The 113,013-nt window shown below is 71.0% G+C and carries 103 protein-coding genes, 2 tRNA genes and 1 riboswitch (1 of these 106 only partly in view); of the genes, 56 read left to right on the top strand and 49 right to left on the bottom strand.

What is annotated here, in order from left to right; translation table 11 throughout:
• From ACZ6JY_RS20700 to nudC, 3 genes are all read left to right on the top strand, one after another.
• Positions 1-2,405 carry the 3' portion of an ATP-dependent helicase gene (locus ACZ6JY_RS20700; RefSeq protein ID WP_469197444.1) on the top strand. The gene continues 1,363 nt to the left of window position 1, outside the view, so 2,405 of the gene's 3,768 nt are visible here — the last part of the coding sequence; its start codon lies off the left edge, out of view; its stop codon occupies positions 2,403-2,405.
• A 10-nt stretch (positions 2,406-2,415) separates the two neighbouring features.
• On the top strand, positions 2,416-3,819 hold the full coding sequence (locus ACZ6JY_RS20695; protein ID WP_469197443.1) for a dipeptidase: 1,404 nt from the start codon (positions 2,416-2,418) through the stop codon (positions 3,817-3,819).
• Between the two features lie 73 nt (positions 3,820-3,892).
• A complete protein-coding gene (gene nudC / locus ACZ6JY_RS20690; RefSeq protein WP_469197442.1) occupies positions 3,893-4,840 on the top strand; it encodes an NAD(+) diphosphatase in 948 nt (315 codons plus the stop codon).
• Between the two features lie 4 nt (positions 4,841-4,844).
• Here the strand turns inward: nudC and ACZ6JY_RS20685 are convergent, their stop codons facing one another.
• A complete protein-coding gene (locus ACZ6JY_RS20685; protein WP_447039837.1) occupies positions 4,845-5,087 on the bottom strand; it encodes a mycoredoxin in 243 nt (80 codons plus the stop codon).
• Between the two features lie 150 nt (positions 5,088-5,237).
• On the opposite strand from ACZ6JY_RS20685, the gene ACZ6JY_RS20680 reads away from it, so the two are divergent.
• The 5 genes from ACZ6JY_RS20680 to ACZ6JY_RS20660 all read left to right on the top strand — a co-directional run bounded on the left by ACZ6JY_RS20680 (position 5,238) and on the right by ACZ6JY_RS20660 (position 9,164).
• Positions 5,238-7,451 (top strand): ATP-dependent DNA helicase UvrD2, encoded by a 2,214-nt coding sequence (locus tag ACZ6JY_RS20680; RefSeq protein WP_469197441.1) that lies wholly within the window; start codon positions 5,238-5,240, stop codon positions 7,449-7,451.
• A 161-nt stretch (positions 7,452-7,612) separates the two neighbouring features.
• Positions 7,613-7,954: a hypothetical protein gene (locus tag ACZ6JY_RS20675; RefSeq protein WP_469197440.1), complete on the top strand. Its 342-nt coding sequence runs from the start codon at positions 7,613-7,615 to the stop codon at positions 7,952-7,954.
• Positions 7,955-8,123: 169 nt separating this feature from the next.
• The gene (locus ACZ6JY_RS20670) at positions 8,124-8,492 is read left to right on the top strand and encodes a WhiB family transcriptional regulator (RefSeq protein WP_447039840.1); all 369 of its coding nucleotides are present in this window, start codon (positions 8,124-8,126) and stop codon (positions 8,490-8,492) included.
• The gene (locus ACZ6JY_RS20665) at positions 8,489-8,812 is read left to right on the top strand and encodes a hypothetical protein (RefSeq protein WP_469197439.1); all 324 of its coding nucleotides are present in this window, start codon (positions 8,489-8,491) and stop codon (positions 8,810-8,812) included. The genes ACZ6JY_RS20670 and ACZ6JY_RS20665 overlap by 4 nt, the downstream gene beginning before the upstream one ends.
• Before the next feature lie 148 nt (positions 8,813-8,960).
• On the top strand, positions 8,961-9,164 hold the full coding sequence (locus ACZ6JY_RS20660; protein WP_469197438.1) for a hypothetical protein: 204 nt from the start codon (positions 8,961-8,963) through the stop codon (positions 9,162-9,164).
• Positions 9,165-9,177: 13 nt separating this feature from the next.
• Here the strand turns inward: ACZ6JY_RS20660 and ACZ6JY_RS20655 are convergent, their stop codons facing one another.
• Positions 9,178-10,542: an ABC1 kinase family protein gene (locus ACZ6JY_RS20655; protein ID WP_469197437.1), complete on the bottom strand. Its 1,365-nt coding sequence runs from the start codon at positions 10,540-10,542 to the stop codon at positions 9,178-9,180.
• 41 nt (positions 10,543-10,583) lie between these two features.
• Positions 10,584-11,762, bottom strand: a complete 1,179-nt coding sequence (locus ACZ6JY_RS20650) for a TOMM precursor leader peptide-binding protein (protein WP_469197436.1) — start codon at positions 11,760-11,762, stop codon at positions 10,584-10,586.
• A 236-nt stretch (positions 11,763-11,998) separates the two neighbouring features.
• On the opposite strand from ACZ6JY_RS20650, the gene ACZ6JY_RS20645 reads away from it, so the two are divergent.
• From ACZ6JY_RS20645 to ACZ6JY_RS20630, 4 genes are all read left to right on the top strand, one after another.
• Positions 11,999-12,634 carry a M48 metallopeptidase family protein gene (locus ACZ6JY_RS20645; protein ID WP_469197435.1) on the top strand — a complete coding sequence of 212 codons (636 nt, stop codon included), beginning with the start codon at positions 11,999-12,001 and terminating at the stop codon, positions 12,632-12,634.
• A 115-nt stretch (positions 12,635-12,749) separates the two neighbouring features.
• Entirely contained in the window at positions 12,750-14,486 is a 1,737-nt protein-coding gene (locus tag ACZ6JY_RS20640) for a TerD family protein (RefSeq protein ID WP_469197434.1), read from the top strand.
• A gap of 11 nt (positions 14,487-14,497) precedes the next feature.
• Positions 14,498-15,178: an AIM24 family protein gene (locus tag ACZ6JY_RS20635; protein ID WP_469197433.1), complete on the top strand. Its 681-nt coding sequence runs from the start codon at positions 14,498-14,500 to the stop codon at positions 15,176-15,178.
• A gap of 17 nt (positions 15,179-15,195) precedes the next feature.
• Positions 15,196-15,951: an AIM24 family protein gene (locus tag ACZ6JY_RS20630; RefSeq protein WP_469197432.1), complete on the top strand. Its 756-nt coding sequence runs from the start codon at positions 15,196-15,198 to the stop codon at positions 15,949-15,951.
• Positions 15,952-16,071: 120 nt separating this feature from the next.
• Here ACZ6JY_RS20630 and ACZ6JY_RS20625 read toward each other — a convergent pair whose 3' ends face one another.
• A complete protein-coding gene (locus ACZ6JY_RS20625; protein WP_469197431.1) occupies positions 16,072-16,596 on the bottom strand; it encodes an NUDIX hydrolase in 525 nt (174 codons plus the stop codon).
• Entirely contained in the window at positions 16,593-18,083 is a 1,491-nt protein-coding gene (locus ACZ6JY_RS20620; RefSeq protein ID WP_469197430.1) for a zinc-dependent metalloprotease, read from the bottom strand. Before ACZ6JY_RS20620 ends, ACZ6JY_RS20625 begins: the two co-directional genes overlap by 4 nt.
• A 191-nt stretch (positions 18,084-18,274) precedes the next feature.
• Here ACZ6JY_RS20620 and ACZ6JY_RS20615 point away from each other — a divergent pair, with 191 nt between their 5' ends.
• The 4 genes from ACZ6JY_RS20615 (at position 18,275) to ACZ6JY_RS20600 (ending at position 21,699) form a co-directional block, all read left to right on the top strand.
• Positions 18,275-19,390 (top strand): SDR family oxidoreductase, encoded by a 1,116-nt coding sequence (locus ACZ6JY_RS20615; RefSeq protein WP_469197429.1) that lies wholly within the window; start codon positions 18,275-18,277, stop codon positions 19,388-19,390.
• A 327-nt stretch (positions 19,391-19,717) separates the two neighbouring features.
• Entirely contained in the window at positions 19,718-20,182 is a 465-nt protein-coding gene (locus ACZ6JY_RS20610; RefSeq protein ID WP_469197428.1) for a molybdenum cofactor biosynthesis protein MoaE, read from the top strand.
• 139 nt (positions 20,183-20,321) lie between these two features.
• A complete protein-coding gene (locus ACZ6JY_RS20605) occupies positions 20,322-20,492 on the top strand; it encodes a hypothetical protein (RefSeq protein WP_447039857.1) in 171 nt (56 codons plus the stop codon).
• Positions 20,493-20,610: 118 nt separating this feature from the next.
• A complete protein-coding gene (locus ACZ6JY_RS20600; RefSeq protein ID WP_469197427.1) occupies positions 20,611-21,699 on the top strand; it encodes a YlbL family protein in 1,089 nt (362 codons plus the stop codon).
• 107 nt (positions 21,700-21,806) lie between these two features.
• Here ACZ6JY_RS20600 and ACZ6JY_RS20595 read toward each other — a convergent pair whose 3' ends face one another.
• Positions 21,807-22,346 (bottom strand): PPA1309 family protein, encoded by a 540-nt coding sequence (locus ACZ6JY_RS20595; protein WP_469197426.1) that lies wholly within the window; start codon positions 22,344-22,346, stop codon positions 21,807-21,809.
• Between the two features lie 137 nt (positions 22,347-22,483).
• On the opposite strand from ACZ6JY_RS20595, the gene ACZ6JY_RS20590 reads away from it, so the two are divergent.
• From ACZ6JY_RS20590 to ACZ6JY_RS20575, 4 genes are all read left to right on the top strand, one after another.
• Positions 22,484-25,456, top strand: coding sequence for a UPF0182 family membrane protein (locus ACZ6JY_RS20590; protein ID WP_469198011.1), 2,973 nt, complete (start codon positions 22,484-22,486; stop codon positions 25,454-25,456).
• Between the two features lie 51 nt (positions 25,457-25,507).
• A tRNA-Met gene (locus ACZ6JY_RS20585) sits at positions 25,508-25,581 on the top strand.
• Between the two features lie 296 nt (positions 25,582-25,877).
• On the top strand, positions 25,878-27,791 hold the full coding sequence (locus ACZ6JY_RS20580; protein WP_469197425.1) for a tetratricopeptide repeat protein: 1,914 nt from the start codon (positions 25,878-25,880) through the stop codon (positions 27,789-27,791).
• 124 nt (positions 27,792-27,915) lie between these two features.
• Positions 27,916-27,989: transfer RNA gene (locus ACZ6JY_RS20575), tRNA-Met, on the top strand.
• Positions 27,990-28,064: 75 nt separating this feature from the next.
• Here ACZ6JY_RS20575 and ACZ6JY_RS20570 read toward each other — a convergent pair.
• The 4 genes from ACZ6JY_RS20570 to ACZ6JY_RS20555 all read right to left on the bottom strand — a co-directional run bounded on the left by ACZ6JY_RS20570 (position 28,065) and on the right by ACZ6JY_RS20555 (position 31,472).
• On the bottom strand, positions 28,065-29,207 hold the full coding sequence (locus tag ACZ6JY_RS20570; protein WP_469197424.1) for an ABC transporter substrate-binding protein: 1,143 nt from the start codon (positions 29,205-29,207) through the stop codon (positions 28,065-28,067).
• Between the two features lie 23 nt (positions 29,208-29,230).
• Positions 29,231-30,100, bottom strand: coding sequence for an ABC transporter permease (locus ACZ6JY_RS20565; protein ID WP_469197423.1), 870 nt, complete (start codon positions 30,098-30,100; stop codon positions 29,231-29,233).
• Entirely contained in the window at positions 30,097-30,873 is a 777-nt protein-coding gene (locus ACZ6JY_RS20560; RefSeq protein WP_469197422.1) for an ABC transporter ATP-binding protein, read from the bottom strand. The genes ACZ6JY_RS20565 and ACZ6JY_RS20560 overlap by 4 nt, the downstream gene beginning before the upstream one ends.
• Before the next feature lie 182 nt (positions 30,874-31,055).
• On the bottom strand, positions 31,056-31,472 hold the full coding sequence (locus ACZ6JY_RS20555; RefSeq protein WP_447039863.1) for a Fur family transcriptional regulator: 417 nt from the start codon (positions 31,470-31,472) through the stop codon (positions 31,056-31,058).
• Between the two features lie 143 nt (positions 31,473-31,615).
• Here ACZ6JY_RS20555 and ACZ6JY_RS20550 point away from each other — a divergent pair, with 143 nt between their 5' ends.
• Positions 31,616-33,067: a catalase gene (locus ACZ6JY_RS20550; protein ID WP_469197421.1), complete on the top strand. Its 1,452-nt coding sequence runs from the start codon at positions 31,616-31,618 to the stop codon at positions 33,065-33,067.
• Positions 33,068-33,137: 70 nt separating this feature from the next.
• Here ACZ6JY_RS20550 and ACZ6JY_RS20545 read toward each other — a convergent pair whose 3' ends face one another.
• Together ACZ6JY_RS20545 and hisN are read right to left on the bottom strand one after the other, a co-directional pair.
• Positions 33,138-33,539 carry a CBS domain-containing protein gene (locus ACZ6JY_RS20545; RefSeq protein ID WP_469197420.1) on the bottom strand — a complete coding sequence of 134 codons (402 nt, stop codon included), beginning with the start codon at positions 33,537-33,539 and terminating at the stop codon, positions 33,138-33,140.
• A 196-nt stretch (positions 33,540-33,735) separates the two neighbouring features.
• Positions 33,736-34,533, bottom strand: coding sequence for a histidinol-phosphatase (hisN, locus tag ACZ6JY_RS20540; protein WP_469197419.1), 798 nt, complete (start codon positions 34,531-34,533; stop codon positions 33,736-33,738).
• A 142-nt stretch (positions 34,534-34,675) separates the two neighbouring features.
• On the opposite strand from hisN, the gene ACZ6JY_RS20535 reads away from it, so the two are divergent.
• Positions 34,676-35,281: a TetR/AcrR family transcriptional regulator gene (locus tag ACZ6JY_RS20535; RefSeq protein ID WP_469197418.1), complete on the top strand. Its 606-nt coding sequence runs from the start codon at positions 34,676-34,678 to the stop codon at positions 35,279-35,281.
• A 10-nt stretch (positions 35,282-35,291) separates the two neighbouring features.
• On the opposite strand, the gene ACZ6JY_RS20530 is transcribed toward ACZ6JY_RS20535, so the two are convergent.
• The 4 genes from ACZ6JY_RS20530 to ACZ6JY_RS20515 all read right to left on the bottom strand — a co-directional run bounded on the left by ACZ6JY_RS20530 (position 35,292) and on the right by ACZ6JY_RS20515 (position 38,858).
• Positions 35,292-35,615 carry a DMT family transporter gene (locus ACZ6JY_RS20530; protein ID WP_447039870.1) on the bottom strand — a complete coding sequence of 108 codons (324 nt, stop codon included), beginning with the start codon at positions 35,613-35,615 and terminating at the stop codon, positions 35,292-35,294.
• Positions 35,616-35,719: 104 nt separating this feature from the next.
• Positions 35,720-36,730 (bottom strand): ribosome small subunit-dependent GTPase A, encoded by a 1,011-nt coding sequence (rsgA, locus tag ACZ6JY_RS20525; RefSeq protein ID WP_469197417.1) that lies wholly within the window; start codon positions 36,728-36,730, stop codon positions 35,720-35,722.
• Positions 36,731-36,747: 17 nt separating this feature from the next.
• Complete coding sequence (gene aroA, locus ACZ6JY_RS20520) at positions 36,748-38,091, bottom strand: 3-phosphoshikimate 1-carboxyvinyltransferase (RefSeq protein WP_469197416.1); 1,344 nt, start codon at positions 38,089-38,091, stop codon at positions 36,748-36,750.
• A 32-nt stretch (positions 38,092-38,123) separates the two neighbouring features.
• The gene (locus ACZ6JY_RS20515; protein WP_469197415.1) at positions 38,124-38,858 is read right to left on the bottom strand and encodes a M50 family metallopeptidase; all 735 of its coding nucleotides are present in this window, start codon (positions 38,856-38,858) and stop codon (positions 38,124-38,126) included.
• 101 nt (positions 38,859-38,959) lie between these two features.
• Here ACZ6JY_RS20515 and ACZ6JY_RS20510 point away from each other — a divergent pair, with 101 nt between their 5' ends.
• From ACZ6JY_RS20510 to ACZ6JY_RS20465, 10 genes are all read left to right on the top strand, one after another.
• Positions 38,960-39,775, top strand: coding sequence for an SOS response-associated peptidase (locus ACZ6JY_RS20510; RefSeq protein ID WP_469197414.1), 816 nt, complete (start codon positions 38,960-38,962; stop codon positions 39,773-39,775).
• A gap of 1 nt (position 39,776) precedes the next feature.
• The gene (locus tag ACZ6JY_RS20505) at positions 39,777-40,424 is read left to right on the top strand and encodes an alpha/beta hydrolase family protein (RefSeq protein WP_469197413.1); all 648 of its coding nucleotides are present in this window, start codon (positions 39,777-39,779) and stop codon (positions 40,422-40,424) included.
• Between the two features lie 232 nt (positions 40,425-40,656).
• Complete coding sequence (locus tag ACZ6JY_RS20500; RefSeq protein ID WP_447042165.1) at positions 40,657-41,340, top strand: sigma-70 family RNA polymerase sigma factor; 684 nt, start codon at positions 40,657-40,659, stop codon at positions 41,338-41,340.
• On the top strand, positions 41,337-41,645 hold the full coding sequence (gene rsrA, locus ACZ6JY_RS20495) for a mycothiol system anti-sigma-R factor (RefSeq protein WP_363253195.1): 309 nt from the start codon (positions 41,337-41,339) through the stop codon (positions 41,643-41,645). Before ACZ6JY_RS20500 ends, rsrA begins: the two co-directional genes overlap by 4 nt.
• A gap of 178 nt (positions 41,646-41,823) precedes the next feature.
• Entirely contained in the window at positions 41,824-43,260 is a 1,437-nt protein-coding gene (locus ACZ6JY_RS20490) for an HD-GYP domain-containing protein (protein ID WP_469197412.1), read from the top strand.
• A gap of 11 nt (positions 43,261-43,271) precedes the next feature.
• Complete coding sequence (locus tag ACZ6JY_RS20485; protein WP_469198009.1) at positions 43,272-44,600, top strand: HD-GYP domain-containing protein; 1,329 nt, start codon at positions 43,272-43,274, stop codon at positions 44,598-44,600.
• A gap of 175 nt (positions 44,601-44,775) precedes the next feature.
• Complete coding sequence (locus ACZ6JY_RS20480) at positions 44,776-45,756, top strand: tetratricopeptide repeat protein (protein WP_447039895.1); 981 nt, start codon at positions 44,776-44,778, stop codon at positions 45,754-45,756.
• An 81-nt stretch (positions 45,757-45,837) separates the two neighbouring features.
• Entirely contained in the window at positions 45,838-46,488 is a 651-nt protein-coding gene (def, locus tag ACZ6JY_RS20475) for a peptide deformylase (protein ID WP_469197411.1), read from the top strand.
• Positions 46,489-46,789: 301 nt separating this feature from the next.
• Positions 46,790-47,902, top strand: a complete 1,113-nt coding sequence (gene cyc1 / locus ACZ6JY_RS20470) for an epi-isozizaene synthase (RefSeq protein WP_469197410.1) — start codon at positions 46,790-46,792, stop codon at positions 47,900-47,902.
• Complete coding sequence (locus ACZ6JY_RS20465; protein WP_469197409.1) at positions 47,899-49,275, top strand: bifunctional albaflavenone monooxygenase/terpene synthase; 1,377 nt, start codon at positions 47,899-47,901, stop codon at positions 49,273-49,275. The genes cyc1 and ACZ6JY_RS20465 overlap by 4 nt, the downstream gene beginning before the upstream one ends.
• 67 nt (positions 49,276-49,342) lie before the next feature.
• Here the strand turns inward: ACZ6JY_RS20465 and ACZ6JY_RS20460 are convergent, their stop codons facing one another.
• From ACZ6JY_RS20460 to ACZ6JY_RS20430, 7 genes are all read right to left on the bottom strand, one after another.
• On the bottom strand, positions 49,343-50,365 hold the full coding sequence (locus ACZ6JY_RS20460) for a ribonucleotide-diphosphate reductase subunit beta (RefSeq protein ID WP_469197408.1): 1,023 nt from the start codon (positions 50,363-50,365) through the stop codon (positions 49,343-49,345).
• Positions 50,365-52,776, bottom strand: coding sequence for a ribonucleoside-diphosphate reductase subunit alpha (locus ACZ6JY_RS20455; RefSeq protein ID WP_469197407.1), 2,412 nt, complete (start codon positions 52,774-52,776; stop codon positions 50,365-50,367). Before ACZ6JY_RS20455 ends, ACZ6JY_RS20460 begins: the two co-directional genes overlap by 1 nt.
• 128 nt (positions 52,777-52,904) lie before the next feature.
• Positions 52,905-53,027, bottom strand: a riboswitch (cobalamin riboswitch).
• 133 nt (positions 53,028-53,160) lie between these two features.
• On the bottom strand, positions 53,161-54,804 hold the full coding sequence (gene mctP / locus ACZ6JY_RS20450) for a monocarboxylate uptake permease MctP (RefSeq protein WP_469197406.1): 1,644 nt from the start codon (positions 54,802-54,804) through the stop codon (positions 53,161-53,163).
• The gene (locus tag ACZ6JY_RS20445) at positions 54,801-55,070 is read right to left on the bottom strand and encodes a DUF3311 domain-containing protein (protein WP_469197405.1); all 270 of its coding nucleotides are present in this window, start codon (positions 55,068-55,070) and stop codon (positions 54,801-54,803) included. Before ACZ6JY_RS20445 ends, mctP begins: the two co-directional genes overlap by 4 nt.
• A 120-nt stretch (positions 55,071-55,190) precedes the next feature.
• Entirely contained in the window at positions 55,191-55,391 is a 201-nt protein-coding gene (locus ACZ6JY_RS20440; RefSeq protein WP_469197404.1) for a CstA-like transporter-associated (seleno)protein, read from the bottom strand.
• Positions 55,388-57,523, bottom strand: coding sequence for a carbon starvation CstA family protein (locus ACZ6JY_RS20435; protein ID WP_469197403.1), 2,136 nt, complete (start codon positions 57,521-57,523; stop codon positions 55,388-55,390). The genes ACZ6JY_RS20440 and ACZ6JY_RS20435 overlap by 4 nt, the downstream gene beginning before the upstream one ends.
• A 103-nt stretch (positions 57,524-57,626) precedes the next feature.
• Entirely contained in the window at positions 57,627-58,424 is a 798-nt protein-coding gene (locus ACZ6JY_RS20430) for a GntR family transcriptional regulator (protein ID WP_469198007.1), read from the bottom strand.
• A gap of 397 nt (positions 58,425-58,821) precedes the next feature.
• Here ACZ6JY_RS20430 and ACZ6JY_RS20425 point away from each other — a divergent pair, with 397 nt between their 5' ends.
• The 4 genes from ACZ6JY_RS20425 to ACZ6JY_RS20410 all read left to right on the top strand — a co-directional run bounded on the left by ACZ6JY_RS20425 (position 58,822) and on the right by ACZ6JY_RS20410 (position 63,525).
• Positions 58,822-60,099: an extracellular solute-binding protein gene (locus tag ACZ6JY_RS20425; RefSeq protein WP_469197402.1), complete on the top strand. Its 1,278-nt coding sequence runs from the start codon at positions 58,822-58,824 to the stop codon at positions 60,097-60,099.
• A gap of 94 nt (positions 60,100-60,193) precedes the next feature.
• Positions 60,194-61,183, top strand: a complete 990-nt coding sequence (locus tag ACZ6JY_RS20420) for a carbohydrate ABC transporter permease (protein ID WP_469197401.1) — start codon at positions 60,194-60,196, stop codon at positions 61,181-61,183.
• Positions 61,180-62,010, top strand: a complete 831-nt coding sequence (locus ACZ6JY_RS20415; RefSeq protein WP_469197400.1) for a carbohydrate ABC transporter permease — start codon at positions 61,180-61,182, stop codon at positions 62,008-62,010. The genes ACZ6JY_RS20420 and ACZ6JY_RS20415 overlap by 4 nt, the downstream gene beginning before the upstream one ends.
• 6 nt (positions 62,011-62,016) lie before the next feature.
• Positions 62,017-63,525: a glycoside hydrolase family 3 protein gene (locus ACZ6JY_RS20410; RefSeq protein ID WP_469197399.1), complete on the top strand. Its 1,509-nt coding sequence runs from the start codon at positions 62,017-62,019 to the stop codon at positions 63,523-63,525.
• A gap of 157 nt (positions 63,526-63,682) precedes the next feature.
• Here the strand turns inward: ACZ6JY_RS20410 and nagB are convergent, their stop codons facing one another.
• Together nagB and ACZ6JY_RS20400 are read right to left on the bottom strand one after the other, a co-directional pair.
• On the bottom strand, positions 63,683-64,468 hold the full coding sequence (nagB, locus tag ACZ6JY_RS20405; protein ID WP_469197398.1) for a glucosamine-6-phosphate deaminase: 786 nt from the start codon (positions 64,466-64,468) through the stop codon (positions 63,683-63,685).
• A gap of 238 nt (positions 64,469-64,706) precedes the next feature.
• Positions 64,707-65,465 (bottom strand): SDR family oxidoreductase, encoded by a 759-nt coding sequence (locus ACZ6JY_RS20400; protein ID WP_469197397.1) that lies wholly within the window; start codon positions 65,463-65,465, stop codon positions 64,707-64,709.
• A gap of 118 nt (positions 65,466-65,583) precedes the next feature.
• On the opposite strand from ACZ6JY_RS20400, the gene ACZ6JY_RS20395 reads away from it, so the two are divergent.
• Positions 65,584-66,201: a TetR/AcrR family transcriptional regulator gene (locus tag ACZ6JY_RS20395; protein ID WP_469197396.1), complete on the top strand. Its 618-nt coding sequence runs from the start codon at positions 65,584-65,586 to the stop codon at positions 66,199-66,201.
• A 324-nt stretch (positions 66,202-66,525) separates the two neighbouring features.
• Positions 66,526-67,992, top strand: a complete 1,467-nt coding sequence (locus tag ACZ6JY_RS20390; RefSeq protein ID WP_469198005.1) for a histidine kinase N-terminal domain-containing protein — start codon at positions 66,526-66,528, stop codon at positions 67,990-67,992.
• A 215-nt stretch (positions 67,993-68,207) separates the two neighbouring features.
• Here the strand turns inward: ACZ6JY_RS20390 and ACZ6JY_RS20385 are convergent, their stop codons facing one another.
• Both ACZ6JY_RS20385 and ACZ6JY_RS20380 read right to left on the bottom strand, forming a co-directional pair.
• Positions 68,208-68,465, bottom strand: coding sequence for a WhiB family transcriptional regulator (locus tag ACZ6JY_RS20385; protein ID WP_016639615.1), 258 nt, complete (start codon positions 68,463-68,465; stop codon positions 68,208-68,210).
• A gap of 317 nt (positions 68,466-68,782) precedes the next feature.
• The gene (locus ACZ6JY_RS20380; RefSeq protein WP_447039920.1) at positions 68,783-69,751 is read right to left on the bottom strand and encodes a diacylglycerol/lipid kinase family protein; all 969 of its coding nucleotides are present in this window, start codon (positions 69,749-69,751) and stop codon (positions 68,783-68,785) included.
• An 80-nt stretch (positions 69,752-69,831) separates the two neighbouring features.
• Here ACZ6JY_RS20380 and ACZ6JY_RS20375 point away from each other — a divergent pair, with 80 nt between their 5' ends.
• The gene (locus ACZ6JY_RS20375; RefSeq protein ID WP_469197395.1) at positions 69,832-70,290 is read left to right on the top strand and encodes a hypothetical protein; all 459 of its coding nucleotides are present in this window, start codon (positions 69,832-69,834) and stop codon (positions 70,288-70,290) included.
• A 22-nt stretch (positions 70,291-70,312) separates the two neighbouring features.
• On the opposite strand, the gene ACZ6JY_RS20370 is transcribed toward ACZ6JY_RS20375, so the two are convergent.
• From ACZ6JY_RS20370 to ACZ6JY_RS20360, 3 genes are all read right to left on the bottom strand, one after another.
• Positions 70,313-71,275 carry an RNA polymerase sigma factor SigF gene (locus ACZ6JY_RS20370; RefSeq protein ID WP_469197394.1) on the bottom strand — a complete coding sequence of 321 codons (963 nt, stop codon included), beginning with the start codon at positions 71,273-71,275 and terminating at the stop codon, positions 70,313-70,315.
• A 68-nt stretch (positions 71,276-71,343) separates the two neighbouring features.
• The gene (locus tag ACZ6JY_RS20365) at positions 71,344-71,757 is read right to left on the bottom strand and encodes an ATP-binding protein (RefSeq protein WP_447039924.1); all 414 of its coding nucleotides are present in this window, start codon (positions 71,755-71,757) and stop codon (positions 71,344-71,346) included.
• 243 nt (positions 71,758-72,000) lie between these two features.
• On the bottom strand, positions 72,001-72,261 hold the full coding sequence (locus tag ACZ6JY_RS20360; protein ID WP_469197393.1) for a UBP-type zinc finger domain-containing protein: 261 nt from the start codon (positions 72,259-72,261) through the stop codon (positions 72,001-72,003).
• A gap of 46 nt (positions 72,262-72,307) precedes the next feature.
• Between ACZ6JY_RS20360 and ACZ6JY_RS20355 the strand changes: the two genes are divergently transcribed.
• On the top strand, positions 72,308-73,906 hold the full coding sequence (locus ACZ6JY_RS20355; RefSeq protein ID WP_469197392.1) for a Na+/H+ antiporter: 1,599 nt from the start codon (positions 72,308-72,310) through the stop codon (positions 73,904-73,906).
• Here the strand turns inward: ACZ6JY_RS20355 and ACZ6JY_RS20350 are convergent.
• The 3 genes from ACZ6JY_RS20350 to ACZ6JY_RS20340 form a co-directional block, all read right to left on the bottom strand.
• Positions 73,885-74,829 carry a 1-aminocyclopropane-1-carboxylate deaminase/D-cysteine desulfhydrase gene (locus ACZ6JY_RS20350; RefSeq protein ID WP_469197391.1) on the bottom strand — a complete coding sequence of 315 codons (945 nt, stop codon included), beginning with the start codon at positions 74,827-74,829 and terminating at the stop codon, positions 73,885-73,887. The genes ACZ6JY_RS20355 and ACZ6JY_RS20350 overlap by 22 nt on opposite strands.
• An 84-nt stretch (positions 74,830-74,913) precedes the next feature.
• Entirely contained in the window at positions 74,914-75,504 is a 591-nt protein-coding gene (locus ACZ6JY_RS20345; RefSeq protein ID WP_469197390.1) for an N-acetylmuramoyl-L-alanine amidase, read from the bottom strand.
• 139 nt (positions 75,505-75,643) lie between these two features.
• Positions 75,644-75,880: a hypothetical protein gene (locus tag ACZ6JY_RS20340; RefSeq protein ID WP_469197389.1), complete on the bottom strand. Its 237-nt coding sequence runs from the start codon at positions 75,878-75,880 to the stop codon at positions 75,644-75,646.
• Between the two features lie 323 nt (positions 75,881-76,203).
• Between ACZ6JY_RS20340 and ACZ6JY_RS20335 the strand changes: the two genes are divergently transcribed.
• The 5 genes from ACZ6JY_RS20335 (at position 76,204) to ACZ6JY_RS20315 (ending at position 81,890) form a co-directional block, all read left to right on the top strand.
• Positions 76,204-77,610 carry a family 2B encapsulin nanocompartment shell protein gene (locus ACZ6JY_RS20335; protein ID WP_469197388.1) on the top strand — a complete coding sequence of 469 codons (1,407 nt, stop codon included), beginning with the start codon at positions 76,204-76,206 and terminating at the stop codon, positions 77,608-77,610.
• A gap of 103 nt (positions 77,611-77,713) precedes the next feature.
• The gene (locus tag ACZ6JY_RS20330) at positions 77,714-78,790 is read left to right on the top strand and encodes a family 2 encapsulin nanocompartment cargo protein polyprenyl transferase (protein WP_469197387.1); all 1,077 of its coding nucleotides are present in this window, start codon (positions 77,714-77,716) and stop codon (positions 78,788-78,790) included.
• Between the two features lie 227 nt (positions 78,791-79,017).
• Positions 79,018-79,638 carry a GNAT family N-acetyltransferase gene (locus ACZ6JY_RS20325; protein WP_469197386.1) on the top strand — a complete coding sequence of 207 codons (621 nt, stop codon included), beginning with the start codon at positions 79,018-79,020 and terminating at the stop codon, positions 79,636-79,638.
• 540 nt (positions 79,639-80,178) lie between these two features.
• The gene (locus ACZ6JY_RS20320; RefSeq protein ID WP_469197385.1) at positions 80,179-81,138 is read left to right on the top strand and encodes a hypothetical protein; all 960 of its coding nucleotides are present in this window, start codon (positions 80,179-80,181) and stop codon (positions 81,136-81,138) included.
• Between the two features lie 122 nt (positions 81,139-81,260).
• On the top strand, positions 81,261-81,890 hold the full coding sequence (locus ACZ6JY_RS20315) for an HAD-IA family hydrolase (protein WP_469197384.1): 630 nt from the start codon (positions 81,261-81,263) through the stop codon (positions 81,888-81,890).
• Here the strand turns inward: ACZ6JY_RS20315 and ACZ6JY_RS20310 are convergent.
• Positions 81,879-82,808 carry an aminoglycoside phosphotransferase family protein gene (locus ACZ6JY_RS20310; protein WP_469197383.1) on the bottom strand — a complete coding sequence of 310 codons (930 nt, stop codon included), beginning with the start codon at positions 82,806-82,808 and terminating at the stop codon, positions 81,879-81,881. The genes ACZ6JY_RS20315 and ACZ6JY_RS20310 overlap by 12 nt on opposite strands.
• Positions 82,809-82,900: 92 nt before the next feature.
• Here ACZ6JY_RS20310 and sigJ point away from each other — a divergent pair, with 92 nt between their 5' ends.
• Complete coding sequence (gene sigJ / locus ACZ6JY_RS20305) at positions 82,901-83,809, top strand: RNA polymerase sigma factor SigJ (protein ID WP_469197382.1); 909 nt, start codon at positions 82,901-82,903, stop codon at positions 83,807-83,809.
• A 76-nt stretch (positions 83,810-83,885) separates the two neighbouring features.
• Here sigJ and ACZ6JY_RS20300 read toward each other — a convergent pair whose 3' ends face one another.
• Both ACZ6JY_RS20300 and ACZ6JY_RS20295 read right to left on the bottom strand, forming a co-directional pair.
• A complete protein-coding gene (locus ACZ6JY_RS20300; RefSeq protein ID WP_469198003.1) occupies positions 83,886-85,979 on the bottom strand; it encodes a GTP-binding protein in 2,094 nt (697 codons plus the stop codon).
• Between the two features lie 323 nt (positions 85,980-86,302).
• Positions 86,303-87,307 carry a lysostaphin resistance A-like protein gene (locus ACZ6JY_RS20295; RefSeq protein WP_469197381.1) on the bottom strand — a complete coding sequence of 335 codons (1,005 nt, stop codon included), beginning with the start codon at positions 87,305-87,307 and terminating at the stop codon, positions 86,303-86,305.
• 541 nt (positions 87,308-87,848) lie between these two features.
• On the opposite strand from ACZ6JY_RS20295, the gene ACZ6JY_RS20290 reads away from it, so the two are divergent.
• Complete coding sequence (locus ACZ6JY_RS20290; protein ID WP_469198002.1) at positions 87,849-88,547, top strand: response regulator; 699 nt, start codon at positions 87,849-87,851, stop codon at positions 88,545-88,547.
• 68 nt (positions 88,548-88,615) lie between these two features.
• On the opposite strand, the gene sodN is transcribed toward ACZ6JY_RS20290, so the two are convergent.
• Positions 88,616-89,011 (bottom strand): superoxide dismutase, Ni, encoded by a 396-nt coding sequence (gene sodN / locus ACZ6JY_RS20285; protein WP_363252409.1) that lies wholly within the window; start codon positions 89,009-89,011, stop codon positions 88,616-88,618.
• A 144-nt stretch (positions 89,012-89,155) separates the two neighbouring features.
• On the opposite strand from sodN, the gene sodX reads away from it, so the two are divergent.
• Complete coding sequence (gene sodX / locus ACZ6JY_RS20280; protein WP_447042176.1) at positions 89,156-89,590, top strand: nickel-type superoxide dismutase maturation protease; 435 nt, start codon at positions 89,156-89,158, stop codon at positions 89,588-89,590.
• On the opposite strand, the gene ACZ6JY_RS20275 is transcribed toward sodX, so the two are convergent.
• Entirely contained in the window at positions 89,473-90,123 is a 651-nt protein-coding gene (locus tag ACZ6JY_RS20275) for a CGNR zinc finger domain-containing protein (RefSeq protein ID WP_469197380.1), read from the bottom strand. The two genes, sodX and ACZ6JY_RS20275, sit on opposite strands and share 118 nt — an antisense overlap.
• Positions 90,124-90,214: 91 nt before the next feature.
• Here ACZ6JY_RS20275 and ACZ6JY_RS20270 point away from each other — a divergent pair, with 91 nt between their 5' ends.
• A complete protein-coding gene (locus ACZ6JY_RS20270) occupies positions 90,215-90,988 on the top strand; it encodes a class I SAM-dependent methyltransferase (protein WP_469197379.1) in 774 nt (257 codons plus the stop codon).
• Positions 90,989-91,111: 123 nt separating this feature from the next.
• Here ACZ6JY_RS20270 and ACZ6JY_RS20265 read toward each other — a convergent pair whose 3' ends face one another.
• The 3 genes from ACZ6JY_RS20265 to ACZ6JY_RS20255 are packed head-to-tail and all read right to left on the bottom strand — an operon-like array spanning position 91,112 to position 93,803.
• Complete coding sequence (locus tag ACZ6JY_RS20265) at positions 91,112-91,873, bottom strand: amino acid ABC transporter ATP-binding protein (protein WP_469197378.1); 762 nt, start codon at positions 91,871-91,873, stop codon at positions 91,112-91,114.
• On the bottom strand, positions 91,870-92,811 hold the full coding sequence (locus ACZ6JY_RS20260) for an amino acid ABC transporter permease (RefSeq protein ID WP_469197377.1): 942 nt from the start codon (positions 92,809-92,811) through the stop codon (positions 91,870-91,872). Before ACZ6JY_RS20260 ends, ACZ6JY_RS20265 begins: the two co-directional genes overlap by 4 nt.
• A 35-nt stretch (positions 92,812-92,846) precedes the next feature.
• On the bottom strand, positions 92,847-93,803 hold the full coding sequence (locus ACZ6JY_RS20255; protein WP_469197376.1) for an ABC transporter substrate-binding protein: 957 nt from the start codon (positions 93,801-93,803) through the stop codon (positions 92,847-92,849).
• A 525-nt stretch (positions 93,804-94,328) separates the two neighbouring features.
• Between ACZ6JY_RS20255 and ACZ6JY_RS20250 the strand changes: the two genes are divergently transcribed.
• The 4 genes from ACZ6JY_RS20250 to ACZ6JY_RS20235 all read left to right on the top strand — a co-directional run bounded on the left by ACZ6JY_RS20250 (position 94,329) and on the right by ACZ6JY_RS20235 (position 97,564).
• The gene (locus ACZ6JY_RS20250; protein WP_469197375.1) at positions 94,329-95,552 is read left to right on the top strand and encodes an NAD(P)-dependent malic enzyme; all 1,224 of its coding nucleotides are present in this window, start codon (positions 94,329-94,331) and stop codon (positions 95,550-95,552) included.
• A gap of 160 nt (positions 95,553-95,712) precedes the next feature.
• On the top strand, positions 95,713-96,675 hold the full coding sequence (locus ACZ6JY_RS20245) for a zinc-binding dehydrogenase (protein ID WP_469197374.1): 963 nt from the start codon (positions 95,713-95,715) through the stop codon (positions 96,673-96,675).
• An 80-nt stretch (positions 96,676-96,755) separates the two neighbouring features.
• The gene (locus tag ACZ6JY_RS20240) at positions 96,756-96,965 is read left to right on the top strand and encodes a helix-turn-helix domain-containing protein (RefSeq protein ID WP_369214859.1); all 210 of its coding nucleotides are present in this window, start codon (positions 96,756-96,758) and stop codon (positions 96,963-96,965) included.
• Positions 96,965-97,564 carry a Clp protease N-terminal domain-containing protein gene (locus ACZ6JY_RS20235; protein ID WP_469197373.1) on the top strand — a complete coding sequence of 200 codons (600 nt, stop codon included), beginning with the start codon at positions 96,965-96,967 and terminating at the stop codon, positions 97,562-97,564. Before ACZ6JY_RS20240 ends, ACZ6JY_RS20235 begins: the two co-directional genes overlap by 1 nt.
• Before the next feature lie 384 nt (positions 97,565-97,948).
• Here ACZ6JY_RS20235 and ACZ6JY_RS20230 read toward each other — a convergent pair whose 3' ends face one another.
• Positions 97,949-99,085, bottom strand: coding sequence for a PadR family transcriptional regulator (locus tag ACZ6JY_RS20230; protein ID WP_469197372.1), 1,137 nt, complete (start codon positions 99,083-99,085; stop codon positions 97,949-97,951).
• 1 nt (position 99,086) lies between these two features.
• Positions 99,087-100,091, bottom strand: a complete 1,005-nt coding sequence (locus ACZ6JY_RS20225) for a DUF4097 family beta strand repeat-containing protein (RefSeq protein WP_469197371.1) — start codon at positions 100,089-100,091, stop codon at positions 99,087-99,089.
• A 169-nt stretch (positions 100,092-100,260) separates the two neighbouring features.
• Between ACZ6JY_RS20225 and ACZ6JY_RS20220 the strand changes: the two genes are divergently transcribed.
• Positions 100,261-101,085 carry a hypothetical protein gene (locus ACZ6JY_RS20220; RefSeq protein ID WP_469197370.1) on the top strand — a complete coding sequence of 275 codons (825 nt, stop codon included), beginning with the start codon at positions 100,261-100,263 and terminating at the stop codon, positions 101,083-101,085.
• A 130-nt stretch (positions 101,086-101,215) separates the two neighbouring features.
• Here the strand turns inward: ACZ6JY_RS20220 and ACZ6JY_RS20215 are convergent, their stop codons facing one another.
• From ACZ6JY_RS20215 to ACZ6JY_RS20195, 5 genes are all read right to left on the bottom strand, one after another.
• Positions 101,216-101,401 (bottom strand): DUF6104 family protein, encoded by a 186-nt coding sequence (locus ACZ6JY_RS20215; protein ID WP_030190019.1) that lies wholly within the window; start codon positions 101,399-101,401, stop codon positions 101,216-101,218.
• A gap of 170 nt (positions 101,402-101,571) precedes the next feature.
• Positions 101,572-105,366, bottom strand: coding sequence for a multifunctional oxoglutarate decarboxylase/oxoglutarate dehydrogenase thiamine pyrophosphate-binding subunit/dihydrolipoyllysine-residue succinyltransferase subunit (locus ACZ6JY_RS20210; RefSeq protein WP_469197369.1), 3,795 nt, complete (start codon positions 105,364-105,366; stop codon positions 101,572-101,574).
• A gap of 276 nt (positions 105,367-105,642) precedes the next feature.
• Positions 105,643-106,701: a HAMP domain-containing sensor histidine kinase gene (locus tag ACZ6JY_RS20205; protein ID WP_469197999.1), complete on the bottom strand. Its 1,059-nt coding sequence runs from the start codon at positions 106,699-106,701 to the stop codon at positions 105,643-105,645.
• Between the two features lie 34 nt (positions 106,702-106,735).
• Positions 106,736-107,476, bottom strand: coding sequence for a response regulator transcription factor (locus tag ACZ6JY_RS20200; RefSeq protein ID WP_469197368.1), 741 nt, complete (start codon positions 107,474-107,476; stop codon positions 106,736-106,738).
• Between the two features lie 65 nt (positions 107,477-107,541).
• On the bottom strand, positions 107,542-108,240 hold the full coding sequence (locus tag ACZ6JY_RS20195; protein ID WP_469197367.1) for a spermidine synthase family protein: 699 nt from the start codon (positions 108,238-108,240) through the stop codon (positions 107,542-107,544).
• A 223-nt stretch (positions 108,241-108,463) separates the two neighbouring features.
• Between ACZ6JY_RS20195 and ACZ6JY_RS20190 the strand changes: the two genes are divergently transcribed.
• Complete coding sequence (locus ACZ6JY_RS20190) at positions 108,464-109,372, top strand: rhomboid-like protein (protein WP_469197366.1); 909 nt, start codon at positions 108,464-108,466, stop codon at positions 109,370-109,372.
• On the opposite strand, the gene ACZ6JY_RS20185 is transcribed toward ACZ6JY_RS20190, so the two are convergent.
• On the bottom strand, positions 109,258-110,292 hold the full coding sequence (locus tag ACZ6JY_RS20185; RefSeq protein WP_469197365.1) for a methyltransferase: 1,035 nt from the start codon (positions 110,290-110,292) through the stop codon (positions 109,258-109,260). The genes ACZ6JY_RS20190 and ACZ6JY_RS20185 overlap by 115 nt on opposite strands.
• A gap of 160 nt (positions 110,293-110,452) precedes the next feature.
• Between ACZ6JY_RS20185 and lon the strand changes: the two genes are divergently transcribed.
• Entirely contained in the window at positions 110,453-112,867 is a 2,415-nt protein-coding gene (lon, locus tag ACZ6JY_RS20180; RefSeq protein ID WP_469197364.1) for an endopeptidase La, read from the top strand.
• The last annotated feature ends 146 nt before the right edge of the window (positions 112,868-113,013 follow it).

Below are 113,013 nucleotides of genomic sequence, written 5' to 3'. Positions count from 1 at the left end.
TCGTCGGCCTCTCCGGGCTCCTCCACCTCCCCGAGGTGGCCGACCTCGTGGCCGTCTGCGAGGTCCTCCAGGACCCGGGGGCCAACGCCTCGCTCGTGCGGCTGCTCACCGGCCCGCGCTGGCGCATCGGCCCCCGTGACCTGGCCCTGCTCGGCCGCCGTGCCCGCATGCTCGTCCGCCCCGGGCACACCGCCCCCGACGACCCCGACCGGCGCCTCGCCGAGGCCGTCGAGGGCGTCGACCCGGCCGAGGTGATATCGCTCGCGGACGCGCTCGACACGTTCCTGGAGTCGCCCCTGGACGCGGGCGCCTCCTCCGGAGGCGACGACGGGCTGCCCTTCTCGGCCGACGCCAGGGTCCGCTTCGCCCGGCTCGCCGCCGAGCTGCGCGACCTGCGCAGGTCGCTGTCCGACCCGCTGATGGACGTCCTGCACCGCGTGCTCGCCGTCACAGGACTCGAAGTGGAGCTCTCCGCGTCGCCGGGCGCCCTCGCCGCCCGCCGCCGCGAGACGCTCTCCAACTTCCTGGACGTCGCCGCCTCCTTCGCCGCCAACGAAAACTCCGCCACCCTGCTCGCCTTCCTCGGCTTCCTGCGCACCGCGGCGCAGTACGAGAAGGGCCTCGACAATGCCCTGCCCGGCGGCGAGAACACTGTTAAGGTGCTCACCGCCCACCGCTCCAAGGGCCTGGAGTGGGACGTCGTCGCCGTCCCCGGCCTGGTCAACGGCACCTTCCCCAGCGGGCAGGGCCGCGAGAAGTGGACCGCGCAGGCCAAGGTCGTCCCGCACGAGCTGCGCGGCGACGCGGCCACGCTGCCCGACATCGAGGCGTGGGACGCCAAGGGCATGAAGGCCTTCCACGAGGCCATGAAGGACCACCAGCGCACCGAGGAGCTGCGCCTGGGCTATGTGACGTTCACCCGCCCCCGCTCGCTCCTTCTGGGCTCCGGACACTGGTGGGGGCCCTCCCAGAAGAAGCCGCGCGGCCCCTCGGACTTCCTCCAGGCGCTGTACGAACACTGCGCGGCGGGCCACGGCGAGATCGAGGCCTGGGCGGACGAGCCGGCCGAGGACGAGGAGAACCCCGCCCTGCACGAGGCCTCCGCCGACCAGGCGTGGCCGCTGCCCCTGGACGACGCCGCGCTGGCCCGCCGCCGGGCCGCCGCCCGCACCGTCCTCGACCACCTGGACCGCCTCACGCGCGAAGGCGTGCCGGAGCCCGCCCGCTCCCACGCGGAGGCCCACCCGTCGGCAGAGGACGACGTGCCCCCGGCCGACGACCCGGAGTGGCCGCCGCCCCCGGAGGACGAAGAAGCGCTCCCCGAAGAAGCGCTCCACGAAGAGGCCTTTTACGAGGACGCCGTCCACGGAGACGCCGATCTCGACGCGGTGGACTGGGACGACCTCGCGACGGAGCGCCCGACGCTCCCGCACCCGGCGGACGACGGGGCGGCCCATGTCCAGGCCCCGGCGCGGAATCCGGCGGCAGCTCCAGGGGTGGGAAACAGCCCCGCCCACGCGCGCGTGCCCCACCAGGCGCCGCCCCCGGAAGCCCGCCCGCACCCCGCCGACCGCGCCTCAGGCGCCGAACCGGCCCCGGCGGGCCCCGGCACCCGCCTCACCCCGGAGGAGGCCCGCACCCTCGCTTCCTGGGACCGTGACCTCGACGCCCTCACCGGAGAGCTCCTGCGCGCCCGCGCGGCGGTCAGGGACGTCCCCGTGCCCGCCTCGCTCACCGCGTCCGAGCTGATGCGGCTGGCCGCCGACCCGGACGGCTTCGCGCAGGACATCGCTCGCCCCATGCCGCGCCCGCCGCAGCCCGCGGCCCGCCGAGGCACCCGGTTCCACGCTTGGGTCGAGTCCCGCTTCGAGGAGCTGCCGCTGCCGATGCTCGGCCCGGAGGACCTGCCGGGCGGGGAGCCCGGCGAGGCGGAGATCGCCGACGAGCGCGACCTCGAGGCACTCAAGGAGTCCTTCGAGCGCACCGAGTACGCCCGCCGCACCCCCTACCGCGTCGAGGTCCCCTTCCAGTTCGTCATCGCGGGCCGCGTGATCCGGGGGCGCATCGACGCCGTCTACAAGGAGGGTGACGGCGACGACGTGACGTACGAGATCGTCGACTGGAAGACCAGCCGCACCCGCAGCGCCGACCCCCTCCAGCTCGCCGTGTACCGCCTCGCCTGGGCCGAGCAGCAAGGTGTCCCCCCGGAGTCGGTGAAGGCCGCGTTCTGCTACGTACGCAGCGGAGAGACCGCCCGCCCCCGGGACCTCCCGGACCGCGCCGACCTCGAACGTCTGCTGCTCGGAGAGCCGCCCCCAGGCGCGGAACGCTATGTTCCGCTTGCTGTGGCGGCCGATCACTCCGGCGGCGAACCGCCGGACGAATCCACCCCGGATGGCGGATAGGCTCGTGACCATGAGCGAGACACCGGACAGCGCCGTCCGTACGTACATCGAGAACCACCGCGCCGCCTTCCTCGACGAGCTGGCGGAGTGGCTGCGCATCCCGTCCGTGTCGGCCCAGCCCGAACACATCGGGGACGTGCACCGCAGCGCCGAGTGGCTCGCCGCCCAGCTCAAGGAGACCGGCTTCCCGGTCACGGAGATCTGGGAGACGCCCGGGGCGCCCGCCGTCTTCGCCGAGTGGCCCTCGGACGACCCGCAGGCCCCCACCGTCCTCGTCTACGGCCACCACGACGTGCAGCCGGCGGCCCGGGAGGACGGCTGGCACACCGACCCCTTCGAGCCCGTCGTCCAGGGAAACCGCCTCCACGCGCGTGGCGCGGCCGACGACAAGGGCCAGGTCTTCTTCCACACCCTCGGCGTCCGCGCCCACCTCGCGGCCACCGGGCTCTCCGCCCCCGCCGTGCACCTGAAGCTCCTCGTCGAGGGCGAGGAGGAGTCGGGGTCCCCGCACTTCCGCGCGCTCATAGAGGCCCACAAGGACCGCATCGCCGCCGACGCGGTGATCGTCTCGGACACCGGCATGTGGTCGGAGGACACCCCGACCGTCTGCACCGGCATGCGCGGCCTCGCCGAGTGCGAGATCCAGCTGCACGGCCCGGACCAGGACATCCACTCCGGTTCCTTCGGCGGCGCCGTGCCGAACCCCGCCACCGAGGCCGCCCGCCTGGTCGCGGCCCTGCACGACGAGCACGGGCGCGTGGCGGTCCCCGGTTTCTACGAAGGCATCGTCGAACTGACCGACCGGGAGCGCGAGCTCTTCGCCGAGCTGCCCTTCGACGAGGAGCGCTGGCTGCGCACGGCCAAGTCCCACGGCACCCGCGGCGAGGCCGGATACACCACCCTGGAGCGCGTCTGGGCCCGCCCGACCGCCGAGGTCAACGGCATCGGCGGCGGCTATCAGGGAGCGGGCAGCAAGACGATCATCCCGTCGTCGGCCGTGGTGAAGCTCTCCTTCCGCCTGGTCGCGGGCCAGGAGCTGGACCGCGTCGAGCAGGCCGTACGCGCGTGGGCCGCGGCCACCGTCCCCGCCGGAATCCGGCACACCACCACCTTCAGCGCGGGTACGCGCCCGTGCCTCACCCCGCTGGACCACCCGGCGCTGCAGTCGGTGGTCCGTGCCATGGGCCGCGCCTTCGAGCAGCCGATCCGCTTCACGCGCGAGGGCGGCTCGGGGCCCGCGGCCGACCTCCAGGACGTCCTCGCCGCCCCCGTGCTCTTCCTGGGCATCTCCGTGCCCTCCGACGGCTGGCACGCGCCGAACGAGAAGGTCGAGATCGACCTGCTCCTCAAGGGTGTGGAGACGACCGCCTACCTGTGGAGCGATCTCGCCCGGAACTGGCGCGATGCACACTGATCCACGGACCGCCGAGCACGCCGCCGCCCGCCCTGCCGAGCCACCCATTCCATCGGGGGAGTTGGAAGCACCTGTGACCACCTGGACCGACCACACCGCGGACCGTCCGATCTCGCTGACCGCGCTGAGCGGCATCGACCGGGCGGCCCACCACCGCATGGACGAGGCGTGGCTCGCGGCAGCCTGGAGCCACCCGACGACCCGCGTCTTCGTGGTCTGCGGCGGCCAGGCGCTCATCGACGAGACGCCCGAGGGCCGCACCGAACTGTTGATGACCCCGTCCTTCGAAGCGCCGCTCACCGAGGAGCACCGCTACTTCCTGGGCACCGACGAAGACGGTGTCAGCTACTTCGCGCTCCAGAAGGACTCCCTGCCGGGCCGCATGGACCAGTCGGCGCGCCCCGCCGGGCTGCGCGAGGCGGGGCTGCTGCTCTCACCGCGTGACGCGGGTCTGCTGGTGCACGCCGTGGCCCTGGAGAACTGGCAGCGCCTGCACCGCTTCTGCTCGCGCTGCGGCGAGCGCACCGTCATCGCGGCGGCCGGCCACATCCGCCGCTGCCAGGCCTGCGGCGCCGAGCACTACCCGCGCACCGACCCGGCCGTGATCATGGCGGTCAGGGACAGCGAGGACCGCATCCTGCTCGGCCGCCAGGTGCACTGGCCCGAGGGCCGCTTCTCGACCCTGGCCGGCTTCGTCGAGCCGGGCGAGTCCATCGAGCAGTCGGTGCGGCGCGAGGTGTTCGAGGAGGCGGGCGTCACCGTCGGCCATGTGGAGTACGTCGCGAGCCAGCCCTGGCCGTTCCCCTCCAGCCTGATGCTCGGCTTCATGGCCGACGCGACCTCCGCGGAGATCAACGTGGACGGCGAGGAGATCCAGGAGGCCCGCTGGTTCTCCCGGGAAGACCTGCGGGCCGCATTCGAGTCCGGGGAGGTCCTGCCTCCCTACGGAATCTCGATTGCGGCCCGTCTGATCGAGCTCTGGTACGGCAAGCCCCTGCCGAGGCCGGGCACCGTCGGCTGAACCGTTAGGCGGCCAGCTTCTGCTTCACCTGGGCCAGCGAGGGGTTCGTGAGCGTCGAGCCGTCCGGGAAGAGAACGGTGGGAACCGTCTGGTTTCCGCCGTTCGCCTTCTCGACGAAGGCCGCCGAATCCGGGTCGTGCTCGATGTTGACCTCGTTGTACGTGATGCCCTCACGGTCCATCTGACCCTTGAGGCGGCGGCAGTAGCCGCACCACGTGGTGCTGTACATCGTCACAGTGCCCGGCATGTCGTTTGTGCTCCTTTGTCGCTCGGGGTGCGTCATCGCAATTGAAGGAACGTACGCGATCCCGCCGCCATTCCCGCATTAATACGACCGCAGCCGCCTCCCTGTGGACAACCGGCTCAGCCGCCCCCGGCGACCTGGCAGCATGAAGGGGTGACATCAGCAACGCACTCCACCCTCTTCCCGCAGGTCCCGGACTCTGCCGACGCGGTGCTCGCCGGGCTCGACCCCGAGCAGCGCGAGGTGGCCACCGCCCTGCACGGGCCGGTGTGCGTGCTCGCGGGCGCCGGTACGGGCAAGACGCGGGCGATCACCCACCGCATCGCCTACGGCGTGCGCGCCGGCATCCTCCAGCCCGGCAGCGTCCTCGCCGTCACGTTCACCAACCGCGCCGCGGGCGAGATGCGCGGCCGCCTCCGCCAGCTCGGCGCCTCCGGCGTCCAGGCCAGGACCTTCCACTCCGCGGCCCTGCGCCAGCTCCAGTTCTTCTGGCCGAAAGCAGTCGGCGGATCACTGCCCAGGATCGTCGACCGCAAGATCAAACTCGTGGCCGACGCGGCGGCCGCCTGCCGCATCCGCCTGGACCGCAACGAGCTGCGCGATCTGACCAGCGAGATCGAGTGGTCCAAGGTCACCCAGACCGTCCCCGCGGACTACGCCGCCGCCGCGGCCAAATCCGGCCGCGACGTCCCGCGCGACCCCGCCGAGATCGCCCAGCTCTACGCCGCCTACGAAGACCTGAAGCGCGACCGGGCCGTCATCGACTTCGAGGACGTCCTCCTGCTCGCCGTCGGCATCCTCCAGGACCGGCACGACATCGCCGACCAGGTCCGCTCCCAGTACCAGCACTTCGTGGTCGACGAGTACCAGGACGTGAGCCCGCTCCAGCAGCGCCTCCTGGAACTCTGGCTGGGCGACCGCGACAGCCTCTGCGTCGTCGGCGACGCCAGCCAGACGATCTACTCCTTCACCGGAGCCACCCCCGACCACCTGCTGAACTTCCGCACCCGCCACCCGGGGGCGACCGTCGTCAAACTGGTCCGCGACTACCGCTCCACGCCCCAGGTCGTGCACCTCGCCAACGGTCTGCTCTCACAGGCCCGCGGCCGCGCCGCCGACCACCGGCTCGAACTGATCTCCCAGCGAGACCCCGGCACGGAGCCGGTCTACACGGAGTACGCGGACGAGCCGGCCGAGGCCGAGGGCGCCGCCCGCCGCATCCGCGCCCTGATCGCCGACGGCGTCCCCCCCAGCGAGATCGCGATCCTCTTCCGTACGAACTCCCAGTCGGAGATCTACGAACAGGCCCTGGCCGACGTCAACGTGCCCTACCAGCTGCGCGGCGCCGAGCGGTTCTTCGAGCGCACAGAGGTGCGCGAGGCGGGCGCGGCCCTGCGCGGCGCCGCCCGCTTCGGGGGCAACGACGCACTCCTGGACGACGTCGTCGACCTGCCCTCCCAGGTGCGGGCCGTGCTCTCCACGAAGGGCTGGACGTCGGAGCCGCCCGCGGGCTCCGGCGCGGTCCGTGACCGCTGGGAGTCGCTGGCCGCGCTGGTCCGTCTCGCCGAGGACTTCGCGCGGGCCAGAGGCGACGCGACCCTCGCCGACCTCGTGGCCGAGCTGGACGAGCGTGCGAACGCCCAGCACGCCCCGACCGTCGAAGGCGTCACCTTGGCCTCGCTGCACGCGGCCAAGGGCCTGGAGTGGGACGCCGTCTTCGTCGTCGGCCTCGCCGAGGGCATGATGCCGATCACCTACGCCAAGACCGACGAGCAGATCGAGGAGGAGCGCAGGCTCCTCTACGTGGGCGTGACCCGGGCCCGCGTCCACCTCAGGCTCTCCTGGGCGCTCTCCCGCTCGCCGGGCGGCCGTCCCAACCGCCGTCCCAGCCGCTTCCTGGACGGCCTGCGGCCGGGCTCCGGCGGGGGATCGGCGGCGCGCGCGGTGGGCGGCGGCCCCGGCGGCGTCGAGCGCGGCAGCGCCGGCGAGGCGGCGCCGGGCGCGGTATCCGGCCGCCGGCAGCGCAAGAGCCGCACGCCGGCCCGCTGCCGTGTCTGCGGCCGGACGCTCACCGACGCGGGCGAGATGAAGCTGATGCGGTGCGAGGACTGCCCGTCCGACATGGACGAAGGGCTCTACGAACGGCTGCGGGAGTGGCGGAGCGTCCAGGCGAGGCGCCTGGGACAGCCCGCGTACTGCGTCTTCACGGACAAGACCTTGATCGCCATCGCCGAGGCCGTGCCCGACGACGAGGGCGAACTGGCGCGCATCCCTGGTGTCGGCGTGCGCAAGTTTCACCGCTTCGGCGCCGAAGTCCTCGCTATCTGCGCAGGTCAGGACGGTGTAAGGGGCGCCAACGGCGAGTGATTCAAACTCGACGAAAAAATAGTTTGCGCATGCGCAAGGAAGACCCATAGGTTCTTAGGCACGGGAACGGCGGCTTCTCCGAAGCCCTGGCCCCGTGCTGTACTTGTTCCGCAGGATCGATTCAGGTCGATCCCTTAGACGCCGAGAGGAGGCGAATTCCAGTGATCAGCATTACCGAGAGCTTCATCAGCACCGCCAAAATGACCGATCGCTCGGTCGTCGCTTCCTGCCTGCTCGGCTTCTCGAACCAGGGCACCGGTCTGTCCGGCGGCACCCCCGCCGTGCGTCCGATGTCCGTCTCCCTGCCTCTCTCCGGTCTTCCCGTTCGCGAGGCCAATGAGGGCAATGAGCGACCGACCAAGGCACCGGAAGCAGCAGTAGCGAAGGCGCAGGCCCAGGCCTATGCCTTTGCGGCAGCCGGTGCCGGATTCCGCAAGCAGACGACGCAGCATCACCTGATGTGGGCCTTCCGTGGGCTCGAACCCTGGAGTGATCCAGTCTGATCAGCGATCAGACAGGCGCCTTCAGGGCCGCGGAACCCCACCCGGGATCCGCGGCCCTTTTGTTTTCCCCGAAACAGGAAGACAAGCAGAAGGGGCCACCAGCAAGACCCGGTACCAGCCGCCAACCGGCCGACCCAGGCCGGCACGACCAGACGAGGAAAACCACACCGTGCAACTCGAAGCGCACGCCCCGTCCGTACCACCTGCACAAGCGATCGCCCCGCCCACTCCCACGGAGGACCCGACCTTGACCCCCCTGACCGCGCTCACCGCGCTCGACGACGCCATCGAGAACCTCGGCGTACCCGTCCCCTGCCGTGCGTACGACCCCGAGGTCTTCTTCGCGGAGTCCCCGGCCGACGTCGAGTACGCCAAGTCGCTCTGCCGCACCTGCCCGCTGATGGAGGCCTGCCTCGCCGGCGCCAAGGAGCGGCGTGAGCCGTGGGGCGTCTGGGGCGGCGAGCTGTTCGTCCAGGGCGTCGTCGTTGCCCGCAAGCGGCCCCGTGGCCGCCCGCGCAAGAACCCGGTCGTCGCATGAGCATCACCGGAACCATCGATCGCCCCCTGACGCACGACCCCAAGAAGCAGGCCCCGATGAAGGCAGCCACCAGCGAGCCCGCCGGCTCCGCCACCCCGGACTTCACCACCACCGGCGCGCACGCCTCGCGCCAGAACAGGACCCGTGAGATGCAACTCATCCCAGAAGCCATGGCTCGTGCGCATATGCACGAACGACTGCGTGAAGCCGAGGCCCGGCGCCCGGCCGATCGCTTGCTGGCGGCCCGCCGCATGCAGCGCCGCGCGGAGCGCGCATCGCTGCGTGCCCGGCGCGCGCTCGCCATAGCGGTCATGCAGTAAGAGCCCAGGCGCAGCAAGAGCCCAGCGCAGCGTAAGAAGCGAAGAAACGAAGAAGCGAAGAAACGAACGGGGGTCGGTCCGCACGGACCGGCCCCCGCAGTGCGTTGTACCCCACGCACGTCCGGAAAGCGGGCGATAGGGTCACGGGGTGGACCAGCAGAACCCTCCGCCCGCGGACGCCTCCGCGCCCGCCGCGAACCCGGTGTGCTCCCTCTGCGGCACGACCGCCGACGGGACGCCGCTGACCTGGACCTACTCGGTCGAGAACGGCGTGCGCCGCTACTTCTGCGACACCTGCGCGCGCGACAACATCAGAGCCATCGAGGGGCGCCTCGACTCCGACCTCTGGTAGGCGCCGGGGCCGCTCAGGCCTCGGCTACCGCTGCGGCCTCGGTGTCCACATCCGGCTCCGCCACGAAGCCGGGCAGCCACTCCTCAAGCTCGTCCCGCATCCGGACCGTCGCCCCCAGCTGACACAGCACTCCGATGGTGCTCAACGTCACACGGTGTATCAGCAGATACGACGGAGGCAGGTTCAGCTGCTTGCCCAACTGATGGGCGGGGGAGCGGGGATCGGCCACGCGCGCCGCCTGGCTGCGCATCCAGCCCCGCGTGAACGTGAACTCGTCCACCAGCATCGGCTCGATGATCGGCAGCAGATAGTCGAGCACCGCGTCGGGTTCGAGCTCCACGGACTCCCTGACGAAGCCCTCCTCGCACAGCATTGCGTGGACCGCGTCGGCCTCGCCCTCCAGCGTCATCCGCAGGGCCTCGCCGATGGTCACCGGCAGGCCGCCGGGGAGCCGGTCCACCGTGCCGAAGTCCAGGACACCGAGCCGCCAGCCGTCCTCACCGTCGGGCACCAGCCGGAAGTTCCCGGGGTGCGGGTCGGCGTGCAGCAGGCCCGTGCGCGCCGGGCCCGAGAAGAGGAAGCGGGCCAGCAACTGTCCCGCCCGGTCACGCTGCTCCTGCGAGCCGTCCGCGATCACCTCCGACAGGGGAGTCCCGTCCATCCACTCGGTGACCAGGATTTGATCGCTCTGGTGCACCACTTCCGGCACCACCACGTCCGGGTCGTCCGCGAACTCCTTGGCATGCGCCTGCTGCGCGTGCGCCTCCAGGGCGTAGTCGAGCTCTTCCGAGACACGGTCACGCAGCTCGGTGATGAGCGGCTTGATGTCCATGCCCGGGATGAGCGGGCCGAGCAGCCGGGCGAAGCGGCTGATCTGGTTCAGGTCGGACAGCAGCGCCTCGCCCGCCCCTGGATACTGCACCTTGACCGCGACCGCGCGCCCGTCCTCCCAGACCGCCCGGTGCACCTGACCGATCGACGCGGCGGCCGCGGGCTTGTCCTCGAACTCCAGGAACCGGTCGCGCCAGTCCTCGCCGAGCCGCTCCGCGAGCACGGCGTGCACCGTGCGGGTCGGCATCGGAGGCGCCGCCTCCTGAAGCTTCGTCAGCGCCGCGCGGTAGGGCCCCGCGACCTCCTCGGGCAGCGCGGACTCGAAGACGGACAGCGCCTGCCCGAGCTTCATGGCGCCGCCCTTCAGCTCCCCGAGGACCTTGAAGAGCTGCTCAGCCGTGCGCTGCTGCAACTCACGCCCGACGATTTCCGCCGACTTGCCGCCGATCCGCTTGCCGAGCCCCCAGGTCGCGCGTCCCGCGAAGCCGAGTGGCAGCGCGGCCAGTTTGGCGGTCCGTGTGACCGCCTTCCGGGGAAGATCAGACATTCGCCCCTCCAAATCCCAGACAGCCGCGCCTTCTCAGGCGGTTACCCGGCCATTGTTGCGTGCGGCTCCTTGTCGGTGGTGAGCCGATCCCCCTTAACGCGCTCAGCCGCCCCACAAGGACAGGCAGGATGCGCCCAAACCGGGCGCGCGTGCCAATCGAAATTGGGCACGGACGCCTCCCATCGCGCGTTCGTACAGGCCGATGGTGCTCCGTCCAGAAACACGAGGGCATGCCCCGCCACCAGCCCCGCGACGGAGGTCGACAGCGCCAGATCGCATGCGGGCACATGCCGGGCGCGCCCCGAGCGCCACTGGGCCAGCATGCGCGGCCACGTGGGATCGCGGTCCGCGCGCTGCCGGAAGAGACATCCGGCACACGCGGTCGCTCCGGGCAGAACCAGCGGCCCCACCACGCCCGTGCCCTCGATCACACCGGCATAGAGATGAGGGGTGCCGGCGGCCAGGAACTCCTGCGCGGTGGTGGCGTCGGGAGCATAGGCGTGCAGGCCGTCCCGCGGAGCGATGATCACGAGGGAGAGCCCCGCGTCGCCCTCAGGACCCGAGGGCACCCCGACCGGACGGCCGGCGGCTGTGGAGCGCTTCGGAGGCGCGGCGCGGGGCGGCCGGTCCGGCGCCGACCCGCGGACGAGGCGTCGTGCGGTCGCGTCCCTGCGCTCCCCGATCGACTCGGCGGGCAGCCCGCCCGGTGCGACGTCCCATGGCTCCACGTGCCCGCCGTCCAGCACATCGACCCGGCCCACGCCCGCGCCGGCGAGGACCGAGGCCACCACGGCGCCCACCCGGCCCGCGCCCTGGACCCGCACGCGCATGGACCGGCGCGCCGCCAGCTTCCCGATCGCCTCGCCCGGCTCCGACGAGGAGAGCGACAGCGAGGCCAGGTCGGCCCGCAGCCGGTCCATCACGCCGCTCCGCTTGCGCAGGCCGTCGGCGGCAGGCCCGCCGCCCGTCGAGTCGTCGAGGAGTCCGGCCCGCGACAGCTCGCCCACGAGACGGTCCACATGTCCGTCGGGCAGGCCCATCCGCTGCGCCTCCTCGCGCAGGAGCGGCAGCCCGCGGGTGCCGTCCAGGAGGCTCAGGAAGCTGCTCGTGGCCGTGTCCATCGGGCCGAGCACCAAGGCGTGCGCGGGTGCCACCCCGAACTGCACGGTGCTCAGGTCCCGCCAGCCGCGCCGCAGCGCGGGCTTCAGCGTCGGATGCATGGTCGTCCCCCGTCGTCCGGCCGGCGCCGCCCGTCCGCGGCACCGATCGACTGCCAGAGTGCCCGCCCCGCCGAATCTCCGCCTCGCGTTGTCCACAGGCAGGGGGTATTCGTCGTACTAATAGGCCGGACTCGTCAAACCGGCCGGTCCTATTAGTCAAACGGACGGGGAGCGGAACAGCGCCGAACCGCCCCGGAGGCGGGACTTCCCCCATGCCCAGCGGGTAACGTCGGGGCGTGCCCGCAGACCCGTTCCCTCGCGTCGCTGGGGAGACCTCGGCGCGCCGCGCAGGGCCTCCACAGCGCAGCACGACCAGTCCGCCGCAGCCCGGCGCGAAAACCAGTGCCAAAGCCAGCGCGGTCGAGGTCAGACGCAGCGCCCGCCGGCGCAGAACGGTCTCGGCCTACCGGGAGGGCGACCGCACCGTGGTCCTCATCCCCGCCCGCATGTCGGAGGCGGAGGAACAGCGCTGGGTCGGCGTGATGCTCGACAAGCTCGCGGCGCAGGAGAGCAAGCGGCTCCTGGGTGACGCGGAGCTCTCCGAGCGCGCCGAGCAGCTCTCCGAGCAGTACTTCGGGGGCCGGGCCAGGCCCGCTTCCGTCCGCTGGGTCACGAACCAGAACACCCGGTGGGGTTCCTGCACCCCGTCGGAGGGCAGCATCCGTCTTTCGCACCGGCTCCAGGGCATGCCCGAGTACGTCGTGGACTACGTCCTCGTCCACGAGCTCGCCCACCTTCTCGTCCCTGGACACGGGCCCAGTTTCTGGCGTCTTCTGGAGGCCTATCCGCGCACCGAGAGGGCCCGCGGGTACCTCGAAGGTGTGGTCGCGGCCGACCGGCTGCCTCATCTGCCCGCCGCCCGCGAGGAGTGAACGTCCGCAGTCGCGGGCGGTTGTGTAGCGGGTCTGTACCGGCTTGGTCCGTTGTCCGACTTTGCGGTTAGCCTGGCGCGACGCAATCACTCGGGATGGGGGACGGTCGTTACGTATGGCCAGGGAATTCCAACGAGGCCACAAGGCCAAGATCAGTGACCTCACAGCGGGGACCGATCTGTACGTAGGTGTGCAGATCTCCGCCCCCGGACTGTCCTTCGACATCAGTTGCTTCGGCCTCGACGCGAGCGAACGGCTGTCGGACGATCGCTACTTCATCTTCTTCAACCAGCCGAAGTCGCCGGAGGAGTCGATCCAGCTCCTCGGCGCGCAGGCCGGCGACACCGAGTCCTTCCGCGTCACGCTCGACCGCGTCCCGCAGCAGATCCAGCGGCTGTCGTTCACGGCGACGATCGACGGCGCCGGGCAGATGTCGCAGGTCGTATCGGGATATGTCCGCATCGTCGCGGGCGGCGAGGAAGTCGCGCGCTATGCCTTCAGCGGCGCGGAGTTCTCCACGGAGCGCGCCGTCATGCTGGGCGACTTCTACCTGAAGGACGTCTGGCGGTTCGCCGCGATCGGACAGGGATTCGACGGCGGGCTCGACGCCCTCCTGAAGAACTTCGGCGGAGAGGTCGCCGAGGAGGAGCCCGCGCCCGCGCCGCCGCAGAGCGGTGCCGCGCCCTCCTTCGCGCCGCCCGCGCAGGCCGCCGCCCCACCGGCGTTCGGCGCCCCCGCCGCAGCAGCGCCCGCACCGGCTCCAGCGCCCGTCCCGGCCCCCGCGCAGCACTTCGCGCCGCCGCAGGGCGCCACGCCGCCGCCCGCTCCCGCCGACCCGTCGGTGCACGCCGCGCAGACGATCGCGGCCCCCATGAGCCAGCCTCCCGGCGGCTCCATGCCGCCCCCGCAGGCGCCCTCGCCGTACGGCCAGCCAGGTCAGCCAGGCCAGCCCGGTCAGCAGCAGCCTCCGCAGCCGCCCCAGTTCGGCCAGGTGCCCGGTCAGCAGCAGGCTCCCGGCCAGACCGCGCCCCCGCCTCCGGGCTACGGCCAGCAGCCGCAGGCCCCGATGCCTCCTGGTTACGGCCAGCCGCCGGCCGCGCCCATGCCTCCCGGTTACGGTCAGCCGCAGGGCGGCCAGTTCCCCGGCCAGCCCGCTCCTCAGGGCGTGCCTCAGGGCGCCGCTCCGCAGGGCGCCGGTGTCGCCGCCGCGCTGCAGAAGTACCGCGAGGCGCCCACCGGCCAGCGCTGGACCCAGCAGAACGAGAAGCTGGTCCGCGTCGACCTCGGGGTCAGCGAGCAGCCGATCCTCGCCCGCCAGGGCAGCATGGTGCTCTACCAGGGCAAGGTCGAGTTCAGCTACAAGGGCGCCGGCTTCGCGGGCCGCATCGTGGGCAATGCCACCGGCCAGGAGATGCAGCTGATGCGCTGCTCCGGCCGCGGCCAGGTCTTCCTCGCCGAGGAGGGCACCCACCTGCACCCGATAGAACTCCAGGGCGACGCGATCTGTGTCTCCGCGGAGAACGTCCTCGCGTTCGACGAGACCCTCCAGCACGAGGTGCGCAGGATCGAGGGCCACGGCATTCCCGGCGGCGCGCTGTTCGTCATGCAGTTCCAGGGCACCGGCACGGTCATCGTGAAGACGCACGGCGTGCCCGTCGTGCTGCCCGTCACGCCGACGACGTTCGCCGACTGCCACGCCGTCGTCGCCTGGTCGGCCGCCGCCCAGGCGATCGTCTCCAGCCAGGTGCGGATGCGCAGCAACGCCTACGCCGGCTCCACGGGGGAGAGCGTCAACCTCCAGTTCCGTGGTGCGCCCGGCAACTTCATCGTCGTCCAGCCGTACGAGGTCTGAGGGAGCCCGTCATGAACCAGCAGCTCGCGGGCTTCGCTCCCGCACCCGTCGCCACCCGCATGGAGAACCACGGCCACCACATGGTCAAGGTCGCCATGCAGACCGGAAACGACCTCTACGCGCGCGTGGGCTCGATGGTCGCCTACGAAGGCTTCGTGCAGTACGAGCCGAATCCGCCCGCAGTCCGTCAGGTCGCACGCGAGTGGATGACCGGCGAGGGCGCACCCCTGATGAAGTGCTCCGGAGACGGCCTGCTCTATCTCGCCGACTACGGAGCGGATGTCGTCGTCATCAACCTGGCGGGCGACTCGCTCTCGGTGAACGGCACCAACCTGCTCGCCTTCGACACGTCCCTCCAGTGGGGCGTCGAGCGGGTCAAGGGCATGGCCAAGTTCGCCGGGCAGGGCCTGTGGAACATCAAGATCTCCGGTCAGGGCTGGGTCGCGCTGACCTCGCGCGGGACCCCCATCGTCGTCGACTGCGGTCGCGGCGAGGACGAGACGTACGTCGACCCGGACGCCCTGATCGCCTGGTCCCCGAACCTGAAGGTGAAGGGCAAGCGCAGCTTCAAGGCCGGTTCCCTCATCGGACGCGGCAGCGGCGAGGCCTACCAGATGGGCTTCTCCGGAGAGGGCATCGTCGTCGTACAGCCGAGCGAGGACAGCACCGACCGTCTCCGGGCGCGGGGCTGAGGGGGAACACCAACACCATGCAGAGCTCACTTTTCGCGCATGCCGAGCAGCAGACGCACGAGCGCTACAGCGTCCAGAACCCGCAGCTCCTGCGGGTGGCCCTGGAGGGGCACGACGACGTCCTGGCCCGCAAGGGCGCCATGGTCGCGTACCAGGGCCTGATCGAGTTCGACGCCGAATACCAGAGCCGGGGCAACCAGCGGGCACGCGCGCAGACGGGCGAGGGCCTCGACCTGATGCGGTGCCACGGCCAGGGCACCGTCTACTTCGCCAACCTCGCCCAGTACATCCATGTGGTGGACGTGGACCAGGACGGGCTGACCGTGGACAGCAGCTATGTCCTCGCCATGGACTCGTCGCTGACCCACCAGGTCATCGCCGTGGACAGCCAGTACGGCATCTCCGGCTCCGGCAAGTACCAGCTCAACATCTCCGGACGCGGCAAGGTCGCCCTGATGACGTCGGGCCAGCCGCTGATGCTCCAGGTCACGCCCGACCGGTACGTCAACGCCGACGCGGACGCGATCGTCGCCTGGTCCAACGGCCTGCGCGTGCAGATGCAGGCCCAGACCCACTCCTCGGGCGTCTGGCGGCGCCGCGGCAACACCGGCGAGGGCTGGGAGCTCAGCTTCATGGGGCAGGGCTACGCGCTCGTGCAGCCGAGCGAGATGCTGCCGCCCCAGAACGCGGTCATCGGGCAGGGCGCCGGGGCTCAGTTCGGCATGGGCCAGCAGGGCGCCAGGGGGCAGAACCAGGGCAACGTCTGGAGTTAGCCACCGGAACCAGAACCGGACCCGGAGCTGAGGGGCGCGGGGACTGCGGACCGTATGTGGCTGGTCGCGCAGTTCCCCGCGCCCCTTCGGCAGCCCCTGCGGGGCGCCTCGAAGCGGTCCCTACAGGCGTGCCCTCGTGGCTTCGACCAGGCGTACGACCGACTCGTCCGCGACGCCCGCCACCTCTTCGTACGAGAACCAGCGCAGGTCGAGCGACTCGTCGCTGATCGCCTCGATGGCGTCCTCGGGGGCGAGCGCGGCGTACTGCACGTCAAGGTGCTGTGTGCACGGGCCCGGGATGGGGTGCCTGTCCAGGCGGACGGGGCCGCCCTGGAGGAGCGTCAGGCCCGGTACGCCGGACTCCTCGGTGGCCTCACGCAGGGCGGCGCCGGCCAGCGTCGTGTCGCCCGGCTCGCAGTGGCCGCCCATCTGGAGCCACATCCGCAGCTTCTTGTGCAGGGTGAGCAGCACACGCCCGCGTGCGGGATCGACCACCAGGGCGCTCGCCGTCACGTGGCCCGCCGTGCAGGCCTTCCACATGCCGTCGTCGCCGTGCGTGGACAGGTGGTCCAGATAGGCCTGGCGCAGCTCGGACTGGTCCTCGTACCCCTTGAGGACGAGGACCGTGTCGTCGTACAGACTCACTTGCCGTCGTCCTCCGGGGACTCCTTGCCGGAATTGTCGGACTGCTGGTCGTCGCCCTTGCCCTCGTCGCCCTTGTCCTTCCGCAGGTCGGGCTTGGCCGAGGAGCCGCCGCCCGCCGCCTCGCCGAGCATCTTGTCCAACTCGGAGAAGTCCATGTGCTCGCGGTGGACGAAGCCGTCCGGGTCGTCCAGGTCGGACGCCGTCGGCAGCATGTCCGGGTGCTCCCAGAGGCCGTCACGGCCGTCGACGCCGCGCGCGTCCGTGAGTGAGGCCCACAGGCGAGAGGCGTCCCGAAGCCGGCGCGGACGCAGTTCGAGGCCGATCAGCGTGGCGAACGTCTGCTCGGCAGGGCCGCCCGTCGCCCGGCGGCGGCGCAGCGTCTCCCGGAGCGCGTCGGCGGACGTCAGACGGGGCTTGGCCGCGGCGTGCACCACGGCGTCCACCCAGCCCTCCACGAGCGCCAGAGCCGTCTCCAGGCGGGCCAGAGCGGTCTTCTGAGCCGGGGTGTCCTCCGGCTGGAACATGCCCTGCTGGAGCGCCTCCTGAAGCTGCTCCGGGTTCTGCGGGTCGAGCTGGCCGACGACGTCCTCCAGCTTGGCCGTGTCGACCTTGATCCCGCGGGCATAGCCCTCGACGGCGCCGAAGAGGTGCGAGCGCAGCCACGGGACGTGGGCGAAGAGCCGCTGGTGGGCGGCCTCGCGCAGCGCCAGATAGAGCCGCACCTCGTCCTTGTCGATGCCCAGGTCCTTGCCGAAGGCCTGGATGTTCAACGGGAGGAGCGCGGCCTTGCCGGCCGGGCCGAGCGGCAGGCCGATGTCGGTGGAGCCGACGACCTCACCCGCGAGCACGCCCACGGCCTGGCCGATCTGCTGGCCGAACATGGCGCCGCCCATGGAGCGCATCATGCCGATCAGCGGGCCCGCCATGGCCTGCATCTCCTCGGGCAGCACATCGCCCATGGCGAGGCCCACCCGCTCGGCCACCGGGTCGACGAGCTCCTTCCAGACCGGCAGGGTCGCCTCGACCCACTCGGCGCGGCTCCATGCCACGGCCGTGCCGGACCCGGACGGCAGCGACGTCGCGTCGTCCAGCCACAGGTCGGCCAGGCGCACGGCCTCCGCGACGGCGGAGCGCTCGGCCGGGCCCACGCTGGCGTCCTTGACGCCGTCCGCCGTGCCCTGGGAGACGGTCTGCCGGGCGATGTCCTTGGCCATGTCCCAGTTCACCGGGCCGCCCTCGTACGAGAGCATCTGGCCGAGCTGCTGGAACGCGGCGCCCAGGTCGTTCGGGTTCATCGAACCGAACATCGCGGCGAACGGATTGTCACCGCCGCCGGGGCCGCCGGCCCCGGGGAAGCCCCCGAAACCGAACGGGTTCGCGGGGCCACCAGCGCCCTGTCCCCCTCCGGGGGTGTCCTTCTTCTTGCCCTCGTCGCCGTCTTCCGGCTCCTCCGGCGGAAGGCCGAATCCGAATGGGGTGTCACTCACGGGATTCCTCGGCTCGTCAGGCCACCGGTATCGTTCCGGCGGCGGCTGCCCTACAACACCACCCAGCGTAGACACCATGACGGGTTCGGGCCTCGATGCTTCGCCCACTGATGGCCTGCGGCAGGATGGATGCCACCTGGTACGTACGCGTCATTCGGGTACGTACTGAAGACAACCGCTGGAGACGCCCGGTGAGTTCCCCAGATCCACAGGTTCGCGCAGCGCGAAACCCGTCAGCCTCCTCGTCGCCCCTGCGCGGGCCGGTCGTCGCCGTCACGGGCGCCGCCTCCGGCGTGGGCGCGCTACTGACCGAGCGCCTCGCCGCTTCGGAGCAGATCAAGCAGGTCATCGCCATCGACGAGCGCCGCGGCGACTGTACGCAGGCCCAGTGGCACATCCTTGATGTCCGGGACCCCGCGATCGCCGAGAAGCTGCGCGGCGCCGACGTCGTGGTGCATCTCGCGCTCGATCTCGACCTGGAGACCGATGGCGCGGCCCGTACCGCGTACAACGTACGCGGTACCCAGACCGTCCTGACCGCTGCCGCCGCCGCGGGCGTCCATCGGGTCGTCCTGTGCACCTCGGCGATGGTCTACGGAGCGCTGCCCGACAACGAACTGCCCCTCTCCGAAGACGCCGAACTGCGGGCGACCGCCGAGGCCACCGGTGTCGGCGACCTCCTGGAGGTCGAGCGGCTCGCCCGCCGGGCACCCCGCGCCCATCCCGGTCTCAACGTCACCGTCGTACGGCCCGCGACCTTGGTGGGCGGCACCGACACGGCCCTCACCCGCTACTTTGAGTCGCCCCGCCTCCTGGTCGTGGCCGGTTCCCGGCCGGCCTGGCAGTTCTGCCACGTCGAGGACCTGTGCAGCGCCCTGGAGTACGCCGTCCTGGAGCAGGTCGACGGGGAGCTCGCCGTCGGCTGCGACGGCTGGCTCGAACAGGAGGAGGTCGAGGAGCTCAGCGGGATCCGGCGCATGGAGCTGCCCTCCACGGTCGCCCTCGGCGCCGCCGCGCGGCTGCACCGCATCGGTCTCACGCCGTCCCCGGCCGGTGATCTCGCCTACACGATGTACCCCTGGGTGGTGAGCGTGAGCCGGCTGCACGACGCCGGGTGGCGGCCCCAGTGGACCAACGAGGAGGTCCTCGCGGAGCTGCTCGAGGAGGTCGCGGGGCGGCGGACCGTGGCAGGACGGCGGCTCGGCCGGAAGGACGCGACGGCGGCGGGTGCCGCGGGCGCGACGGTCGCGCTGCTGGGCGCGGCCGCGGTGGTGCGGCGCGCACGCAAGGCCCGCCGCCGGATCTGAGCCCCCCGGGGCCGCCCGGAGCGAAGCCGACGGCCCCGGCCCCCGCCGGGCACGCTTCCCCCGCGGGTAGGGAGCGTCGGGCGCAGCCCGCAGGAAACGCCGGGCGCGCCCCGCAGGGAACCCCAGCTGCCCCCGTAGGGAACCGGAACCCCGGGCGCACCCCCGCAGGGAACCCCGGGCGCACCCCCCCCCCGCAGGGAACCCCGAGCGCACCCCCCGCACCGACCCCCGGCACCGCCGCCCTGTAGAGATCTCCAAGGACCCACGCGCGCGTGCCGGGCGAAAGATCTATTCCGTGATGTCCGTGCCGTGCGGCACCATGGCCGCATGGCACGCACCACGAACGACCACCCCGGCGAGCAGGCCGCCCAGGACCCGATCCGCCTGCTCGCGATCCGCGACACCCCGCTCTCCCTGGACGAGGTCTTCCGGGCCGTCGGCGACGACGCGGCGGGCGGCACGGCGCTCTTCGTGGGGACGGTGCGCAACCACGACGGGGGCGCGGACGTCGACGAGCTGGGCTATTTGACGCACCCCACCGCCGAGGCCGAGCTGCGCCGGGTGGCCGAGAAGGTCACCGCGGAGTTCCCGGTGCGGGCCCTGGCGGCCGTGCACCGCGTCGGTGACCTCAAGGTCGGCGACCTCGCGGTGGTCGTCGCCGTCTCGTGTCCGCACCGGGCCGAGGCCTTCGACGCCTGCCGCAGACTCATCGACGACCTGAAGCACGAGGTGCCCATCTGGAAGCACCAGCGGTTCTCCGACGGCAATGAGGAGTGGGTCGGCGCCTGTTGAGGCGGGAGCGGGCCGGCGGGGCCGGTTGACCCGTGTGGCTCCGGTTGCGTAACCCGACCCCTGCCGTGAGCGTTGACCGTACGGATGGTTAATCTGCTGATCAGTCAGTCGCGGGTCGCACAGGGGTCGGGAGGTCGACATGGCATCACTTGCCTGGTTGCTGATTCCGTTTCTGGCGGCCGTCGGTGCGGGGCTGTGGGGCACCTGGGCCGCCCGTAACCGCAAGTCGGGCAAGACCGGCGACGACACCGAGCTCAACGGCTATGCCGCGTTCCGCGAGGCCATGGAGAAGTCCCACACCGGCACGTGAGCCCGCACGGCGAGCACCACGTGAGCCTGCCCGCCCGGCGAACGCCACGCGCGTGGCACGGCCTCGGACGGACCGGCCCCACAGGTTCCCTGACAGGCCGGTCCCGTACTGTCGTTCCATGCCACGCCGCACCGCGACGATGCTCGCCTCCACCCTGATGCTGATCGCGCTGCTCTGCGCCGGAGTGCTCATCAAAGTGCCGTATGCCGAGATGTCCCCGGGCCCCACGGTGAACACCCTCGGCGACCACGACGGCGAGCCGGTGCTGCAGATCTCCGGGCACAAGACCTACCCGACGACCGGCAACCTCAACATGACGACGGTCAGGGTCACCAGCGCCGACTTCAACATGAACCTGGCGGAGGCCGTCTACGGCTGGCTGGCGCACGACAACATCGTGGTGCCGCACGAGACGCTCTACCCGGACGGCAAGACCGAGCAGCAGTCCTCGCAGGAGAACGCCGAGGAGTTCAGCCAGTCCCAGGAGAGCGCCAAGGTCGCGGCGCTCCGGGAGCTGAAGCTGCCGGTGCGGTCGCAGGTCGTCGTCTCCACCGTCTTCAAGGGCGACCCGGCGGAGGGCAAGCTGCACGCGGGCGACGTCATCAAGAAGGTCGACGGCAAGTCCGTCAAGGAGATGACGGACGTCGCGAAGCTCGTCACCCAGCGCAAGCCCGGCGACAGCGTCACGTTCACGATCGTCCCGGTCAAGGAGGCGGCGACCGCCGAGAAGGCGGGCAAGGAGCCGACGCGGACCGAGGACATCAAGATCACCACGAAGAAGGCCGACGACAGCGACCGTGCCGTCGTGGGCATCCAGGCGGGGACCGACCACACCTTCCCGTTCACGATCGACATCAAGCTGGCCGACGTGGGCGGCCCCAGCGCCGGACTGATGTTCGCGCTCGGCATCGTCGACAAGCTGACCCCGGACGACCTCACGGGCGGCAAGTTCGTGGCCGGCACGGGAACCATCGACGACCGGGGCAAGGTCGGCCCGATCGGCGGCATCGAGATGAAGACCGTCGGCGCGCGGGAGAAGGGCGCCCAGTACTTCCTGACGCCCAAGGGCAACTGCGGGGCCGCCGCGAGCGACGTGCCCGACGGGCTCACGCTCATCAAGGTGGACACCATCGCCGACGCCGTGAAATCCCTGAAGAAGATCCGCGAGGGCGACACGGCCGGCCTGCCCCAGTGCAGCGCGAGCTGAGCTGACGGAAGTACGCGGGTGAGGAGGCCCCCACCCGCGTACGGGAATCAGAAGACGGCCCCCACCCGCGTACGGGAATCAGAAGACCGCGGACACGGTGGGCGTCGCTACGCGAACGTCGCCGCCAGCGCGTCCGCCAGGCCCGGCACCAGGTCGGAACCGGTGAGGACCTCGGTCGGCGAGTCCTTCTCGCGCAGCCGCAGCGCCGACTCGCGCGCGCCGTCACGGAGCACCGCCACCGTCATGCGGACCTCCTGGCGCTCCGGGTGCGCCGCCACCCAGTCGGCGAGCTTGGCGTCGCTCAGGCCCTCCGGGACGGACGTCTCGGCGGACGGGGGCAGCATCTGGCGCTCCACGGTGAGGGCGCAGCCCACCACCGCGTCGGGCCAGGCGATGGTGCCGAGGAACTCGTCCAGCGGCTTGTTCGCGGGGATCTCTTCCTGCTCGATGGGGGTGAGGCCGGCGTGTTCCACGCCGTCGTCGAGGCCGAGCTGCGAGGCGAGGCCGGGTTCCTGGGTGCGCAGTCGCGCCGTGTCGACGAGCGCGAAGAGGCGGGCGGGCCGGTCCCAGCCGAGGCCGGAGACGTACTCGTCGATCTCGAGGACGGCCCGGGTGAGGGGGCTCGCTGCCATGGGAGTGTTGGACATGGTCACAATCCTGCCTCGTTAGTCCCGAGAAACGGGAACCGAGTAAAGCGTGAGTAAGTTGCATAGGTGTGGCTCCACGATCTCGGGGGCCTGACGTATCAACAGCGAACTTCGAGGTGCGCACCTTGGCTTTCCAGATGCCGGACCGCGGCGGAGGCCCGACGGGGCCACGGATCAGAGTGGGCCGACCCTCCCGTCGTGTCCGGACCCTGCTCATGACCTTGGGGGTCCTGGCCGTACTGGCCATGGCCTTTGTCATGTTCTCCGGGTTCTGGACGGACTGGTTGTGGTACCGCTCGGTCAACTATTCATCGGTCTTCACGACGACCCTGTGGACCAAGATCGGCCTCTTCTCCGTCTTCGGCCTCCTCATGGCGGTCGCGGTCGGAGTGAACATCTGGCTGGCGCACAGACTGCGCCCGCCACTGAGTGCCATGTCGATGGAGCAGCAGAGCCTCGACCGGTACCGCATGGGCATCGCCCCGTACAAGAAGTGGCTGCTGATCGGGATCACCGCCCTGGTGGGCCTGATCGCCGGCGCGTCCGCCTCGGGGCAGTGGCGCACGTGGCTGCTGTGGGTCAATGGCGTGCCCTTCGGCCAGAAGGACCCGCAGTTCCACATGGACGTGGCGTTCTTCGCGTTCGACCTGCCCTGGTACCGCTTCCTGCTGGGCTTCGGCTTCGCGGCGACGGTGCTCTCCCTGGTCGCCGCCGCCCTGACGCACTACCTGTACGGCGGGCTGCGGATCACCAGCCCCGGCGCGCGGGCGACCGCGGCGGCCACCGGCCACCTCTCGGTGCTGCTCGGCGTCTTCGTCACGCTCAAGGCCGTCGCGTACTGGCTCGACCGGTACGGCCTCGCGGTGAAGTCCAGTGACTTCAAGGCGACGGGCAACTGGACCGGCCTGCGGTACGTGGACGCCAACGCCTATCTGCCGGCGAAGACGATCCTCTTCTGCATCGCGGTCATCTGCGCCCTGCTCTTCTTCGCGACGCTGTGGCGGCGCACCTGGCAGCTCCCGGTCATCGGCTTCGGCCTGATGGTGCTCTCGGCGATCCTCATCGGCGGGCTCTACCCCGCGATCGTCCAGAAGTTCCAGGTCCAGCCGAACGAGCAGGCCAAGGAAGCGCCGTACATCCAGAAGAACATCAAGGCCACCCGCGACGCGTACGGAATCAGCGACGTCAAGCCCGAGGCCTACGAGGGCGCGGGCAGGGTCGACGAGGAACCCGAGAAGAAGCGCGACGACGCGGAGTCGGCGGCGAACTACCGGCTGAACGACCCGAACATCGTCTCGCCGACGTTCCAGCAGCTGGAGCAGGAGCGCAGTTACTACCAGTTCCCGAGGACGCTCGACGTCGATCGCTACAACGGCCAGGACACCATCGTCGGCCTGCGTGAGATCGACGTGAAGAAGCTCGACAAGCGGAACTGGATCAACGACCACTTCGCCTACACCCATGGTTACGGCATGGTCGCCGCCAAGGGCACGGAGACGAAGAAGGGCTCCAAGGGCGCCCCGGCGTTCACCGAGTCCGGTCTGCCCACCAACGGTGAACTCGGTGAGTACGAGCAGCGGATCTACTACGGCGAGAAGACGTCGCAGTACTCGATCGTGGGCGGGCCGCAGAAGGAGCTCGACTACGAGGAGAACGGCGGCGGCCAGAAGACCTACAGCTACAAGGGCGACAGCGGGGTCAACCTCTCCAACCCGATCAATCGCGCCGCGTACGCGGTGTCCTTCGGGGAGCCGCAGATCCTGTACTCGGGCGCGATCGGCGAGGGCTCGCGGATTCTCTACAACCGCACACCCAAGGAGCGCGTCGAGGCGGTGGCCCCCTGGCTGACGATCGACGGCGACGTGTACCCGACGGTGGTAGGCAACCGCATCCAGTGGGTGGTCGACGCCTACACGACGTCAAACGGCTATCCGTACGCCTCGCGGACCACGCTCGGTGACACCACGGCCGACTCGCTGTCGCAGGCCGACAGCCAGCGCACGGTGATCGCCCAGCAGAACCGGGTGAACTACATCCGCAACTCGGTGAAGGCGACCGTCGACGCGTACACCGGCGACGTCAAGCTCTACACCTGGGACGAGAAGGACCCCGTCCTCAAGACCTGGAAGAAGGCGTTCCCGGGCACGGTCAAGGACAAGAGCGAGATCCCGCAGGCGCTGATGGACCACCTGCGCTATCCGCAGGACATGTTCAAGGTGCAGCGCGAGCTCCTGACGAAGTACCACGTCACGGACCCCGGCCAGTTCTACAACGCGAGTGACGCGTGGCAGGTCCCGAACGACCCGACGAAGAAGGACGACAGCGCGGTCCCGCCGTACTACCTGTCCTTGAAGTCGCCGGGCCAGGACCGGCAGCAGTTCTCGCTGACGACGACGTTCACACCGAGTGAGCGGCCCAACCTACGGGCCTTCATGACGGTGGACGCCGACGCCAGAAGTGCGAACTACGGCAAGATGCAGCTCCTGAGAGTCAGAGGCGACGTCGACGGCCCTGAACAGGTGCAGAACAAGCTGAACTCCATGACGGAGGTCGGCAACTTCGTCCGGGACATGAAGGGCGCCGACTCCGACGTCCTCTACGGCAATCTGCTGACCGTGCCACTGGACGACGGCTTCCTCTACGTGGAGCCCGTCTATGTGCAGGGCCGCAAGTCGGCGTACCCGCTCCTGAAGAAGGTGGCCGTCTCGTACGGCACGGAGACCGCCTTCGCCGACAGCCTGAGCGAGGGCCTCAACCAGGTCTTCGGCGCCGGCGCGTCCACCGAGCCACCGGGCGAGGACCAGGACGAGGGCGAGCCGACCAAGCCGCCGAAGGCGAGCGACCCGACGGTCCAGGCCGCGCTCGATGACGCCCAGACGGCGTTCGAGGACGGCGAGAAGGCCCTGAAGGACGGCGACTGGAAGAAGTACGGCGAGGCCCAGGAGCGGCTCCAGGAGGCGCTCCAGCGCGCCGAGGAGGCGTCGGCCAAGGCCGCGGAGAAGGACGGCGACAAGAACGCCGACAAGAACGCGGACAAGGCAGGGGAGAAGGACGCCGACGAGGCGGCGGACAAGAACGCCGACAAGGACGGCGACAAGAACAGTGGCTGAGTAGCTGGTCAGGAGGCCCCCTCGCGCCGTGGTACGGTTTGAACACAACGGCGCGGGGTGGAGCAGCTCGGTAGCTCGCTGGGCTCATAACCCAGAGGTCGCAGGTTCAAATCCTGTCCCCGCTACTGCAAGGTGAAGGCCCGGATCCTTTTGGATCCGGGCCTTCGTCGTGTGCGGTGCGGCCTGCCCGGAGGCGGCGGTGCCGCGACGCGCCCGGGCGGTCGTCAACAGAGGGTTCGCGAAGCGGCGGTGAACTGCGTGTGCGGGTGGCCTATGCCAAGAAATGTGAACCGTGTCTGCGCGGGGGAGAGTTGGGGGATCTGTGTTTGACTTATCTCTCTGTGGGCATGTCGACAAAACGCTGAAGTGACCTCACTGGCTGCGGTATACCAGGTGTACCCAGGTTGCAGGTGGTGCGACGATGGACGTTATGGGGGATAAGGCAACTCTGTTGGAGACGGGGCGGTTTGTGCAGCCGGCCGACCGGGAGGATCCCGGGGCGGCCGCCGAGGAGTTTCGCCATCGGCTGGCCGCCGAGTCCGGCGACGTCGACGCCATGAGCGTCCTGGGAAGCCTTCTGCTGCGCCGCGGCGACCTCGACGGGGCCGAGTCGATGCTGCGCGCGGCGACGGCCGAGGGCGACCGTGCCGCGGCCAACAACCTCGGTGTCCTCCTGCACCAGCGCGGTTACGCCGACGAGGCGGCCGGCTGGTGGCGGGTCGCCGCCGTCGCCGGTTCCGCGGCGGCCGCGCACGCGCTCGGCAGGCACCACCGCGAGCGCGGCGACGAGCCCGCCGCCGAGTACTGGCTGCGGCAGTCCGCCGAGCAGGGCCACACCCTGGGGGCGTACGCGCTCGCCGATCTCCTGGAGCACCGCGGGGACGTCGGGGCCGAGCGCTGGATGCGGGTCGCCGCCGAGCGGGGCCACCGCGAGGCCGCGTACCGCCTGGCCCGCGCGCTCGACCGGCGGGCCGCAGCCGAGCGCGGCGAGGGCGCCGAGCCGGGCGAGGACCCCGTACGGGCGATCCGCGACGCCGCCATGGACGTACGCGCGGGCAAGAACCTGCGCGCGGACAGGAACGCGCGCGCGGACAACGGCGTACGCGCCGCCAAGGACGTACGAGGACCGGCCGGTGAGGCCGAGCAGTGGTACCGCCAGGCCGCCGCGCGCGGGCACCGGCGGGCCGCCCTGCACCTCGGCGCGATCCTGGAGCAGCGCGGCGACCTCAAGGAGGCCGGCCGCTGGTACCTCAACTCCGCCAAGGACGGCGAGGCCAGGGCGGCCTGCGCGCTCGGGTTCCTGCTGAGGGACGCGGGCGACCAGGAGAGCGCCGCCGTGTGGTGGCTCAAGGCCGCCCAGGACGGCGACGGCAACGCCGCGAACGCCCTGGGGGCGCTGCACGCCGAGCGCGGCGAGAACCAGACGGCCGAGCGCTGGTACCGCGCGGCCATGGACGCGGGCGACGTGAACGGCGCGTACAACCTCGGGCTGCTCTGCGCCGAGCAGGGCCGCACCGCACAGGCCGACCAGTGGTACCGCAGGGCTGCCTACGCCGGGCACCGCGAAGCGGCGAACGCGCTGGCCGTGCTGCTGCTCCAGGGCGGCGACGCGGCCGGGGCCGAGCCGTGGTTCTCCAAGGCGGCGGAGGCGGGCAGCGTCGACGCGGCGTTCAACCTCGGCATCCTGTACGCGAGCAGGAACGACGAGGCGTCCGCCCTGCGGTGGTACGAGCGCGCGGCGGCCGCCGGGCACACCGACGCCGCCCTCCAGGTCGGCACCGCGCGGCTGCGCGAGGGCGACGACCAGGAGGCGGAGCGGCATCTGCGGTGCGCGGCGGGCGGCGGCAGCGCGGAGGCGGCGTACCGCCTCGGCACGGTGCTCGACGCGCGGCGCCCGGCGGAGACGCCGCCCGCGCTCGGTGAACCGGCCGCGGAGAAGACCGAGTGCGAGGAGTGGTACGAGCGGGCCGCCGAGCAGGGCCACCGGCGGGCCCAGGTCCGGGTCGGCATGCTGGCCGCGGGGCGGGGCGACGTCGTCGAGGCCGCGCGATGGTACCGCAAGGCCGCGGAGGCGGGCAGCAGCAACGGCGCGTTCAACCTCGGCCTGCTGCTCGCCAGGGAGGGCAGCGAGCCCGAGGCCGCGCTCTGGTGGACCCGGGCGGCCGACGCGGGCCACGGCAGGGCGGCGCTCCGCCTCGCGCTGCTCTACGCACGGCACGGGCAGCTCGCCCAGGGCCAGCGCTGGGCCACGCGCGCGGTCGAGCTCGGCCCGGCGGAGGTCGCCGAGCGGGCGGGACGCCTGCGGGAGGCCCTGCGTCAGGAGCAGTCCGCGTAGGCCTTCCGGGTGAGGCGGACACGTCGGACCGGGGCGGGTGCCGAGGGGCTCCCGCCCCGCTCCATGGGCGGCGGAGAACGGATTTGCGCTGGTCGTAGCCTTGAAGTACTGTTGTGTTTACCGACGCGGGGTGGAGCAGCTCGGTAGCTCGCTGGGCTCATAACCCAGAGGTCGCAGGTTCAAATCCTGTCCCCGCTACTGAAGGCCGAAGGCCCGGAACCGACAAGGTTCCGGGCCTTCGGTGTTTTCCCGTGGCGTGACATGACGCCGGTGCTACTCGTGTCCCACCGCCTCCTCGTACAGCTCGCGGTCGACCGCCTTCGACTCCGGGACCACCTCGTCTCCCTCGATGACGCCCGCCGCGCGGTACGCGGCCTGGAGCCGGTCCGTGGTGCCCGCGCGGATCTCCCAGTCCATGCGGAGCGACGGCGTCGAGAGCAGCACGTCCTCGTCCGTGTCGAGCAGATGGGCCAGCTCCTTCGTGAAGGACTCGTCGGCCTTGTAGTCGCCCGCGAAGTACGTGTTGACCGTACGGATGTACGCGCGCAGCAGCGCGACGCCCGCGTCCGGGTCCTTCTTGAGGAGGTTCGGGCCGAAGAGGAGCCCGCCCAGGGGTTCGCCGAGCGGCTGGCCGCCGAGGAACGCGTACCGCTTGTCGCCGTCGATCTTGCGCCAGACCGGGTCGAGCAGCCAGGCCGAGTCGGTGCCGCCGTTCTCCAGCGCGGTGAGCACGTCCGCCGAGCCGAGTTGCTGGAACCGGATCTCGTCGAGGCGGCCGCCGTGCTTCTTGAGGGCCTTGTTCATCGGGTAGGCGATGACGGAGCCCTTGCCGATCATCGTGCCGAGCTTGCGGCCGGCCATGCGGACGTGGCCGGCGCTCTCGCCCTTCCTCAGCCGCACCCACAGGCCGCTCCTGGACCGGGGGTCGGGGGAGAAGTTGCCGGCTGTCCACCTGATGTCGAAGCCGCTGGTGATGCCGTTCAGCACGGCGGCCTCGGGGGCCGCCCACTGGGCGTCGATGTCGCCCTTGGCGAGGAGCGGCAGGGCGTCGGGGGTGGGCAGGACCTTCAGTTCGACGTCCAGGCCCTCCTTCTTGAACTCGCCCTTGTCCACCGCGACGCGCAGCGGAGCGACGTACTCGGCGCTCAGGGTGCCGGTCGCGATGGTCACGCTGCGGCGCTCGGCCAGCGGTTTCGGGGCCGGGGTGTCGCGGGCGCAGCGGGCCGGTCGGCGGTCGGGGGCGAGATCGGCGGGGTCGGTCCAGCTTCCCTTGCCGCAGCCCGCCACCGGGGTGACGGCGCGGGGCTTCGCGGGCTCGGCGGGCGGCTCGTCGTTCTCCTTGGCGCAGCCCGCCGCCGCGAGCAGCGAGCCCGCCATGAGCAGGGCCAGAGCAGTGGTGCGGGTACGGGTGCGCATGGGGCCTCCCGAGGGCGGATGGTTCACGACTGGCTCCGGCCCCGGTCGCGAGGGGCCCACGGTGTGAGCAGCCGGCCCACGAGCCGCACCAGTTCGGAGAAGACGACGCCGAGCACGGCGACGCAGACGATGCCGACGAACATCACGTCGTTCTGGAAGAGCGCGCGCGAGTCGAAGATCAGGTGCCCCAGGCCGTCCGCGGCGGCGATCTGCTCGGAGGCCACGATCACCAGGACCGCGACGCCCGCCGCGATCCGCGCGCCGACCAGGACGGCGGGCAGCGAGGCGGGCAGCAGGACGTGGCGGAACATCTGCCACGGCGACGCGCCGAAGACCTGGCCCGCGTCGCGGTGCCCGGACGGGACGGCGAGGACCGCGGCCATCGTGGAGATCCACACGAAGAAGAAGACGGTGGCCGCCACCAGCGCGATCTGTGGTCCCTCGCCGAGGCCGAACATGTTGAGGAAGACCGGGAGCAGCGCCAGCTTCGGGACGACGTACAGCGCGTCGAGCGTGGGTTCGAGGGCGGCGCGCAGGACGGAGAGCGAGCCCATCAGCAGGCCGAGTACGTAGCCCGCCACCGTGCCGATCGCGTATCCGGCGAGCACCCGCTTGAGCGTGGCCCGGACGTCCGGCCACAGGTCGCCCTCGGCCGCCCGGTGCCAGCCGTCCTCCAGGATGGTCTGCGGGGCGGGGTAGACGCGGTCGTCGATCCAGCCGCTCACCGCCGCGAGCTGCCAGAGCAGGACCAGTACGAGGGGCACACCGGCGGCGAGCGACAGCTCCAGGGCGCGGCGCCTGCGGTGGGCGCGGGCGGGGTGCAGCTCGTGCGGGCCGGGCCTGCGTACGAGTACGCCGTCCTCTTGCGGCGCCTTGTCCGTGAGGGCGCTCATGCCGCCGCCCCCGCGCCGACCTCGCCCCGCAGCAGCTCCCACAGCTCGCTCTTGAGGGCGGAGAACTCCGGGGCCGCGCGGACCGTGCCCGTGCGGGGCCGGGGGAAGGGCGGGCGCCGCTCGGCGATGACGCGCCCGGGGCGGGCCGACATCACCAGTACTCGGTCGCCGAGGACGATCGCCTCTTCGAGGCTGTGGGTGATGAAGAGGGTGGTGGTGCGGGTGGTCTGGGTGAGGTCGAGGAGTTCGTCCTGAAGGATCGTGCGGAGCTGGGCGTCCAGTGCCGCGAAGGGCTCGTCCATCAGGAGGATCTCGGGCTCCACGGCGAGCGCGCGGGCGATCGCCACGCGCTGGCGCATGCCGCCGGAGAGCGCCGCGGGATAGGCGTCGGCGAAGCCGGCGAGGCCCATGCGGTCCAGCCATCGGGTGGCCCTGGCGTCGGCCTCGCGGCGGGGGACCTTCTGGATGTCGAGGCCGAAGCGGATGTTGGCGAGGACGGTCTTCCAGTCGTGGATGCCGTAGTCCTGGAAGATCATCGCGGCCGGCCGCCGGACGCTCGTACGGATGCGCAGTTCGCCGGTGCTGGGGCGGAGCAGCCCCGCCGCGATGCGCAGGAGCGTCGACTTCCCGCAGCCCGACGGGCCGACGACGCAGGTGAACTCGCCGGGGGCGACGGCCAGGTCGACGGGGCCGAGGGCGTGCACCGCCTTGGCGGCCCGGCCGAACGTGCGCGTGACCGCGTGGGCCTCTAGTTTCGGGTGCGGATCTCCCACGGTGGTCTCCTCGCGGAGGGCGTACGGACATGGGACCCGCCGACGATATGACGCACCGTCAGATTCCGGAAGCCCCCGGGGAGCCCTCGGGTGCGCGAAAGCCTCCGGAAGCCTCCGGGCACGCGAAAGCCCCCGGCGCCGCGGACGGCACCAGGGGCTTCGTGGACGTACGAGAGGCGCCGCTACGCCGACGCGCAGTTCGGGCAGACACCCCGGTAGGTGACCTCGACGCCCTGGACCGTGAAGCCGAAGCGCTCCGCGTCGGGCAGGTCGGTCAGGGGGTCGCCCGTGGGGTGGACGTCCCGGATGGCTCCGCACTGGGCGCAGACCAGGTGGTGGTGGGGGCGGTGCGCGTTCGGGTCGTACCTCTTGGCGCGGCGGTCCGTGGAGACTTCGAGGATCTCGCCGAGGGACACCAGCTCGCCCAGCGTGTTGTACACGGTGGCCCGGGAGATCTCGGGCAGCTTGCCGACGGCGCGGGCGTGCACCTCGTCGGCCGTCAGGTGGACGTGGTCCCCGTCGAGGACCTCGGCCACGACGCGCCGCTGCGCCGTCATGCGCCAACCGCGTCCGCGCAGTCGTTCCAGGAGGTCACTCATGAAAACCAGCCTAACAGGCGAGGGAACAAGTCCCGAACGGGTGTGACTTTGGATGATTGCTTGACTTAGACAATGTCCATTGTAGGATCGGACTCATCGCAAGCCAAGGGACAGGACCCGCAGGAATGACGCAGGAGGCGCACGTGACGCAGGGACCGCTCACCACGGAGGCCGGAGCACCGGTCGCCGACAACCAGAACAGCGAGACCGCGGGCCTCGGCGGTCCGGTGCTCGTGCAGGACCAGCTCCTGCTGGAGAAGCTCGCCCACTTCAACCGCGAGCGCATCCCGGAGCGTGTCGTGCACGCCCGGGGCGCGGGCGCCTACGGCACGTTCACGCTCACCCGTGACGTCTCGCAGTGGACGCGGGCGAAGTTCCTCTCCGAGGTCGGCAAGCAGACCGAGACGTTTCTGCGCTTCTCCACCGTGGCCGGCAACCTCGGCGCGGCCGACGCGGTGCGCGACCCGCGCGGCTGGGCGCTGAAGTTCTACACCGAAGAGGGCAACTACGACCTCGTCGGCAACAACACCCCGGTCTTCTTCATCCGGGACGCCATCAAGTTCCCCGACTTCATCCACACCCAGAAGCGGGACCCCTACACGGGCTCGCAGGAGGCGGACAACGTCTGGGACTTCTGGGGGCTCAGCCCCGAGAGCACCCACCAGGTGACCTGGCTCTTCGGCGACCGCGGCATCCCCGCCTCGTACCGCCACATGGACGGCTTCGGCTCGCACACGTTCCAGTGGAACAACGAGGCCGGCGAGGTCTTCTGGGTCAAGTACCACTTCAAGACCGACCAGGGCATCAAGAACCTCACGCAGGACGAGGCCAACAAGCTTGCCGGTGAGGACCCCGACTCCCACCAGCGCGACCTGCGCCAGTCGATCGAGCGCGGCGAGTTCCCGTCCTGGACCGTGCAGGTGCAGATCATGCCGGCGGCCGAGGCGGCCACGTACCGCTTCAACCCGTTCGACCTCACCAAGGTGTGGCCGCACGCGGACTACCCGCCGATCGAGATCGGCAAGCTGGAGCTCAACCGCAACCCGGAGAACGTCTTCGCGGAGGTCGAGCAGAGCATCTTCTCGCCCGCCCACTTCGTGCCCGGCATCGGGCCGTCCCCGGACAAGATGCTCCAGGGTCGTCTCTTCGCGTACGGCGACGCCCACCGCTACCGCGTCGGCATCAACGCCGACCACCTGCCGGTGAACCGCCCGCACGCCACCGAGGCGCGCACCCACTCCCGTGACGGCTTCCTGTACGACGGCCGCCACAAGGGCGCGAAGAACTACGAGCCGAACAGCTTCGGCGGTCCCTTCCAGACCGACCAGGCGCTGTGGCAGCCCGTCCCCGTCACCGGTGCCACCGGCAACCACGAGACGCCCCGGCACGCCGAGGACAACGACTTCGTGCAGGCGGGCAACCTCTACCGCCTGATGACCGAGGACGAGAAGGGCCGCCTGATCGACAACCTGGCGGGCTTCCTCGCCAAGGTCTCGCGCGAGGACATCGTGGACCGCGGGATCAACAACTTCCGTCAGGCCGACGGAGACTTCGGCAAGCGGCTGGAGGCCGCGGTCCAGGCCCTGCGCGGCTGACCCAGCATCACTTGTCGTAGCGAGACGGCGGGCCGGTTCCCCTTCGGGGGGCCGGCCCGCCGCCGTTCCTTCACCCCGTCAGCTGGGCCGCCGCGCGCCGCTCGGGCGCCCAGCAGCGGATGATGTCGCGCACCGAGACGATCCCCGTGGGCTCGTTCCCGTCCATGACGATCAGGTGCCGGAAGCCGCCGTGCGCCATGGCGTCCGCCGCTTCCTCCAGGGTCCACGACGGGGTGGCGAAGACGACCTCGGTCGTGGTGTGGGTGCCGGCTATCTCGGTGTCCGGGCTCTGGCCCAGGGCGAGCGAGTTGAGGACGTCGCGCTCGGTCAGGATGCCGAAGCCGTAGGTGTCGGGGTCGAGGACGACGGCCGCGCCGACATGGCGCGCGGACATCAGCCGGGCTGCCTGGCGCAGGGTGTGGGTGGGGCCGATGGTCAGGACCACCGTGCTCATGGCATCGCGGACGATCATGGGCGTGAGCCACCTCCTTGGTGAAACCGCGGCCTCCCGGTGGGCGAAGGATTGCCTCCGCTACCTGCTGGAGAACGGATTCACAAGTTCACAAGTGGGGGGACTCATAGAGTCGCAGCCGAGCAGGGCGCCAACAAGGGGTCGCGGGCGGTCAGTTCAGGGCGTACGTCGCCCTGCTCGCGGTACGGGCGACTCGTCAGCGCTGGTCGAGCCGTCCCAGCAGCTCGTCGTGGAGGAGGCCGTTCGACGCCGCCGCGTTGCCGCTGTGCGGGCCCGGCCTGCCGTCGAGCCCGGTGAAGGTGCCGCCCGCCTCGGTCACGATGATCGCGGTCGCCGCCATGTCCCAGAGCGAGAGCTCGGGCTCCGCGCAGATGTCCACCGAACCCTCGGCCACCATCATGTACGGCCAGAAGTCGCCGTAGGCCCGCGTGCGCCACACCGACCGCGTGAGGTCGAGGAAGCCGTCGAGGTGCCCCCGCTCCTCCCAGCCGGTCAGCGAGGAGTACGCGAAGGAGGCGTCCGCCAGCCGGGAGACCTGCGAGACCCGCAGCCGGCTCGCCGACGTGAGGCTGCGCCCCGTGTAGGCGCCGCCGCCCTTCGCCGCCCACCAGCGGCGGCCGAGCGCGGGCGCGGAGACGACGCCGACCACCGGCTGGTAACCGCCCTCACCCGCCTCCATCAGGGAGATCAGGGTGGCCCAGACGGGGACGCCCCGTACGTAGTTCTTGGTGCCGTCGATCGGGTCGATCACCCAGCGGCGCGGGCCCGTCCCCTCGACCCCGTACTCCTCGCCGAGGATCGCGTCACGGGGCCTCGTGCGCTTGAGCGAGGTACGGATCAGCTCCTCGGCCGCCTTGTCGGCCTCGCTCACCGGCGTCATGTCCGGCTTGGTCTCGACCTTGAGGTCGAGAGCCTTGAACCGGCTCATGGTCTGGGCGTCGGCGGCGTCCGCGAGGACATGGGCGAGACGCAGATCATCGTGGTAGTCGGGCATGCATGAACAGTATCGATCTCGAAAGTGACGAGCCACCACCCCGTATCGGACGGGCACGGCCGCCTCGCGCCAAAGCTATTGACAGTGCCCTCCAGCCCGTCAACTCTGACACCCGGAGCCGATTCGGCCCGGGGAGGCGACAATGCCTGCGGCACGGGAGTCATTGCTCGACGCGGCCTACACCGCGCTCGCCCGGCGGTCCTGGCCGGGTGTCCGCATGGTCGACGTCGCGGCCGTCGCCGGAGTGTCCCGGCAGACCCTGTACAACGAGTTCGGCAGCAAGGACGGCCTCGCCCGCGCGCTGCTGAGGCGCGAGACCGACGGCTATCTGCACGGCGTCGAGCGCGCACTCGCCGAGGAGCGCGAGCCCGCCGACCGGCTCGCGGCGGTGGCCGCCTGGACGGTCGGCGCCGCCCGCGGCAACCCCCTGGTGCGGGCCGCGCTCACCGGCTGCTGGGGCGAGCGGCTGCCCGCGCCGAGCCGTGTCGCCGGGTCCTCGTCGCCCGTGCCCGCGCAGCGCCGCGCGGACGCCGGGGTGCCCAGCTCCGCCGAGCTGCTCGCACTGGTGCGCGACCGGGCAGTGGTCGCGCTCGGCGGCCGGGGCCGGGCCAGGGAGCCCGAGCTCGCCCTGGCCTGCGAGAGCGCCGTCCGCCTCGCCCTGTCCTACGTCGTCGCGCCCGCCGGGAACGACGACGACCCCGCGGAAGTGGTGCGCGGGGCCATCGGACGGTGGGTGGAAGCCGTATAGACCGGCGGGGTCAGTGCGCGGAGCCGGAGAGCTGGAGGCCGACCACGCCGATGATCACGAACGAGATCGAGACGATCTTCAGCGTGGAGACCAGGTCACCGAGGAAGACCATGCCGTAGATCGCGGTGCCCGCGGCGCCGATGCCGGTCCACACCGCGTACGCGGGCCCGACGTCCAGCTTCTTCAGCGCGAGCGTGAGCAGACCGAAGCTGCCGAGCGCGAAGCTGGCGAACGCGATCGTCGGCCAGAGTCTGGTGAAGCCGTGCGACAGCTTCAGACAGACCGCGAAGCCGGTTTCGAGGATTCCCGCCACTATGACCAGCAGCCACGCCATGACCTGCCTCCCGCACTACGTTCGGTGACCGCTCAGCCCGGCCGGTTCCGGCTCGGTGCGATTATGCCCTTACCGGTCCCGCGAAGCCGCAAACAACGGGGAGGTCAGTCGTCTTCGCGCCGCTCCCGCGTGGCGAGCAGCCGTCGCAGGGAGTACAGCCGCGCCGGGTCCGCGTGACCATCCGTCACCCAGGCGTCCAGGGCGCAGTCCTTCTCGTCGTGGCTGCATCCGCGCGGGCAGTCCACCGTCCCTGGCTCCAGATCCGGGAAGGCGAGGATCACGCGGGAGGGGTCGACGTGGTGCAGCCCGAAGGACCGCACGCCGGGAGTGTCGACCACCCAGCCGCCCGAGCCCGCGAGCGGCAGCGCGAGCGCGGAGGTCGTGGTGTGCCTGCCGCGGCCCGTGACCGCGTTGACGTGCCCGGTGGTGCGCCGCTGCTCCTCGGGCACCAGCGCGTTCACCAGCGTCGTCTTGCCCACGCCCGAGTGCCCGACGAAGGCCGTGACCTTGCCGTCCAGGAGCTCGTGGACGCGCGCGAGCTCCGCGCCGTCGGTGAACTCCTCGCGGCTGGTCACCACGTAGGGGATGTCGAGCGTCGCGTAGATCTCCAGGAGTTTGTCGGCCGACGCGAGGTCCGACTTGGTCAGCACGAGGATCGGTTCGAGCCCGCCGTCGTACGCGGCCACCACGCACCGGTCGATCAGCCGCGGGCGCGGCTCGGGGTCGGCGAGGGCGGTGACGATGGCGAGCTGGTCGGCGTTGGCGACGACCACCCGCTCGTACGGGTCGTCGTCATCGGCGGTGCGCCGCAGGACGGAGGTGCGCTCCGCGATCCGCACGATCCGGGCGAGGGTGTCCTTCTTGCCCGACAGGTCCCCGACGACGGCGACCCTGTCGCCCACCACGGCGGCCTTGCGGCCCAGCTCGCGGGCCTTCATGGCCATGATGACCCGGTCCTCGACGAGGACGGTGAGCCGGCCGCGGTCCACGGTCAGGACCATGCCCTCGGCGGCGTCCTCGTGCTTGGGCCTGATGTGGGTGCGGGGGCGGTTGCCCTTGCGGTTGGGGCGGACGCGGATGTCGTCCTCGTCGGGGTTCTTGCCGTAGCGGCGCATGGTTCTCTCTCCGCCCGTCAGCCGTTTCCGAGCATGCCGGTCCAGAGGTCGGGGAAGTCGGGGAGCGTCTTCGCCGTCGTCCCGACGTTCTCGATCCGCACGCCGTCGACCGCGAGGCCGATGACCGCGCCCGCGGTCGCCATGCGGTGGTCGTCGTAGGTGTGGAAGACGCCGCCGTGCAGCGGGCGCGGGCGGATGTGCAGGCCGTCGGCGGTCTCGGTGACGTCGCCGCCCAGTTCGTTGATCTCCTTGGTGAGCGCGGCGAGGCGGTCCGTCTCGTGCAGCCGCAGGTGGGCGACGCCGCGCAGCGTGGAGGGCGAGTCGGCGAGGGCAGCCACGGCCGCGATGCCGGGCGTCAGCTCGCCGACCTCGCTGAGGTCCACGTCCAGGCCGTGGATGGACCCGGAGCCGGTGAACACCAGGCCCGCCTGCGTCAGTTCGCAGGAGCCGCCCATCTCGGTGAAGATCTCCCGCAGCGCGTCGCCGGGCTGCGTGGTGTGCGCGGGCCAGTCGGGGATGGTGACCGTACCGCCGGTGACCAGGGCCGCGGCGAGGAACGGCTGCGCGTTGGAGAGGTCGGGCTCGACGGTCAGGTCACGGCCGAGCAGCGCGCCCGGGGTGACCCGCCAGACGTCGGGCTCGCCGCCCGCCTCGGGGGTGTCCACCTGGGCGCCGACCGCGCGGAGCATGTCCACGGTCATCCGGATGTGCGGCATGGAGGGCAGGGCGCCGCCCACGTGCCGCACCTCCACGCCCTGGTTGAAGCGCGGGGCCGAGAGCAGCAGGGCGCTCACGAACTGCGAGGAGGACGAGGCGTCGATCTCGACCTGGCCGCCGTCCAGCGCGCCGGCGCCGTGCACGGTCAGGGGCAGCGCACCGCGGTTGTCGTCGTCGATGCGGGCGCCGAGCACCCGCAGCGCGTCGATCACACCGGTCAGGGGCCGCTCGTACGAACGAGGGTCGCCGTCGAAGCGGATCGGGCCGTCGGCGAGGGTGGCGACCGGGGGCAGGAAACGCATGACCGTACCGGCGTTGCCGACGTCGACCGTGGCCGGGCCGTGCAGCCCCGAGGGGATGATCCGCCAGGCCTCGCCGGAGACCTCGGGGGCGCCGGCCACGGTGGAGCTCGACGAGACGGTCTCCTCGATGCCGACGCCCATGGCGCGCAGGGCGTCCGCCATCAGGAGGGTGTCGCGGGAGCGCAGCGGGCGGCGCAGCCAGCCGGGCTCGGCGGCGAGCGCGGCCAGGACGAGCGCGCGGTTGGTGACCGATTTCGAACCGGGTACGTGGACCGTCGCGGTGACGGCTCCGCTTGCGTGCGGGGCTGGCCAGAGGGCGGTGTTCGCCGGGGTTTCGGTCATGCCCTCACTTTAGTGGCTGGCAGGGACCCCGCTCAGACGTCGAGGAGCCAGCGGGCCCCGCCCATCAGGGAGCAGAGCGAGACGGCGTGGAAGAAGAAGAGCCAGAGGCCCGCGGGGACGTGCGTGAGCCGCGAGAGCTGGTCCGCGTCGGAGTCGCCCGCGCCCCCGCGCCTGCGCTTGGACTGGAGCTCGAAGGCGGGCCGCACACCGCCGAGGAGCAGGAACCACACCACCGCGTACGCGAAGGCCGCCTGCACCTCGGAGCTGGTCAGCCAGGAGACGAGCAGGAAGGCGCCGCCGGTCAGGACGACCGTCAGGGCGCCGTACGCGTTGCGGATCATCACCAGCATCGCGACGAGCAGCGCGGTGGCGATCCACAGGAGCGCCGTGATGCGCCCGGAGGCGAGCAGCGCCGCGCCGCCGAGGCCGAGCAGCGGCGGGGCGGTGTAGCCCGCCGCCGCGGTGAGGATCATGCCGAGGCCGGTGGGCCTGCCCCGCGAGACGGTCAGGCCGGAGGTGTCGGAGTGCAGCCGGATGCCGTCGAGGCGCCGCCCGGTGAGCAACGCCACAAGGCCGTGCCCGCCCTCGTGTGCGATGGTCACGGCGTTGCGGGCGAGCCGCCAGACGCCGTGCGGCACCACGACGGCGAGCGCGACGACGCCGGTGGCTATGACCAGCCACGTCTCGGGCGCCGCCTGCGTGCCGAAGATCCGGTCCCAGAGGTCGGTCAGGCTGGCGTCGGCGGCGGTCTCGAGTCCTTGGTCCATTACTGCGACTGACTCCTCTGGGAGGGCAAGGAGGTGCTGCGCGGAGCGCACCGTTGAGGGGTGGTGGTCGGGCGGCGGGTGGGCCTGGCAGTCTGGCACGTATGTGCGGACGGTATGCATCGAGTCGTGGGCCCGAGGACCTCGCGGGGATCTTCGAGGTCGAGAAGTACGAGCCGGAGGAGTCCTTGGCCCCCGATTTCAACGTGGCGCCCACCAAAGAGGTCTACGCCGTCCTCGACCGTCCACTGAAAGACGCCGAGGACCCGGCTCCGGTTCGCCAGCTCCGCACACTGAAGTGGGGCCTGGTGCCCTCCTGGTCCAAGACGCCCGAGGGCGGCGCGCGGATGATCAACGCCCGTGCCGAGACCGTGCACGAGAAGCCGTCCTACCGCCGCGCCTTCACCTCCCGGCGCTGCGTCATCCCGGCCGACGGCTACTACGAGTGGGTCACCGCGCCCGAGGAGCGGCAGCTGGAGGTCGAGGGCAGGAAGAAGCGGCCGCGCAAGCAGCCGTACTTCGTGACGCCCGCCGACGGCTCGGTCTTCGCCATGGCGGGGCTCTACGAGTTCTGGCGGGACAGGACCCTCCCCGACGAGCACCCCCTCGCCTGGTGGGTGACCTGCACGGTGATCACCACGGAGGCCGAGACCTCGCCGCTGGCCGTCGCCCCCGACGAGGGCCCGCGCTCGCTCGCCGACATCCACCCGCGGATGCCGCTGATGCTCACCCCGGACCGCTGGGACGCCTGGCTCGACCCGTCCCGCACCGACGTCGAGGACCTGCGCACCCTCCTGGAGCCGCCGCCGCACGGACTGATGCGGGCCTTCCCGGTGTCGACGGCCGTCAGCAACGTACGCAACAACGGCCCGGAGCTGCTGAAGGAGCTGGACGGGCCGGAAGAGGGCACACTCTTCTGACGTGACGCACGAGACACACATCGAAACGGTCCCGACCGACACCGGTACGGCGAGGATCACCTGGCATCCGGCCCAGGAGGCGAGCCTGCTGCTGGCCGTCAGCCACGGCGCGGGGGGCGGGATCGAGGCCAGGGACCTCCGGGCGCTCGCCGCCGCGCTGCCCGCCCACGGCGTGAGCGTGGCCCTCGTGGAGCAGCCCTGGCGGGTGGCGGGCAAGAAGCTGGCGCCCGCGCCCAGGGCGCTGGACGCCGGATGGCGGGGCGTCTGGCCCGCGCTGGCGGAGCGGGGGCTCCCCGTGGTCTCCGGGGGCCGCAGCGCGGGCGCCCGGGTCGCCTGCCGGACCGCGGCCGAGCTGGGCGCCGCCGCCGTGCTCGCCCTCAGCTTCCCGCTGCACCCCCCGGGCAAGCCCGAGAAGTCGCGCGCCGACGAGCTGCTCGCGGCCGGCGTGCCCACGCTCGTCGTGCAGGGCGGCAACGACCCGTTCGGCAGGCCCGCCGAGTTCCCCGACAACGGCACGTACGAGCTGGTGGAAGTCCCGTACGCCGATCACGGGTTCGCCGTGCCCAAGCGGGCGGAGATCGGCCAGGACGAGGCCGTGAAGCGCATCACTGACGCCGTGGCGCGCTGGACGGGAATGTTGGACGCGTGACCTCTGTTGTCGCGAACAGACGGTGAACACCGTCGCCGACCTGTTCGTACGAGAGGGAGTCCGCCGCATGGGTTCGACCATCTGCCCGAACCGCTCCAGCGCCGCTGACCTGGAGTGGACGGTGTTGAGCGCACCCAAAAACGCAACTATTCGGGCGGCGCGCGGAGCGGATCGTCGTCTATCCTCCGATTCGAGTGGGGCTGCTTTCGGCCTCGCCACATCGTTGGAGGAGGTGGGTCCGGTCACTGGGACCGACGCAGGGACCGAGCACGGTCAGGCGGAGCAGCCCCGAGAGAATCCGGAGAGGCCGGAGACGGCCGCGGAGCGCACGGCCCGCTTCGAGCGGGACGCGCTGACCTTCCTGGACCAGATGTACTCGGCGGCGCTGCGCATGACGCGCAATCCGGCGGATGCGGAGGACCTGGTGCAGGAGACGTACGCCAAGGCGTACGCGTCGTTCCACCAGTTCCGTGAGGGCACCAATCTCAAGGCCTGGCTGTACCGCATCCTCACCAACACGTTCATCAACTCCTACCGCAAGAAGCAGCGCGAGCCGCAGCGCAGCGCCGCCGAGGAGATCGAGGACTGGCAGCTCGCGCGTGCCGAGTCGCACATGTCCACCGGTCTGCGCTCGGCCGAGTCACAGGCGCTCGACCACCTGCCCGACTCGGACGTGAAGAGGGCGCTTCAGGCGATCCCCGAGGAATTCCGCATCGCCGTCTATCTGGCCGACGTAGAGGGCTTTGCGTACAAGGAGATCGCGGACATTATGGGGACACCCATCGGCACGGTGATGTCCCGTCTGCACCGTGGCCGCCGCCAGCTGCGCGGCATGCTGGAGGACTACGCCCGTGACCGCGGGCTCGTCCCGGCCGGTGCAGGAGAGTCGAACGGAACGAAAGGCTCGGGCTCATGAGCTGCGGAGAGCCGCACGAGACTGACTGCAGTGAGGTCCTGGACCATCTCTATGAGTTCCTGGACCACGAGATGCCGGACAGCGACTGCACCAAGTTCGAGACGCACTTCGAGGAGTGCTCCCCGTGCCTGGAGAAGTACGGGCTCGAACAGGCCGTCAAGAAGCTGGTCAAGCGCTGCTGCGGCTCGGACGACGTACCCGTCGACCTGCGGGCGAAGGTCATGGGCCGCATCGATCTGATCCGCTCCGGGCAGACCGTGCCCGAGCAGGACGTCATCCAGGACGTGACGGCCTCGGAGGCGTGAAGCCCCGGGCGGTGCCCGGTGGTTGGCAGTGGGAGCAGGCCTCGCATTGTGCGCGGCCTGTTTCGCTGTTCGACCCTCTTTTCCCTCCCGTCACCCGAAGGTGCTAATTCCCCGCTGACGGGAACCGGGCCGATGGGCCGCGCACCTAGTCTCCGACCTGGACGGGGAGGAGACCTCCATGCGGTCGGTGCCGGTGTGGGCCCGTGCTTACATCCTGTGCGTCGCCCTGGGCGGCGCCTCCTGTGCCGCGCCGGCCCTGGGCGCGCACACCCCTTGGCCCGCGGTCGCGCTCCTCGCGGTGCTCTACGCCGGGTGCGAGCGCAACGCCCTGCTGGACCGCCTCAGGGGCAGGACGGGCGCCGCCGCGGGACGCCGCGCCCCGCGCAGCCTCGGCACCCTCTTCCCCGTGCTGCTCGCCGGGGTCTTCCTGCTGCCGCCCGCCGCCGCCGCGCTCGTCGCCGTGCCGGGGACGCTGCTCGCCCGCGCCGACCGGAGCCCCCGGTGGGTGCGGCGCGTCTGGCGCGCGGCGCAGCTCGCCCTCGCCTCCTGGAGCTCCGCGCGGGTGTACGCGGCGCTCGGCGGCCCCGCGGCCACCTCCGCGCCGGACTTCCCGTACGTGCTGGGGCCCGCGGGCGCCGCCGTGCTCGCCTTCGCGGCCGTGCTCACCGCCCTGGACGGCGGCATCCTCGCCACCGCCGAGCGAGTGCCCGCGCGGGCCGCGTGGCGGGGGCTCTTCCTGCGCTCGCTCGCGCCCGTGGCCGTGCACGGCCTCGCCGGGCTGATGATGGCCGTCCTGTGGACCAGCCCCTACGGGCCCCCCGCGGCGCTGCTCGTCCTGCTGCCGATGGGCGTCTCCTGCTGGGCCTTCGCCCAGTACCACCACGAGCGGGCCGCCCACCAGGCGACGATCAGGGCGCTCGTCCAGGCCGTCGACCTGAAGGACCGGTACACCCGCGGGCACAGCGAGCGGGTCGGCCGCGCCTCCGTGCTGATCGCCCGGGAGCTGGGCATGGACGACGACCGCGTCGAGGTCCTGCGGTTCGCCGGCATCCTGCACGACGTCGGCAAGCTCGGCGTGCCGACCCGGCTGCTGCGCAAGGACGGCCCCCTGACGCCCGAGGAGCGGCGCGTCATCGAGCTGCATCCCGAGTACGGCCACGAGATGGTGCGCGGCATCGGCTTCCTCGGCGAGGCGCGGGCGGCGATCCTGCACCACCACGAGCGGATCGACGGCAGCGGATACCCCTACGGGCTCGCCGGGCGGCAGATCCCGGAGAGCGCCCGGGTGGTGGCCGTGGCCGACGCCTTCGACGCGATGACGTCCACGCGGTCCTACAGCCGGGCCAGGCCCGTCGAGGTGGCGCTGGAGGAGCTGGACCGGTGCGCGGGCGCCCACTTCGACCCGGTGATGGTCGCCGCCCTGACGCGGGCGCTCGGCCGGCACGGCTGGCACCCCGGGGTCACGTCCGACCTCCCGGGCCAGACCCTCGACCTCGGGTCCGGCCGGCCCCCGGACCAGCGCGGAAACGTACCGCCTGCGCTGCCCGGGCCCGCGCCCGCGCCCTCGGCGTCCGGCTCGGCCCCCGGCCCCGCGTCCGGACCGGCGGCCCGGTGACCGCCCCCTCGGTGGCGCCCGGCGGCCCGGGACGCGCCGAAGCCGCCCCTGACGCCGAGCCGCGTACGAGCGAGGAGCGGCCCGGCGGTCTGCCCGCGACGCTCGCCCAGGCCGTCGCCGCCCTCCTCGCCCTGACCGCGCTCGCCTGGACCCTCTGGCACGGCATCACCGAGGGGCGCACGGCCCTCGCCTTCGGGGTGCTCGTCGCTCTGGGGGAGCTCGCCAGGTGGGGGAGCGCGCGGACCAGGGAGCCGGCGCCGCTGGGGGCCGCGGGAGCCCTGGCGTACGCCCTGCTGGGGGAGAACGCCGGGCACGACACGCACCACGGGGCGCCGCAGGTGATCGCCGTGGTGGTCGCCGCCTCGCTGGCGGGGGCCGTGCCGCACGTGGCCAGGGGGCGCGGCCCCTCGCCCGACCAGGTGGCGCGGCGGCTGCTGACCGTCGGCTTCGCCGCCGTCTGCTTCCAACCGCTCTACAACAGCGGCCTGTTGAAGGAGTGGGTCGGCCACGGCCCGTACTTCGCGCTCGTCATCGTCGCCGTGCTCGTCCTCACCGCGCTCTGCGGCGCCGTCCTCGCCGCCGCGACGGCGCACGCCCGTACCCGGTGGCCCTTCGGACCGCTGCTCCGCGACGAGCTGCGGGCGCTGCTCGGCATCGGCTCGGCCGTGTGCGCGACGGGGGCCGTCATGGCGCTCGCGGTGGCCGTCGCGGGGCTCTGGGCGCTGCCCGTGTTCAGCCTCCCGCTGCTGCTCACCCAGCTCTCCTTCCGGCGCTACGCGGCGGTGCGGGCGACCTACCGGCAGACCATCGCGTCGCTGGCCAGGGCCACGGAGATCGCCGGGTGCACCCCGCAGGGCCACGCCCACCGCGTCGCGCGGCTCAGCAGGGCGGTCGGCCGCGACCTCGGGCTCTTCGAGCCGGACCTCACCGTCCTTGAGCACGCGGCGTTGATGCACGACATCGGCCAGCTCTCCCTGGTCGACCCGGTGCCGCAGGGGGCGACCGCCGGTCTGCCCGAGGCGGAGCAGCGCCGTATAGCCCTGCTGGGCGGCGCCGTCGTACGGCAGACGGGGGTGGACCCCGCGGTCGCCGTGGTCGTGGAGCGGCAGGCCGACCCGTACCGCGAGCAGCCGCTGACCGCGCGCATCGTGCGCACCGCGAACGCGTACGACGAGATGGCGCGGGCAGAGGGGCCGTCGGGGGCGCTGGGCGGTCCGCTGTACGCCCTGGAGCGGCTGCGTCTCGCCACCGGACGCGACCACCAGCCCGAGGTGGTGGAGTCCCTGGCGAGGGTCCTCGCCAGGGAGCGGAGCGGGCCGCGGGACGCGGCCCGGGGGTGAGGGCGAAGGGCGGGCCTTAGCTCGTCCCCGGCTGGGTAACCCATGGGTAATGAGCGGCCGTCCGACCGTACGTGGTTGGATGCGAAGAAGAGGGTGCACGGGGGCATCGCCCCGACGCCGCGCCCCTCGCAGATGGGAATTCCGAATCGTGACAGGCGGGAATCAGGCGGGAATCGTGAGGATCTTCGGCAAGGGACGGCACCGGCCCTCCGCCTCATGGCGGCAGGCGACCGACCGCGCGTTCACGCTGATCGGCGACGGCCGGTACGAGGACGCGGGAGCGCTGCTCACGCGCGCGGCGGACCTGGAGCCCTGGCTTTCCGAGTCCTGGTTCAACCTCGCGCTCCTGCACAAGTTCCGGCACGACTGGGAGCAGGCGCGCGCCGCGGGGCTGCGCGCCGTCGCGCTCCTCGACCGCTCGGCCGGCGCCCCGGACTGGTGGAACGTGGGCATCGCGGCGACCGCCCTCCAGGACTGGCCGCTGGCCCGCCGCGCCTGGCAGGCGTACGGCCTGCGGGTGCCCGGCGGGGTCGCCGCCTCCGGTGAGCCCACGGGCATGGATCTCGGCAGCGCTGCGGTGCGGCTCTCCCCCGAGGGCGAGGCGGAGGTCGTGTGGGGCCGCAGGCTCGACCCGGCCCGCATCGAGCTCCTGTCCATCCCGCTGCCCTCCTCCGGGCGCCGCTGGGGCGAGGTCGTGCTGCACGACGGCGTCCCGCACGGAGAGCGGACGACGGCGGACGGGCACTCGTATCCCGTGTTCGACGAGATCGAGCTCTGGGCCCCCTCTCCCGTGCCGACCTGGGTGGTCCTCCTGGAGGCCGCCACCGAGGAGGACAGGGACGCCCTGGAGCGGCTCGCCGCCGACGCGGGCTTCGCCGCGGAGGACTGGTCGTCCTCCGTGCGGCTGCTGTGCCGCATGTGCTCCGAGTCCCGGATGCCGAGCGACGAGGGCGACGGGGAGCACCTCGACCCGCACGACCACAGTGAGCCGGGTCACCCGGGGCCGCTGGGCCACCGCAGCCCCGGCGCGATCTGGGTGCCGGAGCGTGAGTGCGGTCTCGCGGCGCCCGCCGCCCTGGTGCGCGGGCTCCTGGACAGCTGGGTGGCGGACAGCCCGGACTCCCGTGACTGGCGGGACCTCGAAGAGGTCTGCTGACCCGTGGGGCGCCGCCCGCCGTTCGCCGTAGGCTGTACCGGCACAATCTCTTGAGGGTTCCAAGGAAGGCGTACGGCGGACATGGCGCAGGACACTGAGCAGCAGGCTTCCGGCGGGGTGCTCCCCGTCGACGACGAGGGCTTCGTCATCGACACGGAGGACTGCGAGGAGCGGGAGACGGCCTACCGCGAGCGCGGCACGTCCCGGCCCATCACGGTCGTCGGCAACCCGGTCCTGCACAAGGAGTGCAAGGACGTCACGGCCTTCGACGAGGACCTCGCGAAGCTGGTCGACGACATGTTCGCGACCCAGCGCGTCGCGCAGGGCGTGGGCGTGGCCGCCAACCAGGTCGGCGTCGACCTGAAGGTCTTCGTGTACGACTGCATGGACGACGAGGGCGTGCGCCACGTCGGTGTGGTCTGCAACCCCGTCCTGCACGAGCTGCCCGCCGACCGGCGCCGCCTCGACGACTCGGGCGAGGGCTGCCTCTCCGTGCCGACCGCGTACGCCCCGCTGGCCCGCCCGGACTACGCCGAGGTGAGCGGCCAGGACGAGAAGGGCAACCCCATCAAGGTCCGCGGCGGTGGCTACTTCGCGCGCTGCCTCCAGCACGAGACGGACCACCTGTACGGCTACCTCTACATCGACCGGCTCTCCAAGCGCGAGCGCAAGGACGCGCTCCGGCAGATGGAAGAGGGCACCCCGCGCTACCCCGTGGTCGCGAACGACTGACGCACGCGCCGCCCGAGCGGCGCGGGAACCGCGTGACACCAACGGCCCCTGGCCGGGAACTGTTTCCCGGCCAGGGGCCGTTGGCGTGAGCAGCCCGCCCGCGTGAGCGGATCCGACTTCCGAAGATCCATATTCAGTCACGTAAGGGGAGGTTCTCGGCGCGGAGGGGTAGTGAATGGCGCAAAACTGTTCCCTGATCGGTCAGTTGTGGTGCTGAATGGAAAGCGCGGGGATACACGACGGCGCGCGCCCGGTACGGCGGGAGGGGCGCGCGCACTCAGGCGCTGAAAGGGGTTCGTTCGTGCCTGCATATTCCAGGAGCACTTCACAGACACAGCCAAGCACACCGACGGCAATGGTCCCTCCGGCACTGGCGGTGCCGGTGATCGAGAGGTCTTTCCCCCGCCGTCTGCACCCGTATTGGCCAAAACTTCAGGAGAAGTCCAGGACCTGGTTGCGCGAAATGCGTCTGATGCCGCCGGACAAGGTCGATCGGTACGCGGACGGCCTCTGCTACACCGACCTGGTGGCGGGGTACTACATAGGGGCGCCCGACGAGCTGCTCACCGCGATAGCGGACCTCAGCAGCTGGTTCTTCGCCTGGGACGACCGGCACGACCGGGACTCGGTGCACGGCAGGGCGGGCCAGTGGCGGCGCCTCTGCCGGGGCCTGCACGACACCCTCGACGACCCGAGGCGCCACCTGCGGCACGACGACCCGCTCGTCGCGGGGTTCGCCGACTGCGTCCTGCGCCTGTACTCCTTCCTGGGCCCGAGCTGGAACGCCAGGTTCGCCCGGCACTTCCACCCGGTCATCGACGCGTACGACCAGGAGTTCAAGAACCGGCGGTGCGGCACCATCCCGCCGGTCGACACGTACATCGAGCTGCGGCGCCTGACGTTCGCGCACTGGGCGTGGATCGATCTCCTGGAGCCGACCGCGCGGCGTGAACTGCCGCGCCACATACGCAGGCACCCCGCGTACCGGCGTGCGGCACTCGCGACCCAGGACTTCTCAGCCTGGTACAACGACCTGTGCTCGCTCCCCAAGGAACTCGCGGGAGACGAACTGCACAATCTCGGGATCAGCCTCATTCACCACGAGGGACTGACACTCGAAGAAGCCGTGAGGGAAGTGCGCAGGCGGGTCCTCGGCTGCGTCACGGAATTCCTTCGGGCCGAGAAAGAAGTGCTGGTGTTCGCCGGGAAACTGGCGGACGGCACGGAGAAGGGGGAGAAACTCGCGGACGCACTCGAATCATGCGTCTTCAATATGCGGAACTGGTTCTCCTCCGTGTACTGGTTCCATCACGAATCCGGACGCTATCGGGTGGACAGCTGGGACGACAGGTCGATGCCCCCGTACGTGACCGAAGAAATCATGGCGGAAAACGAACTGGTAGGTGAGGAATGAGCGTCGAATCCGCGGTACCCGCGCCCGCCGCGTCAGGCCCCGGGCCGCTGCGCACCCCACCGCTCGTGAAGGGCGGCGTCCCCCTGCTCGGGCACGCCTGGAACCTGGTCCGCGACCCGCTCGGGTTCCTCTCGGCGCTGCGGGACCACGGAGATCTCGTACGGATCAGGCTGGGGCCCAAGACCGCCTACGCGGTCTGCGATCCGGAGCTCGTCGGCGCCATGCTGAAGAGCCCGGAGTACATCGTCGGGGGACCGCTCTGGGACACCCTTGAGGTGCTCCTCGGCAAGGGCGTGGCGACCAGCAACGGCCGGCTGCACCGGCGCCAGCGCCGCATGATGCAGCCCTCGTTCCGGCCGGAGCGGATCGCCGACTACGCCAAGGTGATGGAGGAGGAGGCCCGCGCCACCGCGGCCCGCTGGCAGCCGGGCGCCACGGTCGACGTCGGCGCCGAGATGTTCCGCACGGCTGTGCGCATCGTCTCGCGCTCCCTCCTGGAGGTCGAGTCGATAGGCGCCAAGGCGGACCGCATCGCCGACTCGCTGCACACCGTCTTCGACGGCCTCTACCGCCGGATGGTGCTCTCGGCCGGCCCGCTCCACCGGGTGCCGACCCCCGCCAACCGGCGCTTCGAGAGCGCCCTGGCCGATCTGCACACGCTCGTCGACGAGATCATCGCCGAGCGCCGCGGCGCGGGGCCCGGGGGCCCCGACGACCTTCTCGCGGAATTGCTGCGGGCCACGGACGAGTCGGGGAATCCTCTGGCCGATCAGGAGATCCACGACCACGTGGTGTCACTCGTGGTCGCGGGCGCGGAGAATGTCGCGTCGACACTGGCGTGGACGTTCCATCTGCTGACCGAACACCGGGAACAGGAAAGGCAGTTGATTGACGAAGTAAATTCCGTGGCCCCGGGCCGCGCGATCACTTTCGCCGATCTCGGTGAGCTGCGGCACACCCGCAATGTGGTGACCGAGGCCATGCGTATCCGCCCGGCGGCCTGGATATTCACGCGCAGGTCCGTGGCCGAGACCGAACTGGGCGGCTATCGCATTCCGGCTGACGCGGACATCGTCTACAGCGTCTACGCGATGCAGCGCGACCCGCGTTCCTTCGAGCGGCACCTGGAGTTCGACCCGGACCGCTGGAACCCGGAACGCGCCTCGGAGGTCCCGGAGTTCGCGATGATGCCGTTCGGCGTCGGTAACCGTAAGTGCCCGGGGGACCATTTCAGCCTGGCCGAACTGACGCTGATCCTGGGGACGGTGGCGCCGAAGTGGCGCCTGGAGCCCGTCGCGGAGACCGACACGGACACCCGCGTCGGCATCACCCTGCACCCCAAGAAGCTCCTCATGCGGGTGCGGTCCCGCTGAACCGGCGGGTGTGCCCGCCCCACCCCCGTGACGGGGGCGGGCACACCCGGACCGGTCCGCGCAGGCGTCAGAACTCGTCGTCGAAGGAGACCGAACCCTCCACCGCGACCTGGTACGCCGAGGGCCGCCGCTCGAAGAAGTTGGTCAGCTCCTGCACGCCCTGGAGCTCCATGAAGGAGAACGGGTTCGACGAGCCGTAGACCGGCGCGAAGCCCAGCCGCTGGAGCCGCTGGTCGGCGACGCACTGGAGGTACTCGCGCATCGAGTCGGTGTTCATGCCCGGCAGGCCGTCGCCGCACAGATCACGGGCGAACTGAAGCTCGGCCTCCACGGCCTCCTTGAGCATGTCCGTGACCTGCGTCTGCAACGCGTCGTCGAACAGCTCCGGCTCCTCCTTGCGGACCGTGTCCACCACGTCGAAGGCGAAGCTCATGTGCATCGTCTCGTCGCGGAACACCCAGTTCGTGCCGGTCGCGAGGCCGTGCAGCAGACCGCGGCTGCGGAACCAGTAGACGTACGCGAAGGCACCGTAGAAGAAGAGGCCCTCGATGCACGCGGCGAAGCAGATGAGGTTGAGCAGGAAGCGGCGGCGGTCGGCCTTGGACTCAAGGCGGTCCATCTTCTCGACCGAGTCCATCCACTTGAAGCAGAACTCCGCCTTCTCGCGGATGGAGGGGATCTCCTCCACCGCGTCGAAGGCCGCCGCGCGGTCCTCAGGGTCGGGCAGATAGGTGTCGAGCAGCGTCAGATAGAACTGGACGTGCACGGCCTCCTCGAAGAGCTGACGGCTCAGGTACAGCCGCGCCTCGGGGGAGTTGATGTGCTTGTAGAGCGTGAGCACCAGGTTGTTCGAGACGATCGAGTCACCGGTCGCGAAGAACGCGACGAGGCGGCCGATCATGTGCTGTTCGCCGGGCGAGAGCTTCGCGAGGTCGGTGACGTCGGAGTGGAGGTCGACCTCCTCCACGGTCCAGGTGTTCTTGATCGCGTCCCGGTAGCGCTCGTAGAAGTCCGGGTAGCGCATGGGGCGCAGGGTCAGCTCGAAGCCCGGGTCGAGGAGGTTCTTCGTGCTGTTGGTCGTGGTGCTCATTACTGGCAGGCCTCGCAGGACTCGGGGTTTTCCAGGGAGCAGGCGACGGCGTCTTCGGCCGTGACCTGCGCGGGTACGGGGGCGGGGGCGGCGGTGGTCGCGCCGGAGCCGGCCGCGCGGGCGATGCGGGTGGCGGGGCGCGAGCGCAGGTAGTACGTGGTCTTCAGGCCCTGCTGCCAGGCATAGGCGTACATCGAGGAGAGCTTGCCGATGGTCGGCGTCTCCAGGAACAGGTTCAGGGACTGCGCCTGGTCGAGGAACGGCGTGCGCGCGGCGGCCATGTCGATGAGGCCGCGCTGCGGGATCTCCCACGCCGTGCGGTACAGCGCGCGCACGTCCTCGGGGATCCAGCCGAAGCCCTGCACGGAGCCGCTGGCCTCGCGCAGCGCCTCGCGGGTCTGCGCGTCCCAGACGCCGAGCCGCTTCAGCTCCTTCACCAGGTAGGCGTTGACCTGGAGGAACTCACCGCTGAGCGTCTCGCGCTTGAAGAGGTTGGAGACCTGCGGCTCGATGCACTCGTAGACGCCCGCGATGGAGGCGATGGTGGCGGTCGGCGCGATGGCCAGCAGCAGGGAGTTGCGCATGCCGGTGGTGGCGATGCGCGCCCGCAGGGCCGCCCACCGCTCCGGCCAGGTCAGCTCGGCACCGTAGTGGTCGGGGTGCAGGACGCCGCGCGCGGTGCGGGTCTTCTCCCAGGCGGGGTGCGGGCCGTTCCGTTCGGCGAGGTCCGCGGAGGCCTCGTACGCGGCCAGCATGATCCGCTCGGCGATCCGGGTGGAAAGGGCGCGCGCATCGGGGGAGTCGAACGGCAGCTTGAGCTGGAAGAAGACGTCCTGGAGGCCCATCGCGCCGAGGCCCACCGGGCGCCACTTGGCGTTGGAGCGCCCGGCCTGCTCGGTCGGGTAGAAGTTGATGTCGACGACGCGGTCGAGGAAGGTGACGGCCGTACGGACGGTCGCGTCGAGCCGCTCCCAGTCGATGTCACCGGCGGCCGTGTCCACGAACGCGCCGAGGTTGACCGAGCCGAGGTTGCAGACGGCCGTCTCGCCGTCGTCCGTGACCTCCAGGATCTCCGTGCAGAGGTTGGAGGAGTGCACGGTGTGACCGGGCTCCGCCGTCTGGTTGGCGGTGCGGTTGGCGGCGTCCTTGAACGTCATCCAGCCGTTGCCGGTCTGCGCGAGGGTGCGCATCATGCGGCCGTACAGCTCACGGGCAGGGATGGTCTTCTTCGCGAGCCCGGCGGCCTCCGCCCCGCGGTAGGCGGCGTCGAACTCCTCGCCCCACAGGTCGACGAGGTCGGGCACGTCGGCGGGGGAGAACAGCGACCAGTCCTGGTCGGCGGCGACCCGGCGCATGAACTCGTCCGGGATCCAGTGCGCGAGGTTGAGGTTGTGCGTGCGGCGCGCGTCCTCACCGGTGTTGTCCCGCAGCTCGAGGAACTCCTCGATGTCGGAGTGCCAGGTCTCCAGGTAGACCGCGGCGGCGCCCTTGCGCCGGCCGCCCTGGTTCACGGCGGCGACCGAGGCGTCCAGGGTCTTCAGGAACGGCACGATGCCGTTGGAGTGCCCGTTCGTGCCGCGGATCAGCGAACCCCGGGAACGGATGCGGGAGTACGAGAGTCCGATGCCGCCCGCGTGCTTGGAGAGCCGCGCGACCTGGTGGTAGCGGTCGTATATCGAGTCCAGCTCGTCCAGCGGGGAGTCGAGGAGGTAGCAGGAGGACATCTGCGGGTGGCGGGTGCCGGAGTTGAAGAGCGTCGGTGACGACGGCAGGTAGTCCAGGCGGCTCATCAGGCCGTACAGCGCGGCGACCTCGTCCACCGCGCGGACGCCCTCGTCCTCCGCGAGGCCGCTCGCGACGCGCAGCATGAAGTGCTGCGGGGTCTCGATGACCTGGCGGGTGATGGGGTGGCGCAGCAGATAGCGGCTGTGCAGGGTGCGCAGGCCGAAGTAGCCGAACCGGAAGTCGGCGCCGTCCGCGAGAGCCGCGTCCACCAGCGCGTCGAGCCGGGCCGCGTGCTCCGTCACGAACGATGCCGTGCGGTCGGCGATCAGACCCTCGCGGTGGCCCACCGCGACGGAGTCGGTGAAGGAGCGCACGCCCTGCGTCGCCGCTTCCTCGCGGATGCCGATCGAGAGCAGCCTGGCCGCGAGCTTCGAGTACTCCGGATCCTCGGAGATGAGCCCCGCGGCGGCCTCGGTGGCGAGCTCCCGCAGCTCCGCCTCGTCGGCGCGGGCCGAGCGGCCCCGCAGCGCGGCGGCGGCGACCCGGCCGGGGTCGGCGTCGGGGAGGTCGGCGGTGAGGTCGGTCAGGGTGCGCAGCAGCGCGGTTCCCGGGCCGTCGGTTCCTTCGCCGCCCTCGGCGGTCGGCGGCTTCGTCGCTGACGCTGGTTCGGCAGGCGCGATGGTCACGTGGGGCACTCCCTCGCTCGGCTCTGGGCCAGGGGAGGGAAGGCGCACGGGCAGCACGCGCGCAGGGCGGTGCACCGCGTCCACCGGCCCACTCCGCGAGGCCCGGACGGTCGGCACCCGGGCCGGACGGCACGGGTGCGCTGCCGGCAGGTCTTCGGACTCCGCGTACGCCAAATAGGTACACGTACACCGTTGCGGGACAGTTCCGGACTTGCACCGGATTCCCCTGCGGCGACAGCGAGCATGAGCATACATCTTGTGCTGGCTCGCCGAAGCGGGCCCACATCTTGTGTCGGTACGCGGAGATGACGCAGGGCCGCCGGTTTCCCGGCGGCCCTGCGTCATCTCCGGAGAGGGCCCCTGGGGCCCTTGCGAGGGGTGTGGTCAGTGGGCGGCGCCCGCGGTGGCCGGGGGCAGTTCCTCGACGACGCCGGGGTCTCCCGCGTCCGCGGTGTAGTCACCGGGCGAGGTCTCGTCGATGCCGTCGGGGGCCTTCATGGCCCTCAGGACGAAGGTGAGGACCACCGTCACGACGACGTTCAGGACGAACGCGGTGAGGCCGATGTAACCGATCTCGCCGATGCCGGGGATCTCGTCGGAGGAGCCGCCGAAGTGCTTCTGCGAGGGCGAGGCGACGCCGTACGCGGCCAGGGTGCCGTAGAGCATGCCGACCGCCCATCCGGCCAGCAGCGCCCAGCGGTGGAACCAGCGCGTGAACAGGCCGCCGACCAGCGCGGGCATGGTCTGGAGGATCCAGATGCCGCCCAGGAGCTGGAAGTTGATCGCGACGGTCTTGTCCATGGTGAGGACGAAGGCGAGCGCGCCGACCTTCACCAGGAGCGAGACCAGCTTGGAGACCTTGGTCTCCTGCGCGGGTGTCGCGTCCGGCCTGATGAAGTCCTTGTAGATGTTGCGGGTGAAAAGGTTCGCGGCGGCGATCGACATGATGGCGGCGGGGACGAGCGCGCCGATGCCGATCGCGGCGAAGGCGACGCCCGTGAACCAGTCGGGGAACATGTTCTCGAAGAGCTGCGGGATCGCGAGCTGTCCGTTCTCCACCTTGACCCCGGCCGCGATCGCCATGAAGCCGAGCAGCGCGAGCAGGCCGAGCATCAGCGAGTACAGCGGCAGGATCGTGGTGTTGCGGCGGATCACGTTGCGGCTCTTGGAGGAGAGCGTCGCCGTGATCGAGTGCGGGTACATGAAGAGCGCGAGCGCGGAGCCGAGCGCCAGCGTCGCGTACGTCCACTGCCCGGTCTGAGCCGGAGCCAGGCCCGCGACGGGCTTGCCCGCGGCGTCGTTGGCGGCGGAGAACTTGGCGTCGGCCGCCCGGAAGATCTCGTCGAACCCGCCCAGCTTGATCGGGATGTAGATGATCGCCACGGCGATGACGAGGTAGATCAGGCCGTCCTTCACGAACGCGATCAGGGCGGGGGCGCGCAGACCCGAGGAGTACGTGTACGCCGCGAGCACCGCGAAGGCGATCAGGAGCGGCAGGTCCTTGATGAACCAGTTGGTGTCGGGGCCGCCGCCGACGCCCATGACGTCAAGGACGGCCTGGATGCCCACGAGTTGGAGCGCGATGTACGGCATCGTGGCGAGGATGCCGGTGACCGCGACCGCCAGGGAGAGCCCCTTGGAGCCGAAGCGGCCGCGCACGAAGTCCGAGGTCGTCACATAGCCGTGCTTGTGCGAGACCGACCAGAGCCGCGGCAGGAAGGTGAAGATCAGCGGGTAGACGAGGATCGTGTAGGGCACCGCGAAGAAGCCGGCCGCGCCCGCCGCGTAGATCGCCGCGGGCACGGCGACGAAGGTGTACGCGGTGTAGAGGTCGCCGCCGAGCAGGAACCAGGTGACCCAGGTGCCGAACGAGCGGCCGCCGAGGCCCCATTCGTCCAGGCTCTCGGTCTCGGCCTTGCGCCAGCGCGCGGCCAGGAAGCCCATCGCCGTGACGGCGACGAAGAAGAAGATGAAGACGGCGAGCGCGATGCCGTTGACACCGCCGGTGCCGGCTGCGAGGACGTTCATCGGCCCGCACCCCCCTGAACCTGCTCGGCCTTGCGGGCGCGCTGGTCACGCTGCCACAGCTTGTAGGCGATCATCGTGAGTACCGTGGAGATGACCACCCACAGCATCTGGTACCAGTAGAAGAACGGGATGCCGATGAAGGTCGGATCGACCTTGGCGTACGAGCTCACCCAGAGCATCGCCACGAACGGCGCGACAAGGCAGACGGCGATGACCACGCGGACCGGCGTGACCACCGGTCTGTTCACTTCAGGCGCATCTGACATATCGCGGCTCCGTTCACTCACTTATCCCATGCTTAACGTGCGGGAAATCTAAGCGAGAGTCTCGCGCTATGGAACCCCTGTCCGAATAACGGACGGGAATCGAAGCGGCGACATGCCTGTTCAGCAGCAGCGGAAGCCCTGCCGGGGGTCCGACTCCTGTGTCTGTGTCCGCATCCGCTCGAAGGCCCGGCGGTCGGGCACGGCCGCGGCCGGATGCTCCTTGCGTACGTGCGCCACGTACCGCTCGTACGCCGACTCGTCGGTGAGTTCGCGGACGTACCAGCGCATCCAGCGCAGTCCGCGCAGCAGCAGTGCGGTCATGGGCGAGCCGCCGGTTCCTGCCGCGAGGCCTCCTGTTTCTCCTCGCGGGTGGGGAAGAGCCCGGCGGGTGCCGTCAGCTTCGACTCCACGTAGGGGGCCTCGCTCAGCCGCGAGGCCCACGGGTCGCGGATGTGCCGGACGCAGACCCGTGCCGCGTCCACGATCACGACGACGATGAGCAGGGCGAGGACCGCCGAGATCACCCCGTCCACCGTGGAGTTGGTGACCACCGTGTGCATGTCGTCCATGGACTTGGCGGGCGGCAGGATCTTGCCCGCCTCGATGGCGTCCTGGTAGTCGGAGCGCTGCTGGAAGAAGCCCACGCGGGGGTCGCCGGAGAACACCTTCTGCCAGCTCGCGGTGAGCGTCACGGTGGCGTCCCAGGCGAGCGGGACCGCGGTGATCCAGGCCCACTTGAGGCGCCCCGACTTCACGAGCAGCGTCGTGCAGACGGCGAGGGCGACGGCGGCGAGGAGCTGGTTGGCGATGCCGAAGATCGGGAAGAGCTGGTTGATCCCGCCGAGCGGTTCGTGCACGCCGACCCAGAGGAAGTAGCCCCACAGACCGGTGACGGCGGCGCTGGTCAGGATCAGGCCGGGCTTCCAGCTCACGTTCCTGAACGGCTTGTACACGTTGCCGAGCATGTCCTGGAGCATGAAGCGCCCCACGCGCGTGCCCGCGTCGAGCGCGGTCAGGATGAACAGCGCCTCGAACATGATCGCGAAGTGGTACCAGAAGGCCCGCATCGAGCCGCCGGTGACCTTCGAGAAGATCTCGGAGACGCCGACCGCGAGCGTGGGCGCGCCGCCGGTGCGCGAGAGCAGCGACGACTCCTCCACCTGCTCGGCGGCGCGCGCGAGCTCGGCGGGGGAGATGGAGTACCCGAAGCCCGCGACGGCCTTCGACGCCTCCTGGACGGTGTCGCCGACGACGCCCGCGGGCGCGTTCATCGCGAAGAAGAGACCGGGGTCGATGATGGACGCGGCGACGAGCGCCATGATCGCGACGGCCGACTCCATCAGCATGGAGCCGTAGCCGACCATCCTGACCTGCGTCTCCTTCTGGATCATCTTCGGTGTCGTGCCCGAGGAGATCAGCGCGTGGAAGCCGGAGAGCGCACCGCACGCGATGGTGATGAAGACGAAGGGGAACAGCGAGCCCGCGAAGACGGGACCGTCGCCGCGGGAGGCGAAGTCGGTCACCGGGTCCATCTTCAGCGTCGGCAGGGTGAGCACCACGCCGAGGGCGAGCAGCAGGATGGTGCCGATCTTCATGAAGGTCGAGAGGTAGTCGCGCGGCGCGAGCAGCATCCACACCGGCAGGATCGAGGCGATGAACCCGTACGCGACCAGCCAGATGACCAGCGTCGACGGCGCGAGGGTGAAGGTGTCGGCGAGCGAGGACTCCGCGACCCAGCGCCCCGCGACCAGCGCGAGCAGCAGCAGCGCGATGCCGATGAGGGAGACCTCGCTGACCCGTCCCGGCCGCAGCACCCGCAGGTAGAAGCCCATCAGCAGGGCGATGGGGACGGTCATCGCGATGGAGAAGGTGCCCCAGGGCGACTCGGCGAGCGCGTTGACGATCACCAGGGCGAGCACGCCGAGCAGGATGATCATGATGGCGAAGGCGGCGAGCAGCGCGGCGGCCCCGCCGAAGGGGCCGATCTCCTCGCGCGCCATCTGGCCCAGCGACTTGCCGTCACGCCGGGTGGAGAAGAACAGCACGACCATGTCCTGCACGGCCCCGGCGAAGATCACGCCGACGATGATCCAGATGGTGCCCGGCAGATAGCCCATCTGAGCGGCGAGCACCGGGCCGACCAGCGGGCCCGCGCCCGCGATCGCCGCGAAGTGGTGGCCGAGCAGGACGCGGCGGTCGGTCGGGTGGAAGTCGATGCCGTTGTCGAGCCGCTCGGCGGGCGTCGCCCTCGTCCTGTCGACCTTCAGGACCCTGTGCGCGACGAACTTCGAGTAGAAGCGGTAGGCGATGGCGTACGAGCCGAGGGCCGCGGCCACCATCCAGGCGGCCGACACCTCCTCGTCGCGCGCCAGCGCGAGGACACTCCAGCCCGCGGCGCCGACCAGCGCGACGAGGCTCCAGACGACGATCGTTCGGGGATTCGCTCTGCGCACCGGGCCGTCCTCCCGTTCATCATGCGATGACGTCAGGAACGTAGGGCAGTGGAGTGCCGTGCGCCAGACCGCGTACGGGACTCGTGGGGAGGGCGGGGCGCGCTCAGTCCGTCGGCCGCTTCAGGCGGGCCACGAACTTGTAGCGGTCGCCGCGGTAGACCGAGCGCACCCACTCCACGGGCCGGCCCTCGCCGTCCAGGGAGTGCCGGGAGAGCAGCAGCATGGGCAGGCCGACGTCGGTGCCGAGCAGGCCGGCCTCGCGCGGGGTGGCCAGCGACGTCTCGATGGTCTCCTCGGCCTCGGCGAGGTGCACGTCGTAGACCTCGGCGAGGGCGGTGTAGAGCGAGGTGTACTTGACCAGGGAGCGGCGCAGCGCGGGGAAGCGCTTGGCCGAGAGGTGCGTGGTCTCTATGGCCATCGCCTCGCCGTTGGCCAGGCGCAGCCGCTCGATGCGCAGGACTCGGCTGCCCGCGCCGATGTCGAGCAGCCCGGCGAGGGTGTCGTCGGCGGTGATGTAGCCGATGTCCAGGAGCTGCGAGGTCGGCTCCAGGCCCTGGGCGCGCATGTCCTCGGTGTACGAGGTCAGTTGCAGGGCCTGCGACACCTTCGGCTTGGCGACGAAGGTGCCCTTGCCCTGGATGCGCTCCAGGCGGCCCTCGACGACCAGCTCCTGAAGGGCCTGGCGGACCGTCGTGCGCGAGGTGTCGAACTCGGCGGCGAGTGTGCGCTCCGGGGGGACGGGGGTGCCGGGCGGCAGCGTCTCCGTCATGTCGAGGAGGTGCCGCTTCAGGCGGTAGTACTTCGGTACGCGCGCGGTGCGGCCGATGCTCGCGGCGCCCGTGCCCTCCGTCGCCGCGGGCGCGCCCGCGTCGGTCCTCGTGCTGCCCGCCTCGGTGCCCATGGCCCGCCCACCCGTCTCCCGGCCGCCGCTCTTCAGCGACTGGTTCGGCTCCTGTGCTGCTGCCGTCACCGGCTCCTCCGTCTGTCGCGGCTCACATCGTGGCACGGTACGGCCCTGGGTCCCCCTGCTCGAACGAAAGTCGCCCGAACGAAAGTCGCCCGCCGGAAATCCGGGGTGCGAAGTCGAGGTGCGAAGGGGGAGTCCCGCTCCTCAGGTGTCGGTCCGATAACGGACGTGACAGCCCTTCTTATACACCCTTGACACCCCTAAAGGTCTAGGCCAAGCTCCCCGTACTGGTCTACACCATTAAAGACCAGGTTCCAGTCCCACGGGCAGATCTCGGTCCATTCGGTCGCTGCGGGTGGGGGGTTGACTGGCATCCCTTGAGGAGGGTGACGTGAAGCGCAAGCTCATAGCGGCCATTGGTGTCGCGGGCATGTTGGTCTCGGTCGCGGCATGCGGCGGCGACAGCGACAGCGACGACAACGCCGGAGGGGCCGACGGCTTCAAGGGCCAGACGCTGACGCTGTGGGCGATGGACGGTTCGACGCCCGACCAGTGGCAGAAGGACGTCACGGCCGCCTTCGAGAAGAAGACCGGCGCGAAGCTGAAGTTCGAGGTCCAGCAGTGGAACGGCATCCAGCAGAAGCTGACCACGGCCCTCTCCGAGGAGAACCCGCCGGACGTCTTCGAGATCGGTAACACCCAGACCGCCGCGTACGCCAAGACCGGCGGCCTCGCCGAGCTCGGTGACCTCAAGGAGTCCATCGGCGCCGACTGGACCGAGTCGATGAACAAGGCCTCGGTCATCGACGGCAAGCAGTACGCCGCCCCGTGGTTCGTCCTGAACCGCGTCGTGGTCTACAACAAGAAGATCTGGGCCGACGCCGGCATCAAGGAGCTTCCGAAGACCCGCGCCGAGTTCCTCAAGAACCTCAAGCAGATCGGCGAGAAGACCGACGCCGAGCCGATCTACATGCCCGGCCAGAACTGGTACCACTTCGTCGGCCTGACCATCGGCGAGGGCGCCGAGCTGGTCAAGAAGGACGGCGACAAGTACGTCTCCAACCTGGACGACCCCAAGGTCACCAAGGCGATGAAGACGTACAAGCAGTTCGCGGACCTCTCCAAGGCCCCCAAGAACAAGGACGAGGCCACCCCGCAGCAGGCCGAGGTCTTCGCCAAGGGCAAGACCGGCGCCTTCATCGGCATGAGCTGGGAAGCGCCCACCGCCATCAAGGCGAACCCGAAGATCGAGAAGGACATCGGCTTCTTCACGATCCCCGGCGCCACCGCCGACAAGCCCGAGGGCGTCTTCCTCGGCGGCTCCAACCTCGCCGTCGCCGCGACCAGCAAGAAGCAGGAGCTCGCCAAGGAGTTCCTCAAGATCGCGCTGTCCGACAAGTTCGAGGGTCAGTTCGCCAAGGAAGGCGGCACGATCCCGAACAAGAAGGCCCTCGAGTCCAACCTCAAGGGCAACCCGGCCGCCGAGGCCGCCGCTCCCGCCACCGCCGGCGGCGGCACCACCCCGCTGATCCCGGAGTGGGGCGCGGTCGAGAACCCGCCGAACCCGATCAAGAACTACATGACCGCGGTGCTCAACGGTAAGTCGCCTGCCGACGCCGCCAAGCAGGTCGAGGGCGAGCTCAACAAGCGCCTGTCGCAGAAGCAGTAAGGACGCCCCTCCTGCCGGGGGCGGCGGGTGACACGACCTCGCCGCCCCCGGCTCCCCTCTGCGTACCGCGATGCCCACGAAAGAGATGGCGAGCATGACCGTGCAGAAAACCGAACGGCCGCCCTCCGGCCCGACGGAGGTGCAGACACCGGCAGGCGGGCCACCGTCCGGTGCCCCGCGCGGGGGGCCAAGACGTCTCGCCGGGGTGGCGCCCTATCTGCTCCTCGCCCCCGCGATCGCCGTCACCCTGCTGCTGCTCGGCTGGCCGCTGGTCAACAACGGGGTGCTGTCGTTCCAGAACCTCAACATGCGGCAGTTCATTCTGCACTTGACCGAGTGGAACGGATTCGACAACTACAAGGAGGTCCTCACCGGCGAGGACTTCTGGCGGGTCACCGGCCGCTCGGTCGCCTTCACCGCCGTCAACGTCGTGCTGATCATGGCCCTCGGGACGCTGGTGGGACTGCTCCTCGCCCGCCTCGGCCAGAAGATGCGCACGTTCCTCCTGCTCGGCCTCGTGCTCACCTGGGCGATGCCCGTCGTCGCGGCGAGCACGGTCTACCAGTGGCTGTTCGCGCAGCGCTTCGGCGTCGTCAACTGGGTGCTCGCCAAGATCGGCTTCGAGTCGATGGCCGACCACGACTGGCTGGCCACGCAGTACTCGACCTTCTTCGTCGTCCTGCTGCTGGTCGTCTGGATGTCCATCCCCTTCGTGGCGATCAACCTGTACGCCGCCACGACCACCATCCCCAAGGAGCTGTACGAGGCCGCCGCGCTGGACGGCGCCGGCGCCTGGAAGCAGTTCACCCAGGTCACACTGCCGTACCTGCGGCCCTTCCTCTACGCCACGACGTTCCTGGAGATCATCTGGGTCTTCAAGGCGTTCGTCCAGGTCTTCACGATCAACGAGGGCGGCCCGGACCGGCTGACCGAGATCCTTCCCGTCTACGCCTACATCGAGGGCATGGGCAACCAGCACTTCGGCATGGGTGCCGCCATCGCGCTGCTCACCATCATCATCCTGCTGGCCATCACCTCGTTCTACCTGCGGATCGTGCTCAAGCAAGAGGAGGACGAGCTGTGAACCGCTCGCTGCTGGGCCGGCTGTGGCCCAACCTGGTCGCCGTCGTCATCTTCGTCCTCTGCGTCTTCCCCGTGTACTGGATGTTCGCGACGGCCTTCAAGCCGACCGGCGACATCATCGCCGAGGACCCGGTCTGGTTCCCGACCGACGCCACTCTTGAGCACTTCAAGACGGCCATGGACGCCGACCACTTCTGGACCATGGTCGGCAACTCCCTGACCGTGACGGTCCTCGCGGTCCTCTTCTCCCTCATCATCGGCGTGACCGCGGCGTTCGCCCTCGCCCGCATGCGGTTCAAGGGCCGGCGCGGCTTCATCATCGGCTTCATGCTGGCGCAGATGGCGCCCTGGGAAGTCATGGTCATCGCGATCTACATCATCGTGCGCGACGCGGACATGCTGAACAGCCTGATCCCGCTGACCCTCTTCTACATGGTGATGATCCTGCCCTTCACCCTCCTCACGCTGCGCGGCTTCGTCGCCGCGGTGCCCAAGGAGCTGGAGGAGTCCGCCATGGTCGACGGCTGCACCCGCATGCAGGCCTTCCGCCGGGTGATCCTGCCGCTGCTCGCGCCCGGCCTGATGTCGACCTCCCTCTTCGGCTTCATCACCGCCTGGAACGAGTTCCCGCTGGTCCTCGTGCTCAACAAGGAGGCCGAGGCCAAGACCCTGCCGGTCTGGCTCTCCAGCTTCCAGACCGCCTTCGGCGACGACTGGGGCGCCACCATGGCCGCCGCCTCCCTCTTCGCCATCCCGATCCTGATCCTCTTCGTCTTCCTGCAGCGCAGGGCCGTCAGCGGCCTCACCGACGGCGCAGTGAAGGGATAACGCCTGATGACGACACTTACGACGCCCGCCGGTGACACCCTCACCCGCAATGCCCTGGCCGTGCTCCAGCCAGGCTTCGACGGCACCACCGCCGCACCGGACTGGCTGCGCCGCCGGATCGGCGAAGGCCTCGCCTCCGTCAGCCTGTTCGGCCGCAACGTACAGACCGCCGAGCAGGTGGCCGCCCTCACCGCCCAGCTGCACGCCGAGCGCGACGACCTCCTGATCGCCATCGACGAGGAGAGCGGCGACGTCACCCGCCTGGAGGTGCGCACCGGCTCCTCCTACCCGGGCAACCACGCGCTCGGCGCCGTCGACGACACGACGCTGACCCGCGAGGTCGCCGCCGACCTCGGCCGACGCCTCGCCGCCTGCGGCATCAACCTCAACTGGGCGCCCTCGGCCGACGTCAACGCCAACCCCGACAATCCGGTCATCGGCGTACGTTCCTTCGGCGCGGACCCCGCACTCGTGGCCCGGCACACCGCCGCCTACGTCGAGGGCATGCAGTCCTCCGGCGTCGCCACCTCCGCCAAGCACTTCCCGGGGCACGGCGACACGGCGATCGACTCGCACCACTCCGTGCCGGTCATCGACGTCGACAGGGACGTCCTGAACTCCCGTGACCTCGCGCCCTTCCGCGCGGCGATCGCCGCGGGCACGCGGGCCGTGATGAGCGCCCACGTCCTGGCCCCGGCCCTCGACCCGGACAACCCCGGAACGCTCTCCCGCCGCATCCTCACCGGCCTGCTCCGCGAGGAGTTCGGCTACGAGGGACTCATCGTCACCGACGGCATGGACATGCAGGCCATCGCCGGCACGTACGGCTTCGAACGCGGCTGTGTCCTCGCCATCGCCGCCGGCGCCGACGCCATCTGCACGGGTGGCGGACCCTCGGACGAGGGGACCGTGCTGCGGCTGCGGGACGCCTTCGTCGCGGCGGTGCGCTCGGGCGAACTGCCCGAGGAGCGCCTCGCCGACGCGGCCGACCGCGTACGGGCCCTGGCGGGCTGGGCCGCAACGTCAGCCGGTCGGGGCGCGCCCGACCGTTCGGGGAGCGCACCCGACACCGGGATCGGCCTGGTCGCGGCCCGCCGCGCCCTGACGGTCACCCGCGGCGAGACCTACGCCGCGCCGCTCACCTCGGCGCCCTACGTCGCCACCTTCAGCCCGCTCCCGAACATCGCGGTCGGCGACGAGACCCCCTGGGGCGTCACGGCCGAACTGGAGCGCAGGTTCCCCGGCACCGGGGCGGGCACGTTCTCCGGCGGCGCGGCGGGCACCGAGGCCCTCGCGGCGGCGGGGGAGCGGCGCATCGTCGCGGTCGTCCGCGACGCCCACCGCCACGGCTGGATGTCCGCGGCCCTGGACACCCTGCTGGCCGCCCGCCCCGACACCATCGTGGTCGAAATGGGCGTCCCCCAGTCCGCCCCGACCGGCGCCCTCCACATAGCGACCCGCGGCGCGGCCAGGGTCTGCGGCGAGGCGGCGGCAGAAATCATCACCGCGGGCTGAGGCACCCCCGAACGGCCCGAGCCAAGGGGCCTGCCGAACCAAGGCCCGCCGAGCCAAGCCTCACCGAGCCAAGGCCCGCCGAACCAAGGCCCACCGAACGAAAGGGGCGCCCCCAGCGGGGGCGCCCCTTTCGGCACGACCTGAGCCAGGCCCCTCTTTACAGCCCCTGCCAGGCAGGCTTGTCGGCGAAGGTGTGCCGGAAGTACTCCGCGAGCTTCAGCTTCGACGCGGCGGCCTCGTCCACGACCACCGTGGCGTGCGGATGCAGCTGCAGGGCCGACGCGGGGACGATCGAGGCGACAGGGCCCTCGACCGTCGCGGCCACCGCGTCGGCCTTGCCCTCACCCGTGGCGAGCAGCACCAGGTGCCGCGCCTCCAGGATCGTCCCGATCCCCTGGGTGATCACGTGGTGCGGGACCTGCTCGATGTCCCCGTCGAAGAAGCGCGCGTTGTCCACCCGCGTCTGCTCCGTCAGCGTCTTGATCCGCGTACGCGAAGCGAGCGACGAGCACGGCTCGTTGAACCCGATGTGCCCGTCCGTGCCGATCCCGAGGAGCTGGAGGTCGACGCCACCGGCCTCGGCCAGCGCCTTGTCGTACTGCACGCACGCCGACTGCACGTCCTTGGCACTGCCGTTCGGGCCCATGAACGAGGCCTCGCTCAGCCCGAGCGGCTCGACGACCTCGCGCAGCACGACCGAGCGGTACGACTCCGGGTGCCCGGCGGGCAGGCCCACGTACTCGTCGAGCTGGCAGATCCGCACCCGCGACGCGTCCACGTCACCGGCGGCGACCTTGGCGGCCAGCGCCTCATAGATGGGCAGGGGGGTGGATCCGGTGGCGACACCGAGCAGGGCGTCAGGCTTACGGCGCACCAGGGCGGCCATGGCCTCCGCGATGAGCTCGCCGCCTGCCGTGGCGTCCGGGACGATGACAACTTCCACGCTGGGCCTGCCGATCTGGAGAGGGCTCTATGAAGGTGGTATAGACCAATCTAGCAGAGCCGCGCCCCGAGAACAGTCCTTTCCCCCAGCCCATGCTGACCCCTCCGACCGCCCCGCGCCCGCCGAACTTTCCCGGGCCCGTGCGACGCCGGCCGTGGCCGTCGCCAGTCCCGCCCATCGCCCGCCGCTGGTCCCGCCCGTAACCCGCCGCTGGTCCCGTCCGTCGCCGGTCCGTCCGTCACAGCCCCAGCGCGGAACCTCCCGTCGCGTCGATGTACTGGCCGGTGATCCATCGCGCGTCGTCCGAGGCGACGAAGGAGACGATGTCCGCCACGTCGGCGGGCTGTCCTATGCGGCCGAAGGTCGAGTACCCCGCCATCTCCGCCCGCTGCTCCTCGGGGGCGCCCCGCATCATCTCCGTCTCGACGATCCCCGGCGCCACCGCGTTGACCGTGATCCCGCGAGGGCCGAGCTCCTGGGCGAGCGTGTGCGTCAGTACGTTCACCGCGCCCTTCGTCATGGAGTACGCGATGGTGACCGGGAAGGCGATCCGGGTGACTCCGGAGGAGATGTTGATGATGCGGCCGCCGTCGCTCAGCCGGCCGAGGCCCTTCTGCACGATGAAGTACAGCGCCTTGGTGTTGACCGCGAACGCCCGGTCGTACTCCTCCTCGCGCACTTCGTCCACCCTGCCGTACAACCCGATGCCCGCGTTGTTCACCAGGATGTCCAGGCCGTCCGCGTGCCGGTCGAACTCCGCCCAGAGCGCCTCGGCGTCGCCGGGGACGCCGAGCTCGGCGCGGATCGCGAAGGCGGAGCCGCCCGCGGCCTCGATCGCGGTCACCGTCTCCTTCGCGGCCGTGTCATTGCTGCCGTAGTGCACGGCGACCCGCGCCCCGTCCCGCCCGAGCCGCTCGGCGATGCCTCGCCCGATGCCCCGGCTCGCCCCCGTGACCAGCGCCGTCTTTCCCGCAAGCCTGCCCTCGGACATACCCATGACAGACACCCCCTCTTTCTCCGTGGATCTCTCCGACGGATTTAGCTAGTGGTCGCTACAGAAAGAACCGTAGCCCGCGCCGCCTCTATTTACTAGCGCCCGCTATACAATTCACTCCATGGCGACGAAACAGCGCGGCCGCCCCCGCTCCTTCGACCGCGAGACGGCGCTCGAACAGGCGATCAAGGCCTTCTGGGAGCACGGGTACGAGGGCACGTCCGTCTCCGACCTGACCCGCGTCATGGGCATCGGCGCCCCCAGCCTCTACGCCGCGTTCGGCGACAAGCGCACGCTCTTCGACGAGGTCGTCGTGCGGTACGGCGCCAGGTACGGCGTCTTCGGCGGACCCGCCTTCGACGAGGAGCCCACCGTGCGCGGCGGTGTGGAGCGGATGCTGCGCGAGGCCGCGGCCGCGTTCACCGACCCCGCCCATCCGCGCGGCTGCCTGGTCATCACCGCCGCCACGAACTGCACGACCCCGGAGGTGGAGGAGGCCCTGCGCGAGCGGCGGAACGCCAATATCGCGGACATCGAGGCCCGCGTCGCCGCGGCCGTCGCGGCGGGCGAGCTGCCGGAGAGTGCCGACCCCTCAGCCCTCGCCCGCTATACGGGAGCGGTCTTCCAGGGGATGTCCCAGCAGGCCAGGGACGGCGCCACCAGGGAGGACCTGGAAGCGGTGGCGGATCTGGCGATGTCGGCGTGGCCGGGAAGTGGACTGCCGGAGAACAGGGGCTGATCCCCCGTGGGCGCGCCCCTCGGGGGAAGCACCGAGAAGCGACGAGAACAAAGATCCGTCGACGCGTAGACATCCGAGAATGGTCTAGTCCACAATGCGAGGGTAAAGCCTCCGCTCTCCCCGCACAGGCGAGCGGACCGAGGAGCCGGCGCTCTCTGCCCTGACCGCGCCGGACCCTCCTGATCGGCCGTCCAGTACCGCACATTCTGGCGGCCGATGCACCTGAAGGGCTGCGGTGCCGTGGCGGGTCGAGGGTCCCGCCCTGGCGCCGCGGCTCGTCGGGAGCCGCCGTGCGCGAAAGGTACGCTCGCACTCGTGCCCTCCATGAACGACCTCGTACGCCAGCACACCGCCCTCGGTGACTCCGACCTCGAGTGGCTGCATCTGCTGGTCTCGGAGTGGCAGCTGCTCTCCGACCTCTCCTTCGCCGACCTCGTGCTCTGGGTTCCCACCCGTGACGGCACCCGCTATGTCTCGGTGGCGCAGATGCGGCCCAACACGGGCCCCACCTCCTACCAGGACGACATGGTCGGACACCTCGTACCGCGCGGCCGGCGCCCCCTTCTGGACGCGGCCCTGGACGAGGGCCGCATCGTCCGCGAGGGCGACCCCGAGTGGCGCGAGGAGGTCCCGGTGCGGGTGGAGTCCATCCCCGTACGACGGGAGGGGCGTGTACTGGGAGTGATCGCCCGCAACACCAACCTGCTGACGGTCCGCACGCCTTCGCGTCTTGAGCTGACCTACCTTCAGTCGGCCTCCGACCTCGCGCAGATGATCGCCGCCGGATCGTTCCCGTTCCCGGGCCAGCAGGTGGACATGGACGCGTCCCCGCGCGTGGGAGACGGTCTGCTGCGGCTCGACGCCGACGGCGTCGTCCAGTACGCCTCACCGAACGCCCTCTCGGCCTACCACCGCCTCGGCCTCGCCGCCGATCTGGTCGGTCATCACCTCGGCCGGGCCACCGCCGAACTCGCGCCCTCACGTGGTCCGGTGGACGAAGCCCTGGCCAAGGTCGCAAGCGGCTGGGCGCCGCGTGAGTTCGAGATCGAGGGCGGAGACGGGGTGATCCAGCTCCGCGCGATCCCGCTCAAGCCCAAGGGGCCGCGCATCGGTTCACTCGTACTCCTGCGCGACGTCACGGAACTGCGCCGCCGGGAGCGGGAGTTGATCACCAAGGACGCGACCATCCGGGAGATCCACCACCGGGTGAAGAACAACCTCCAGACGGTCGCCGCGCTGCTGCGTCTCCAGGCCCGCCGCATCGACTCGGCCAAGGGCCGGGAGGCGCTGGAGGAGGCGGTGCGCCGCGTGGGCTCCATCGCCATCGTCCACGAGACGCTCTCCCAGAACCTCGACGAGCGCGTGGAGTTCGACGAGATCGCCGACCGGGTCCTCGCGATGGTCGCCGAGATCTCGCCGGGCAAGGTCACGGGCCGGCGCACCGGACGCTTCGGCATCCTCGACGCGGAGGTGGCGACACCGCTGTCGATGGTGCTCACGGAGATCCTTCAGAACGCCCTGGAGCACGGATTCCGCGAGGGGGACACCGGCACGGTCGAGGTCTCGGCGGTGCGCGGCGGCACCAGCAAGGACGTGCGGCTGCTGATCACCGTCCAGGACGACGGCGTCGGTCTGCCGGACGACTTCGACCCGCAGCGCTCCGGCAACCTCGGCCTGCAGATCGTCCGCACACTCGTCGAGGGGGAACTCGGCGGCGGCTTCGACATGGTCCGCGCCCCCGAGCGCGGCACGCAGGTGCTCCTCGACATCCCGATCGACGGCGACAAGTAACGGCGGCTACAGGCAGCGGCGCCCGACAAGCGATGACAGTGGCGCCGGCCGCGAACCGGGCAGCGCACAGCAGTGAGCCCCGGACCGAAATGGTCCGGGGCTCACTGCTCACGTTGCGATGCGCATCGGGGGTACTGCGCGGCTGCGGCTCGGGGGCGGGAGATGCGTACACGCTGTACGCGCCGCCAAGCTCAGGCTCGTCGGGGGTGTGGGCGTCAGGCGCTGGCCTGGCGTGCACGGTTGCGAGCGGCGCGGCGCTTCATTGCGCGGCGCTCGTCCTCGCTGAGGCCACCCCAGACGCCGGAGTCCTGGCCGGACTCGAGCGCCCACTGCAGGCACTGCTCCATGACGGGGCAGCGGCGGCAGACGGCCTTGGCTTCCTCGATCTGCAGCAGCGCAGGACCGGTGTTGCCGATGGGGAAGAAGAGCTCGGGGTCTTCTTCGCGGCAAACGGCGTTGTGACGCCAGTCCATGGCTGCTACCTCTCCTTGGTATTACATGCAGGTTGCTTGTGAATGTGAACGCTTTCACGAATCCCCCCGCACGGGAAGGGCCGACTCCCAGTTGCCTGGTGTGGACCTGTGGTGGAGGAGGGGTTCTGGCTCTCTGATGGGGCCGATGTTGCGGGCCGTCCCGATCGCCATGTAGAGATTCGCAAACCTCGGCGGCGGATACAACCCCTTCCGGGAAGTTTTTTTTGATTCCTCAGTGTCGGCTGGGTCACAGCCGTACTTCCATGGGGTGGATCCTGGTCTAAACGTTCGAGTGAAAGGACTTTAGGCCCTTCTACTCACACAATCACACGCAGTGCACGGCGAACGCCTGTGAACGTCACGCTCGTGCGCAGTCCCAAGTGGTCACCGTCCATCTGGAGGGGTAGTGGAACCTTTGAATGCAAGGTGAAGTCCGTGAGGTCGTGGAGTGTGACCGCGTGCTTACCGTGCGGTCCCCGCTCCGGCGTCGACGTCAGGAGCTGCGTGCCGTAACGAGCCACCGCGGCCGTCGAGAGCTTCTTCAGGCCCAGTACGTCCAGCGCGGTGTCGAAGGACGCCCGCGGGGACGCGTACAGCGGGCGATTGCCCAGGTAGGAGTAGGGCGAGGTGTTGCAGACTATCGACATCACCAGGTCCGTCACCGGGTCCTCGCCGGGCCGCTCCAGCGTGATCATGCCGTGCCGGCGGTGGGGCTCGTCGATGAACTGCCGCAGCACCTGGCGCACGTACAGCGCGTGCGTGGAGCGTCTGCCGAGCTCCCGCTGCTGTTCGACTCTGCCGACCACGCCGCCGTCGAAACCGAGTCCCGCGCAGAACGTGAACCAGCGCGAGGGCACCGCCTCGTCCTCCGTGCCCGGCGTGCCGCCCGCGATGCCCAGGCCCACCGTGCGCTCGCTGCCCTCGCGCAGGGCGTCGAGCAGGGCGCCGGTGGCCTCCACCGCGTCGTTCGGCAGCCCCAGGGCGCGCGCGAAGACGTTGGTCGAGCCACCGGGGACGACGGCGAGGCGGGGGAGATGGTCGGGATCGGGGCCGTGGTGCAGCAGTCCGTTGACGACTTCGTTGACGGTGCCGTCGCCACCGAGAGCGACGACCAGCTCGATGTCCTTGCTCTCCGCGGCCTGCCGGCCGAGGTCTCTCGCGTGTCCCCGGTACTCCGTCGTCACCGCATCGAGCTTCATCTCGCTCGCCAGTGCGTGAACCAGGACGTCACGCGTACGCGCACTGGTGGTGGTTGCCGCCGGGTTGACCACGAGAAGTGCACGCATGCTCAGCAGGGTACCTAGCGCTCGGCGGGCGGCCCAGACCGAGGTGCCGGGGGACGGACACGCGGAGCTACCCTGCTGGAGTGAGTACTGAGCGGAAAACCACCCCCGAAGCCCCGGAGCCGCCCGCGCCGGGCCCGCGCCCCGGGCGCCTCACCGCCGCCGCGGCCCTGTCCGCGCTGGAGGGCCTCGCCCTCTTCGCCGGGGGTGTGTACATGCTCGTGATGGGCCTCGCGGGATCGCCCGACGACCCGCGGCAGGCCGAGACCGGCGGCATCACGCTGATCGTCCTCGCGCTGCTGCCGCTGCTCGCCGCGCGCGGACTGCTCAAGCTGCGCCGGTGGAGCCGGGGGCCCGCGATCATCACGCAGATCATGGCGCTGCCGGTGGCCTGGCAACTGCTCCAGGCCGACAGCGCCGCGATCCCCGCGGGCATCGCCCTCGCGATCGTGGCGATCGCCTCGCTGGTGCTCCTGGTCCATCCGGTGACGACCGAGGCCCTCGGCATCCGGGGCCCCGGCAGCGTGCAGGACCAGAAGTAGCGCCTGCCTCCGTGGGGGCGGCCTACTCCTCCACGAGGAGCTTCTCGCGGAGCTGGGCCAGCGTGCGGGCCAGCAGGCGCGAGACGTGCATCTGGGAGATGCCGACCTCCTGCGCGATCTGCGACTGCGTCATGTTGCCGAAGAAGCGCAGCAGCAGGATCCGCTTCTCGCGCGGCGGCAGGTCCTCCAGGAGCGGTTTGAGCGACTCGCGGTACTCGACGCCCTCCAGGGCCTCGTCCTCGGCGCCCAGGGTGTCCGCCACGGCCGGCGACTCGTCGTCCGTGTCGGGAACGTCCAGGGACAGCGTGGAGTAGGCGTTCGCCGACTCCAGGCCCTCCAGGACCTCCTCCTCGGAGATGGCCAGCTTCTCCGCGAGCTCGTGCACCGTGGGGGAGCGGCCGTGCATCTGGGACAGCTCGGCCGTCGCCGTCGTCAGCGAGAGACGCAGCTCCTGGAGGCGCCGCGGGACGCGGACCGCCCACCCCTTGTCGCGGAAGTGCCGCTTGATCTCGCCGACGACCGTCGGGGTCGCGTACGTGGAGAACTCCACGCCGCGCTCCGGGTCGAACCGGTCGACGGACTTGATCAGGCCGATCGTGGCGACCTGGGTGAGGTCGTCGAGCGGCTCGCCGCGGTTGCGGAAGCGGCGGGCCAGGTGCTCGACGAGCGGCAGGTGCATGCGCACGAGCTGATTGCGCAGCTCCGCATACTCCCGACTGCTGTTCTCCAGGGCGCGCAGCTCGACGAACATCGCGCGTGCGCTGGTCCGGTCCCGTGGATCGTGACGGCTGTGCTCGTGCTCGCTCATGATTCCCGCCCGTCGCCCGCCGCCCCGGCCGGAGAGCTGCTCGAGCCCGTCCTTGGCGGTCGGCTCTGCCTGCTCCGACACATCGGCCTCGGCCACCGTCGCCGGACCCGGCTGCTCCGGGTCCTCCGGGTGCGGTTTGGCCTGCTGCTCGGGGATTCCGGTGGTCATACGAGGCATCCCCTCCCTGCCGTCGACGGGCAGACTCTCTGTGCCGCGCTCTTCGTCCCGCACCGGCCCGTCTCCGTTCACGCCGGCCCGGGTCCCGCGCCGCGCTTCTTGTAGAGGCTGATCGAGACGGTGTTGTCCTCGGCGACGGTGGAGTCCACCTGGCCCGCGAGGGCCGACAGCACAGTCCAGGCGAAGGTGTCCCGCTCCGGGGCCCGGCCGTCGGTCGTGGGCGCCGAGACCGTCACCTCCAACGAGTCGTCGACGAGCCGGAAGACGCAGCTGAGCACCGAGCCGGGCACGGCCTGTTGCAAGAGGATCGCGCAGGCCTCGTCGACCGCGATGCGGAGGTCCTCGATCTCGTCGAGAGTGAAGTCCAAACGCGCCGCGAGGCCGGCCGTCGCCGTCCGCAGCACCGACAGGTAGGCACCCGCAGCCGGAAGGCGGACTTCCACGAAGTCCTGATTTCCGGGCTCGCCTGCGATGTGGGACACCCTCACCTCCAAGGTGGTACAAGCACTTTCGGGGCTCCGGTCCACCGTCCGGCGGTCCGGCCTGCGTCACACGGGTAACGCGCCACGTAGTTATGCGGTGACGCTACCGCGATCCCCAGCTCCGTGTCCCGGGGGCCCCGCCCTGATGCTGTCACTCATAGTAAGCATATGAGTACACACAGTGGCTAGGGGTTCGGCGACCCCAATTGGAAAGAACGGGTGCCGGGTTGACGTACCCAGGCGTCAGACGATCGAACCGTCCACGAAGCACCAGCGCCAGCTCTCGCCCGGCTCGAAGGTCCTCATCACTGCGTGTGAGGTCTCCTCGAAGTGCGCCGTCGCGTGCCGGAACGGCGAAGAGTCGCAGCAGCCCACGTGCCCGCACTCCAGGCAGAGTCGCAGCTGGACGGGGTGACTGCCGACCGCACGGCACTCCAGGCACGTGTCGCTCAGGGGTGACACCTCGGGACGGGGCAGTGCGGCGACGTGCGGGCACTCGTTCATGATTGCCAGGTTACGTCGGGAAAACGGAAGGTGTAGGGGTCTGCCGATGGATGTACTGCCCCTGGTGGCATTGGTCGCGGCGAGCGCCGTGGTGGCGGGGGCGGCGCGCAGGACCCCCGTACCCGCACCGCTGCTCCTGGTCGGCGCGGGCCTCATCGCCGCGTACGTGCCCGGAGTGCCCGACTACCACCTCGACCCGCACATCGTGCTGCCGCTGATCCTGCCGCCCCTGCTGCACACGGCCGCCCTGGAGAGCTCCTACCTGGACCTGCGCGCCAACCTCAGACCCGTCGCGCTGCTCTCCGTCGGCTACGTGCTGTTCGCCGCGGTCGCCGTCGGCTGGCTCGCGTATCTGCTCATCCCCGACCTGCCGCTGACGGCCGCGCTCGTGCTCGGTGCCGTGATCGCGCCACCGGACGCCGTCGCGGCTACCGCCATCGCGCGCAAGGTCGGCCTGCCGTCGAGGATCACCACGATCCTCCAGGGCGAGTCCCTGGTGAACGACGCGACCGCGATCACCGCCTACAAGGTCGCTCTCGCGGCGGCGGTCGGCGAGGGCGCGAGCTGGTCGGGCGGCCTGCGGGAGTTCCTGATCGCCGCGGTCGGCGGGGTCGGCGTCGGACTGATCCTGATGGTGCCGATCCACTGGCTGCGCACGCACCTCAAGGAGTCGCTGCTGCAGAACACGCTGTCGCTGCTCATCCCCTTCGTCGCGTACGCCGCCGCCGAGCAGGTGGGTGCCTCCGGAGTGCTCGCCGTGGTCGTCGTCGCCCTCTACCTGGGGCACCGCTCCTGGCAGGTCGACTTCGAGACGCGGCTTCAGGAGGCCGCCGTGTGGCGGGTCGTCGCGTTCATCCTGGAGTCGGCGGTCTTCGCCCTCATCGGGTTGCAGTTGCCCGTCGTGCTCAAGGGGCTCGGCGAGTACAGCGTCGGCCAGGCCGCCTGGTACGCCGCCGGCGTCTTCGTGTTCGTCGTGGTGGTGCGTTTCGTGTGGTCCTATCCGGCGACGTATCTGCCGCGAGTCGTCTCCCAGCGGATCAGGGAGCGCGAGGACGACATGGACTGGCGCAGACCGCTGATCGTGAGCTGGGCCGGGATGCGGGGCGTGGTCTCGCTGGCGATCGCCTTCTCGATCCCGCTCGTCATGGAGGACGGGGAGCCGTTCCCCGCGCGCAACCTTGTCCTGTTCCTGACCTTCACCACGGTCATCGGCACGCTCGTCGTGCAGGGGCTCTCGCTGCCGTGGCTGATCCGTGTCCTGAAACTGCCGGGCCGGGACGCGCAGGCGCAGACCCTCGCCGAGGCGCAGGCGCAGAACGCCGCCTCACAGGCCGCGGAGGCGCGGGTGCGGTCACTCATGCGGGACGAGCGCAACTGCCTCCCACAGCCCCTCCAGGACCGTCTGAGCACCGTTCTGGAGCGGCGCCGCAACTCCGTGTGGGAACGGCTCGGCCAACCCAACCGCGTGACGGGTGAGTCGGCGGACGACACCTACCGCCGTCTGGCGCGCGAGGCGATCGCCGCGGAGCGCGAGGTCTTCGTGAAGATGCGGGACGAGCGGCGCATCGACGACGAGATGATGCGGACGCTGCTGCGCAAGCTGGACCTGGAGGAGGCGGCCGTCTACCGCGAGGTCGACGACTGAGCCCGGCCGTCCCGGGCGCCGGTGATCACCGCGGTGAGGCGGGTGCCGGGCGGGAAGGCGCCCTCTTCGGAGAGGGCGGTCAGCGCGTAGAGGAGCTTGGCGACGTAGAGCCGCTCCACGGAGAGGCCCATTTCCCCGCCGTGGCGCCGTTCGAAGTCCTCGGCGAAGGCGAGCAGTTCGGGCGGCGTACGGGCGTAACCCCCGCAGTGGAAGCGCTCGTCCAGGCTCCAGTTGGCGGTCGGGGCGCCGAGCGCCCGCTGCTGCAGCGCCCGTATCGCGGGGCCGAGGAAGCCGCCCTTGAGCACGGGTATGCCGAGCGCCCGGCGTTCCGGGCCGAGCCCCGCGGCGAGGCCCGCGAGGGTGCCGCCGGTGCCGCAGGCCACGGCCGCCACGTCGGTGTGCTCGCGCAGCTCCTCGCCCAGCGCGGCACAGCCCCGGACGGCCAGGGCGTTGCTGCCGCCCTCGGGGATCACGTAGGCGGCTCGCGCGTCCGTCGCGCGCAGGATCTCGTCCAGCGTCGCCGGATCACTCTTCGCGCGATACGTCGATCTGTCGACGAAGTGCAGCCGCATGCCGTCGGCCGTGCAGCGGGCCAGGGACGGGTTCAGGGGGCGCCCGGCGAGTTCGTCGCCGCGTACGACGCCGATGGTGGCGAAGCCGAGGAGGCGGCCCGCGGCGGCGGTGGCGCGCAGGTGGTTGGAGTAGGCGCCGCCGAAGGTGAGCAGGGTGTCGTGCCCGGCGTCGGCGGCGGCCGACAGGTTCAGCACCAGCTTGCGGTACTTGTTGCCCGGCAGGTCCGGGTGGATCAGATCGTCCCGCTTGAGCAGCAGCCGCACGCCGTGGCGCTCGAAGCGGTCGTCCTCGACGCGCTGCAACGGCGACGGCAGTCGTGGGCGCAGGCCGGCGGGCGGGGTGGGATGCACCCCGCCATTGTCCCCCGCGGCACGCCGTGCGGCGGGGGAGTCCTGTGCGCGGGGGCTCACCGGAACCCCGGAGCCCCCGGGGGCCTACTTGAGGCGCTCCTCGATGCGTGACCGCATGGCCTTCATGGTGAAGCCGCGTGGGTCCACCTTGCCCGGCTGCCACTCCAGGTGGCCGATCACCGAGCGTTCCGTCCAGCCGTGGACGCGGCAGACCGCCGCCGAGACCCTTTCGATGGCGTCGAGCTGAGCGTCGGGCCAGGGGTCCTCGCCGTCGCCGAGGTTCTCGCACTCGAAGCCGTAGAAGTGGCGGTTGCCGTCGGTGTTCGACTCGTTGTCCGGGGGCAGGCGCTTCTCGGCGATGACCGCCCGCAGGACGTCGTCGTCGCCGAGCCCGGCGTGGTTGGCACGGCCGTACCCCACGAGGTGGACGCGGCCGTCCTTGGTGATGACGCCGTGGCAGAGCGGACCCGGCAGCGAGGGGTGCCCCTTGCGGCAGATCTCGACCGTGCGCTCGCTGCCCTCGGTCACCGTGTGGTGGATCATGACGCCGTGCACGGGCCCCCAGGGGCCCTTGTGGTTGCGGTTGTGGTGCTCCCAGTCGCCTACCTCGACGACGGTGACACCCTCGTCTCGCAGCGCGGCCAGAAAGCGTCCCGCGGACATGGGTGGGGCCATGACCGCCTCCTTTGCGGGGCGCGACGGCCGCCGGTCGCGAACCGCCTCGTACGCCCTGCTTGTACCGGAACTCCGGTGCCCGGACCAGCCGTTCGGAAGCAATCCGGGGCGTGTTCGGGCACCGTGCGAGCCGATCCGGTCAGGTGCCGTGCAGGAACGCGTCGCCGTTCGCCGCGATGTGGGACTCCACGGCCTGCAGCGCCTGCGCGGTGGCCTCGGGGGAGCCCGAGCCCCGGCGCTCGGCGTAATACGCCGCGCCCAGCTTCTTCAGGAGCGCGTCGCCCGCCCGCTTCTCCTGGACCTCGTCGATCTTCTGCTTGCCCTGATTGAGGCCGCGCTGCGCCTGCTCCTTGGCGCGATCCAGGAAGCCCGCCATTGCTGTCTCCTGCCAGTCGGTGCGAAAGGTGCGAAAAGGTGAGAGTCGTGAGAGTGGTGCGAAAAGTCTGAAGGGTGCGGGCGGTGCGAATGCCCCGCATGCGGTTCAACGGGTGCCCCGACCTCCGAGTTCCCATGCGGCACCCGGCTGGGCCGAACGGGTGAAAACGCCTCCCATGCCCCGCCGACGCGTGATCCATTCCCGCTCTTTTGTGTAATGGCGCGGCCACGCGGCGTGCTGGAAAGGTGGTCCGCGAGATCGCCGCACGTATGCGGATCACCGCAGCCATGCGGATCACCGCAGTACTCGGGAGGGCACAGCCAATGTCGGTAGGCGAAGAGATCCGCGCCGAGTCGGACCAGCCGCAGCAGAGCCTCGGCACATCGGCCGCGCGGAACCTGGCCACCACCACCAAGTCGGCACCGCAGATGCAGGAGATCAGCTCGCGCTGGCTGCTGCGGATGCTGCCGTGGGTGCAGGTACAGGGCGGCACGTACCGGGTGAACCGCAGGCTGAGCTACTCGGTCGGTGACGGCAGGGTGACGTTCGTGAAGACGGGCGACCAGGTCCAGGTCATCCCGGCCGAGCTGGGCGAGCTGCCGGTGCTGCGGGACTTCGGCGACCAGGAGGTGCTGGGCGAGCTGGCCTCCCGCTGCGCGCAGCGGGAGTTCGCCGCGGGCGACGTCCTGACCTCCTTCGGCAGCCCTTCGGGCGAGGTCTTCCTGCTCGCGCACGGCAGGGTGGAGAAGGTCGGCACCGGTCCCTACGGCGACGACACGGTGCTCGGCACGCTCGCCGACGGCTCGTACTTCGGGGAGCAGGCGCTCCTCGACCCCGAAGCCATCTGGGAGTACACCACCCGCGCGGTGACGGCCTGTACGGTGCTCGTCCTCCCGCGACAGGCCCTCGAACAGGTCGCCGAGCGCAGCGAAACCCTGCGCGGCCACCTCCAGCGGCTGCGGTCCATCCCGGCCCAGCGCACCAACAAGTACGGCGAGGCGCCCATCGACCTCTCGGCGGGGCACGTCGGCGAGGCCGTACTGCCCGGCACCTTCGTGGACTACGAATCGGCGCCGCGCGAGTATGAACTGAGCGTCGCCCAAACAGTCCTGCGCGTCCACTCGCGCGTGGCCGACCTCTACAACCAGCCGATGAACCAGACGGAGCAGCAGCTTCGGCTCACCGTCGAGGCGCTCAAGGAGCGCCAGGAGCACGAGCTGATCAACAACCGCGAGTTCGGCCTCCTGAACAACTGCGAGTACGACCAGCGGATCCAGCCGCACGCCGGCGTGCCCGGCCCCGACGACCTGGACGAACTGCTCAGCCGCAGGCGCGGCTCCAAGCTCTTCCTCGCCCATCCGCGCGCGATCGCCGCGTTCGGCCGTGAGCTCAACAAACGCGGGCTCGTCCCCGAGACCATCGACATGGCAGGGAACCGCATCCCGACCTGGCGCGGCGTGCCGATCTTCCCGTGCAACAAGATCCCGGTCACCGAGGCCCGTACGACGTCCATCATCTGCATGCGTACGGGCGAGGAGGAGCAAGGTGTCATCGGACTGCGCCAGAGCGGCATCCCGGACGAGATCGAGCCGAGCCTGTCCGTACGTTTCATGGGCATCAGCGAGCAGGCGATCATCTCGTACCTGGTGTCGACCTACTACTCCGCGGCCGTGCTCGTCCCCGACGCCCTCGGCGTCCTGGAGGACGTCGAGATCGGCCGCTGGACGTGACCCCCGGTCCGTGTCCATGGCCGCGTCGCGGGGTACACCGTCTCCGTACGCGCCCACAGGCCGAGGAACCGCCACCGTCCACATCCTTACGCGGGGTGAGTCCATGACGGACACGACGACGGACACGGCAGGCGTGACACTGCCGGCGCAGGGGGTGGGTGAGGGCCATGAAGCCGCCGAGATCCTGGCCGCGGCGCGGGCCCACGTCGATCCGGAGCTGCGCACGGCGGTCGACTCACTGCCCACAGCCATGCGCGGGGTCGCGCGCTATCACCTCGGGTGGGAGCACGCCGACGGCACACCGGCCACGGGGAACGGCGGCAAGGCCATCAGGCCCGCCCTCGTGCTCGCGGCGGTCCGGGCGCTCGGCGGGGAGCAGAAGACGGCGGTCCGTGCCGCCGCGGCCGTGGAGCTGACCCACAACTTCACACTCCTGCACGACGACGTGATGGACCGCGACACCACGCGCAGGCACCGGCCCACCGCCTGGACCGTGTTCGGCGACGCCGCCGCGATCCTCACCGGTGACGCCATGCAGGCACTGGCGCAGCGGCTGCTCGCCGACGACCCCCACCCGCGGGCCTCGGAGGCCGCCACCCGGCTGGCCCTGTGCGTGGAGGAGCTGTGCGAGGGACAGTTCATGGACTGGTCCTTGGAGAGCCGCGCCCCGGACCAGGTGACGCTCGACGAGTGCTTGACCATGGCCGAGGCCAAGACCGGTGCGCTGCTCGGCTGCGCGTGCGCGATCGGGGCGCTGTACGCGGGGGCGGAGCCGGAGGAGGCCGACGCGCTCGACGGCTTCGGCCGCCAGGCAGGGCTCGCCTTCCAGCTCATCGACGACGTCATCGGCATCTGGGGCGATCCGATACGTACGGGCAAGCCCGCGGGCGCCGATCTCGCCGCCCGCAAGAAGTCCCTGCCGGTGGTGGCCGCGCTCGCCTCGGGCACCCCGGCAGCGGCGGAACTCGCCGAGCTGTACGGCGGCCCGCCGGGCGAGGACGACGAGCCGGCGCGGACGGCGAGCGCGGTGGAGCGCGCGGGCGGCCGCGACTGGGCCCAGGTGCACGCCGCCGACCGGATGTCCCGGGCCATGGGGCAGCTCGCCAGGGCGGTGCCGGACCCGGAGTCGGCGGGCGGGCTCCTCGCCCTCGCGGAGTTCGTGACGCGCCGTACGCACTGAGGCGCAGGCGATGGAGGGCCTGGCAGTTGAGGCCCTGACAGAGGGGGATAAGACGTACGCGGTGAGGCGTGTGCGACGGGCCCCGCGGGCGCCGGTTTCCGGCGGCCGCGGGGCCATCTCCATGCCCGTGAGGCGATCACTTAGGCTGCAACCGGCGTGCCGCCGAGTGCAGTTGGATGTTCGGTGCGGCGCGCCGTTCCGTTTGGGCGATCGGGGAGGGGCGGGCTGTGGGCGTGGCGATCCGTAGGGCCGGGGAGGGGGACCGGGCCGACGTGGTGCGGCTGCTCGACGAGGCGTTCATGGGGGACCCGGTGAGCGGGTGGGTCTTTCCCGGCGAGGAGCACCGCCGGCGCAGGCATGGCGCGCTGATGGGCGCCTTCTTCGACCTGGCCATCGCCGAGGGGTACATCGACGTCACCGAGGACGGCGCCGCCGCGGCCCTGTGGTGGTCCGTCCCCGCGGGCGGACCAGCCGACGACGGGCAGGGCGAGCAGGACGGGCCCGCGTTGCTGCGGCAGGCCGTCGATCCGGAGAACGAGCGGGTCGAGCTGATAGGCAGGTTGACGGACGCCTCCCATCCGACCGACCGGGCCCACCAGTACCTGCACATGATCGCCGTGCGGCCGGACCGGCAGGGCGAGGGGCTCGGCACGGCCCTCGTCACCTCCGTCCTCGAACGGTGCGACAGGGAAGGCGAACATGCCTATCTGGAGGCGAGCAACGCCCGCAGCCGTGAGCTGTACGAACGCCTCGGGTTCGCCTTCACGGGGACGCCGCTCGACCTGCCCGACGGGCCGAGGATGTGGCCGATGTGGCGTGAACCGCGGGACGCGGGGGCCTCGGCGTAGGAGGCGGTCCCGACGAGGACGGGAAACTGTCCAGGAGCCGTCGCCGCGGGTCTGCCCAGTGGCGTCCGGCGGGAATAGGCTGCGCGTATGGGCAGCGAAGGTCCACGATCAAGCCATGGTCAAGGCCAAGGCCCGCAGGACGAGCCGGTGTGCAAGGCCTGCGGATGTCCCGTCGGCACGACGATCCGGCGGCGCAAGGTGCTCGGGGTGTTCGTCCCCGTGTGGGACCCAGGGCCGTGCCGCAACGCGCGGTGCGAGGCCTGTGTGACCGACGAGGACGGTGACCGACGCCCCGGTGACCGACGCCCCGGCGACCGGGCGGCGGGCAGACGCGGTCGGTCACGTCACCGCAAGCGCTGATTTCGAGACCCGCCCGTCTCTGGTCCCGGCCCCGGGGTGGGGTGCGGCGATGCGGCCTGACCCGAGGCGCCCTCAAGGCCGGCGCGCCCTCGACTCCAGTGCCCCCGTAATCCCCAACTGCCGTGCGGGGTAAGGTCCGTCGGTCGACGGTGCGGTACCACTGGGGAGGGGCACGGGTACGTGAAGAGGCGGTGGGGTGGGCTCGTTCTGACGGGTCTGGTGCTGATGGGGGTGGCGCCGGCGGGGTGCGGGTTCGGCTCGTCGGCGGAGGACGACGCTCCCGGGTACGCGCGCGAGCCAGGTGTGCCCAGGGTCCGGAGCGAGAAGGACTTCCCCGCGTTGCCGCTGGACCGCTACGAGTTCAGCCGCCGCGAGTACGACCGTATCGAAGAGGCGCAGGCGCGGGTCACCCAGCGGTGCATGCGGTCCTACGGGTTCGACGACTTTCCGCTGCACCCCGGCCGGGCCGAGATGGCGACCTCGTTTCTCGCGGTGATGGTTTCCGTGTCTCCGTACGGGATGCTCGACCTCGGTCAGGCCCGGCGCTGGGGTTATGGCTTCGACCCGGAGAGCGTCGAGGCGGCGTCGGACGGCCGTGGCCCCAAGGGGCGGGTGCCGACGGACCGGGAGGAGAGCGTGCTGCACGGCTACGGCGCCCTGGACGGGCCCGCCGAGGTGGTGCGGGGCCGCGAGGTCCCCAAGGGCGGCTGTGCCGCGTTGGGGGCGCGGCGGGTCATGGGGGACGAGAAGGCGGCACGGCTGCGCGGCACCGTCGCCGAACGCGTGGAGAAGCTGGACAAGGCCGTGGCCAAGGACCAGCGGGTGCGCAGGGCCTTCCGGGACTGGTCGCGGTGCGTGCGGGGCAAGGGCTTCGAGCGGTACGAGAGCCCGACGCACGCCTTCCGCGACAAGGCGTGGCGCAAGGGCCGCGAGGACGGCAACACGGCTCGTACGGAGAAGGAGCTGGGCACGGCCGTCGCCGACATCGAGTGCAAGCGCGAGCTGAACACGGCCGGCGTGTGGTGGGCGGTCAGCGACGAGAAGCAGCGGGCGGACATCCGTGCCGACAAGGCCCGGTACGAGGCAGTACGGGCAGAACTTGACCGGGTACGGGCCACCGCACGCAAGGAGCTCGGCTAGCGCCTGCCTGCGGTGGGGTTCTCCTCCACACCTCCGGGGTCCCCCCCCACCTACACCCCCGGGGTCCCCCACCTCCCCGGACACCCCGCCAAGACGTGGCCCCGTGGTGATAGACACGTGGGATGACGATCTCCGGTCGGGCGTTTGACGCCGTGTTGAGTGACCTTGATGGTGTGATCCGTTTCTATGACATGGCGGACCTCGAACAGCAGGAGGCCGCGGCAGGGCTGCCGCCGGGCAGTACCGCCGCGGTCGGCTTCGCGCCCGAGAACGACCTGCCGCTGATGCGCGGGGAGATCACCAAGGAGCTGTGGGTCGAGTCGATCGCCCGCGGGCTCGCCGACCGCGTGCCGCTGGAGCGCGGGCGCGAGCTGGGCAACGTGCTGGCCGAGACCAAGTTCCGCGCCGACGACACGGTGGTCGGGCTGCTCCGCGGAGTCCGAGCGGCCGGGCTGCCGGTGGTGCTCGTGACCAACGCGACGCCATGGCTGGCCGAGGACCTCGCGCTGCTCGGCCTCACCGGCCCGGACGGGCTCTTCGACGCCGTGCTCAGCAGCGCGGACCTCGGCGTCACCAAGCCGGACCCCCGCATATACGAGGCGGCGGCGCGGCGGGCGGGTGTCGCCGCCGGCCGCTGCCTGTTCGTGGACGACCGCCAGGAGAACGTGGACGCGGCGGTGGCCCTGGGCATGCGGGGGCTCCTCTACCGCACCCCTGCCGACCTGGAAGCGGCGCTGGCCTCAGCCGGCTGAGCCGTGCTCCGCGTGATCCTCCAGTACGGCGTCCAGGTGCCGCAGCGCCGCCGTCACCCGCTCAGGGACCGCGAAGAACGGGTCGTCCGGCACTGGCAGCGACCCGGCGAGCGCGAGGCCGCGGGCCCGCGCCCAGGTGGCGTCGTCCATGCCGACCGCCGCCCGGAACGCGCCCCGCGCCTTCGCGGGCAGGAACATCCACATCGGGATGAGGTCGCAGGCGGGATCGCCCACGGCCAGCGTCCCGAAGTCGATGACCGCGCGGAGCCGCCCGTCGACGGCGAGGAGGTTGCCGGTGGCGAGGTCCCCGTGCAGCCAGACGGGATCGCGGTGCCAAGCGGGTGCCGCGAGCGCCGCCTCCCACACGGCCGTCACCGCCTCCGTATCGACGATGCCGTCCAGCTTCGCGATCTTGGCGCGGACGAGCGAGTCGGCCGCGAGCGAGTCGCACTCGGTGCCCACGCGCTCGCCGCGGAAGGCGTTGCTCAGCTCGGGCGCGGGCCCGCCGGCGGCGTCGATCCGCTGCAACGCCGCGATGAAAGCGGCCAGTTGCCCGGCGGCAGCCACCGGGTCGGCCAGCCCTTCCGTGGTCGCGGCCTCCCCGTCCAGCCAGCGGTAGACCGACCACGGGAAGGGATAACCCTGTCCGGGGCCGCCCCGCGCGACCGGCGTGGAGACGGTGAGCGGCAGATGCGGGGCGAGCCGCGGCAGCCACCGCTGCTCGCGCTCGACCTGGCCGGTCCACCGGGCGTAGCGCGGCAGCCGTACGGAGAGGTCGTCGCCGAGCCGGAACGTGGCGTTGTCCATGCCCGACTGCGGCACCGGCGCCACGGGCAGGCCGGCCCACCGCGGGAACTGCTCGGCCACCAACCGGTGTACGAGGTCGGCATCGATCTCGCCGAGTTCGTCGGTCTTCATACGAAACTCCTTACTGAGGCTCCTCGCGTGTCACGCAGGAGTGGGGAAGCTCCGTCACAGCGGTGGCGGAACGCGACGGGAGAATGTGACAGATGGATCAGAACCGTTCGGAACAGGCTGCCCTGGCAGCCGCGTTCGAGGAGCACAGGCCCCGTCTCAACGCGGTCGCGTACCGCATGCTGGGCTCGCTCGGGGAGTCGGAGGACGCGGTCCAGGAGGCGTGGTTCAGGCTGAGCCGCTCCGACGTGGCGGAGGTGCGGAACCTCGGCGGCTGGCTCACCACCGTGGTCGGCCGGGTCTGTCTTGACCTGCTGCGCTCCCGGCAGTCCCGCCGCGAGGACTCCCTGGACGTCTCCATGGAGACCCATGTGCCCGACCCCGTCCTGAGCCGCCTGGACGCGGTCGACCCCGAGCAGGAGGTGCTGCTCGCCGACTCCGTCGGCCTCGCCCTCCTCGTCGTGCTCGACACCCTCGCGCCCGCCGAGCGCCTGGCGTTCGTACTGCACGACATGTTCGCCGTGCCGTTCGAGGACATCGCGCCCGTGGTGGAGCGCTCGGCCGCCGCGACCCGGCAGCTCGCCAGCCGGGCCCGCCGCCGCGTGCAGGGCTCCGCCCCGGCTCCCGAGACCGATGTCGCCAAGCAGCGTGAGGTCGTCGAGGCCTGGATGGCGGCCACCAAGGCGGGCGACTTCGACGCGCTGCTCACGCTCCTCGACCCCGACGTCGTGCTCCGCGCGGACAGCGGCGGCCTCTCCTCCGACCTGTCGAAGCTGGTGCGGGGCGCGGCGACGGTGGCAGGGCAGGCGGCGATGTTCGCGCGGCTCGCCGACGTCCAGGCCATGGTGCTGGTCAACGGCCTGCCCGGCCTCATCGCGGCGCCCGGCGGCACGGTGTTCTCGGTCGGCGCCTTCACGGTCGTGGACGGCAGGATCACCGAGATCAACATCATCGCCGACCCGGAGCGCCTGCGGGGCCTGGACGCCGAGGCGCTGCTGGCCTGACCGCGCGGGCCCGGGGGCCGGGAGCCGGAGGCCGGGGGACGAGAGCCCGGAAGACCCGGAGCGAGGCAGCGGCCGGTCAGCCATGGCCGCCGCCGCCATTCCGGCCGCTGGCATCGCCACCACCGCCGCCATCCCGGCCGCTGCCACTGCCGCCGCCCCCGTTCGTCCTGCGCACCACCCGGAGCAGGTACTCCTTGCGGTGCAGCGGGTCGTCGTCCGTCCGCGCGCGGGTCGGGGCGGTGCCGCGCACCGGCTCGTAGTGGTCGAAGGCGGACTCCAGCTCGCCCTCGCCGCGCGTGAGCCCGGGCAACTGCTGCTCCAGGGCGTGCACCTGGTTCGCGGGGATGTCTCCCTCCAGGCGGTACGCGTCCTCGCTCGTCGTCGGTGTGTGCGGCACGGCCCGCAGCCGCGACAGGACCGGCAGCACCGCCCCGAAGGTGTCGGCGGGCAGGTCGAGCCTGAAGCGGTGCATCGGCTCGTGCACCGCCGTGCCCGCCCGGCGCAGCGCGTCCATCAGGACCAGCGGCGTCAGGTGCCGGAAGTCCCCCGCGGTGCTCGACATGCTCTTGTCGAACGTGCCGTGCGCGTGGCTCTGCCGCGGCCAGTACCCGGAGTGCGTCATCGTGACCGTGCAGTCGGGAATCCGCCAGCCGTACAGTCCCTGGCCCAGCGTCTCCCGGACCGTCTCCTCGACCGCGCGGAAGAACGCGTACGGCATCGAACCGAGCTCCACGCCGAGCCGGAACTCCACACCGGCCCCGACCGGCGCGGGCCCCACCCGCAGCCCGACCGTGGCGAGGAACGGGTTCGGGTCCTTGTCGATGATCTCGAACGCCTCGCCGGTGCCGACGACCCGCTCCACGCAGATCGTGGTCGTCTCGCGGAAAGTGACGTCCAGGCCGAAGTCGGCGGCGAGGGTCGCCTGGATGACCTCCTTCTGGACCTCGCCGTAGAGCGAGACGGACACCTCCTGCCGTACGTCGTCCTGCCGCAGGTCGATCAGCGGGTCCTGCTCGGCGAGCTGCGTGAGGGCCACGTGCAGGGCGCCCCGGTCGCCGGTCCTGACCGGGGCGACGACCGTCTCCAGGGTCGGCGGCGCGAAGAACCGCCCTCCGGCCCCCGCCCCTTCGGGCGGTACGCCGATCACGTCACCGATCCGCACGTCACCCAGGCCCCACAGCTTGCCGATGCGGCCCGCCGGGACCCGCGTGCCGCGTTCGTCCGTGCCGTGCTCGAAGACGCTGACGGCGGTGACCTTGCCCTCCCTGACGTCCGTACCGTCGCCCGCCGCGATGTCGAGCCGGTCACGTGTGCGGACCGTGCCCGAGAACACGCGTACGTACGCGATCTTCTCCCCGGCCGTGCCGCGCTCGACCTTGAACACGCTGCCGGAGAGCGGAGCTTCGGCGTCCCCCGGGTCGGAGGGCAGGAACTCCGCGATTCCGGCCGCCAGTTCGCCGACGCCGACGCCTGTCATGGCGGAGCCGAAGTAGACGGGGTGCACGAGGGCGCGCCGGGTCTGCCGGGCCAGTTCACGGCGCAGCCGCCCGTACGTGAGGGTGGCCGGGTTCTCCACGTACGCGGTGAGCAGCTCGTCGTCGTGTCCGGCGAGCAGTTCGGCCAGACCCGGGGCCGCGGTGGTGAACGGGGTGAAGCGCGCCTCGCGTGTGCCGAGTGCTTCGACCGTGCCCATCGGGGTGATGTCGGGGGTGAGCCGCCGGGCGATGTGTTCGAGGACGCCTTCGTGGCGGGCGCCGGTGCGGTCGGCCTTGTTCACGAAGATGAGCGTGGGGATGCGCAGGCGCCGCAGGGTGCGCAGCAGTACGCGGGTCTGTGCCTGGACGCCCTCCACGGCGGAGATGACGAGCACGGCACCGTCGAGCACGCTCAGGACCCGCTCCACCTCGGCGATGAAGTCCGGGTGCCCGGGGGTGTCGATCAGGTTGACCGTGACGTCGTCGTCGCCCGTGCCCCTGGGAGCGGCGATGGCGAAGGAGACGACCGCGGACTTGATCGTGATGCCGCGCTGCCGCTCCAGGGCGAGCGAGTCGGTGAGGGTGCTGCCGTCGTCGACGCGGCCGACCTCGTCGATGACGCCCGCGCCGTGCAGGAGCCGCTCGGTGAGGCTGGTCTTGCCGGCGTCGATGTGGGCGAGGATGCCGAGGTTCAGATATCGCGCGCCCGGCCCGGCGCCCGGTTTCGGGCCCGCCTCGGGGCCGGAGCTGGTGGCGGGGCTAGTGGCGGTGCTAGTGGCGGGGCTCGCGTGCGGGTTCAGGTTCGGAGCAGGTGAATGCGATTGCACGTACCGTCATGTCCTTGGAAGAGGGGTTAGTTCCTTCTGGGCGGGACATGCGCGAACGCCGCATTTCTTCTCCTTGGTGGGCCGCGCGTGGAGTGCGCGCGGGCCGCTGGTGACGTGTGCCGGCTGCTCGCCGACTCCGCCAGTGCAGCAGGCCGCCGCCGCGCGCGGCAACCGATTAAGCCGTCCGGGCGTCAGGCAGCGGCTGCCCCCGTGCCCACCGCTTCGACCTTCCGGCGCCGGGCCCACCACAGCACCAGCACCGCGTAGCCGCAGATCATCACGGCGTCGACGCCGACCGCCGCCGCGTCCATGTCGGCGGCCGTCTCGTCGGAGGCGAGCGCTCCGGCGACGGCGGCCGAAAGACCCATGGCGAGCAGGTTGTTGATCACGTGGAGTCCGATGGCCGCCTCAAGGCCCCCCGTACGCAGGGTCAGCACGCCCGCGACCAGCGCGAACACCACCAGGTCCGCGAAGCCCCACGGTGTGCCCCAGCCGTGGGCCGCCGCGAACAGCGGTGCCTGCGGCAGGATCGCCAGCCACGGCGAGCGGCACCAGGCGCCGACCGCCTGGGTGAGCCAGCCCCGGAACACGTACTCCTCGGCCGCGCTCTGGAACGGCACGAGCACGCAGACCATGGCGAGGCCGAGCAGGAAGTCGGGGAGCCCGGCCCACACCATGTCTTCCGTGCCGTCGCCCGACGACTCGGGGAGCAGCAGCATGGCCCCGATCGACGCGGCGACCAGCGGCACCGCGAGGAGCAGGCAGCGCACCAGCCAGTCCCAGCGCAGCCGTCCGACCACCGACGACACCGTCCCCGCCGGGCGCCCCTGGGACCAGCGGGCGGCGAGGAACACCACCGGGAGCAGCAGCGCCAGGGTGAGCAGGCCCTGCCCCGTCTCCCCGATGCCGCCCCAGACGTGGAGCCCGTCCTTGTCGACGGGCCGGTCGAGGGCCGCACCCGCGAGCTGCGCGCCGAGCAGCACGAGGAGCACGGCGGCGACCACGCCACCGAGCACCACGGCGGTCCCGGCCACCGGCCGCCACCAGCGGTGCGTGCCGGTGGACAGGGCGAGACGGTGGTACGGGAGCGGCGGCGGCACGTACGGGGGCTGGGGCTCGTAGGGGTACGGAACGGGGGGCGGGCCCCAGGGGTTCGGCGGTGAGGCGGGGGAGTAGGGGGAGTAGGGGGACGTCATGCGTCAAGGATTCCGGCGGTCCCGCGGCCTCGCGTCGGCCGCTCGTACGATCATCGCCTCCTCCCTGGGGCATACGCGCGGGCGGTGATCCTTCCCTGCGGGGACGGGGCGCGGGCGGCGAGCCCCCGGCCGGGGAGGCCTCCGCTCGGCCGCCGCCTGGCCACGCTTTCCGTACGATCGGGCCACCATGGAGGTGACCGGCCACCAATGGAGACCGCCGGGCCACCAATGGAGACCGCCGGGCCACCAAAGGAGACCGCCGGGCCAGCATGGAGACCGCCGGGTCAACAATGGGGCCGCCGGGCCACCATGGAGGCTGTCGGGCCAGCATGGGAACCGCCGGGCCAGCATGGAGGCTGTCGGACTGCCAATGGAGACCATCGGGCTACCAACGGAGGCTGTCGGGCCACCGGGGAGGCGAGGCGCGTGCCACGGCCCCGGCCGCTGCTCGGCCGCCGCCCGGCCGCCGATCGGTCGCTGCCCGTCCACCGGCGGCCCCGACGAACCGGTTTCTCTCCCCCACCCCCGAAGGAGCCGCACCATCAGCACCACCGACAACTCAGGGCTCGGCGCCCGGACCATCCGCGTTCTGGTCGTCGATGACCAAGCCGTCGTCCGGGCCGGGTTCGCCGCGATCGTCGACGCCGAGCCGGACCTCGATGTGGTCGGGGAGGCCGCGGACGGGGCCGACGCCGTGCGTCTGGCGGCCGAGCTGGCCCCGGACGTGGTCCTCATGGACATCCGCATGCCGGGGATGGACGGCCTCACCGCCACCCGACTGCTCACCGACGGGCCCGAGCCCGCACCGCGCGTCCTCGTCCTGACCACCTTCGACCAGGACGCCTACGTGCACGACGCCCTGCGCGCCGGGGCCTCCGGATTCCTGCTCAAGGACGCTCTGCCGCAGGAACTCCTCGCCGGTATCCGCGTCGTCGCCTCCGGCGAGGCGATGCTCGCGCCCACCGTCACGCGCCGCCTGATCGACGCCTTCGCCGACACGGCACCCGCCCCGGACCCCGCTCTCGTGGAGACCCTCACGCCCCGCGAGGGCGAGGTGCTGGCACTCGTCGCCGCCGGACACACCAACGGGGAGATCGCCGAGGCGCTCGGCGTGACCACCGGCACGGTGAAGTCGCATGTCAACGCCGTGCTCGGAAAGCTGGGCCTGCGCGACCGCGTGCAGGCGACGATCCTCGCGTACGACCTGGGCCTCGCCCGGCCCCGCGGCGCGGCCGGCTAGTCGGGACGGAACGCCGAAGGGACCCGTCCCGGGAACAGCGGACGGGCCCCTTCGGAAAAAAGCCTGGTTCAGGCCTTCTTGGTCTCCCAGAAGATCTTGTCGATCTGGGCGATGTAGTCCAGCGCCTTCTGGCCCGTGGCCGGGTCCGTCGACGCCTTGGCGGCCGAGAGGGCCTTCAGGGTGTCGTTGACCAGCTGGTGCAGCTCCGGGTACTTCTCGAAGTGCGGGGGCTTGAAGTAGTCGCTCCAGAGCACCGAAACGTGGTGCTTGGCGAGCTCGGCACGCTGCTCCTTGATGACCGTGGCGCGCGCCTGGTAGTGCGCGTCGTCGTTGGCGGCCATCTTCTCCTGCACGGCCTTGACCGACTCGGCCTCGATCCGGGCCTGGGCGGGGTCGTACACGCCGCAGGGCAGGTCGCAGTGCGCGCTGACCTTTACCGTGGGGGCAAACAGGCGGGAAAGCATGGAGCGGTCCTCCTCGTGATCGTCTTCTCAGGTGGGACATTACTCCGTGAGAGACCGGATTTCGCGAGTGCCCCCATGGGCTTAGGACAAAAGTCCAGGGTCAGACTGGGACTGGTGGACGATGGGACCGGGGAGGTGCCGGCGATGCCGGAGCTGTCGCAGGAGACCGAGGGCGGAAGGGCCGCGCTGCCATGGGGCGCGGCCGAGGTGACGGGCCCCTCCATGGTGCCCACACTGCTTCACGGGGACCGGCTGCTCGTCCGGTGGGGCGCACGCGTCCGCCCGGGTGACGTGGTGATCCTGCGTCACCCGTTCCAGCAGGACCTGCTGGTGGTCAAGCGGGCCAAGGAACGCCGTGACGGCGGCTGGTGGGTGCTCGGCGACAACACGTTCGCGGGCGGCGACAGCACCGACTACGGCGTGGTCCCCGAGGACCTCGTCCTCGGGAAGGTGTGGTTCCGCTACCGCCCGCCCACGCCGGGGCGCCGCTCACCGCTCGCGCTGGCGCGCTGGACGGTCTCGGCCGTGCGTCCCGTGCTCGCCGAGCGCTCCGTCTCCAGGCGCTTGCGGGCGCGGTAGGCGGCGACGTTGGCGCGGGTCGCGCAGCGGTCCGAGCAGTAGCGCCGGGAGCGGTTGGTGGACGTGTCGAGGTAGGCGTTGCGGCACGGTGCCGCCTCGCACAGGCCCAGGCGCTCCACGCCGTGCTCGGTGAGGTGGAAGGCGAGGCCCATCGCGGCGATGGCCGCGTACCCGGCGGTGGCGTTCGAGGGGTGGTCCGCCAGGTGCATGTGCCACAACGGGCGCCCGTCGTCGTCCCGGTGGTCGTGCCCCGAGATCTGCGGGCTCACCGGGAACTCCAGGAGCAGTGAGTTCAGCAGGTCGACCGCGAGCGTCTCGTCGTCGCCGTCCGCTGCCTCGAACACCGCACGCAGCCGCGCCCGGACCGACCGGAAGCGCGTGACGTCGGCGTCCGTCGCGCGGCGGGCCATCTGCGTGCTCGGCCCGAACAGCTCCCTGATCACCTCGACGGAGGTCAGCGTGTCCTTGTTGCGGCCCGGCTCCTCGCTGTTGACCAGGCGTACGGCGTAGTCCGAGTAATAGGCCAGTTCCACTTGTAGTCCTTACGAGGGCGGTCTATGGTCGACTCATCGGCAAGTAATAGCCGTCTGCGGTACCAGGGTATTACGGAGTGGAGGGGTTTCGATGACGGAGACGGGTACGGGAACCGGGCTCGGCACCGACTGGCGGGCCTGGCAGGACAGCTGGGACCGGCAGCAGCAGTGGTACCTGCCCGACCGCGAGGAGCGTTTCACGATCATGCTCGACATGGTCGAGGCCGTGGTCGGAACCGCACCGCGCGTCCTCGACCTCGCGTGCGGTACGGGAAGTATTACGGACCGGCTGCTCAAGAGGTTCCCCGAAGCCACCAGCGTCGGCGTCGACCTGGACCCCGCGCTGCTCACCATCGCCGAGGGCACGTTCGCCGGGGACGACCGGGTCACCTTCGTCACCGCGGACCTCAAGGACCCCGACTGGGCCGCCGCGCTCCCGCACGACAGCTACGACGCCGTGCTCACCGCGACCGCCCTGCACTGGCTCTTCAGCGAGCCGCTCGCCGCCCTCTACGGCCAGGTCGCGGGGCTCGTGCGCGACGGCGGCGTCTTCATGAACGCCGACCACATGCCCGACCCCGCCACCCCGCGCCTGAACGCCGCGGAGGGCGCCTTCCGCCACCGGCAGATGGAGCGCGCCAAGGCCGAGGGCGTCCTGGACTGGAAGGAGTGGTGGCGGCTCGCGGCCCAGGACCCGGTCCTCGCCGAGCCCACCGCCAAGCGGTTCGAGATCTACGGGGAGCACGCCGACGGCGACATGCCCTCCGCGGAGTGGCATGCGCGGACGCTGCGCGAGGCAGGCTTCGCCGAGGCCCGCCCGGTCTGGGCCTCGCCCGCGGACGCGGTGGTCCTGGGGCTGAAGTAGCCGTTGCGCAGGAAGGGGCGGTACGGATCACTTCCGTACCGCCCCTTTCCGTGCGTCCACGGGCGCGTCGTGGTCGCTCGCGCAGTTCTGCGTGCCCCTCACGGGGCGCCCTCGGTCAGGGCGTCAGAGCACCTTGGACAGGAACGACTGCGTCCGCTCCTGTTGCGGGTTCGTCAGGACGTCGCGCGGGTGGCCCGACTCGACCACCACGCCCTCGTCCATGAAGACGAGGCTGTCGCCGACCTCGCGCGCGAAGCCCATCTCGTGCGTGACGACGACCATCGTCATGCCGGACTCCGCGAGGTCGCGCATCACGTCGAGCACGTCACCGACCAGCTCGGGGTCGAGCGCCGACGTCGGCTCGTCGAACAGCATCAGCTTCGGGTCCATCGCGAGCGCCCGCGCGATCGCGACGCGCTGCTGCTGGCCGCCGGAGAGCTGCGAGGGGTAGTTGCCCGCCTTGTCGGCGAGGCCCACGCGCTCCAGAAGCTGTCCCGCGCGCTCCCGGGCCTGGGCCTTGGCGACGCCCTTGACCTGGACCGGCGCCTCCATGACGTTCTCCAGGGCCGTCATGTGCGGGAAGAGGTTGAAGCGCTGGAAGACCATGCCGATGTCGCGGCGCTTGAGGGCGACTTCGCTGTCCTTGAGCTCGTACAGCTTGTCCCCCTTCTGCCGGTAGCCGACCAGTTCCCCGTCGACGTACAGCCGGCCGGCGTTGATCTTCTCCAGGTGGTTGATGCAGCGCAGGAACGTCGACTTGCCGGAGCCGGAGGGGCCGATGAGGCAGAAGACCTCGCCCGTCTTGACCTCCAGGTCGATGCCCTTGAGCACTTCTACGCTGCCGAACGACTTGTGGACGTTCTCGGCCTTCACCATGGCGGTCATGCGGTGCCTCCCCGCGGGCTGTTGAGGGACAGCATGTTGGCCTTGATCTTCTGCCATGGAGTGCTCGGCAGGGAGCGCGACGAACCGCGCGCGTAGTAACGCTCCAGGTAGAACTGGCCGATGCTGAGGACCGACGTCATGATCAGGTACCAGCAGGCGGCGAGCAGCAGCGTCTCGACCGTCGCGCCCGACGAGGTGCCGATGTCCTGGGCGTACTTGAGGAGCTCGTAGTACTGGACGGCGGCGACCAGCGACGTCGTCTTCAGCATGTTGATGAACTCGTTGCCCGTCGGCGGCACGACGACGCGCATCGCCTGCGGCAGGACCACGCGGCGCAGCGTCTTGTTGTGGCTCATGCCGAGGGCGTGCGACGCCTCGGTCTGGCCCTCGTCGACCGAGAGCAGACCGGCGCGGCAGATCTCCGCCATGTACGCGGCCTCGTTGAGACCGAGGCCGAGCAGCGCCGTCAGGAACGGCGTCATGAAGTCCGACCACTCGTCCTTGTAGACGGGGCCGAGGTTCACGTAGTCGAAGACGAAGCCGAGGTTGAACCAGACGAAGAGCTGGACCAGGACCGGCGTACCGCGGAAGAACCAGATGTAGAACCAGGCGATCGACGAGGTCACCGGGTTCTTCGACAGGCGCATCACGGAGAGGATGACGCCGCCGACGACGCCGATGAGCATCGAGAGGAACGTCAGGATCAGCGTCTCGCGGACACCCTTGAGGATGCGGTCGTCGAAGAAGTTGTCGGGGATCGCGCCCCAGCTGATGTCGCCCTGCGAGAAGGCGTAGACGATGGAGGCGAGGACGCCGATGGCGAGGACCGCGGCGACGTAGCGGCCGAAGTGCCGGACCGGGATGGCCTTGATGGCCTCCGCCGGCCGTGCCTTCGGCACGTCGTCCCCGGGGCCCTTCTTGGAGATGTCGGTGGTCACGTCAGTGGCCTTTCAGCGACTAGGAGGAACGTCGGTCACTTGCCGCCGTTGACGGTGGCTTCCTCGACCGCGCCGTCCTTCACGCCCCACTTCGCGATGATCTTGCCGTACTCGCCGTTCTTGATGATCGCGTCGAGCGCGGCCTTGATCGCGTCGCGCAGCTCGGGGTTCTTCTTGGAGACCGCGATGCCGTACGGGGCCGCCTCGACCTGCTCGCCGACCAGCTCGAAGTCCTTGCCGCCGCCCGAGGTCTTCACCGCGTACGCGGCCACCGGGAAGTCGGAGGAGCCGGCGTCGGCGCCGCCGGAGCGCAGCCGCGCCTGGGCCTGCTGGTCGTTGTCGAACTGCTCGATCGAGATCTTCTTGCCGCCCTCGCACTTCTTCGACTCGGCCTTGGCCAGGTCGTGCGAGACGGTGCCGCGCTGGACGACGATCTTCTTGCCGCAGAGGTCCGCCCAGGTCTTGATCCCCTGGTCGTCGCCCTTCTTGGTGTAGATCGAGACACCGGCCGTGAAGTAGTCGACGAAGTCGACGCCGGTGCCGACCTTCTTGCCGGTGTCCTCGTCGACGCCTTCCTGGCGGTTCTTGGTGTCCGTCATGGCCGACATGGCGATCTGGTAGCGCTTGGAGCGCAGGCCGCCGAGGAGGGTGTCGAAGGTGCCGTTCTCGAACTCGAACTCCACGCCGAGCTGCTTGCCCAGCGCCTTGCCCAGGTCCGGGTCGATGCCGACGGTGTTGCCCGACTTGTCCTTGAACTCGACCGGCGGGTAGGCGATGTCCGACCCGACCTTGATCACGCCCTTGTCGCGTATGTCCTTGGGGAGCTTGTCGGCGAGCGGGGCATCGCTGGCCGTTTCGCCGCTCTTGTCCTTGGTCTGGTCGCCACAGCCGGACAGCAGCAGCGTGCCGGCGACCGCGATCGCGCCGACCGCCGCGATCCGGGACTTCGCGGACTTCGCTGCGGTCTTACGACAAATGGAGCCTGCGGTCATGGTGGGTCCTCCGGCGGATGAGGGAGTGGCCGATGAGTCGTGCACACACCTTCGGGTGTCGCGACCTCGTGTGATGACGGCATCTTGCCATTCGGACCGTCCGATTCTGGGTGCCCGTGATGTCAAAATCGGATAACGGGAAGAATCCGAATCCCAACAGGCCGGTGCAGTGCGGATGAAAAGGTTCCGGAGCCAATCCGCGCCAACCGGCCGATAGGCGGCGAATCTCGCCATCTGGACCCCGCGTGAGCGCGATACGGGTCAATTGGGGCACCCGGCGTGACGCCTCCCGGCTCCCGCGCTCCTCTGCGCCCGGCTGCAACCAATGTCACTCGCCCCTTCCTGCCGCTGTCGGGTAGAAAGAGTGGTTACACCCCTCATCCGGGGCTCAGGGCGCGTGTGCGGCGCGCCCGCGTGTCCGTACCTCCCTCCGCCGACAGGCGGAGAACGGACGCGGTGCCCGCCCGCTTCTCAACCAGGAGCGGACACCCTCAACGAATGATTAAGACTTAAGGGGTCAGACAAGTGGCAGCGGAGATCGTCAATCCTCGCAGCGACAGCAGTACGGATCACGAGGGCCCCGCGGATGCTGCGGAACCCTTCGATCCGGCGTTTGCGCTGCACCGCGGCGGCAAGATGGCTGTGCAGGCCACCGTGCCGGTCCGCGACAAGGACGACCTGTCCCTCGCGTACACGCCCGGCGTCGCGAAAGTGTGCAGTGCCATCGCGGAGCAGCCGGAGCTCGTCCACGACTACACGTGGAAGTCGAACGTGGTCGCCGTCGTGACCGACGGGACCGCCGTGCTCGGCCTCGGGGACATCGGGCCCGAGGCCTCCCTCCCCGTCATGGAGGGCAAGGCCATTCTCTTCAAGCAGTTCGGCGGCGTGGACGCGGTGCCGATCGCGCTCGCGACGACCGACGCCGACGAGATCGTCGACACCGTGGTGCGGCTCGCCCCGTCCTTCGGCGGCGTGAACCTGGAGGACATCTCGGCGCCCCGCTGCTTCGAGATCGAGCGCAAGCTCCAGGAGCGGCTCGACATCCCGGTCTTCCACGACGACCAGCACGGCACGGCCGTGGTGACTCTGGCCGCGCTGCGCAACGCGGCGAAGCTGACCGGGCGCACGCTCGGCGAGCTGCGCGCCGTGATCTCCGGGGCCGGTGCCGCCGGTGTCGCCATCGCCAAGTTCCTGCTGGAGGCGGGGCTCGGCGACGTGGCGGTCGCGGACCGCAAGGGCGTCGTGAGCCGGGACCGGGAGGACCTCACCCCGGTCAAGCGGGAGCTGGCCGAGCTCACGAACAAGGCCGGGCTCAGCGGCTCGCTGGAGTCCGCGCTCGCCGGGGCCGACGTGTTCATCGGCGTCTCGGGCGGCACCGTCCCCGAGGCGGCCGTCGCGTCCATGGCCCCCGACGCCTTCGTCTTCGCCATGGCCAACCCGAACCCGGAGGTCCACCCCGACGTCGCGCACAAGTACGCGGCCGTGGTGGCGACCGGACGGTCGGACTACCCCAACCAGATCAACAACGTGCTCGCCTTCCCCGGCATCTTCGCCGGTGCCCTCCAGGTCCGTGCCTCGCGGATCACCGAGGGCATGAAGATCGCCGCCGCCGACGCCCTCGCGGCCGTCGTGGGTGACGAGCTCGCCGCGGATTACGTGATCCCGTCGCCGTTCGACGAGCGGGTCGCCCCGGCCGTGACCGCGGCCGTCGCCGCCACGGCCCGCGCGGAGGGCGTCGCCCGCCGCTGAGCGCCCGTCGCCGGATGCCCGGCGCGCCGTCCGCGCCCCCTGCCGTGTTCCTCGCGGCGGGGGGCGCGGCGCGTGTCACCGTCGTACGAGGCGGAGCGCGGCGCGTGTCACAGTCGTACGAGGTTCCGCCGTGGCCCGGCGGCGGCCTAGGGTCGGCGGCATGTTCGCTGCCTATGCCGCCCGAATCGACCGTGACCAGCCGCTTTCAGGCCTGGAGTTGGGGGAGCGCCCGGCCCCCGACGCCCGCCCCGGCTGGTCGACCGTGAACGTCCGAGCCGCCTCCCTCAACCACCACGACCTGTGGTCGCTGCGCGGGGTCGGCCTCGGCGAGGAGAAGCTGCCGATGATCCTCGGCTGCGACGCCGCAGGGATCGACGAGGACGGCAACGAGGTCGTCCTGCACTCCGTCATCGGCCAGTCCGGCCACGGTGTCGGCCCGCGCGAGAGCCGCTCCATCCTGACGGAGAAGTACCAGGGGACGTTCGCCGAGCGGGTCGCCGTGCCCACCTGGAACGTGCTGCCCAAGCCCAAGGAGCTGTCCTTCGCGGAGGCGGCCTGTCTGCCGACCGCGTGGCTCACCGCGTACCGCATGCTCTTCACCAACGCCGGTGTACGGCCCGGCGACTCGGTCCTCGTGCAGGGCGCCGGCGGCGGTGTCGCCACGGCCGCGATCGTGCTCGGCAAGGCGGCGGGCCTCCGGGTCTTCGCCACGAGCCGGGACGAGGCCAAGCGGAAGCGGGCCCTGGAGCTGGGGGCGGTGGAGGCGGTCGAGTCCGGCGCGCGGCTGCCGGAGCGGGTGGACGCGGTGATCGAGACGGTCGGCGCGGCGACGTGGTCCCACTCGGTCAAGTCGCTGAAGCCCGGCGGCACGCTGGTCATCTCGGGGGCGACGAGCGGTGACCGGCCCGCGCACGCGGAGCTCACCCGGATCTTCTTCCTGGAACTGAAGGTCGTCGGCTCGACGATGGGCACCAAGGACGAACTGGAGGACCTCCTCGCGTTCTGCGCGGCCACGGGGGTGCGGCCCGTGATCGACGAGGTGCTGCCCCTCGACCGGGCGCGCGATGGCTTCGAACGGCTCGCCTCCGGCGATCTCTTCGGCAAGATCGTGCTGGAGGTCTGAGAGCCGCGTACGCCGGTGCCGCCTCCCCGTGTCGTCAACCATGGTTGACGAACGGCCGATGTCAACGTAAGTTGACATCCATGACCGAAGCAACGGATCTCGCCGAGCGCGCGGGCGATCGTGACCCCCGGGTCGGACTGCGGGCCGTGACCGCACTGCGGAAGCTGGTGGAGCAGTTGGAGGCCGTGCAGGTGCGCAGCGCGCGCATGCAGGGCTGGTCGTGGCAGGAGATCGCCGCGGAGCTCGGAGTGAGCAGGCAGGCCGTGCACAAGAAGTACGGGAGGCAGTGATGTTCGAGCGATTCACCGAAGACGCCCGCGCCGTGGTGCTCGGAGCGACCGGACAGGCGGAACGGGCGGGGGCGGCGGCGGTCGACGACGGGCACATGCTCCTTGCCCTGCTCGCGCAGCCGGCCGAGGGTACCGCCGGCCGTGCCGCCTTCGCGCTGACGGCCCTGGGCGCGGTGGACCGGCGGGAGTCGCTCGAAGCGGCCCTCGCCGAGGCGCGGCGCAGGGGCGGGCTCTCCCAGGCCGACACCGAGGCGCTCGCCGGGCTCGGCATCGACGTGGACGAGATCGTCTCCCGGGTCGAGGAGGCGCACGGGGCCGGGGTGCTGGCCGGTGCGGGGTCCGGCGGGGGCGCCCGGCGGGGCAAGGGGCTGCGCGGCTGGGGCTGGTCGGGGCATCTGCCGTTCACGCGCGACGCCAAGGAGGTCCTCGTCAAGTCCCTCCGCATCGCGACGGCCCGCCGCGACCGCTCCATCGGCGCCCACCACATCCTCCTCGCCCTCACGGTCCGCCCCGGCACGGTCTCCGAGGCCCTGGCGGAGCACGGGGTCACCTACGGAGAACTGGAACGGGTGCTGTTCGCGGGGGGTGACGGGGGGTAGCCGGCTTTGGCCGGCCTCGGCCAGCCTTGCCGCTGGGGGGCGGGGTCAGGGGCAGGGCGGGGGCCGGGGGAGGCTGGGGCCCGGGGACGGGAGGCCCGACCGCTGGGGCTCGGCGGTCGACCGGCTCTGGGGCTCAGTACGAGGCCTGGCCGCCCCCCGTGGCCTGCGGTGTGGGGCGGTGCTGGGGCCTCCGTGCCTCGCCCGGTGCTCGCAGGGTCCGTGAGCCGGGGGCCCGGCGGTCGACCGGCTCCGGGGCTTGGTGCGGGGTCTGGCCGCCCCCGGGGGCGGCGTCCGGTCCGCCTTGCAGAGGTGGCCGCCCCGGGGGAGCCACCCGTGGCCTCCGGTACGGGAGGCATGGGGGGCTCGGTGCCCCGTGGCGTGGCGTCAGGGGCCGGGCGTTCTCAGGGCCGCTGCGATATGTGCCGCCGCGGTGCTCAAGTGGCGGCGGGCGTCGCGGAACTGCTCGCCCGTCACGCCGTGGTCCCGGGCCGTGTCGCGGATGTCGTCCCGGAAGCGGTCCAAGAGGCGGTCCAGGTCGCGGGCGGGGTCACCGGTCGAGTCCTCCTTGGCCCAGTCGGGGACATAGCCGACGGGGACGTCCTCGGGAGCTGTGCTGAACGTGGCCCCGGCCTTGGTCCCGGACCCCGTCTCGGCGCCGCCACCGGCGTCCTTCGGCTCGGCCGACTCCTGCGTGCCGTCGGCATCCTTCGCCTCGGCGGACGAGCCGGACGTGCGGGACCCCGGCCATACACCGAAGTCCTTGCCGAGATCCATGCCGAACTGGCCGAACTCCTTGGCCAGCTTCGTCAGACCCTCCTCGACGCCCGTCGGCCAGTCCTCGCGGGGATAGTGGCCCTCGACCTGCTCCCGGATGCGCTGGGCGATGCGCTGGACCTCCTCCTGAGCCAGGCTCCGCGCCCGGTCCTGGGCCTCCTTGGCCTCGCGGCGCGCCCGCTGGGCCTCGTCACGGGCCCGGCGGCTCTCGTCCTTGGCCCGCCGCGCCTGCTCCCTCCACTCCTGCTTGGCGCGCTTGAACTCCTCCTTGGCCTGGCGCCAGCCCTCCTTGTCGCCCCAAGCGGCGTCGAGGAACTCGGCCGGGTCGGGGAAGGCGCCGGACCCCGCCCCGCCACCCGTACGCGTCTCCTTGGCCGCCGCCCGCATCTCGCGGCGCAGATCGCCCGCCACGCCCTGGACGCCGTCACGGATCTCCGCGGCCAGCTCGGCGACCGAGTCGCGGATCTCCAGCTCCAGGTCGGCCAGCTCACCGCTGCGCGCTGCCAGCTCGGCGCGGCCCGCGTCCGTGATGGCGTACACCTTCCTGCCGCCCTCGGTGGTGTGCCTGACCAGGCCCTCGGCCTCCAGCTTCGCCAGGCGGGGGTAGACGGTGCCTGCCGAGGGTGCGTACAACCCGTGGAAGCGCTCCTCCAGGAGGCGGATCACCTCGTAACCATGGCGGGGGGCCTCGTCCAGCAGCTTGAGCAGATACAGGCGCAGGCGGCCGTGGGCGAACACGGGGGGCATCTCAGAGCACCTTCTTGTCTGTCGGGCCGGTCGGGCCGGTCTGGTCGTCGGCCGCGGTGGGGTCCAGCGGGGGTTCGTCGTGCGGCTCCGGTCCGTGCGGTCCCGGGCCGTTCGCCGCCGGGTCGCTCGCGTTCGGGCCGCGTGGTGCCTCGCCCTGTGGAGGCTGCCCGTGCGGACCTTCTCCGTAAGGATCTTCGTCCATGGGCGGCCTGCGCAAAAGCGCGACGGAACCGGAGACCGTGGTCGCCTTGAGCCGGCCGCTGCCCGTGCCCAGGCGGCCCGTGACGCGCTTGGCGCCCCACTGGCCGCTCACGCGCAGATCCTCGAAGGCGTTCGACACCGCGCCGCTCGTGGTGTCCACCTCCACCTCCGCGTCCGCGGGATGCGGCAGCCGGACCGCGATCTCACCCGTGACGTTGGCCAGGGCCACCTTGGGCGCCTCGCCCGCCGGGGCGAGGTCCACGATCATCGAGCCGCTCACCGAATCGGCCCGGACGGAGGGCCCCGCGGCCTCGACCACGGTCAGGTCGCCCGAGACGGAGACGCACCGCAGCTCGCCGGTGACGCCCTGCGTCTCGATGCTCCCCGAGACCGTCTCGGCGTGGACCGGGCCGGAGAGGCCCACCAGTGTCGTGCCGCCGGTGACGCCTCTGACTTCCGTGCGCCCCTCGATGCCGGAGACCATGGTGGCCGCGCCGACCGTGCCCACCTCGACGCGCGCCCCGGCCGGCACGGCGAGGGTGACCGCCGCGCTGCGACGCCACCCCTTGAAGTCGAAGCGCTTGAGGAAGCCCTTCCACTGGAGGTCGTCATAGGCGACGGAGACCACGCCGTCCCGCTGGCTCACCGTCAGGGGAGGGCCCTCGATCTCGGACACCTCAAGGCGGGCGGAGTCCTCGCCCGTGCCCACCACGTTCACCGTGCCGTTGACGACGCGGACCCGGAGGGTGGTCACCGGGGCGTCGAACGTGAGCTTCTGCGGCTCGGCGACGGACCACTCAGGCATGGAGCTGACCTCCTCGACGGTTTGACCTCGACGCGCCATATCGCGTCTTCTGTCATTCACGATATATCGCGGTTCGGGGAAGTCAAGACACGCGAAAGGGTGAACGCGCGACCCGGCTCCCTTTGCGGGTTTATGAGCCGAATAGGGAGATCTGTCCTAGCGTAGGAACATGTCGTCCAAAGCCTCCGAGCGCACCAATACCGCCGGTGCGTTGCTGCTCTGCCGGGCCGAACCCGACACGGTCGGGCCCGTGGCCCAGTTGCTCCGTGAGCAGATGGTGCTCGCGCCCGCGGGCCGCGGCTGGAGCGTGCTGGTGCCCGAGGGGCGGCCGTGGCAGCGCGGCGAGGAGCCGGTCGACCGGGTGCTCACCGGCTGGGCCACGGCGCTCGCCGTGGGATCGAACTGGCCCGTACTGGCCCTGTGGTGGGACACCGACCGCTCCGGCTACACCCTCGCCGCCGGTTTCCGGCGCACCGTCGGCTACGAATGGCTGGCGAGCGGCACGGCGGTCGGGGAGGACGAGGCGATGCGGACGTTCGCCGCGCGGCTCGGCCTCGACCCCGTACTGGACGTGCAGTCCCTGTCCGCGCTGACCAGGCCGGACGCCGAAGCCGACGCGCGCGCAAGGATGCGGGGGCTCCTCGCCGTCCTCGTCCGCACCGGTCTCGCGCTCCCGCCCGGGCTCGACCCCGGTGAACCGGCCGACCGGCTGCGGGAGGCGGCACGGGCCGACCACGACGCGCGCCCGATCGAGTGGACCGGATGGCGGGACGCGGTGCGGGCGGAGTTCGACGTGGTCGAGAGCGGGCCGCTCGGCCCCTGGATGCGAGGCCCCCGGGCGCGGACGCTGGCCGCGGCGCAGGTGGCCGTGAGCCTCCCGCTGGCGGCCTGGGCGGTGCGGCACCGCAGCGCGGGCTGGGCCACGGCCGCCGGGGTCCTGCTGGCACAGGGCACACTCGGCCTGGCGTACGACAGGATGCGGGCGCACGGCTGAGGGAACACACCGCAAAGCCACCGGTCAGCCCGGCGCTGGGTTTCGCGGACATCAAGATGCGGACGCCGAGACGCCGGACGCCGAGACGCCGGACGCCAGGATGCCGGGCGCCAAGACGCGGGCGCGACGTCTACTCCTCGTCCTCGTCCTCGTCGTCCAGACGGGCCAGCCACGTCGCCAGGCGTTCGACCGGGACCTCGAAGTCCGGGTTCAGGTCCACGAAGGTGCGGAGCTGCTCGGCGAGCCACTCGAAGGTGACCTCCTCCTCGCCGCGCCGCTTCTCCAGTTCCTCGATGCCACGGTCGGTGAAGTACAAGGCGTTCTCCGTCAGAGGTGTTCAGGGGTGTTCAGGGGTGTTCAGGCAGTTCAGGGGCGTTATGGGCGTGCCCGCTCAGGATATCCGGCGGCGGCTGGACGCCGGAGGGCCCGGCCTCCGGGTGACGAGCACTCGGGGGCCGGGCCCACCTGCGTACGAACCGCTCAGGCTTACGCCTCGAAGACCTCGTTCAGGAGCTGCTCCTGCTCCTGCTCGTGGCGCTTCTTCGAGCCGACCGCCGGGGACGAGCCGTGCGGCCGCGAGATGCGGCGCAGGCGCTCGCCGTGCGGGATGTCCGCGCCGACCGCCAGGTCCAGGTGGTCGATGAGGTTGAGGGCGATGAAGGGCCACGCGCCCTGGTTCGCCGGCTCCTCCTGCGCCCACAGGTACTTCTCGGCGTTCGGGTACTTCGCGATCTCCGCCTGGAGCTCGGCACCCGGCAGCGGGTACAGACGCTCGATGCGGATGATCGCGGTGCCCGTGTCGCCGCGCTTCTTCCGCTCGGCCTCGAGGTCGTAGTACAGCTTGCCGGCGCAGAAGACGACCTTGCGGACCGCCGACGCCTCGACCGTGTCGTCGCCGATGACCGGGCGGAAGCCGCCCGTCGTGAACTCCTCCGTCTTCGAGGCCGCCGCCTTCAGGCGCAGCATCGACTTCGGGGTGAAGACCACCAGCGGCTTGTGGTGCGGGTTGTGCACCTGCCACCGCAGGAGGTGGAAGTAGTTCGACGGGAGCGTCGGCATGGCGACCGTCATGTTGTTCTGCGCGCACAACTGGAGGAAGCGCTCGATGCGGGCGGACGAGTGGTCCGGGCCCTGGCCCTCATAGCCGTGCGGCAGCAGCAGCGTGACGCCGGAGTGCTGGTTCCACTTCTGCTCGGCGGCCGAGATGTACTCGTCCACCACCGTCTGCGCGCCGTTGACGAAGTCGCCGAACTGCGCCTCCCACATCACCAGAGCCTCGGGACGGGCCAGCGAGTAGCCGTACTCGAAGCCCATCACCGCGTACTCGGAGAGCAGCGAGTCGTAGACGTTGTAGCGCGCCTGGTCCTCGGAGAGGTACAGGAGCGGCGTGAAGTCCTCGCCCGTCTCGCGGTCGATGAGCACCGCGTGGCGCTGACCGAACGTGCCGCGGCGCGAGTCCTGGCCCGACAGACGGACCGGGGTGCCCTCCAGGAGCAGCGAGCCGATGGCGAGGGTCTCGCCCATGCCCCAGTCGATCGTGCCGTCCTCGACCATCGTCGCCCTGCGCTGGAGCTGCGGCAGCAGGCGCGGGTGGACGGTGACCCGGTCGGGGATGTTGACCTGGGACTCGGCGATCCGCTTCACGATCTCCTGGGAGATCGCGGTGTCGATCTTGACCGGGAACTCGGCCTCGGGCGCGGGAACCTCGGTCTCGGTCGGCTGCGAGGTGGCCTCGCGGACCTCTGTGAAGACCTTCTCCAGCTGGCCCTGGAAGTCCTGGAGCGCCTGCTCGGCCTCTTCCAGGGTGATGTCGCCGCGACCGATGAGGGACTCGGTGTAGAGCTTGCGCACCGAGCGCTTCTTGTCGATCAGGTCGTACATCAGCGGCTGCGTGAACGCCGGGTTGTCCGACTCGTTGTGACCGCGGCGGCGGTAGCAGATGAGGTCGATGACGACGTCCTTGTTGAACGCCTGGCGGAACTCGAAGGCCAGGCGGGCGACGCGGACGACGGCCTCGGGGTCGTCACCGTTCACGTGGAAGATCGGCGCCTCGATCATGCGGGCCACGTCGGTGGCGTACATGGAGGAGCGCGACGACTCCGGGGCGGCGGTGAAGCCGACCTGGTTGTTGATGACGATGTGGACCGTGCCGCCGGTGCGGTAGCCCCGCAGCTGCGACATGTTCAGCGTCTCGGCGACCACACCCTGGCCCGCGAAGGCCGCGTCACCGTGCAGGGCGACGGGCAGGACCGTGAAGTCCGTGCCGCCCTTGTTGATGATGTCCTGCTTGGCGCGGGTGATGCCCTCGATGACCGGGTCGACCGTCTCCAGGTGGGACGGGTTCGCGGCGAGCGAGACCTTGATCTGCTCGCCGTCCAGGCCGGTGAAGGTGCCCTCGGCGCCCAGGTGGTACTTCACGTCGCCGGAGCCGTGCATGGACTTGGGGTCCATGTTGCCCTCGAACTCGCGGAAGATCTGGGCGTACGACTTGCCGACGATGTTGGCGAGGACGTTCAGGCGGCCGCGGTGGGCCATGCCGATGACGACCTCGTCCAGGCGCGACTCGGCGGCACTGTCGATGACGGCGTCGAGCAGCGGGATGACCGATTCGCCGCCCTCCAGGGAGAAGCGCTTCTGGCCGACGTACTTCGTCTGGAGGAACGTCTCGAAGGCCTCGGCGGAGTTCAGCCGGCGCAGGATGCGCAGCTGCTCCTCGCGCTCCGGCTTCGAGGCCTGCGTGCGCTCGATGCGGTCCTGGAGCCACTTGCGCTGCTTGGGGTCCTGGATGTGCATGAACTCGATGCCGGTGGTGCGGCAGTACGACTCACGCAGCACGCCCAGGATGTCGCGCAGCTTCATCATCGACTTGCCGGCGAAGCCACCGACGGCGAACTCCCGCTCAAGGTCCCACAGGGTGAGGCCGTGCTCGGTGATGTCCAGGTCGGGGTGCTTGCGCTGCTTGTACTCCAGCGGGTCCGTGTCGGCCATGACGTGGCCGCGGACGCGGTAGGAGTGGATCAGCTCGAAGACGCGGGCGGCCTTCGTGACGTCGTCGTCGTGCGAGGCGTCGATGTCCTTGAGCCAGCGGACCGGCTCGTAGGGGATGCGCAGCGCCTTGAAGATCTCGTCGTAGAACTCGTTCTCACCGAGGAGGAGGTTCGCGACGATCCGCAGGAACTCGCCGGAGGCGGCGCCCTGGATGACCCGGTGGTCGTAGGTCGACGTGAGCGTCATGACCTTCGAGATGCCGAGCTTGTTCAGGGTGTCCTGGGAGGTGCCCTGGAACTCCGCGGGGTAGTCCATGGCGCCGACGCCCATGATGACCGACTGTCCGGGCATCAGGCGCGGGACCGAGTGGACGGTGCCGAGGCCGCCGGGGTTGGTCAGGGAGACCGTGACGCCGGTGAAGTCGTCCATGCCGAGCTTGCCGTCGCGGGCGCGGCGGACGATGTCCTCGTAGGCCTGCCAGAACTCGAAGAAGTTCAGCGTCTCGGCCTTCTTGATGCCCGCGACGACGAGCTGGCGGTCGCCGTTGGGCTTCACGAGGTCGATGGCGAGGCCGAAGTTGATGTGCTCCGGCTTGACCAGGGTGGGCTTGCCGTCCTTCTGCACGAAGGAGTAGTTCATCGACGGCATGGCCTTGATGGCCTGCACCATCGCGTACCCGATGAGGTGCGTGAAGGAGATCTTCCCGCCGCGGGCGCGCTTGAGGTGGTTGTTGATGACGATGCGGTTGTCGAAGAGCAGCTTCACCGGGACCGCGCGGACCGACGTCGCCGTCGGGACCTCGATCGAGGCGTTCATGTTCTTCGCGACGGCGGCGCTCGGGCCGCGCAGCGTCACGTACTCGGGTCCTGCCGGGGCTTCCTTCGCGGGCTCCGCCTTGGCGGCGGGCTTCGCGGCGGCCGGCTTGGCCGCGAGGGCCGGAGCGGCTGCCGCGGGCTTCGCCGCGGGGGCGGCGGCCGGCGCGGCCGGAGCCTGCGCCTCGGGCTTCGCGGCGGGAGCCTGGGCGGCCGGGGCGGGAGCACTGGGGGCCGCGGCCCCCGCGGCCGTGTCACCCGCCGGCTTCGCCGGGGCGGCGGCCACGGAGGCGCCCGCCCCTGGCTTGTAGTCGGCAAAGAAGTCCCACCAGGCTCGGTCGACCGAATTCGGGTCCTGGAGGTACTGCTGATAGATCTCGTCGACGAGCCACTCGTTGGGACCGAAGGCGGCGGCAGGGTCCTTGCCCTGCCCGTCTTGGTCGGTCGAGATGCTCGAGTTACTGGGGGACTCTGACGACACGGCGGTAACCGCCCTCTTCCGCTTCACAAGGTGATGGACAGCGGAAATAAAGGCTACGCCTCCATCGGCGTGAGGTGCAGGCCGGGCCCGTCATCCGTCGCGTAAGTCACACCGGAACAATGGTTTCGGCGCTGTGAATGGCGGGAAACAAGCGAAGTTCCGCAACGCGAGATGGCCGCGCGGGTACGCCCGAAGGCCGTCTACGCGCGGCGGCGGCTGCCGAGTACCCCCGAAGAGGCCCGACTCATCGCTTCCGCTTCGAACCCTACGTCAACTTCATCCGTCGGACAGGCCCGGAAGAGTGACCTGGATGCGGCAGCCGCGAGGGGATTCGGCCACCCCGATCTGCCCGCCGTGCAGGTCCACCGCCCAGCGCGCGATGGCGAGGCCGAGACCCGTGCCCCCGTCGTTGCCCGCGTTCTGCGCGCTGGCACCCGCGTGGCTGCCGCGGTTGAAGCGCTCGAAGACGCGGTGCCGCTCGGCCTCCGGGATGCCGGGGCCCTCGTCGAGCACCTCCAGCTCCAGGGACTCGGGGAAGGGCCCGCGCCGGGCCTGGACCGTCACACGGCCGTGCGGCGGGCTGTGCTTGACCGCGTTGTCGATGAGGTTCGCCACGACCTGGTGCAGGCGCTCCGCGTCCGCGTGGGCCGTCAGCTCGGGGGGTGAGACGTCCAGGTGCAGATGGACGTCCGTACGCGTGTGGCTGCCGGAGCCCGAGGCGATGCCCGCGCGCGCGGAGGCCACCATGTTGGCCTCCTTGAGCACGCCCGACAGATACGGCCACACCTCGAAGCGGCGGGCCTTCAGCGGTACGACGCCGTTGTCGAGGCGGGAGAGGTCCAGCAGGGTCTCGACGAGCCGCCCCAGGCGCTCGGTCTGCTTCAGGGCGGTGCGCATCGTCTCGGGGTCGGCGGCGGAGACACCGTCGACGACGTTCTCCAGGACCGCGCGCAGGCCGGCGATGGGGGTGCGCAACTCATGGCTGACGTTCGCCACGAGCTCCTTGCGCTGGGTGTCCTGGGCCTCCAGGTCGTCGGCCATGGCGTTGATCGTGGAGGCCACGTCGCCCAGCTCGTCGCGGCGGTCGGCGCCGCGCGCCCGGCGTGTGTAGTCGCCGTGGCTGACGGCGCGGGCCACCGCGTTCATCTCGTCGAGCGGCGCCGTGAGGCTGTGCGCGACGAACTGCGTGATGAGGAGCGTGGCGATCACCGAGAAGACGGTGATGAAGCGGAGCTCGGTCTCGGTCTTCATGGCCACGAGGAGCAGGCCCGTGGTGATGAACACCGAGACGACCACGAGGGCGCCGAGCTTGGTCTTGATGGAGAACGGCCGCATCTCGCCGAAGGGCCCGCTCATGGCGAGGCCGGCCTCATGGCGTGGGGGTCTCGAGGGCGTAGCCCACGCCGTGCACGGTACGGATGCGCTCGGCACCGATCTTGCGGCGCAGCGCCTTGATGTGGCTGTCGACCGTACGGGTGCCGGACGCGTCGGCCCAGTCCCACACCTCGGCGAGGAGCTGCTCGCGGGAGAGGACCGCGCGCGGGGTGTTGGCCAGACAGACAAGGAGGTCGAACTCCGTGGGCGTCAGGTGGACGTCCTCGCTGCGCACCCGCACACGCCGCTGGGCGTGGTCGATCTCCAGCTCGCCCAGGCGCAGGATGCCGCTGCGCGGCGTGGTGGCGGCCAGCGCGGCCCGCTCGACCCTGCGCAGCAGGACGTGCACGCGGGCCGCGAGCTCCCGCATGGAGAACGGCTTGGTCATGTAGTCGTCCGCGCCGACACCGAGCCCGACCAGCATGTCCGTCTCGTCGTCGCGCGCCGTGAGCATGAGGACCGGGACGGGACGCTGGGCCTGGACCCGGCGGCACACCTCCAGGCCGTCGAAGCCCGGCAGCATGATGTCCAGAATCAGCAGGTCGGGCTGCCAGGCCTGGGCGGTGTCGACCGCCGAAGGACCGTCCATCGCCGTTTGCACGACGAAACCCTCGGCGCGTAGCCGGGCCGCGATGGCGTCGACGATCGTCGGGTCGTCCTCGACCACCAGCACCCGGCGCTGGGCGCCCGGCGTCGCCGCCGCCGCGCCGTTCTGGGAGGTGTGTGTCTGCTCCATCGCCCGCCCCTGACACTGATCGCTTGTGTTCGGTCAGCAGCGTACGGGGCGCGAAGGGGCCTCGGCTACGCAGCCCTGACGCCGAGGTGCACCACGTCGGGGACGCCTCGGGCAACGGGGATCTCTTGGGTGGTTACCTGACGGAACCCGGCATTCCGTAGAGCGTCGTCGAAAGTGGACGAGGGTCTGGCGGACCACACGGCGAGCACTCCGCCCGGGTTCAGCCGGGCTTTGCAGGCGGCCAGACCGGCAGGCGAGTAAAGGGAGTTGTTGCTCTCCGTCACCGTCCAGTCCGGGCCGTTGTCGATGTCGAGACAGAGCGCGTCGTACGTCTCGGCGGGCCCGGCAGCGGGGTCCACGGCCTCGGAGACGTAATTCACGAGGTCGGTGTGGAGGATTCGCGTACGCGAGTCCGCGAGCGCCGCACCGGAGAGTCCGGCCAGCGGTCCCTCCCGGTGCCAGTCGATGACGGCCGCCTCGCGCTCGACGACGGTGACGCGTCCCCAGCGGGGATCCGCGGCGGCGTGGGCCAGGGAGAACCCCACGCCAAGGCCGCCGATCAGGAGGCTGGGCTCCGCCCTGCCGTCGAGGGCGTCCCGCGCCGCGTCGACGAGCAGTCGCTCGGAGCGGCCGTCGGAGGTGTCCATCAGAAAACAGCCGTTGGCGATGATCTGCAGCAGCTCACCGTGGCGCCGCAGCACGACCTCGCCGTACGGGCCCTCGCGCCGGTCAATGACGACGGGGGCGGTGGTGTCGGTCCGCATGGCACTCAGCGTAGGGAACACGCCGCACGCGGCAAGTGAGAAAGCGCAAGCCCGGAGCCGGAAGCCGGAGGTTGGGTGCCGACGGCCGGCGCTCGGCAACGTGGTGACGCAGAAGTCACCCTCCGGGTTGCTGTGAATTGCGTCACGCGTGGCGTCGGTCGTTGGACAACGGCGGAAAAGAGAGCAAAGGGTGGGACGGAACGCCGGAAGGAGCCCCTCACCCGTGAACCAGAGCGTCGAGCCCCCGGACGTCGCCCGCGCGCGCCAGGGCCCGCGGCAGCAGCCCACCCTGAACGCGCTCCCCGGCCAGCGGGACCGCGGGCCCGCCAACTCATCCTCGTCCTCATCCTCGTACGAGTACGAGGATGAGGATGAGAAGGAACGGGCGCCGGCCTGGACCAGGTTTCCGCTCCGGCTCCGGAAGCTGCTCCCGGGGCCCAGGGCCACGCCCTTCACCTTCACGTACGCGCTCGTCCTCGCCGTCACGTCGCTCGTCACCCAGTACGCGGACCCGCGGCTCGTCTCCTCGCTGCTGCACGGGTCGAGCACCGACGTGGCCCACCTCGTGCACAGCCCCGCCCTCGTCCTGGTCGCCAGCGCCCTGTGGATCGCGGGCGGGATCACCTCGCCGTACGCGATCGGCTTCCTGCTGGTCCTGACCGCCCTCGAACGCCGCATCGGCGGCCTCCGCACGGCCGGGGTCTTCCTGCTCGGCCACGTCGTCGCCACGCTCGCCACGGAGGTCCCTGTCGGCCTCTCGGTTCTCGCGGGGCACCTGCCCGACAGCTCGCTGCACCGCCTCGACTACGGCATCAGCTTCGGCGTGGCCGCCAGCGTCGGGGCGCTCGCGGGGCTGCTGCCGCCCTGGTCAGGATGGACCGTCCTGGCCGGCTTCGGCTGGGTCCTGGTGGACGACCTGATCGCGTTCGAGGACCCGATGACCAACTGGGGCCACCTGCTCGCCCTCGCCATCGGCGTCGCCACCTGGCCGCTGCTCCGGCGCGCCCGCCGGTCACGTCACGCCGCCACCGCCTCGACGACCGAGGGGAACGCCGCCGTCGGCAGCACCCGCGTCAGCCTCAGCTCCGCCGCCGCGAGCAGCGCGGCGAACTCCTCCCGCGTACGCTCCTGACCGTCCACCACGGAGGCCATGGCCAGGTCCATGGCCTTGCCGGGGTGCGGGGCGTTGCCCCCGGACAGTACGGACTCGACGATGACGACGCGGGCGTCCGGGGCCATCGCGGCGCGGCAGTTGCGCAGGATCCGCAGGCAGCCGTCGTCGGGCCAGTCGTGCAGGACGTGCTTGAGGACGTAGAGGTCGCCGCCCTTCGGCACCTCGGTGAAGAAGTCGCCCGACTCGGCGCTCCACCGGCCCCGCACCGCTTCCTCGCCGCTCAGGACGTGCGTGCTGATCGCGGGCGTCTGGTCGAAGAGCACCCCCGAGAGGCCGGGGCGCCCGCGCAGGACCGCCAGGAGCAGGCCGCCGCGCCCGCCGCCGACGTCCACCACCCGGCCGTGCCCGGGGAAGGGGTACGTCTCCGCGACCACCGCGTCGACCCGGGCCGAGAGCGACGTCATCCCGGAGTCGAACAGCTCCCGCAGCTCGGGCTCCTTCGCCAGGTACGCGAAGAACGGCTCGCCGAAGAGCCGCTCGAAGGACGGGCCCGCCTTGCGCACGGTCTCCTCCAGACCCGCCGAGGTCCGCAGGAACGTCGGGTCGGTCAGCATCAGGACCGCCGCGTGCTGTGAGTACGGCACGTCCGTGCGCAGGGCGTCGCCGGCCGGCGTCAGGTGGAAGGCGCCGGTCCCGTCCTCGCGGAAGACGCCGCGCGTGGCGAGGTAGCGCAGCACGCGCCGCAGGTGCCCGGCGTCCGTGCCGGTCAGCTCGGCCAGCTCGCGCGCGGTGCGCGGACCGGCGGCCATGAGGTCGGCCACCCGGCAGCGCGCGGCCGTGCGCAGGGCCGCGGAGAAGAGATGGCCGAGCGCGTGCTCGACGAGCTGACCGGTGACGTCCTGCTGACCGGTGACGTCCTGCGCCTCAGGTGTGTCCACCGTTCCACCGTCCTGGCAGGACGCCGTTTCGTACAGGGGTGGGGTACGGCCCCGTGACGGGTTTTCGCCGATCGCTCAGAGCGAACATCACTTGGGGAACACTGAAGCGCTCATAAGCATTGAGCCGGTATAGCTCAACTTGAATGCCGAAGGGGAGATCATGGCTACTGAGTCCACCTCGTACACACCGCTCACTCTGCCCGTGCTGCCGCTCGACGACGAGGTGGTCCTGCCCGGCATGGTGGTCCCGTTCGACCTCTCCGACGCCGATGTGCGCGCCGCCGTGGAGGCCGCGCAGGCCGCCGCGGGCTCCGAGGGCGACAGCAAGCCGAAGGTGCTGCTTGTTCCGCGCATCGACGGGACGTACGCCGCCACCGGTGTGCTCGGCACCGTCGAGCAGGTCGGGCGGCTCGCGGACGGCGACCCGGGCGCGCTGATCCGCGGCCGGAGCCGCGTGCGCATCGGCGCGGGCACGACCGGGCCCGGCGCGGCCCTGTGGGTCGAGGGCCTGAAGGTCGACGACTCCGTCACCGAACCCCTGCCCGGCGCCGTCACCGAGCTGGTCAAGGAGTACAAGGCGCTCGCCACGAGCTGGCTGAAGAAGCGCGGCGCCTGGCAGGTCGTCGACCGCGTCACGCAGATCGAGGACGTCTCCACGCTCGCCGACAACTCCGGCTACTCACCCTTCCTCACCGTCCAGCAGAAGATCGCGCTCCTGGAGACCGAGGACGCGTTCGACCGTCTCCGGCTCGCCACCGAGCAGCTCCGCGAGCACCTCGCCGAGCAGGACGTGGCCGAGTCCATCGCCAAGGACGTGCAGGAGGGCGTGGACAAGCAGCAGCGCGAGTTCCTGCTGCGGCGCCAGCTCGACGCCGTACGCAAGGAGCTGCGTGAGCTGGGCGGCGAGAAGGAGGGCGAGGAGTCCGACGACTACCGCGCCCGCGTCGAGGCCGCCGACCTGCCCGAGAAGGTCCGCGAGGCCGCCCTCAAGGAGGTCGACAAGCTGGAGCGGTCGAGCGACCAGTCGCCCGAGGGCTCCTGGATCAGGACGTGGCTCGACACGGTCCTCGAACTGCCGTGGAACGAGCGCACCGAGGACGAGTACGACATCAAGGGGGCCCAGGAGATCCTCGACGCCGAGCACTCGGGGCTCCGGGACGTGAAGGAGCGCATCACCGAGTACCTCGCGGTGCGCAAGCGCCGTTCCGACCGCGGTCTCGGGGTCGTCGGGGGCCGTCGCGGCGGCGCCGTCCTCGCCCTGGTGGGCCCGCCGGGCGTCGGCAAGACGAGCCTCGGCGAGAGCGTCGCGCACGCCATGGGGCGCAAGTTCGTGCGGGTCGCGCTCGGCGGCGTACGCGACGAGGCGGAGATCCGCGGCCACCGCCGTACGTACGTGGGGGCGCTGCCCGGACGGATCGTGCGGGCCATCAAGGAGGCCGGGTCCATGAACCCGGTCGTGCTCCTCGACGAGATCGACAAGGTGGGCTCGGACTTCAGGGGCGACCCGGCGGCCGCCCTCCTCGAAGTGCTCGACCCGGCCCAGAACCACACCTTCCGGGACCACTACCTGGAGGTCGAGCTGGACCTCAGCGACGTCGTCTTCCTCGCCACGGCCAACGTCCTCGAAGCCATCCCGGAGGCGCTGCTCGACCGCATGGAGCTGGTCAGGCTGGACGGCTATACCGAGGACGAGAAGGTCGTCATCGCCCGCGACCACCTGCTCCCGCGCCAGCTGGAGCGGGCGGGCCTCGGCGCGGACGAGGTCACCCTCGACGAGAGCGCGCTGCGCAGGCTCGCCGGTGAGTACACACGCGAGGCGGGCGTACGCAATCTCGAACGCTCCGTGGCGCGGCTGCTCCGCAAGGTCGCGGCCCAGCACGAACTGGGCGACCGGGAGCTGCCCTTCACCGTCACGGACGCGGACCTGCGCGGCCTGATCGGGCGCCCGCACCACGTGCCCGAGTCCGCCCAGGACCCGGCCGAGCGGCGCACCGCGGTGCCGGGCGTGGCGACCGGGCTCGCCGTCACCGGCGCGGGCGGCGACGTCCTCTACGTGGAGGCCTCGCTCGCGGACCCGGAGACCGGCGCCTCGGGGCTCACGCTCACCGGTCAGCTCGGTGACGTCATGAAGGAGTCGGCGCAGATCGCGCTGAGCTTCCTGCGCTCGCACGGCGCCGAGCTGGAGCTGCCCGTGGGCGACCTGAAGGACCGGGGCGTGCACATCCACTTCCCGGCGGGCGCGGTCCCCAAGGACGGCCCGAGCGCGGGCGTCGCGCTGACGACCGCCCTCGCCTCGCTGCTCAGCGGGCGGCTCGTCCGCACGGACGTGGCGATGACCGGCGAGATCTCGCTGACCGGCCGGGTCCTGCCGATCGGCGGGGTCAAGCAGAAGCTGCTCGCCGCGCACCGCGCCGGGATCACCACGGTGATCATCCCGAAGCGGAACGAGGCGGACCTGGACGACGTGCCCGCCGAGGTCCTGGAGAAGCTCGACGTGCACGCCGTCACCGATGTGCGCCAGGCGCTGGAAGTGACGCTCGCGGACGCGGAGATCAAGGTCGCCGTGGCGGCCTGAGGCCGTGACGAGGCGGTGGGCGGGCCCGGATGCCCCGGGGTGGACACCACCGTGTACCCCGCCGTTGGTGAGCGCCCGGGCCCGGTGGAGGGTGCCGTTGAAAGTGTTGTGGTTGCCGACCATCTGCCCCCAAAAGGTGTACTGCC

The organism is Streptomyces sp. NPDC046335 (genome assembly GCF_055587985.1).
The sequence above is the reverse complement of the archived record's forward strand: the minus strand, read 5'-3'. Positions and strand labels throughout refer to the sequence as shown.

Coding starts and splice junctions, on each gene's coding strand:
- ACZ6JY_RS20345 (WP_469197390.1), bottom strand. CDS start 75,504: ATGGCCCCACCCATGTCCGCGGGACGCTTTCTGGCCGCGCTGCGAGAC.
- ACZ6JY_RS20640 (WP_469197434.1), top strand. CDS start 12,750: ATGGCCAGGGAATTCCAACGAGGCCACAAGGCCAAGATCAGTGACCTC.
- ACZ6JY_RS20295 (WP_469197381.1), bottom strand. CDS start 87,307: ATGACGTCCCCCTACTCCCCCTACTCCCCCGCCTCACCGCCGAACCCC.
- ACZ6JY_RS20340 (WP_469197389.1), bottom strand. CDS start 75,880: ATGGCGGGCTTCCTGGATCGCGCCAAGGAGCAGGCGCAGCGCGGCCTC.
- ACZ6JY_RS20695 (WP_469197443.1), top strand. CDS start 2,416: ATGAGCGAGACACCGGACAGCGCCGTCCGTACGTACATCGAGAACCAC.
- ACZ6JY_RS20315 (WP_469197384.1), top strand. CDS start 81,261: ATGACGATCTCCGGTCGGGCGTTTGACGCCGTGTTGAGTGACCTTGAT.
- ACZ6JY_RS20630 (WP_469197432.1), top strand. CDS start 15,196: ATGCAGAGCTCACTTTTCGCGCATGCCGAGCAGCAGACGCACGAGCGC.
- ACZ6JY_RS20685 (WP_447039837.1), bottom strand. CDS start 5,087: ATGCCGGGCACTGTGACGATGTACAGCACCACGTGGTGCGGCTACTGC.
- ACZ6JY_RS20440 (WP_469197404.1), bottom strand. CDS start 55,391: ATGACCGCACTGCTGCTGCGCGGACTGCGCTGGATGCGCTGGTACGTC.
- ACZ6JY_RS20335 (WP_469197388.1), top strand. CDS start 76,204: ATGTCGGTAGGCGAAGAGATCCGCGCCGAGTCGGACCAGCCGCAGCAG.
- ACZ6JY_RS20460 (WP_469197408.1), bottom strand. CDS start 50,365: ATGAGCACCACGACCAACAGCACGAAGAACCTCCTCGACCCGGGCTTC.
- ACZ6JY_RS20200 (WP_469197368.1), bottom strand. CDS start 107,476: ATGGAGCAGACACACACCTCCCAGAACGGCGCGGCGGCGGCGACGCCG.
- ACZ6JY_RS20370 (WP_469197394.1), bottom strand. CDS start 71,275: ATGCCTCGTATGACCACCGGAATCCCCGAGCAGCAGGCCAAACCGCAC.
- ACZ6JY_RS20400 (WP_469197397.1), bottom strand. CDS start 65,465: ATGGGTATGTCCGAGGGCAGGCTTGCGGGAAAGACGGCGCTGGTCACG.
- ACZ6JY_RS20220 (WP_469197370.1), top strand. CDS start 100,261: ATGTCGTCCAAAGCCTCCGAGCGCACCAATACCGCCGGTGCGTTGCTG.
- mctP (WP_469197406.1), bottom strand. CDS start 54,804: ATGAACGTCCTCGCAGCCGGCACCGGCGGTGTCAACGGCATCGCGCTC.
- ACZ6JY_RS20195 (WP_469197367.1), bottom strand. CDS start 108,240: ATGCGGACCGACACCACCGCCCCCGTCGTCATTGACCGGCGCGAGGGC.
- ACZ6JY_RS20245 (WP_469197374.1), top strand. CDS start 95,713: ATGTTCGCTGCCTATGCCGCCCGAATCGACCGTGACCAGCCGCTTTCA.
- ACZ6JY_RS20580 (WP_469197425.1), top strand. CDS start 25,878: ATGGACGTTATGGGGGATAAGGCAACTCTGTTGGAGACGGGGCGGTTT.
- ACZ6JY_RS20445 (WP_469197405.1), bottom strand. CDS start 55,070: ATGTCAGATGCGCCTGAAGTGAACAGACCGGTGGTCACGCCGGTCCGC.
- ACZ6JY_RS20205 (WP_469197999.1), bottom strand. CDS start 106,701: ATGCGGCCGTTCTCCATCAAGACCAAGCTCGGCGCCCTCGTGGTCGTC.
- ACZ6JY_RS20510 (WP_469197414.1), top strand. CDS start 38,960: ATGTGCGGACGGTATGCATCGAGTCGTGGGCCCGAGGACCTCGCGGGG.
- ACZ6JY_RS20465 (WP_469197409.1), top strand. CDS start 47,899: ATGAGCGTCGAATCCGCGGTACCCGCGCCCGCCGCGTCAGGCCCCGGG.
- ACZ6JY_RS20235 (WP_469197373.1), top strand. CDS start 96,965: ATGTTCGAGCGATTCACCGAAGACGCCCGCGCCGTGGTGCTCGGAGCG.
- hisN (WP_469197419.1), bottom strand. CDS start 34,533: ATGCCCGACTACCACGATGATCTGCGTCTCGCCCATGTCCTCGCGGAC.
- ACZ6JY_RS20595 (WP_469197426.1), bottom strand. CDS start 22,346: ATGTCCAACACTCCCATGGCAGCGAGCCCCCTCACCCGGGCCGTCCTC.
- ACZ6JY_RS20650 (WP_469197436.1), bottom strand. CDS start 11,762: ATGCATCCGACGCTGAAGCCCGCGCTGCGGCGCGGCTGGCGGGACCTG.
- ACZ6JY_RS20385 (WP_016639615.1), bottom strand. CDS start 68,465: ATGGACTGGCGTCACAACGCCGTTTGCCGCGAAGAAGACCCCGAGCTC.
- ACZ6JY_RS20665 (WP_469197439.1), top strand. CDS start 8,489: ATGAGCATCACCGGAACCATCGATCGCCCCCTGACGCACGACCCCAAG.
- ACZ6JY_RS20535 (WP_469197418.1), top strand. CDS start 34,676: ATGCCTGCGGCACGGGAGTCATTGCTCGACGCGGCCTACACCGCGCTC.
- ACZ6JY_RS20410 (WP_469197399.1), top strand. CDS start 62,017: ATGACGACACTTACGACGCCCGCCGGTGACACCCTCACCCGCAATGCC.
- ACZ6JY_RS20225 (WP_469197371.1), bottom strand. CDS start 100,091: ATGCCTGAGTGGTCCGTCGCCGAGCCGCAGAAGCTCACGTTCGACGCC.
- rsgA (WP_469197417.1), bottom strand. CDS start 36,730: ATGCGCCGCTACGGCAAGAACCCCGACGAGGACGACATCCGCGTCCGC.
- ACZ6JY_RS20600 (WP_469197427.1), top strand. CDS start 20,611: ATGCCACGCCGCACCGCGACGATGCTCGCCTCCACCCTGATGCTGATC.
- ACZ6JY_RS20395 (WP_469197396.1), top strand. CDS start 65,584: ATGGCGACGAAACAGCGCGGCCGCCCCCGCTCCTTCGACCGCGAGACG.
- ACZ6JY_RS20530 (WP_447039870.1), bottom strand. CDS start 35,615: ATGGCGTGGCTGCTGGTCATAGTGGCGGGAATCCTCGAAACCGGCTTC.
- ACZ6JY_RS20635 (WP_469197433.1), top strand. CDS start 14,498: ATGAACCAGCAGCTCGCGGGCTTCGCTCCCGCACCCGTCGCCACCCGC.
- ACZ6JY_RS20310 (WP_469197383.1), bottom strand. CDS start 82,808: ATGAAGACCGACGAACTCGGCGAGATCGATGCCGACCTCGTACACCGG.
- ACZ6JY_RS20590 (WP_469198011.1), top strand. CDS start 22,484: ATGCCGGACCGCGGCGGAGGCCCGACGGGGCCACGGATCAGAGTGGGC.
- ACZ6JY_RS20380 (WP_447039920.1), bottom strand. CDS start 69,751: ATGCGTGCACTTCTCGTGGTCAACCCGGCGGCAACCACCACCAGTGCG.
- sodX (WP_447042176.1), top strand. CDS start 89,156: ATGCCGGAGCTGTCGCAGGAGACCGAGGGCGGAAGGGCCGCGCTGCCA.
- def (WP_469197411.1), top strand. CDS start 45,838: ATGGCGCAGGACACTGAGCAGCAGGCTTCCGGCGGGGTGCTCCCCGTC.
- ACZ6JY_RS20390 (WP_469198005.1), top strand. CDS start 66,526: ATGAACGACCTCGTACGCCAGCACACCGCCCTCGGTGACTCCGACCTC.
- sodN (WP_363252409.1), bottom strand. CDS start 89,011: ATGCTTTCCCGCCTGTTTGCCCCCACGGTAAAGGTCAGCGCGCACTGC.
- ACZ6JY_RS20255 (WP_469197376.1), bottom strand. CDS start 93,803: ATGACCGCAGGCTCCATTTGTCGTAAGACCGCAGCGAAGTCCGCGAAG.
- ACZ6JY_RS20555 (WP_447039863.1), bottom strand. CDS start 31,472: ATGAGTGACCTCCTGGAACGACTGCGCGGACGCGGTTGGCGCATGACG.
- rsrA (WP_363253195.1), top strand. CDS start 41,337: ATGAGCTGCGGAGAGCCGCACGAGACTGACTGCAGTGAGGTCCTGGAC.
- ACZ6JY_RS20240 (WP_369214859.1), top strand. CDS start 96,756: ATGACCGAAGCAACGGATCTCGCCGAGCGCGCGGGCGATCGTGACCCC.
- aroA (WP_469197416.1), bottom strand. CDS start 38,091: ATGACCGAAACCCCGGCGAACACCGCCCTCTGGCCAGCCCCGCACGCA.
- ACZ6JY_RS20265 (WP_469197378.1), bottom strand. CDS start 91,873: ATGACCGCCATGGTGAAGGCCGAGAACGTCCACAAGTCGTTCGGCAGC.
- ACZ6JY_RS20360 (WP_469197393.1), bottom strand. CDS start 72,261: ATGAACGAGTGCCCGCACGTCGCCGCACTGCCCCGTCCCGAGGTGTCA.
- ACZ6JY_RS20270 (WP_469197379.1), top strand. CDS start 90,215: ATGACGGAGACGGGTACGGGAACCGGGCTCGGCACCGACTGGCGGGCC.
- ACZ6JY_RS20605 (WP_447039857.1), top strand. CDS start 20,322: ATGGCATCACTTGCCTGGTTGCTGATTCCGTTTCTGGCGGCCGTCGGT.
- ACZ6JY_RS20565 (WP_469197423.1), bottom strand. CDS start 30,100: ATGAGCGCCCTCACGGACAAGGCGCCGCAAGAGGACGGCGTACTCGTA.
- ACZ6JY_RS20430 (WP_469198007.1), bottom strand. CDS start 58,424: ATGGGCACCGAGGCGGGCAGCACGAGGACCGACGCGGGCGCGCCCGCG.
- ACZ6JY_RS20330 (WP_469197387.1), top strand. CDS start 77,714: ATGACGGACACGACGACGGACACGGCAGGCGTGACACTGCCGGCGCAG.
- sigJ (WP_469197382.1), top strand. CDS start 82,901: ATGGATCAGAACCGTTCGGAACAGGCTGCCCTGGCAGCCGCGTTCGAG.
- ACZ6JY_RS20420 (WP_469197401.1), top strand. CDS start 60,194: ATGACCGTGCAGAAAACCGAACGGCCGCCCTCCGGCCCGACGGAGGTG.
- ACZ6JY_RS20355 (WP_469197392.1), top strand. CDS start 72,308: ATGGATGTACTGCCCCTGGTGGCATTGGTCGCGGCGAGCGCCGTGGTG.
- ACZ6JY_RS20570 (WP_469197424.1), bottom strand. CDS start 29,207: ATGCGCACCCGTACCCGCACCACTGCTCTGGCCCTGCTCATGGCGGGC.
- ACZ6JY_RS20610 (WP_469197428.1), top strand. CDS start 19,718: ATGGCACGCACCACGAACGACCACCCCGGCGAGCAGGCCGCCCAGGAC.
- ACZ6JY_RS20515 (WP_469197415.1), bottom strand. CDS start 38,858: ATGGACCAAGGACTCGAGACCGCCGCCGACGCCAGCCTGACCGACCTC.
- lon (WP_469197364.1), top strand. CDS start 110,453: ATGGCTACTGAGTCCACCTCGTACACACCGCTCACTCTGCCCGTGCTG.
- ACZ6JY_RS20490 (WP_469197412.1), top strand. CDS start 41,824: ATGCGGTCGGTGCCGGTGTGGGCCCGTGCTTACATCCTGTGCGTCGCC.
- ACZ6JY_RS20655 (WP_469197437.1), bottom strand. CDS start 10,542: ATGTCTGATCTTCCCCGGAAGGCGGTCACACGGACCGCCAAACTGGCC.
- ACZ6JY_RS20545 (WP_469197420.1), bottom strand. CDS start 33,539: ATGATCGTCCGCGATGCCATGAGCACGGTGGTCCTGACCATCGGCCCC.
- ACZ6JY_RS20230 (WP_469197372.1), bottom strand. CDS start 99,085: ATGCCCCCCGTGTTCGCCCACGGCCGCCTGCGCCTGTATCTGCTCAAG.